The 115,343-nt window shown below is 42.7% G+C and carries 88 protein-coding genes and 3 pseudogenes (2 of these 91 running past the window's edge); 74 read left to right on the top strand and 17 right to left on the bottom strand.

Translation table 11 applies throughout. The annotated features are described in order from the left end of the window. From BSHG_RS09975 to nanU, 4 genes are all read left to right on the top strand, one after another. Positions 1-1,562 carry the end of a SusC/RagA family TonB-linked outer membrane protein gene (locus BSHG_RS09975; RefSeq protein ID WP_008659441.1) on the top strand. 1,768 nt of this gene lie to the left of the window's left edge, so the window shows 1,562 of its 3,330 coding nt (coding positions 1,769-3,330); the start codon falls outside the window, past its left edge; the stop codon is at positions 1,560-1,562. 21 nt (positions 1,563-1,583) lie between these two features. After that, entirely contained in the window at positions 1,584-3,152 is a 1,569-nt protein-coding gene (locus BSHG_RS09970) for a RagB/SusD family nutrient uptake outer membrane protein (RefSeq protein WP_008659443.1), read from the top strand. 750 nt (positions 3,153-3,902) lie between these two features. Then, positions 3,903-7,172 (top strand): SusC/RagA family TonB-linked outer membrane protein, encoded by a 3,270-nt coding sequence (locus BSHG_RS09965; RefSeq protein ID WP_008659446.1) that lies wholly within the window; start codon positions 3,903-3,905, stop codon positions 7,170-7,172. A 27-nt stretch (positions 7,173-7,199) separates the two neighbouring features. After that, on the top strand, positions 7,200-8,771 hold the full coding sequence (gene nanU, locus BSHG_RS09960) for a SusD family outer membrane lipoprotein NanU (protein WP_008659450.1): 1,572 nt from the start codon (positions 7,200-7,202) through the stop codon (positions 8,769-8,771). Positions 8,772-8,885: 114 nt separating this feature from the next. Here nanU and BSHG_RS09955 read toward each other — a convergent pair whose 3' ends face one another. Then, on the bottom strand, positions 8,886-10,448 hold the full coding sequence (locus tag BSHG_RS09955; protein WP_008659452.1) for a RagB/SusD family nutrient uptake outer membrane protein: 1,563 nt from the start codon (positions 10,446-10,448) through the stop codon (positions 8,886-8,888). Positions 10,449-10,465: 17 nt separating this feature from the next. After that, positions 10,466-13,789, bottom strand: a complete 3,324-nt coding sequence (locus tag BSHG_RS09950; protein ID WP_005786639.1) for a SusC/RagA family TonB-linked outer membrane protein — start codon at positions 13,787-13,789, stop codon at positions 10,466-10,468. A gap of 761 nt (positions 13,790-14,550) precedes the next feature. On the opposite strand from BSHG_RS09950, the gene BSHG_RS09945 reads away from it, so the two are divergent. The 14 genes from BSHG_RS09945 to BSHG_RS09880 all read left to right on the top strand — a co-directional run bounded on the left by BSHG_RS09945 (position 14,551) and on the right by BSHG_RS09880 (position 44,075). After that, positions 14,551-17,721 (top strand): SusC/RagA family TonB-linked outer membrane protein, encoded by a 3,171-nt coding sequence (locus tag BSHG_RS09945; protein WP_005786649.1) that lies wholly within the window; start codon positions 14,551-14,553, stop codon positions 17,719-17,721. Positions 17,722-17,732: 11 nt separating this feature from the next. Continuing rightward, positions 17,733-19,748, top strand: coding sequence for a RagB/SusD family nutrient uptake outer membrane protein (locus BSHG_RS09940; protein WP_005794997.1), 2,016 nt, complete (start codon positions 17,733-17,735; stop codon positions 19,746-19,748). A 283-nt stretch (positions 19,749-20,031) separates the two neighbouring features. Then, positions 20,032-21,666 carry a sialidase family protein gene (locus BSHG_RS09935; RefSeq protein WP_005786655.1) on the top strand — a complete coding sequence of 545 codons (1,635 nt, stop codon included), beginning with the start codon at positions 20,032-20,034 and terminating at the stop codon, positions 21,664-21,666. Positions 21,667-21,697: 31 nt separating this feature from the next. Next, the gene (locus BSHG_RS09930; RefSeq protein ID WP_008659459.1) at positions 21,698-23,710 is read left to right on the top strand and encodes a family 20 glycosylhydrolase; all 2,013 of its coding nucleotides are present in this window, start codon (positions 21,698-21,700) and stop codon (positions 23,708-23,710) included. 20 nt (positions 23,711-23,730) lie between these two features. Continuing rightward, positions 23,731-24,393, top strand: coding sequence for an SGNH/GDSL hydrolase family protein (locus BSHG_RS09925; RefSeq protein ID WP_008659460.1), 663 nt, complete (start codon positions 23,731-23,733; stop codon positions 24,391-24,393). Then, positions 24,390-26,462, top strand: a complete 2,073-nt coding sequence (locus BSHG_RS09920) for a GDSL-type esterase/lipase family protein (protein ID WP_008659462.1) — start codon at positions 24,390-24,392, stop codon at positions 26,460-26,462. Before BSHG_RS09925 ends, BSHG_RS09920 begins: the two co-directional genes overlap by 4 nt. Positions 26,463-26,483: 21 nt before the next feature. Continuing rightward, entirely contained in the window at positions 26,484-29,054 is a 2,571-nt protein-coding gene (locus BSHG_RS09915; RefSeq protein ID WP_008659464.1) for a beta-mannosidase, read from the top strand. A 19-nt stretch (positions 29,055-29,073) separates the two neighbouring features. Continuing rightward, positions 29,074-31,398: a family 20 glycosylhydrolase gene (locus BSHG_RS09910; RefSeq protein WP_005786667.1), complete on the top strand. Its 2,325-nt coding sequence runs from the start codon at positions 29,074-29,076 to the stop codon at positions 31,396-31,398. A 10-nt stretch (positions 31,399-31,408) separates the two neighbouring features. Next, entirely contained in the window at positions 31,409-32,623 is a 1,215-nt protein-coding gene (locus tag BSHG_RS09905) for a cyclically-permuted mutarotase family protein (RefSeq protein ID WP_005786669.1), read from the top strand. A gap of 67 nt (positions 32,624-32,690) precedes the next feature. Beyond that, positions 32,691-34,763 carry a family 20 glycosylhydrolase gene (locus BSHG_RS09900; protein WP_005786671.1) on the top strand — a complete coding sequence of 691 codons (2,073 nt, stop codon included), beginning with the start codon at positions 32,691-32,693 and terminating at the stop codon, positions 34,761-34,763. A 60-nt stretch (positions 34,764-34,823) separates the two neighbouring features. Continuing rightward, a complete protein-coding gene (locus tag BSHG_RS09895) occupies positions 34,824-37,073 on the top strand; it encodes a GH92 family glycosyl hydrolase (protein WP_005800561.1) in 2,250 nt (749 codons plus the stop codon). Positions 37,074-37,086: 13 nt separating this feature from the next. Then, complete coding sequence (galB, locus tag BSHG_RS09890; protein WP_005800559.1) at positions 37,087-39,588, top strand: beta-galactosidase GalB; 2,502 nt, start codon at positions 37,087-37,089, stop codon at positions 39,586-39,588. A 96-nt stretch (positions 39,589-39,684) separates the two neighbouring features. Next, entirely contained in the window at positions 39,685-42,429 is a 2,745-nt protein-coding gene (locus BSHG_RS09885) for a SusC/RagA family TonB-linked outer membrane protein (protein ID WP_008659466.1), read from the top strand. A 14-nt stretch (positions 42,430-42,443) separates the two neighbouring features. Then, the gene (locus tag BSHG_RS09880; RefSeq protein WP_008659467.1) at positions 42,444-44,075 is read left to right on the top strand and encodes a RagB/SusD family nutrient uptake outer membrane protein; all 1,632 of its coding nucleotides are present in this window, start codon (positions 42,444-42,446) and stop codon (positions 44,073-44,075) included. 200 nt (positions 44,076-44,275) lie between these two features. Here BSHG_RS09880 and dnaJ read toward each other — a convergent pair whose 3' ends face one another. Continuing rightward, positions 44,276-45,460: a molecular chaperone DnaJ gene (dnaJ, locus tag BSHG_RS09875; RefSeq protein WP_005786685.1), complete on the bottom strand. Its 1,185-nt coding sequence runs from the start codon at positions 45,458-45,460 to the stop codon at positions 44,276-44,278. Positions 45,461-45,511: 51 nt separating this feature from the next. Continuing rightward, the gene (locus tag BSHG_RS09870) at positions 45,512-46,099 is read right to left on the bottom strand and encodes a nucleotide exchange factor GrpE (RefSeq protein ID WP_008659470.1); all 588 of its coding nucleotides are present in this window, start codon (positions 46,097-46,099) and stop codon (positions 45,512-45,514) included. Positions 46,100-46,334: 235 nt separating this feature from the next. Here BSHG_RS09870 and BSHG_RS09865 point away from each other — a divergent pair, with 235 nt between their 5' ends. The 4 genes from BSHG_RS09865 to BSHG_RS09850 all read left to right on the top strand — a co-directional run bounded on the left by BSHG_RS09865 (position 46,335) and on the right by BSHG_RS09850 (position 50,180). After that, complete coding sequence (locus BSHG_RS09865; RefSeq protein ID WP_005786690.1) at positions 46,335-47,948, top strand: ABC-F family ATP-binding cassette domain-containing protein; 1,614 nt, start codon at positions 46,335-46,337, stop codon at positions 47,946-47,948. 162 nt (positions 47,949-48,110) lie between these two features. Continuing rightward, a complete protein-coding gene (locus BSHG_RS09860; protein WP_005817042.1) occupies positions 48,111-48,674 on the top strand; it encodes an RNA polymerase sigma factor in 564 nt (187 codons plus the stop codon). Continuing rightward, on the top strand, positions 48,671-49,093 hold the full coding sequence (locus BSHG_RS09855) for a hypothetical protein (protein ID WP_005786694.1): 423 nt from the start codon (positions 48,671-48,673) through the stop codon (positions 49,091-49,093). The genes BSHG_RS09860 and BSHG_RS09855 overlap by 4 nt, the downstream gene beginning before the upstream one ends. A 19-nt stretch (positions 49,094-49,112) precedes the next feature. Further along, positions 49,113-50,180: a hypothetical protein gene (locus tag BSHG_RS09850; protein WP_008659477.1), complete on the top strand. Its 1,068-nt coding sequence runs from the start codon at positions 49,113-49,115 to the stop codon at positions 50,178-50,180. 142 nt (positions 50,181-50,322) lie between these two features. On the opposite strand, the gene BSHG_RS09845 is transcribed toward BSHG_RS09850, so the two are convergent. After that, a complete protein-coding gene (locus BSHG_RS09845; protein ID WP_005794961.1) occupies positions 50,323-51,369 on the bottom strand; it encodes a leucine-rich repeat protein in 1,047 nt (348 codons plus the stop codon). A 104-nt stretch (positions 51,370-51,473) separates the two neighbouring features. Between BSHG_RS09845 and BSHG_RS09840 the strand changes: the two genes are divergently transcribed. The 34 genes and pseudogenes from BSHG_RS09840 to BSHG_RS09680 all read left to right on the top strand — a co-directional run bounded on the left by BSHG_RS09840 (position 51,474) and on the right by BSHG_RS09680 (position 85,510). Continuing rightward, positions 51,474-52,343, top strand: coding sequence for a CPBP family intramembrane glutamic endopeptidase (locus BSHG_RS09840; RefSeq protein ID WP_008659480.1), 870 nt, complete (start codon positions 51,474-51,476; stop codon positions 52,341-52,343). Between the two features lie 220 nt (positions 52,344-52,563). Beyond that, positions 52,564-53,601 carry a phosphatidylinositol-specific phospholipase C gene (locus tag BSHG_RS09835; RefSeq protein WP_005794959.1) on the top strand — a complete coding sequence of 346 codons (1,038 nt, stop codon included), beginning with the start codon at positions 52,564-52,566 and terminating at the stop codon, positions 53,599-53,601. Between the two features lie 164 nt (positions 53,602-53,765). Continuing rightward, positions 53,766-54,623: an ROK family protein gene (locus BSHG_RS09830; RefSeq protein ID WP_005794957.1), complete on the top strand. Its 858-nt coding sequence runs from the start codon at positions 53,766-53,768 to the stop codon at positions 54,621-54,623. Between the two features lie 148 nt (positions 54,624-54,771). After that, entirely contained in the window at positions 54,772-57,918 is a 3,147-nt protein-coding gene (locus BSHG_RS09825; protein WP_008659485.1) for a SusC/RagA family TonB-linked outer membrane protein, read from the top strand. Positions 57,919-57,929: 11 nt separating this feature from the next. Continuing rightward, a complete protein-coding gene (locus tag BSHG_RS09820) occupies positions 57,930-59,561 on the top strand; it encodes a RagB/SusD family nutrient uptake outer membrane protein (RefSeq protein WP_008659487.1) in 1,632 nt (543 codons plus the stop codon). A gap of 22 nt (positions 59,562-59,583) precedes the next feature. Further along, positions 59,584-60,111: pseudogene (locus tag BSHG_RS09815) on the top strand (alpha-mannosidase); the annotation flags it as partial. Positions 60,112-60,323: 212 nt separating this feature from the next. Continuing rightward, the gene (locus tag BSHG_RS09810) at positions 60,324-61,454 is read left to right on the top strand and encodes a site-specific integrase (protein WP_005777415.1); all 1,131 of its coding nucleotides are present in this window, start codon (positions 60,324-60,326) and stop codon (positions 61,452-61,454) included. Between the two features lie 133 nt (positions 61,455-61,587). Next, on the top strand, positions 61,588-62,361 hold the full coding sequence (locus tag BSHG_RS09805) for a hypothetical protein (RefSeq protein WP_008659490.1): 774 nt from the start codon (positions 61,588-61,590) through the stop codon (positions 62,359-62,361). A 176-nt stretch (positions 62,362-62,537) separates the two neighbouring features. Then, on the top strand, positions 62,538-62,936 hold the full coding sequence (locus tag BSHG_RS09800) for a helix-turn-helix domain-containing protein (protein ID WP_004322056.1): 399 nt from the start codon (positions 62,538-62,540) through the stop codon (positions 62,934-62,936). Next, on the top strand, positions 62,914-64,020 hold the full coding sequence (locus BSHG_RS09795) for an AAA family ATPase (RefSeq protein ID WP_005777412.1): 1,107 nt from the start codon (positions 62,914-62,916) through the stop codon (positions 64,018-64,020). The genes BSHG_RS09800 and BSHG_RS09795 overlap by 23 nt, the downstream gene beginning before the upstream one ends. Before the next feature lie 106 nt (positions 64,021-64,126). After that, positions 64,127-65,014 carry a toprim domain-containing protein gene (locus BSHG_RS09790; protein ID WP_004310189.1) on the top strand — a complete coding sequence of 296 codons (888 nt, stop codon included), beginning with the start codon at positions 64,127-64,129 and terminating at the stop codon, positions 65,012-65,014. Between the two features lie 235 nt (positions 65,015-65,249). Beyond that, complete coding sequence (locus BSHG_RS0220325; protein WP_032497462.1) at positions 65,250-65,702, top strand: hypothetical protein; 453 nt, start codon at positions 65,250-65,252, stop codon at positions 65,700-65,702. A gap of 1 nt (position 65,703) precedes the next feature. Beyond that, complete coding sequence (locus BSHG_RS09785) at positions 65,704-66,027, top strand: DUF4134 domain-containing protein (RefSeq protein WP_004310187.1); 324 nt, start codon at positions 65,704-65,706, stop codon at positions 66,025-66,027. A gap of 60 nt (positions 66,028-66,087) precedes the next feature. Continuing rightward, on the top strand, positions 66,088-66,465 hold the full coding sequence (locus BSHG_RS09780) for a DUF4134 domain-containing protein (protein WP_004322059.1): 378 nt from the start codon (positions 66,088-66,090) through the stop codon (positions 66,463-66,465). Between the two features lie 11 nt (positions 66,466-66,476). Further along, complete coding sequence (locus BSHG_RS09775) at positions 66,477-66,770, top strand: hypothetical protein (RefSeq protein WP_004310185.1); 294 nt, start codon at positions 66,477-66,479, stop codon at positions 66,768-66,770. 110 nt (positions 66,771-66,880) lie between these two features. After that, entirely contained in the window at positions 66,881-69,592 is a 2,712-nt protein-coding gene (locus BSHG_RS09770; RefSeq protein ID WP_008659494.1) for a helicase HerA domain-containing protein, read from the top strand. Next, positions 69,592-70,230, top strand: coding sequence for a hypothetical protein (locus BSHG_RS09765; protein WP_004322062.1), 639 nt, complete (start codon positions 69,592-69,594; stop codon positions 70,228-70,230). The genes BSHG_RS09770 and BSHG_RS09765 overlap by 1 nt, the downstream gene beginning before the upstream one ends. A gap of 4 nt (positions 70,231-70,234) precedes the next feature. Next, positions 70,235-72,766, top strand: a complete 2,532-nt coding sequence (locus BSHG_RS09760) for a hypothetical protein (RefSeq protein ID WP_004310182.1) — start codon at positions 70,235-70,237, stop codon at positions 72,764-72,766. Continuing rightward, on the top strand, positions 72,763-73,488 hold the full coding sequence (locus BSHG_RS09755) for a hypothetical protein (RefSeq protein WP_004322064.1): 726 nt from the start codon (positions 72,763-72,765) through the stop codon (positions 73,486-73,488). Before BSHG_RS09760 ends, BSHG_RS09755 begins: the two co-directional genes overlap by 4 nt. A 204-nt stretch (positions 73,489-73,692) precedes the next feature. Continuing rightward, complete coding sequence (locus BSHG_RS09750) at positions 73,693-74,463, top strand: DNA-methyltransferase (RefSeq protein WP_004310179.1); 771 nt, start codon at positions 73,693-73,695, stop codon at positions 74,461-74,463. A 68-nt stretch (positions 74,464-74,531) separates the two neighbouring features. Further along, positions 74,532-75,302 (top strand): DUF5045 domain-containing protein, encoded by a 771-nt coding sequence (locus tag BSHG_RS09745; protein ID WP_004310178.1) that lies wholly within the window; start codon positions 74,532-74,534, stop codon positions 75,300-75,302. A 14-nt stretch (positions 75,303-75,316) separates the two neighbouring features. Continuing rightward, positions 75,317-76,450, top strand: a complete 1,134-nt coding sequence (locus BSHG_RS09740; protein WP_004310177.1) for a hypothetical protein — start codon at positions 75,317-75,319, stop codon at positions 76,448-76,450. A gap of 29 nt (positions 76,451-76,479) precedes the next feature. After that, positions 76,480-76,869, top strand: a complete 390-nt coding sequence (locus BSHG_RS09735; protein ID WP_004310176.1) for a hypothetical protein — start codon at positions 76,480-76,482, stop codon at positions 76,867-76,869. Positions 76,870-76,875: 6 nt separating this feature from the next. Beyond that, entirely contained in the window at positions 76,876-77,490 is a 615-nt protein-coding gene (gene traK, locus BSHG_RS09730) for a conjugative transposon protein TraK (RefSeq protein WP_004310175.1), read from the top strand. Positions 77,491-77,502: 12 nt separating this feature from the next. After that, on the top strand, positions 77,503-77,874 hold the full coding sequence (locus BSHG_RS09725; RefSeq protein ID WP_004310174.1) for a hypothetical protein: 372 nt from the start codon (positions 77,503-77,505) through the stop codon (positions 77,872-77,874). Between the two features lie 14 nt (positions 77,875-77,888). Beyond that, the gene (locus BSHG_RS09720; RefSeq protein ID WP_004310173.1) at positions 77,889-78,371 is read left to right on the top strand and encodes a DNA N-6-adenine-methyltransferase; all 483 of its coding nucleotides are present in this window, start codon (positions 77,889-77,891) and stop codon (positions 78,369-78,371) included. Positions 78,372-78,381: 10 nt separating this feature from the next. Then, a complete protein-coding gene (traM, locus tag BSHG_RS09715) occupies positions 78,382-79,527 on the top strand; it encodes a conjugative transposon protein TraM (RefSeq protein WP_008659496.1) in 1,146 nt (381 codons plus the stop codon). A 12-nt stretch (positions 79,528-79,539) separates the two neighbouring features. After that, entirely contained in the window at positions 79,540-79,875 is a 336-nt protein-coding gene (locus BSHG_RS09710) for a hypothetical protein (protein WP_004314541.1), read from the top strand. Positions 79,876-79,924: 49 nt separating this feature from the next. Further along, a complete protein-coding gene (locus BSHG_RS09705; RefSeq protein ID WP_004310171.1) occupies positions 79,925-80,524 on the top strand; it encodes a hypothetical protein in 600 nt (199 codons plus the stop codon). A gap of 12 nt (positions 80,525-80,536) precedes the next feature. Beyond that, on the top strand, positions 80,537-81,382 hold the full coding sequence (traN, locus tag BSHG_RS09700; protein ID WP_004310170.1) for a conjugative transposon protein TraN: 846 nt from the start codon (positions 80,537-80,539) through the stop codon (positions 81,380-81,382). Beyond that, positions 81,379-81,891, top strand: coding sequence for a hypothetical protein (locus BSHG_RS09695; protein WP_004310169.1), 513 nt, complete (start codon positions 81,379-81,381; stop codon positions 81,889-81,891). Before traN ends, BSHG_RS09695 begins: the two co-directional genes overlap by 4 nt. Before the next feature lie 21 nt (positions 81,892-81,912). Then, on the top strand, positions 81,913-82,569 hold the full coding sequence (locus tag BSHG_RS09690) for a DUF1566 domain-containing protein (protein ID WP_004310168.1): 657 nt from the start codon (positions 81,913-81,915) through the stop codon (positions 82,567-82,569). A 13-nt stretch (positions 82,570-82,582) separates the two neighbouring features. Further along, positions 82,583-83,320, top strand: coding sequence for a DNA-directed RNA polymerase subunit alpha C-terminal domain-containing protein (locus BSHG_RS09685; RefSeq protein ID WP_004310167.1), 738 nt, complete (start codon positions 82,583-82,585; stop codon positions 83,318-83,320). Between the two features lie 3 nt (positions 83,321-83,323). Beyond that, a complete protein-coding gene (locus BSHG_RS09680; RefSeq protein WP_004310166.1) occupies positions 83,324-85,510 on the top strand; it encodes a type IV secretory system conjugative DNA transfer family protein in 2,187 nt (728 codons plus the stop codon). 117 nt (positions 85,511-85,627) lie between these two features. Here BSHG_RS09680 and BSHG_RS09675 read toward each other — a convergent pair whose 3' ends face one another. The 4 genes and pseudogenes from BSHG_RS09675 to BSHG_RS09665 all read right to left on the bottom strand — a co-directional run bounded on the left by BSHG_RS09675 (position 85,628) and on the right by BSHG_RS09665 (position 88,822). Next, on the bottom strand, positions 85,628-85,984 hold the full coding sequence (locus BSHG_RS09675; protein WP_004310165.1) for a hypothetical protein: 357 nt from the start codon (positions 85,982-85,984) through the stop codon (positions 85,628-85,630). Between the two features lie 33 nt (positions 85,985-86,017). Beyond that, positions 86,018-86,290: a hypothetical protein gene (locus tag BSHG_RS23260; protein WP_004310164.1), complete on the bottom strand. Its 273-nt coding sequence runs from the start codon at positions 86,288-86,290 to the stop codon at positions 86,018-86,020. A gap of 7 nt (positions 86,291-86,297) precedes the next feature. Then, positions 86,298-86,574, bottom strand: a pseudogene (locus tag BSHG_RS0220330) (hypothetical protein). A gap of 508 nt (positions 86,575-87,082) precedes the next feature. Continuing rightward, positions 87,083-88,822, bottom strand: coding sequence for a ParB/RepB/Spo0J family partition protein (locus BSHG_RS09665; protein ID WP_008659497.1), 1,740 nt, complete (start codon positions 88,820-88,822; stop codon positions 87,083-87,085). A 48-nt stretch (positions 88,823-88,870) separates the two neighbouring features. Between BSHG_RS09665 and BSHG_RS23480 the strand changes: the two genes are divergently transcribed. Together BSHG_RS23480 and BSHG_RS09660 are read left to right on the top strand one after the other, a co-directional pair. Next, entirely contained in the window at positions 88,871-89,107 is a 237-nt protein-coding gene (locus BSHG_RS23480) for a hypothetical protein (protein ID WP_004310161.1), read from the top strand. A 269-nt stretch (positions 89,108-89,376) separates the two neighbouring features. Beyond that, the gene (locus BSHG_RS09660) at positions 89,377-90,696 is read left to right on the top strand and encodes an ATP-binding protein (protein ID WP_004322072.1); all 1,320 of its coding nucleotides are present in this window, start codon (positions 89,377-89,379) and stop codon (positions 90,694-90,696) included. 70 nt (positions 90,697-90,766) lie between these two features. On the opposite strand, the gene BSHG_RS09655 is transcribed toward BSHG_RS09660, so the two are convergent. The 8 genes from BSHG_RS09655 to BSHG_RS09620 all read right to left on the bottom strand — a co-directional run bounded on the left by BSHG_RS09655 (position 90,767) and on the right by BSHG_RS09620 (position 97,727). After that, entirely contained in the window at positions 90,767-91,021 is a 255-nt protein-coding gene (locus tag BSHG_RS09655) for a hypothetical protein (protein ID WP_004310159.1), read from the bottom strand. Between the two features lie 6 nt (positions 91,022-91,027). Then, positions 91,028-91,783 carry a ParA family protein gene (locus BSHG_RS09650; protein WP_004310158.1) on the bottom strand — a complete coding sequence of 252 codons (756 nt, stop codon included), beginning with the start codon at positions 91,781-91,783 and terminating at the stop codon, positions 91,028-91,030. A gap of 237 nt (positions 91,784-92,020) precedes the next feature. Next, positions 92,021-92,434, bottom strand: coding sequence for a single-stranded DNA-binding protein (locus tag BSHG_RS09645; RefSeq protein WP_004310157.1), 414 nt, complete (start codon positions 92,432-92,434; stop codon positions 92,021-92,023). A 782-nt stretch (positions 92,435-93,216) separates the two neighbouring features. Then, complete coding sequence (locus BSHG_RS09640) at positions 93,217-93,993, bottom strand: TetR/AcrR family transcriptional regulator (protein ID WP_004310156.1); 777 nt, start codon at positions 93,991-93,993, stop codon at positions 93,217-93,219. Between the two features lie 569 nt (positions 93,994-94,562). Continuing rightward, on the bottom strand, positions 94,563-95,135 hold the full coding sequence (locus BSHG_RS23710; protein WP_004310154.1) for a hypothetical protein: 573 nt from the start codon (positions 95,133-95,135) through the stop codon (positions 94,563-94,565). Between the two features lie 5 nt (positions 95,136-95,140). Then, positions 95,141-95,755, bottom strand: coding sequence for a hypothetical protein (locus BSHG_RS09630; RefSeq protein WP_004310153.1), 615 nt, complete (start codon positions 95,753-95,755; stop codon positions 95,141-95,143). A gap of 112 nt (positions 95,756-95,867) precedes the next feature. Then, entirely contained in the window at positions 95,868-97,247 is a 1,380-nt protein-coding gene (locus BSHG_RS09625; protein ID WP_004310152.1) for a DUF5458 family protein, read from the bottom strand. 12 nt (positions 97,248-97,259) lie between these two features. Further along, positions 97,260-97,727 carry a hypothetical protein gene (locus BSHG_RS09620; RefSeq protein WP_004310151.1) on the bottom strand — a complete coding sequence of 156 codons (468 nt, stop codon included), beginning with the start codon at positions 97,725-97,727 and terminating at the stop codon, positions 97,260-97,262. Between the two features lie 167 nt (positions 97,728-97,894). Between BSHG_RS09620 and BSHG_RS09615 the strand changes: the two genes are divergently transcribed. From BSHG_RS09615 to BSHG_RS0220345, 16 genes and pseudogenes are all read left to right on the top strand, one after another. Next, the gene (locus BSHG_RS09615) at positions 97,895-98,317 is read left to right on the top strand and encodes a GPW/gp25 family protein (RefSeq protein ID WP_004310150.1); all 423 of its coding nucleotides are present in this window, start codon (positions 97,895-97,897) and stop codon (positions 98,315-98,317) included. Positions 98,318-98,324: 7 nt separating this feature from the next. Next, on the top strand, positions 98,325-100,100 hold the full coding sequence (locus BSHG_RS09610; RefSeq protein WP_004310149.1) for a type VI secretion system baseplate subunit TssF: 1,776 nt from the start codon (positions 98,325-98,327) through the stop codon (positions 100,098-100,100). Further along, on the top strand, positions 100,097-102,535 hold the full coding sequence (locus BSHG_RS09605; protein ID WP_004310148.1) for an AAA family ATPase: 2,439 nt from the start codon (positions 100,097-100,099) through the stop codon (positions 102,533-102,535). Before BSHG_RS09610 ends, BSHG_RS09605 begins: the two co-directional genes overlap by 4 nt. Next, complete coding sequence (locus BSHG_RS09600) at positions 102,520-103,455, top strand: hypothetical protein (RefSeq protein ID WP_005777320.1); 936 nt, start codon at positions 102,520-102,522, stop codon at positions 103,453-103,455. Before BSHG_RS09605 ends, BSHG_RS09600 begins: the two co-directional genes overlap by 16 nt. 13 nt (positions 103,456-103,468) lie before the next feature. Then, positions 103,469-104,347 (top strand): TssN family type VI secretion system protein, encoded by an 879-nt coding sequence (locus tag BSHG_RS09595; RefSeq protein ID WP_004310146.1) that lies wholly within the window; start codon positions 103,469-103,471, stop codon positions 104,345-104,347. A 3-nt stretch (positions 104,348-104,350) separates the two neighbouring features. Beyond that, entirely contained in the window at positions 104,351-105,499 is a 1,149-nt protein-coding gene (locus tag BSHG_RS09590; RefSeq protein ID WP_004310145.1) for a hypothetical protein, read from the top strand. 20 nt (positions 105,500-105,519) lie between these two features. Beyond that, complete coding sequence (locus tag BSHG_RS09585) at positions 105,520-106,017, top strand: type VI secretion system TssO (protein ID WP_004310144.1); 498 nt, start codon at positions 105,520-105,522, stop codon at positions 106,015-106,017. Then, positions 106,014-106,460 carry a type VI secretion system TssO gene (gene tssO, locus BSHG_RS09580; RefSeq protein WP_004310143.1) on the top strand — a complete coding sequence of 149 codons (447 nt, stop codon included), beginning with the start codon at positions 106,014-106,016 and terminating at the stop codon, positions 106,458-106,460. The genes BSHG_RS09585 and tssO overlap by 4 nt, the downstream gene beginning before the upstream one ends. 10 nt (positions 106,461-106,470) lie before the next feature. Next, positions 106,471-107,412 (top strand): PKD domain-containing protein, encoded by a 942-nt coding sequence (locus tag BSHG_RS09575; RefSeq protein ID WP_004310142.1) that lies wholly within the window; start codon positions 106,471-106,473, stop codon positions 107,410-107,412. After that, positions 107,409-109,757, top strand: coding sequence for a type VI secretion system protein TssR domain-containing protein (gene tssR, locus BSHG_RS09570; RefSeq protein WP_008659499.1), 2,349 nt, complete (start codon positions 107,409-107,411; stop codon positions 109,755-109,757). Before BSHG_RS09575 ends, tssR begins: the two co-directional genes overlap by 4 nt. A gap of 5 nt (positions 109,758-109,762) precedes the next feature. Next, positions 109,763-110,566 carry a DUF5457 domain-containing protein gene (locus BSHG_RS09565; protein WP_004310140.1) on the top strand — a complete coding sequence of 268 codons (804 nt, stop codon included), beginning with the start codon at positions 109,763-109,765 and terminating at the stop codon, positions 110,564-110,566. A 513-nt stretch (positions 110,567-111,079) separates the two neighbouring features. Then, positions 111,080-111,475 (top strand): type VI secretion system tube protein TssD, encoded by a 396-nt coding sequence (tssD, locus tag BSHG_RS09560; protein ID WP_004310139.1) that lies wholly within the window; start codon positions 111,080-111,082, stop codon positions 111,473-111,475. A gap of 110 nt (positions 111,476-111,585) precedes the next feature. After that, entirely contained in the window at positions 111,586-113,349 is a 1,764-nt protein-coding gene (locus BSHG_RS09555) for a type VI secretion system Vgr family protein (RefSeq protein ID WP_004314531.1), read from the top strand. A gap of 6 nt (positions 113,350-113,355) precedes the next feature. Beyond that, positions 113,356-114,732, top strand: a complete 1,377-nt coding sequence (locus tag BSHG_RS09550; RefSeq protein ID WP_004310137.1) for a hypothetical protein — start codon at positions 113,356-113,358, stop codon at positions 114,730-114,732. Further along, entirely contained in the window at positions 114,698-114,985 is a 288-nt protein-coding gene (locus BSHG_RS09545) for an immunity 17 family protein (protein WP_004314530.1), read from the top strand. Before BSHG_RS09550 ends, BSHG_RS09545 begins: the two co-directional genes overlap by 35 nt. 18 nt (positions 114,986-115,003) lie before the next feature. Then, positions 115,004-115,343: pseudogene (locus BSHG_RS0220345) on the top strand (DUF6531 domain-containing protein); its annotated part runs 3,730 nt beyond the window's last position; the annotation flags it as partial.

Consider the following 115,343-nt stretch of genomic DNA (forward strand, 5'->3'; position numbering starts at 1 on the left):
CTCCGACTGACGATTTTGGTGATCTTCAATTTACAAGTAATGAAGAAGGAAAACGTAATATTGATTCATGGCATAGTCGCCAACGCATTATGTCTTTCTTTGGGCGTGTGAATTATGACTTCCAAAGCAAATATTTGGTATCATTCGTATTAAGAAAGGATGGCTACTCTAAATTAGCAAAAGACAACCGTTGGGGAGTATTTCCCGGAATTTCAGCAGGATGGGTTTTCGGAAAAGAGAAATTTATGGAATCCCTCCAACAAGTAGTTTCCTTTGCCAAATTGCGCGCAAGTTATGGATTGAATGGAAATGTAAATAAAGATTGGGTCGGTAATTACACAGTGCAGGGATCTTACGGAAGTAATAAATATAACGGCAATACTGGGTATCTATTAGGTTCTCTCCCTATTCCTTATTTACAATGGGAACGTTCACAAACTTTTGAAGTAGGTATGGATTTAAGTTTTCTTGAAAACAGAATCAATACTAACATGACGTATTACAATCGTAGAACGGAAGATAAATATGCCACTATTCCTTTGCCATCTTCATCAGGGGTTTCCGGTATAACCTCAAATAACGGTAAATTACAGAATCAAGGACTTGAGCTGGAATTTGGTTTTAAAGTGCTTGAGAAACGTGATTGGAAGTGGAATATCAATCTGAACGCTGCCTATAACATAAACAAAATTCTGGAATTGCCATACAATGGACTGGAGAGAAATCGTCAGAATGCCATGGAGGTGTATACAGGTCGCAAATTGGATGATGGCAGCTATGAGAAGATGTGGGTAGGAGGTTATCAGGAAGGACAGCGCCCAGGTGACATCTATGCATACAAAGCAGAAGGATTATACAGAAGCGAATCCGAAATTCCAGGAAATTTGATCGATAAGTCTACAGGAAATAACAGCTCAAACAATAAGATTTTGTATGGTCCGGAAGCATGGGCTAAATTAACAGATCAGGAAAAAAGTAAAGGTTTACCTATACAACCTGGAGATGTAAAGTGGAAAGATGTGAATAATGATGGCGTCATTGACGTATATGATCAAGTGAAAGTCGGTAATACAACGCCCAAATGGACTGGTGGCTTCAATACGACTGTATCATGGAAAGATCTGACATTATCAGCACGTTTTGATTATGCTTTAGGCTTTACTGTAATTGATTGGAAGACTCCTTGGATCATGGGTAATATGCAGGGAACTTATAATACAATCTCAGATACCAAAAATACATGGTCACCTGAAAATCCAAACGCCAAATATCCAACTTACACGTGGGCTGATCAGTTAGGAAAACGTAATTATGCACGTAGTAGTTCTATGTTCACTTTCAATGGTAATTATCTAGCTCTTCGTGAACTTAGCTTAGCATATAGATTACCCTCACAATTAATTAAAAAAGCTGGAATGAACGATGTTTCCTTCTCTATTACTGGACAAAATCTTGGCTATCTGACAGAAGCTGAGCATATGCACTCTCCTGAGAGCAGTAGTAATAATGGAGGATATCCATTACCACGAACTATTATTTTTGGAGTAAATGTTTCCTTTTAAAAAATTAACATTGTAACAAATATGAAAAAGATAACATCTATTTTATTATTCTTATCAGCGTTGCTGTATGTTTCATGTGACGCTTTAGATCTTTCGCCAGAAGATTATTACGGCAGTGGTAACTTTTGGACTAAAGAAGCTCAAGTAGAAGGATATATGAATGGCTTACACAATAATTTACGAAGTTCCTATACCATGTTTTATGTACTTGGGGAAGCTCGTGGAGGTACATCTCGTTATGGCACATCTTCGTTGGGTACATCTATGTCTTATAGTGATCCTATTAAAAACAATATGTTGACTAAAGACAATACCGGTATTAGTAATTGGTATGATTTATATGGTAGAATTATGCAGGTAAACCATTTTATATCGGAGGTGTCAAACGGATGTTCCTTTTTAAGTGAAAGTAAAAAAGGATTTTACTTGGGACAGGCATACGGTTTGAGAGCATTGTATTATTTTATGTTATATAAAACTTATGGTGGCGTACCTTTGATTACTGATGTCAAAGTGCTTGAAGGAGGAAAGATATCTGCAGATGCCCTTTATACGGAACGTTCTACTCCTGAAACAATACTCAAATTTATTAAAAGTGATCTTGAGGCTTCTGAATTAAATTTTGGAAATAATGTTACTATAGATAGAGCAATGTGGACAAAATATGCAACCTTAATGTTAAAAGCTGAAGTTTACATGTGGTCAGCAAAAGTGACTACAGGCGATCATCAAGCCACAGGAAATAGTGATTTGGCAATTGCTCAGACAGCTCTCCAGCCTTTAATCAACCAATTCTCGTTATTAGATAATTTTTCAGAGGTCTTCTCTAAAAAAGCAAATGATGAAATTATTTTTGCCATTCGTTTTAAAGATGGAGAAGCAACTAATTGGGCCGGTCCTTTTATTTATTATGGTAATATATTCGAAGGGCAACGCTATGGCCGTGATGGCAAATTAATGCAGGATACTTTAGATTTGAAAGGGACAGTAGGGCAATTCCTTCATGAATATAAGAAGGCACTTTGGGATTCATATGATGATGAAGATATGCGACGCGACGCTACTTTCATGGATCATTATGGTAGTGCCCAAAAGGAAGGATTTGGCATTGCTATGAAAAAGGGTATCGGTTCTGTCAATTCTAACAACCAGCGTATATTTGATACAGATATTATTGTATATCGTTATGCCGATGTACTATTGATGATGGCAGAAATAGAAAATGCCCTTTCAGGAAAATGTGCAAATTACGTTAATGAAGTACGTAAGCGGGCTTATGGTAAGAACTGGCATCCACAATTCGCATACACTGATGGAAGTTATGCTGACAATGAGTTAACTATTTTACATGAACGTGATAAAGAATTTGTTTGGGAAGGTAAACGTTGGTTTGATGTAGTACGTATGCACGATGCAAACGGAAAATCATTAGCTTTTTCAGTAGCAGCTAATTATCCCAACAATGAGACTCCTGATGAAAGAGTTCCATTAATTAAAGAAAGTGAAGCCCATAAGTTGTTGTGGCCGATAGACGTCAATACATTAAATAATGACCCAAAATTGGAACAAACACCAGGGTATGATAAGTGAGAAATTGAAGACATCACTTAGAAATATTCTTTAAATACCATCAATATAAGCCAACTGACAATAAATCAGTTGGCTTTTTATTGTTAATCTATTCTCCTGCTGAAAGCAGAGCACACACATTTTATAGACTTTAGGAAATTATTCTGATAATATTATTAGGGTATTTTCAACTCTATATACCTTAAAAGTAATTAAAAACACTTATTATAAAGAGGAGGCCATTTATTCTTTTCAAGTCACATACGAAACTTCTTCTTAAGATTGGAAACAGTCTATTTGTGTTTATAAATTCAATTACTTTTTCACAATATCGGCCATATACTAACTACGGTTGGCCATATAATTCTACTTTCGATATTACTTTATAGCTGAAGATTGTATAATAATGTTAAATACATTATTGTGATTATTGCTATACTTGCTTCTTTCCTTGTCTTTCTTTTTCGCACTCGATCAAGAAAAGCATTTTTATTATTTCATGGAATGGATTTATACCTTTTTCCTTTTTCATGGAGTATTTCTTTATTATTTTATACTGTTATGATACCATCGCTTTTTAGCTGAAATAAGTATTGAAATCTTCATTTGTTTTTGATTTTTACAGATTCAATCTATTGATTATAAATGCGTTATGCGATAATTTTATTACGTATTTTTTCTCCATTTTCGCCTACCGTCCCGATAGAACTTAGTTTAAATAACCAAAAACACATATAAACATCTTTATTATTAACTCAAAAAGCAATACTTATGAAGAAAACCATCTTCTTGATTTTGTGCATTTTATGTTCTCTTGGAGCCATGGCACAAAAGAAATCAATCACAGGTGTGGTTACGGATGCTAGCGGTGAATCAGTCATCGGAGCAAGTGTCGTTGAAGTCGGTACAACTAATGGTACCATAACTAACTTTGACGGCGAGTTCTCTTTAACGATAGCTACTGGTGCTAAATTTACAGTTAGCTATATTGGGTATAAATCTCAGACGATTACTGTTGGTGCTGAAAATACCTATAAGATAGTACTGAAGGAAGACACAGAAGTGTTGGATGAAGTAGTGATAACAGGATATGGAGGTTCACAAAAGCGTGCTACTTTGACTACTGCTATCTCTAAATTGGATAACTCGGTACTTAAAAATGCGGCTTTCAGCAACGCAGGACAATCCTTGCAAGGCTCTGTAACAGGACTCCGTGTTGTGAACAAGACAGGTCAACCCGGTAGTGAACCGGATATTACATTACGTGGTGGTGCCACTATTACAGGTGATAATAGTAAAGCACTTATCGTAGTCGATGGTATTGTCCGCAATAGTATGAGCGATATCAATCCTTCCGATATTGAGTCGATTCAAGTCCTTAAAGATGCTGCTTCAACCGCGATTTATGGAGCGCGTGCCAATGGCGGTGTTATTTTGGTTGAGACTAAAAGTGGTAAAGAAGGTAAAGCATCTGTTAACTATAAATTCAAAATGGGTGTGAATTTCGCTCGTAAAGGTTATGACTTTTGCGATGCGCACGACTACATCTACTACAATCGTTTAGGTTACAAAAGAACCGGACGTACCAATGTAGATACACAAATGGGATATGGTATTGGTAACAATCTATTTGACATCCGTTATTTGACAGATGAAAACGCTAACTTAAAGAATGAAGGTTGGGCTTCTATGGCAGACCCATTTTATGATGGAAAAACAATTCTATATAAAGACTACTCAGGTGAGTTGGATGATGTTGTTTTCAATAATAGCGCTTTGACACAAGACCATTATGTAAACATTACAGGCGGTAACGATAAAGGAACCTTCTCTGCCAGCCTAGGCTATTACAAAGAAGATGGTCAGATTAGAGGTACCGGATACGAACGTTTCAATGGAGCATTGAACGGTTCGTATAAAGTATTCCCTTTTTTGACGGTAAAGGCAAATGCGACTTACTCTTGGTCAACTCAACCGGAACTCTGGATCGGTCAATATGAATTTTTCTACCGTACACGCTCTCAACGTCCGACATGGAATCCTTGGAATGAAGATGGAACTCCGGCCTCCGGTTTCGGTACAGGAGACGGTAATCCCGATTATTACAGAGATAAGTTGACGAGCGAGAACAGCACTAATAAATCAACCTACAGTGTTGGATTTGCCCTTGACATTTTACCTAAAAAATTAGTGTTAAATGGCAATGCTTCACTTTATCGTTATGACTGGCAGAGAGAGAAGTTTAATAAATCTTATCAAGCTCAATCTTCCGCAACTCCTGACAATACACGCCAGGCTGAGGCTTATGTTCAGAAATACAATCAAATTCAGTTGAACGGAACACTGACATACACAGATACTTTTGCAGAAAAGCATAATCTGGAAGCAATGTTAGGAACCGAATATTTCACTTATGATCAGTTCGATTTTGAAGCTAAAACTCAAAATTCTCCGACTGATGATATTCCTACCTTAAACGCAGGCTCTACAAGAACCTATACTTCAACAACCAAAACAGCATATCGTATTCTTTCCGGATTCGGACGTATTAACTATAACTACGATATGAGATATTTAATTTCGTTTGTTGCTCGTTATGACGGTATTTCGAAACTGAAAGATAATCGTTGGGGATTCTTCCCGGGTGTGTCTGTCGGTTGGAATATTATGGAAGAAAGATTCTGGAAAGACTCTAAGATATCAGGAGTTATTTCTAACTTGAAACCCCGTTTGAGCTATGGTGTCAATGGAAATGTGAATGGAATCGGAAATTTTGATGTATATGGCGCATATTCACAAGTAGGCGCAAAAACATACGGAGGTTCAACCGCATTCTACAATTCAGGTTTGGTAAACACTGGATTACGTTGGGAACAAAGTCAGTCATTTGAAGCAGGACTTGACATCGGATTCTTAAATAATCGTTTGAGCTTTATCCTCGACTATTATAACCGTACTACAAAGGATTTGTTAACCAAACAAGCTCTTCCGGGATATACCGGTTTCACGGAAATCATGACCAATATGGGAACTCTGCGTAATTATGGTTTTGAAATGGAAGTCAGAGCTAATATTCTGAATAATCCGAAAGGGTTAACATGGGATGTAACAGCCAACCTGTCTTCTGTTGCAAATAAGATCGTAAAATTGCCCTACAATGGTAATCCCAATAATCGTGTTGGTGGTTATGAAGTAGCAACCGGACGTAAAAAAGCCGATGGAACAGATGAAACCAAATGGATCGCCGGTCGTCAGGAAGGTGGTAAACTGGGAGAACTAGTTGCCTATAAACAAAACCACATATTCAAAGATTGGGATGATGTGAAAAAATATGCCAATAATCGTATCGATGAGGTAGCCAACTTATATGGTCCGGGACTTGCAGCCCAATATGCCGGAAAAGAGGGATGGCAACCTATCGAACCGGGTGATGTTTGCTGGGAAGACATTAATGGCGATGGTGTTATTAATGGATACGACCGTCAAGTAGTAGGAAATATATTCCCAAAAGTTACCGGTGGATTCTCTACTACATTGGGTTATAAAAACCTCTCTTTATATGCCCGTTTCGATTATGCTTTAGGACATACGATTTATAATGACCTTGCAGCACGTTCATTGGGGCAATATCAAGGTTCGTTCAACATCATTAAAGAAGTTAAAAAAACATGGAGTGAAACAAATACCGATACTGATCTGCCTGCATTCTATTATGCCGACCAGTTAAGTAAGAAGAATATAACACGTTCAAATAATGGTCTTACGGCTATTGACAATAACAGTTCACGTTTCTATGAAAAAGGTGACTATTTGGCCCTTCGTGAACTGACATTGAACTATAATCTGCCTAAAACATGGATTAGTAAAGTAGGCATGACAGATGCCTCAGTTTATGTAACAGGTCAGAATCTATTCTATATCACCGGATACACAGGCGTTTCACCTGAACCGGCTGTAGATACGACTTATGGCCGTGGAATAGATAACGGCCGTTATCCTACTCCGAGAACAGTTTTATTCGGTTTGTCAGTGACATTCTAATTATATATGACTAATACAAATAGCATTATGAAGAAAATATTTACATATATGTTAGCAGGGCTTTCTCTCCTGCTGTTTTCAAGATGTGATGCGCTGGATATTGATCCTACCAGTTCTATTGCAGATAATAATTACTGGAAGACAGAGGCCCAGTTCAGCACTTTTAATGTGGGGTTGCACGCATTGCTTAGAGAATGCAGCTTTAACTTTTTCTTGTTAGGTGAGCCTCGTGCAGATATTTACGGAGATGTTCCTTTCGGAGGAGAAGCAACTCAAGGTATGGAGCGTCTGCCTTTCAATACAATCAATAAAGAGAATACAGGAATAAGCAACTTCGCAGGAATGTACAAAGTGATCAATCAGATCAATCTGATGATAGCCAAAACAAAGGAAACGACAGTACTCTCCGAAGCTGGTAAAAACTATTACTTAGGCGAAGCTTATGGAATGCGTGCTTATCTTTATTTCCATTTGCTACGCTCTTGGGGAGATGTTATCCTCTATCTTGACTATACGAATGGGGCTTCTTTGGATTTAAGCAATCTATCAAAAGCAGCTTCTCCTGCGGAGGAGGTGATGAAGCAAATCAAAGAAGACATTACAGCGTCCGAAAAAGGATTTGGCAGCGATTATTCTTTCAAATATGGCAGATATTACTGGTCGATGGCTGCTACACAGATGTTAAAAGGTGAGGTTTATTTATGGAGTGGTCGCCAAATGGGTGGCGGTACAGCCGACTATACTACAGCCAAAACTGCTTTGCAATCAATCGTCAGCAATGCAAATGTTAGTTTGCAAGATGATTTCTCAAAAGTATTTGCTTATAACAATAAAGACAACTCTGAAATCATTTTCTCAATACGTAACGCTAAAGACGAGTATAATATGTGGGACGATAAATTCAGACAGAACCTGGTGCCCCAACAAGCATATATGACCTCTACTTATTGCAATAAAGAGGGAGTGTCATTTAAAGATTTGCCCGAAGGACAATTGAACGGTTTGATTCGTCTACAGATAAGATATGATTTGTACAATAAAGCATTCCGCGATGGAGACACCCGTAAAGATGCTTCTATGACGGCAGTCTACCAGAAACAGCAGGATGGTACAGTTAAATATATTGCTCCATTTTGTAATAAATACCAGGGAGTTCTACTTGATGGAGCTTCACAACGTAGCTTCTTGAATGATTATCCAATCTACCGATATGCCGACTGCCTGTTATTGCTTGCTGAGGCTAAAGCATTGTTGGGTGAGGATCCGACTGCCGAAATTAATCAGGTCCGTGAACGTGCTTATGGAAAAGAATTCTTTGAAGCCAACAAAGCTACATTGGCTTATCCCAATGATAAAGGAGACTTCTATACAGATAATAAATATATGTCCGGTGACGAAGATCCTTTGGAAGCTATTTTGAAAGAACGTATGCGTGAGTTTATGTTTGAGGGAAAACGTTGGTATGACTTAAGATTGCTCGGTGCAGACTATGTGACTAAACGTACTTCAGCCGTTGCTACCCGCTTATTATGGCCGATCAACGAAAGTGTATTGACAGATAATCCGGCATTAAAACAAACTCCGGGATATCAGAATTGATTATCAAGCATATCAACTTATCAGATATGACTGAAAAAAGAAGCTGCCTCCAAGAGTATTGGGGCAGCTTCTACATGTAATAAATAATCGTATTTAAAACCTATTGACTAAGTTTTATTTTTCATATCCGGGGGTCTGTTTCAGCAAGGGGTTGACACTCATGACATTTACATCAATAGGCCATAACAGCTTGTATTCTTCACTCGGATCCAAAATCGATTTGTCTGCCGGATAATTAGCCGTAGCAGAAAATGCCAGAGACTTACCGTTGGCATCATGCATACGAACCACATCAAACCAACGTTTACCTTCCCAAACAAACTCTTTATCGCGTTCATGGAGAATGGCTAATTCGTTTTCCGCATAATTTCCTTCAGTATATTTATTAGCTTCATAATCGGAGCCATATGCACGTTTACGTACTTCGTTGATATAGCCGGCACATGGATTTCCAAGACCATTTTCGACTTCAGCCATCATTAACAGAGCATCAGCATAACGATAGACAATGAAATCGGTATCGTAAATACGGTTATTATTTGAATTAATAGAACCGATAGCTTTCTGCATGACGCAGCCAAAACCTTCCTTGTTCTTTTTAGTATAATACTCTAAGAATGTCGCATCACGGCGAGTATCTTTTTCATCGTAACTTTTCCAGAAATCTTCTGTGTATTCATGGCGGAAAACGCCGCCTGTGCCTTTCAGATTTAATGTATCTGTTTCGATTTTCTTGTCATCGTGACCGTAAACCTGTCCAATGAACACCGCATCCTGATAAAGAAACATACCTCCCCAATTGGTTGCCTCACCATCTGCAAAATGTAAAGTGAAAATAACCTCAGCATTGTTTCTATTGGAAGTACTGAACACATCACTAAACTTATTCAATAGCTGGAATTTACCAATTATCCCATTTAAGGCGTTTTTGGCGATCTCCAAATCAGATTTTCCGGAAGCAGTATAACCATTAATGGAAACTTTTGCAGCCCACATATAGATTTCGGCTTTTAACATTAAGGTTGCAGCTTTGGACCACATTGTTTTATCATGCTTGTTATTTATTTCCGTTGTGCCAAAATAACTTTCTGATTTTCCGATATCTTCTTTTATGAAAGATAAAGTAGCTTCCGGGGTAGCACGTTCAACGTAGAATTTGTCCGCAGTAACTTTACCATCCAACAACTCTACAGTTGTAACTATAGGTACACCACCATAAGTTTTATAAAGCATAAAATAATAAAGTGCTCTCAAACCGTATGCCTGTCCTAAGTAAGTTTTTCTATCTGCTTCACTTAGGAAAGCACACTCATTTTCAACTTTTTGAATAAAGTGATTCACTTGCATAATAGGACTGTATAGTCCAAACCAGTTAGTGAATCCCGGATTATCTTGACTTAAGGTATTGGTACGCAGTATAGCGTAGTCCAAACTCGTATTTTGAGAAGAGCTACCAACGCGTTGTGTACCACCACGCAGTTCTCCCAAGCAATAAAACATGTCATAGTTTCCTCTCAATTGAGAATGCATTCCGTACATGAATCCTTCTACCTGGGCTTCATTATTCCAGTAATTACCACTTCCGAAATAATCTTCGGGAGCAAGGTCCAACGCATCACATGACGTATAAAGAACAGATGATACAAATAAGGAAATGATATATATTATTTTTTTCATAATTTATATTTTTATATTTAGAAAGAAACATTAATACCAAAAATCACTGTGCGAGGCAATGGATATCCTCCATTATTATCAGCTTTTTCGGGTGAGAATAAGTGCTTTGCTTCTGTCAAATAACCTAAATTCTGACCTGTTATTGAAAGTTCTACATTAGATAACTTAGCTTTCTGAACCAATATTGAAGGCAATTTATATGACAGTGATAATTCGCGTAATGCTATATAGTTTCCATTATAGGCAAACATGGATGAACTACGGCAATAATTACGTTTACCCAATTGATCGGCCCATACATAAGTCGGATATTTAGCATTCGGATTTTCCGGAGTCCATGTGTTTTTGGTCTCCTCAATAGTATTGTATGTACCTTGAGCACATGACATGATCCACATCGTTTTCCAGTCTACAGCAGTGAATCCCAATGCATAGTCGAAACGTGCCGACAAGGTAAGGTCCTTCCAACTTACAGTTGTATTGATACCACCGGTCCATTTAGGCACAGTATTTCCAACCTTTACCATGTCATAATTGTCAATGACTCCATCGTTATTAACATCTTTCCATTTTACGTCACCCGGCTGAATGGGAAGAGCATTCGACTTCTGAGAATCTGTCAGTTTATTGTAACCTTCAGCGCCACCATACAGAGGACGGCCGCTAGAACCATTGTTACCTGTTGTCAAATCAATCAGATTAGCGGGTATTTCATCTTGAGATTTGTACAGTCCTTCTGCAACAAACATGTAGAGATCACCCGGACGTTGGCCCTCTTGGTATCCTCCGACCCATTTCTTTTCATCTCCGTTTCCTGTATAAACTTGATAAGCACTCTGACGATTTCTTTCAAGTCCGTTATCCGGCAAAGAAACAACCTTGTTTTTGTTCAAAGCACCATTCCAGTTTAAATTCCATTTCCAGTCCTTAGCATCAATAATCCGGAAACCTAATTCAAACTCAAAACCTTGATTCTGGAACTCACCATTGTTTGAAGTAACCGAACTTACACCTGAAGTGGAAGGAACTGTGATATTAGCATATTTATCACTGGTCAGACGATTGTAATAAGTTAAATTGGCATTGATTCGATTTTCTAAGAAGCCCATATCCAAACCTACTTCAAAAGTTCTCGATTTTTCCCACATCAAATAGGGATTAGGAATACTACTCAATAAGAAACCGGTTGAACCATTATAACGATTACTTCCATAAGCACCTTGCACTGTATAGTTACCAACAAAGTTCTTGTTTACATTACCATTTAAACCAAAGCTGGCGCGTAATTTACCAAATGAAAGAATAGATGCTGTATTCTTCATAAATTCTTCTTTACTGAATACCCAACCGGCTGATACCCCCGGGAACACTCCCCAGCGGTTCTCTTCGGCCAGTTTTGAATATCCGTCACGTCTCAAAACCAAAGAAAGTAGGTACTTGGATTGGTAGTCATAATTAACGCGTCCAAAGAATGACATAATGCGTTGACGAGAATGTGAAGAGTCTATGGAACGCTTACCTTCCTCTTTGGAAGTGTATTCCAAATCCATAAAGTCATCAGTGGGAGCCCCGGAACCAGAAGCGCTAAATCCTTTACTGTATGAATCATAGTACTCAAAACCAACCATTGCATCCAAGAAGTTATCTTTGTTGATCTGATAATTATAGTTCAACACTGCATTATATGTTTGGTCAAGAGTGCGTGCGTATGAAGCAGAAGTAGAATGAGATGTAATCAAATTACCGGGAGAACTCAAATAATCTTTATTGAAAGCTTCTGTTTTTTCTTCAGAATAATACCAAATAGCCCCTAATTTCAATGATAGACCTTTCATGAAATCGATTGTGAAAGACTGATTCATTGTAAACTTATCCGTATTATTATCACGGACAAACTGCTTGAAATTGTATTGCTGATTACCATCACCGGAGTTCGGGCCTAACAACATATCACCATCTGCATTGTAGCCTCGGAACGTAGGAGGTAATGAAAGACAGCGTGAGAAATAGTTTGCTTCAGCTGTTTGTGATGCAGGAAGTCCATTCCAAGTCGCATCCGCAAAATTGAAACTTGAATTAGAAGTCAACCATTCTTTAAGTTTATAATCTGCGTTAAAAGTAAAGGTGATTCGTTGGTACCAGTTTCCCACTGCCGTACCTTCACTTTTATTGTAACCTAAACCTGCATAATAGTTACCTTTATCATTACCACCACTGACACTCAAGTTATAATCTTGAGAGAATGATGGGGTATTGATATTGAAGTCGGCAATATTGGTGTTTTTATAGATAATTTTATCACCATATATCGGATCTATCATGGTTTGCCATCCCTGATCAAGCAGGAATGATAAATTATCCGAATATAGCATCGGACTCCATATAGCGGAGCTTGTCTTATTTCCGTCTAATGGCGTTACACCATCTTTGTCAAAATACAGGTTACCTGTTCCGTAAGGAGTTGCAGTCGTTAGTCCACTTAAAGAAGACCATCCTTTTATGCCGGCACCGTCCGGATGTTTCATATCTCCAACGTAAGCATTCATATAACCTGTACGCATCCAATAAAGATAATCGCCGGCATTCATAAAGTTATAGGAATCTTTGAAATAGTTTAAACCAAACTTAGCTTTCAGATTCACCTCTGCTCTACCAGATTTACCACGTTTGGTTGTTACAAGTACTACACCGTCATTTGCACGTGCACCGTAGATAGCTGTTGCACCGGCATCTTTCAAAACTTCCATAGATTCAATGTCATCAGGATTAATATCGCTTAAAGAAGAACGTACCTGACCATCAATTAAAATAAGTGGAGAACCAGAACCATCAAAGTTTGTACCACCACGAAGTACTAAGGTTGGAGCACTGCCCGGATTACCGGAAGTTTGGCTTACTGACAAACCCGCTACGGCACCCGAAAGAGCTTGAGCCGGATTAGTAAACATACCTTGTTTCAAGGTCTCTTCTTTTACTTTAGCGATAGAGTTTGTCACTTTCGTACGCAGCTGTTTGCCACCATACCCCGTTACAACAACTTCCTCCAACATTTCAGAATCTTCTTTCAGCTGAATATTGAAAGAACCTTTACCTTTCACATCGATTGTCTGAGGTTGATACCCAACAAAAGAAACTTTGATCTTTCCGTTAGGATCGACCATTAATGTAAACTTACCGTCAATGTCAGTAATCACACCATTGGTGGTACCGACCTCGACAACACTCGCTCCGATGACTGATTCACCGCTAGCATCCGTAACCACACCTGTGATTGATTTCTTTTGTGCCATGGCTCCAAGAGAACATAAAATGCACAAAATCAAGAAGATGGTTTTCTTCATAAGTATTGCTTTTTGAGTTAATAATAAAGATGTTTATATGTGTTTTTGGTTATTTAAACTAAGTTCTATCGGTACTTGGTATTTTCATTACCTAAATAATAAATGAAAAAGGTTAAATTTATTATTTCTTTTCATTTATATACTATCAAACCGTTGCAAATATATATATTATATTAAAAACTCACAAGCATATTTTAAATATATTTTTTATATAGACGAAATAATATTGAAAAACTAAGATAACCCACTTGGAAATTTCACAAAAGATTGTTTATGGGGTATTCTCTCTCATATAATATTGATTTCTTATATTATATATATAGCGATTCACCTTAGAATAGGTATATGTAATATATTATTGTTTTAAAAAGCTATTGGACTGACTTGAAAAGGGCGAAAGGATATATTCAAAAACCTTATTATATGTTATAAGGTGTTTCTTTGTGTTGAAATATAGATAACTCTTTTTGGCTTATTGAAAAGTAGATTTTAGAGGAATTGGGACGAGAAAAAAATATTTATTGCTTCACTACTTTTCACCATTATTAATTCATAAGTGTTTTTTTACTAAAAATACCATGTTGTTTTGATTCACTATTAAGATGTAATGACTTGTATTATAGCCAATTATATTTTATCTTGATTCTGTATTTACTATTTAAAAAGCTAAGTACCGATAGGACTGTACTCATTTTCAGGTATTTATATTTATGGAGTTTAGAAGAGATAATTTTCCTTTTTTATTAACTAAAAATCAATTTATGAAAAAAGTCCTTTTTATTTTGTTGGGCTGTTTGCTATCGTTTAATGTGATGGCACAGGTAAAGGCGATTTCGGGACTGGTAACAGATGTTACCGGGGAGCCCGTTATTGGGGCAAGTGTTGTAGAAGTGGGAACCACTAATGGAGTAATTACTGATTTAAACGGTAAGTTCTCGTTAAAGGTGGCACCTAATTCACAATTCTTGGTGAGCTATATTGGTTACAAGCAACAAACAATTAAAGTTGGCTCTGAAAGCACTTATAATATTGTGCTGAAAGAGGATGCGGAGGTTTTGGATGAAGTTGTTGTAGTCGGTTATGGTTCGCAAAAGAAGGTGAACGTTACAGGGGCTGTAGGAATGGTTGGTGCTGAAGCGTTGGAAGCGCGTCCGGTAGCAAATGCTTCACAAGCATTGCAGGGTGTTGTTCCCGGCTTAAACCTTACTGTTGGTAATAACGGTGGCGCCCTTGATGGAACGTTAAACATGAATATTCGTGGAGCCGGAACGATTGGTGATGGATCGGGTTCATCCCCACTGGTTTTGATTGATGGCATTGAGGGGGATTTGAATACTGTCAATCCCAATGATATCGAATCTGTTTCGGTATTGAAGGATGCTGCATCCGCTTCTATTTATGGTGCAAGAGCTTCATTCGGTGTAATTCTTGTAACAACGAAGAGTGGTAAGAGCGGTAAGACCAATGTGTCATATAGCGGTAGTGCTCGTTTCTCAGACGCTATTGGTGTACCGGATATTATGGATTCTTACACTTTTGCTCAGTACTTCAATCGTGCTTCTGCCAATAAGGGTGGTGGTGACATTTTTGCCCCTGCTGTAATGGAGCGTATCAAAGCTTATCAAGAGGGAACGCTGAAAGCTACTACTGTTGATAATGGAGCAGGCATTTGGCAAAAATGGGCTAACGCGAATGGAGATACGGATTGGTTTGAAGAATTCTATGATCATTGGGCACCATCTCAGGAGCATAATCTTAGTATTAATGGTGGTACGGATAAGACTCAATACCTGATCAGCGGAAGTTTCCTGGATCAGAAAGGTTTGATGCGTCATGGAAAAGACAAATTTCAACGCTACACGCTGAACGGTAAGATTACAACGGCTGTCACTGATTGGTTTAAGGTGACATATTCTACTAAATGGACCCGTGAGGATTTTGAGCGTCCTTCTTATCTGACCGGAAACTTTTTCCATAACTTAGCTCGTAAATGGCCTGTACATCCGGCTTATGATCCGAATGGATTCCCTATGGATGAGGGTGAAGTGGAGCAGATGGAAAATGGTGGAAAGCAAAACAGTCAGAAAGATTTTTATACGAATCAGTTGCAACTGGTTTTCGAACCTATTAAAAACTGGAAAATCAATCTTGACGGTAGTGTACGTACCACTACTCAATATCAGCATTGGGAAGTATTGCCTGTTTATGCTTATAATGTAGCCGGAGATCCTTATTATACAGTGTGGGATATGGGATATGGTTCTTATGCGGCAGGTTCTTCTCGAGTGAATGAATATAGTTGGAAGGAAAATTATTATACTACAAATATTTATTCGGATTATTTCAAGCAGTTCGATAACGGACATTATTTTAAAGTGATGGCCGGTTTTAATGCAGAGTTATATAAAACCAGAAACATTACGGCTGAAAAAAATACTTTGATTACCCCGGGGGTACCTACTATTAATACGGCAACTGATGATCCGCAGGCTTATGGTGGTTATGCTGACAACTCAGTAGCCGGTTTCTTTGCGCGTGTTAACTGGAGTTATAAAGACCGTTATATGTTTGAGGCTAATGGTCGATATGATGGTTCTTCCCGCTTCGTAGGAAAAGAACGTTGGGGATTCTTCCCATCATTCTCTGCCGGTTGGAATATTGCTCGCGAACCATTCATGGAGAGCTTTGCTGAAAAAATTAATATGGGAAGTTTAAAGTTGAGAGCTTCTTGGGGGCAGCTGGGTAATACGAATACCAATGATGCATGGTATCCATTTTATCAAACGATGCCTGTAGGGTCTAATTACGGTTGGCTAGTAAATGGCGAACGTCCTAACTATGCTACAAATCCGGGTATTGTCAGCTCTAAGAAAACTTGGGAGACAGTGGAGACTTGGGATGTCGGTTTGGATTGGTCTTTCTTCAATAACCGTTTATCCGGTTCATTCGACTATTTCGTACGTTATACTTATGATATGATCGGCCCGGCTCCCGAACTTTCAAGTTTGTTGGGAACTTCAGTTCCGAAGATTAACAACTCGGACATGAAATCGTATGGTTTTGAGTTGGAGGTAAATTGGAGAGATCGGATCGGTGAAGTTTCTTATGGAGCAAAATTTGTACTTTCTGATGACCAACAGAAGATTCTGCGCTATCCGAATGACTCGTATGATGTAGGTTCGTATTATAAAGGTGAACATTTGAACGATATTTGGGGATTGACAACAATCGGTATTGCTAAATCACAGGAAGAGATGGATGCTCATTTGGCAAAAGTCGATCAATCTTCTGTTGGAACCAATTGGGGTGTCGGTGATATTATGTATGCCGATTTGGATGGTGACGGAAAAATCAGTAACGGAACCAATAAATTAGGAGATACGGGCGATTATCGTATTATCGGTAATTCGACTCCTCGTTTTAAATATGGTATTACACTGGATGCTGCCTGGAAAGGATTCGATTTCAGCATTTTTATGCAGGGGATCGGAAAACGTGACCTATGGCTGGACGGATGTTATTTCTGGGGAGCCAACGGACAAGGAAATGAGTGGCAGTCTACCGGCTTTGCCGAACATTGGGATTTCTTCCGTCCGGAGGGTGACCCGTTAGGTGCTAATTTGAATTCATATTATCCGCGCGTCAACTTTAGTGGGGATCGTAATACCAAGGTTCAGACGCGTTATTTACAGAATGGGGCATATCTGCGTTTGAAGAATGTTCAGTTGGGTTATACATTGCCTCGGGTATGGACAGAGAAAGCCGGAATATCTTCTGTACGTGTATATGTTTCGGGTGATAACCTGGCAACTATAACCAGTCTTTCTAAGATTTTCGATCCGGAAGCTACCGGAAGTTTGGCCGGAACAGGATCCGGTAAGTTGTATCCTTTGCAAAGAGTGATATCTGTTGGTGTTAACGTTAATTTTTAAATTGAAGTATTATGAAGCTTAAAATAAAAAATCTGTTTGTACAAGCATGTTTTGTTGCGGGAGGGGTAATGGCGCTCACGTCCTGTAATGACTTTCTTGATAGAGAACCTCTTTCTTCTGTCACACCGGAAGTCTACTTTCAAACGGTGGATCACTTTGCCGCTTATTCCATAGCGAGGTATCAAAACTATTTTCCTTCGCATGGTGGTTATGGAGCAGGTATAGCGAATAACGATGGTGGAACGGATAATATGGTGGCCGGAGGGCGTAGTAGTCGCTATGTAAAAGGGCTTTGGAAAGTTCCTTCCAGTGATGGTAACTGGAGTTTCAGCAATATCCGTTATTGCAACTACTTCTTTGAGAATGCTGTGCCTAAATATGAAGCGGGTGAGGTTGCCGGAGCAGATGCCGATATTCGTCATTATATTGGCGAAATGCATCTGATGCGTGCTCTTGTGTACTATAATTTATTGCGTACTTACGGTGACTTTCCGATCGTAACAGAGGTTTTGCCCGATGACAAAACGGTGCTGATGGAAAAAGGTGTCCGCCAACCTCGTAATCTGGTTGCCCGCTTTATCCTGAAAGATTTGGATGATGCTGCCAATATGATGTACAGTAAGGGATTTAAAAATAATACCCGTTTGAATCGTGAGACAGCTTTGCTGATTAAATCCCGGGTGGCACTGTATGAAGCTTCTTTTGAAAGATACCACAAGGGTACAGGGCGTGTACCGGGAGATGATAACTGGCCGGGAAAGAAAGTACATTCTAATTTCTCATTGGATGTAGAAGCTGAGGTTGACTTCTTCTTGACAGAAGCCATGAAGGCAGCGGAAGAAGTTGCAGATAAAATAACTTTGACCCCTAATACAAAGGTTGAAGATCCTGCTAGTCCTTCTATTACATCCGGATGGAATCCTTATTTTGAAATGTATGCCAATGTTGATTTAAGCGGCTATGACGAAGTGTTGTTCTGGCGTCAGTATGCAAAAACCGGTAGTTTCTCTATCATGCATGGCACCCCGGCATGGATTGCGTCCGGTTCTAATCATGGCTTGTTGAAAAGCTATGTTGAAAGCTTCTTGATGCAGGATGGTCTGCCTTGGTATGCGGCCAGTAGCGCAGCACCTTATAAGGGGGATGCTACATTGGATGATGTGAAGGCCAATCGCGATAACCGTCTTCAGTTGTTTATGTTTGGTGAAAGCAATTTTGTACCAGTATATTCGACCGAGGAACCGGGCACTGTGAAAATGTTTGCTCCGCATCCTGTATCTAACCGTGAAGAGATGAGAGACCAGACAGGATATCGTATTCGTAAATATGCCAGCTTTGATATGGCACAGAATGTATGGGGAAAAGCTGAGTCGACTACCGGATGTATTATTTATCGTGGCGTAGAGGCTTATCTGAATTATCTGGAAGCTTATTATATGAAGAATGGTAACGTTACAGGTAAAGCAGCTCAATATTGGAGAGCCGTTCGTGAACGTGCAGGCGTAGATCCTGATTTTACAAAAACAATCAATGCGACCGATTTGAGTCAGGAAACAGATTGGGGTAAATATTCGGGTGGACAAGTTGTAGACGCCACCTTATTAAATATTCGCCGTGAACGTCGTTGCGAATTTATTGGTGAAGGGATGCGTTGGGATGATTTGGTACGTTGGCGTTCAATGGATCATCTGCTGACAAAAAATTATATCCCTGAAGGATGTAATTTCTGGGATGAAATGTACAAATCGGCTAATAAAGATGAGAATGGTGCTGAGGTTACATTTAAAGATTCTGGTGAAGAAGGTTCTAATATCTCTTCACGCTCCTTTAAATACCTGCGTCCGTATGCTATTTTGAAAACCAATAATGATGTATACGATGGGTATACCTGGCAGAAGGCACATTATCTCAATCCTGTGCCGGTTCGTGAGATGGAATTGCTGTCTCCGGATGAAAAAGCAGAGACATCTGTATTGTATCAGAATCCTTATTGGTCAACTAAGATTGGGGAAGTGGCTGAAGAATAATTGAGTTTTCAATAGATCACCGAAATAAGATAAAGGAGAGGGATGTTGCTCGAGATAACATCCCTCTCTTTGTTTTTAAATACAATCCAAATCCTGATTGATGGGATAGTCTTCAATGACCGCTTTGAATATGTTTATTTCCGATGGTTTAGTGCTTTGCGTCGAATAGTGTCTTGTTTATTAAATCGACCGTATATAATAAAATATTTAATTAACATAACCGTTATATAATAAAAAATACTATCTTTGCTCCCGATAACATAAATATTAATTAGTCGATACCATGAAAAAAGCCGTAATTCTATTTTCGCTTTTCTGTTTTCTGTGTGCTATACCGGTAGTTCAAGCAGCAGATACCATTTTTGTTCGTGAAACACGTATTCCTATTTTGATAGAAAGGCAGGATAATGTCTTATTCTATCTCCGTTTGGATGCTAAAGAGAGCCAGACCCTGAACGATGTAGTGTTAAACTTGGGTGAAGGAGTGAATCTTTCTGAAATTCAGTCCATAAAGCTTTATTATGGAGGTACTGAAGCATTGCAGGATAGTGGTAAAAAACGTTTTGCTCCTGTTGGATATATTTCCAGTAACACTCCGGGGAAAACACTTGCCGCCAATCCGTCTTATTCAATCAAAAAATCGGAGGTGACTAATCCCGGTAATCAGGTTGTTCTGAAAGGAGATCAGAAACTGTTTCCCGGAATCAATTATTTCTGGATTAGTTTGCAAATGAAGCCGGGCACTTCGCTTACCAGCAAGGTGACCGCGGATATCGCTTCAATTACTTTGGATGGCAAAAAAGCCCTGTTGGATGTAGTTTCAGAAAATGGGATAGAACACCGTATGGGAGTAGGAGTGCGCCATGCCGGAGACGATAATTCTGCCGCATTCCGTATTCCGGGATTGGTGACTACTAATAAAGGTACGTTACTGGGAGTTTATGATGTACGTTATAACAGTAGTGTTGACTTGCAGGAGCATGTTGATGTTGGTTTAAGCCGCAGTACAGATGGTGGAAAAACTTGGGAAAAAATGCGTTTGCCTTTGGCTTTTGGAGAATTCGGTGGTTTGCCTGCCGGTCAGAATGGGGTAGGAGACCCTTCTATCCTTGTTGATACAAAAACAAATAATGTTTGGGTGGTTGCTGCCTGGACACATGGTATGGGTAATCAGCGGGCATGGTGGAGTTCACATCCGGGTATGGATATGAACCATACAGCACAACTTGTTTTAGCTAAAAGTACAGATGATGGTAAAACATGGTCTGCACCTATTAATATTACAGAGCAGGTGAAAGATCCTTCTTGGTATTTCTTGTTGCAGGGACCGGGTAGGGGTATCACTATGAGTGACGGTACTTTGGTATTCCCAACTCAGTTTATCGATTCGACACGTGTGCCCAATGCCGGTATTATGTACAGTAAAGATGGTGGCAAGAACTGGAAGATGCACAATTATGCACGTACGAACACTACAGAAGCCCAGGTAGCTGAGGTCGAACCCGGAGTGTTGATGTTGAATATGCGTGATAATCGTGGAGGAAGCCGCGCTGTGGCTATTACAAAAGATTTGGGTAAAACATGGACGGAACATGAATCTTCTCGTAAGGCATTGCCGGAATCTGTTTGTATGGCTAGTTTGATCAGTGTGAAAGCAAAAGATAATGTGTTGGGCAAGGATTTATTGATTTTCTCTAATCCTAATACGACAAAAGGACGCTATAATACTACTATTAAAATAAGTTTGGATGGCGGTGTGACTTGGTCACCCGAACATCAGCTGTTGTTGGATGAAGGCAATAACTGGGGTTATTCTTGCCTCTCTATGATTGATAAAGAGACGATTGGTATTCTTTATGAAAGTAGTGTGGCGCACATGACATTCCAGGCTGTGAAGTTGAAAGACATTATTAAATGAGAGATTTCCCCCATAAACTAAATAAATACCGATGAGAAACAAACAAATTTTCTTAATCAGTTTCATTATTTACTTATGCACAATTTCTTCGGTTCGGGCAGGTGAATATCACCTGCTCCCGGAACCGCAAAAGTTTACCCCTTTAGGTTCCAGTTTTGTGCTGGGCAGAACAAAGCTTTCTACTCCGGTGCTTCGGCAAGAGTGGGAAGCTTTTGTTGTTGATAGGGGTGGAGTGATTGATGACAAAGCTCGTGCAAGTATTGAAGTGAAACTGGTACCTTCGTTAGAAGAGGTACCTTTGAACGCAGACGAAGCTTATCGCCTGGTGGTAAATAATGGCAAAGTTACGGTTGAGGCTGTGACGGAGCATGGTGTGTATTGGGCTATGCAGACTTTGGCCCAGCTACAGGATGTACAAAAGAAAAAGGCAACATTCAACGGTTGTTCAATTGTTGACTGGCCTGCTTTCCGAATACGCGGCTTTATGCAGGATGTAGGGCGTACGTATATGTCGATTGAAGAATTGAAACGTGAAATTGCTGTTCTTTCACGATTTAAAATTAATGTTTTTCATTGGCATCTGACTGAAAATCAATCATGGAGATTGCAAAGTAAAATTTTTCCGATGTTGAATGACAGTGTGAACACGACTCGTATGCCGGGTAAATACTATACATTGGAAGAAGCGAAAGATTTAGTCGCTTTTTGTAAAGCGCATAATATACTTTTAATTCCGGAATTTGATATGCCGGGGCATAGTGAGGCTTTTGTCCGTACATTCCGTCATGATATGCAGAGCCCGGAAGGAATGAAAATTCTTAAATTGCTGGTAGATGAAGTTTGCGAGACTTTTGATGTACCTTATCTTCATATTGGTACGGATGAAGTTCGATTTACCAATCCAAAGTTTGTTCCGGAAATGGTCGAATATGTCCGTGCCAAAGGAAAGAAAGTCATTTCGTGGAATCCGGGATGGCATTATAAACCTGGCGAGATTGATATGACGCATTTGTGGAGTTATCGTGGAAAAGCCCAAAAAGGTATTCCCGCAATTGATTCTAAGTTTCATTATCTCAATCATTTTGATACTTTTGGCGATATCATTGCATTGTATAACAGCCGTATTTATAATGTTGAGCAAGGAAGTGACGATATTGCAGGGACAATTCTTGCCATCTGGAATGACCGTTACGTAGCTAACGAACGCAATATTATACTTGAGAATAATTTCTATCCTAATATGCTGGCTATTGCTGAACGTGCATGGAAAGGCGGAGGTACAGAATATTTTGATAAGAATGGTACTATCTTACCTTCTGAAGGCTCTCCGGAGTTTAAAGAATTTGCTGATTTTGAGAATCGTATGCTTTGGCATAAAGAGCATACATTTAAGGGATATCCGTTCGCCTATGTAAAACAGACGAATGTAAAATGGAATATTACTGATGCATTTCCTAATGGTGGAGATTTGAATAAAGTCTTTCCTCCGGAACAGGAATTGAAGGATTCTTATTTATATGAAGGAAAAGAGTATGGGGTACACCCTGCCATTGGTGCGGGTATCTATCTTCGTCATGTATGGGGGAAAATGGTACCTACTTTCTATAAAGATCCGCAAGAGAATCATACGGCTTATGCCTATACATGGGTTTACTCTCCGAAAGATCAGGAAGTAGGGCTGTGGGCTGAATTCCAGAATTATGGTCGTTCGGAAATGGACCTGGCTCCATTGCAAGGTAAATGGGACTATAAAGGCAGCCGTATCTGGATCAATAATGAAGAAATACAGCCACCTGTATGGACAGCTACTCATCGTACAAAGAGTAATGAAATAGCGTTGGGAAATGAAAATTGTGTGGCACGTCCACCTATCGCCGTCCATCTGAATAAAGGCTGGAATAAAGTTTTCCTGAAATTGCCGGTTGGCAAATTCAATATGCCCGAGGTGCGGTTGGTGAAGTGGATGTTTACTACAGTTTTTGTAACTCCTGACGGAGAAAATGCAGTGGACGGACTTATCTATTCGCCCGACAAAACGAAGTGATTGAGAAAAAATAAAAACGAATGAAGAAAATTTTATTAATGATGTTGTTGCTCGCCTCAATGGCGAGCAACGCACAGGAACGCAAATATTCTACGTTCTATTATCAACGTGCAACTCTGTTTGAGGAGTTGCCTGTGACTTCAAAAGATATCATTTTTCTGGGTAATAGCATTACCAACGGGGGAGAATGGAGTGAATTATTGAATAATAAGCATGTCAAGAACCGAGGAATCAGTGGTGATATCTGTATGGGTGTTTATGATCGGCTGGATGCGATTTTGAAAGGAAAACCCGCCAAAATATTCTTGTTGATCGGCATAAATGATGTAAGCCGGGGCACTTCTGCAGATACAATTGTGAACCGTATTGGTATGATTACTCAAAAAATTAAACAAGATTCTCCAAAAACAAAGCTATATTTGCAAAGTATACTTCCGGTAACCGATCATTATAAGATGTTTGGCGGACATACGTCACGCTGGCAGGAAGTGAAAAAGATCAATGAAGGACTGATGTATCTTGCTGATAAAGAGAATGTGACCTATATCGATCTTTATTCTCATTTTGTTGATGAGAAGACCGGGAAAATGAATATTGAGTATACTAATGATGGTTTACATTTACTGGGAAAAGGCTACTTAAAATGGGTTGATATTGTTAAACCTTATATAAATAAGAAATGAAAAAGATACTATTCTTATCTCTGTTCTTGATGGTATGCACCATTTTATCCGCACAGAAGCGGGTGAAAGTGGCTTGTGTAGGGAATAGTATTACATACGGATATACTCTTCCGAATCCTGCAACGGACTCTTACCCATCACAGTTGCAACAACTCCTAGGGGAGACTTACGAAGTTGGAAATTTCGGGAAATCAGGAGCTACCTTATTGAATAAGGGACATCGTCCTTACATGCAGCAAGAAGAATTTAAAAAGGCAATTGCTTTTGCCGGTGATATTGTTGTTATCCATTTGGGTATTAATGATACGGATCCACGTGATTGGCCGAACTATCGTGACAGTTTCGTGAAAGATTATCTGGCGTTGATTGATTCTTTCAGAGTTGCTAATCCTAAATGTCATATTATTATTGCCCGTTTGACACCGATCGCTGACCGTCATCCTCGTTTTGAGTCAGGTACCCGTGATTGGCATGGAGAAATTCAACAAAGTATTGAGACGATAGCTAAATATGCAGGAGTTCAGTTAATGGATTTCCATGAACCGCTTTATCCTTACCCCTATCTTCTTCCGGATGCTGTACATCCTAACGTAGAGGGAGCCGGTATTCTTGCAAAAACGGTATATTCGGCGATTACAGGAGATTTTGGAGGGTTACATCTATCTGAGTTGTATACTGATAACATGGTACTTCAACACGGAGAGCCGTTGGCTATCCGAGGCAAAGCAAATGCGGGTGAAAAAGTGACTGTTTCAATAGCTAAACAGAAGTTGACTGCAAAGGCTGCTTCCAATGGAGACTGGACTGTCACCATTCAGCCGTTAAAGGCCGGTGGTCCATATACACTGACTGTCTCTGCCGGAAAACAGAAACAAACATTCAATAATGTTTTGGCCGGAGAAGTGTGGCTTTGTTCCGGACAATCTAACATGGAATTTTATTTGAGTTGGAGTAAAACGGCTAAAAGAGATATTCCGCAGGCTGCTAATGATCAGATTCGTTTGTTCGATATGAAGGCACGCTGGCGTACGGACGCAGTGGAGTGGGATGCATCCGTATTGGATTCGTTGAATCATTTGCAGTATTATAAAGATACCGAATGGACGGTTTGTTCACCTGCAACAGCAGGTTCTTTTTCTGCTGTGGCCTATTATTTTGGCAAAATGCTGCAGGATAGCCTGAAAGTGCCTGTAGGATTGATTTGTAATGCGATTGGTGGTTCGCCTACTGAAGCATGGGTTGATCGCAGTACATTGGAGTATAAGTTCCCTGCTATATTACGTAACTGGACTCAAAATGACTTTATTCAGGATTGGGTGCGCGGTCGCGCTGCTCTTAATGTGAAAAAGGCTGTTAATAAGCAGCAACGTCATCCTTACGAACCTTGTTATTTATATGAGGCAGGTATTCGTCCTTTGGAGCAATATCCTATTAAAGGCATCATCTGGTATCAGGGTGAATCGAATGCACATAATCGTGAGGCACACGAGAAATTGTTTAAGCTCTTGGTTGAGAGCTGGCGTAAAAACTGGGAAAATGAGAATTTACCTTTTTATTATGTACAGTTGTCAAGTATCAACCGTCCGTCATGGCCTTGGTTCCGTGATAGCCAGCGTAGAATGATGTATGAAATACCTCATACGGGTATGGCGGTATCGAGTGACCTGGGCGATTCACTTGATGTGCATCCCAAACATAAGCAGCCGGTAGGCGAGCGTTTGGCTCATTGGGCTTTGAATCAAACTTATGGAAAGAAGAATGTTACACCTTCGGGACCAATGTTCCGTAATGTAGAGTTTCGTGATGGCGCTGCTTATGTATCATTCGATTGTGCCGAGGGGATGCATGCATCGGACGGAAAGCCGTTACAGACATTCGAAGTGGCAGAAACAGAGGATATTTATTATCCGGCCACAGCCGAAATCGTAGGAAATCAAATTAAAGTATATAGTAAAGAAGTGAAAAATCCTCTTCACGTGCGTTACGGTTGGCAACCTTTTACCCGTGCCAATCTAGTCAACGGTGACGGTTTACCGGCGTCTACGTTCCGTACGGACTGGGGAAAATAAACTTGAAAAAGTGAGCAGTTTATGATGAAAAAGTTATTGTATGGACTTGTATGTTGTTGCAGTTTAGCCTATGGGCAAAACCAAGACACTTCGGATGTGTTAATGCTGAATGACGATTGGTCGTTTTCACAGGTAGGAACAGAAAAATGGCTGCCAGCTACTGTTCCGGGCACAGTTCATCAGGATTTGATTCATCATAAACTGCTACCTGATCCGTTCTATGGGACCAATGAAAAAAAGATTCAGTGGGTGGAGGACGAAGATTGGGAATATAAAACTTGTTTTGTCGTTACAGAGGAACAATTAAAGAGAGATGCCGCCCAGCTTTTCTTCGAGGGATTGGATACCTATGCTGACGTTTATCTGAACGGTTCTTTGGTTTTGAAATCAGATAATATGTTTGTGGGTTATGCGGTTCCTGTAAAACAGGTGTTACGTAAAGGTGAGAATTTGCTGCATGTCTATTTTCATTCTCCTATAAAACAAACTCTTCCACAATGGTCATCCAATGGATTTAATTATCCGGCTGATAATGATCACCACGAAAAGCGTCTTAGTGTATTTACTAGAAAAGCACCTTATAGTTATGGATGGGACTGGGGAATCCGCATGGTTACAAGCGGTATCTGGCGTCCTGTGACTCTTCGTTTTTATGATGTTGCCACTATTGCCGATTATCATGTGAAACAGTTGAGCCTGACAGATCAAGTCGCAAAACTTTCTAATGAATTGGAAATTAATAGCATTTCAGAGAAGGAAAAATCTGCTGAGGTTTTGATCTCTTATTCATTGCAAGGAGGGAAAGAAGTAACAGTAAAGGAGAACGTGACGTTAAAACCGGGTTTAAATAAGATTCATATTCCGTTGGATATTCAGAACCCTGTGCGTTGGATGCCCAATGGATGGGGAGAACCTCATTTATATGATTTCTCAGCACAAGTGATATGTGACGGTAAAACAATTGCCTCGCGCCAGCATCGCATCGGACTTCGTACGATACGGGTGGTAAACGAAAAAGATAAAGAGGGAGAATCTTTTTATTTTGAAGTGAATGGTATCCCGATGTTTGCCAAAGGAGCCAATTATATCCCTGATGATGCATTGCTTCCCTGTATAACCACTGAGCGTTATAAGACTCTGTTCCGGGACATGAAAGAGGCCAATATGAATATGGTACGTATATGGGGGGGAGGAACTTATGAGGATGATCGTTTCTATGATCTGGCAGATGAAAATGGTATTCTTGTTTGGCAGGATTTTATGTTTGCCTGTACTGCTTATCCCAGCGATCCTACTTTCTTGAAGCGGGTAGAAGAAGAGGCTGAATATAATATCAAACGTCTGCGCAACCATGCTTCATTGGCCATGTGGTGTGGAAATAATGAGATTCTGGAAGGATTGAAATATTGGGGATGGCAGAAAAACTATACTCCGGAAGTGTATGAAAATATGTTCCGGGGGTATGATAAGTTGTTCCGGGGATTACTTCCTGCCAAAGTACAGGAACTCGATGAAGGTCGTTTTTACAAGCATTCTTCTCCTTATTTTGCAAATTGGGGACGTCCGGAGTCATGGGGCATAGGTGACAGTCATAATTGGGGAGTGTGGTACGGCAAAAAAACATTCGAATCATTAGACACGGATTTACCGCGATTTATGAGTGAATTTGGTTTCCAGTCGTTCCCGGAAATGAAGACGATTGCTACATTTGCTGCTCCGGAAGACTATCAGATTGAATCGGAAGTGATGAATGGGCATCAGAAAAGCAGTATTGGTAATGACTTGATACGTACCTATATGGAACGTGATTATATCGTTCCTGAGAAATTTGAAGACTTTGTGTATATCGGACTTGTGCTTCAGGGACACGGCATGCGTCATGGGATGGAAGCACATCGTCGTAACCGCCCTTATTGTATGGGGACATTATATTGGCAGCTTAATGATAGCTGGCCGGTAGTTTCCTGGTCCAGTATAGACTATTATGGCAATTGGAAAGCGTTGCATTATCAGGCAAAGCGTGCTTTTGCGCCGTTACTGGTCAATGTAATACAGGAAGGCGATAGCTTGAATATTTATCTGATATCCGATATGTTGGAAAAGCAGAGTCAGCTTACACTTGAAATGAAAGTCATTGATTTTAATGGCAAGACATTAGACAAAGAAGTCATCAAGGCAGTTGAGGTAGCGATGAATACTTCTTCTTGTATCGTGCGTAAACCGTTGGACACTTGGGTGAATCCGGAACAGCGAAAGAGCAGTTTTCTACTACTTAGCCTGAAAGATAAATCGGGTAGGAAAGTGGCTGAAGAAGTTTATTTCTTTGATAAAACCAAGAATTTGGAGCTGCCTCAGACAGCTATTTCCATGAAAGTGAAACAACTCGATGGGAAGTGTGAACTGACCTTGTCATCTCCTAAACTGGCAAAAGATGTCTTTGTCCAGATTCCTGTTCAAGGAGCCCGTTTCACTGATAATTTCTTCGATCTGTTGCCGGGTGAAAACAAAAAAATAACGATAACGTCTCCGGAGATTAAGAAGGGAGAAAGCTTGAATATCACAGTGAAACATGTACGAGATACCTATAACTAACACCTATTAAATAATTTGTATGAGAAATCTTTTTAAAATTGCCGGTTTACTGGCGCTCACGGGATTTATTTCTTCGTGTAACGACAAAGAAACTACAGCTAATTACCAGGTAATTCCTTTACCTCAGGAAATTACGACTGCTCAAAGCCAACCATTTACATTAAATGGTAGTGTAAAAATCATCTATCCGGAAGGAAATGAAAAGATGCAACGCAATGCCCAATTCCTGGCTGATTATCTGAAGAAAGCCACAGGTAAGGATTATGCCGTTGAAGCAGGTACTGAGGGCAAAGGTGCTATTCTGCTTAAGTTGGGTATGGAATCAGAAAACCCCGAAGCTTATCAGTTGAGTGTGAACGCAGATGGTGTAACTATTGCTGCTCCTACTGAAGCTGGTGTATTCTATGGTATCCAGACTTTACGTAAGTCTATTCCGGTAGCTATCGGTACAACTCCTTCATTGCCGGCTGTCGAGATTAGCGACTATCCTCGTTTTAGTTATCGTGGTGCCCATTTTGATGTAGGTCGCCATTTCTTCACAGTAGACGAAGTAAAGACATACATCGATATGATGGCTTTGCATAACATGAACCGTTTACACTGGCACTTAACCGAAGATCAGGGATGGAGACTTGAAATCAAGAAGTATCCTAAACTGACTGAGATCGGTTCAAAAAGATCGGAAACTGTAATCGGACGTAATTCCGGTGAATATGACGGAAAACCTTACGGTGGTTTCTATACTCAGGAAGAAGCCAGAGAAATCGTAGCGTATGCTGCAGATCGTTATATCACTGTTATTCCTGAAATTGACCTTCCGGGACATATGCAGGGAGCATTGGCCGCTTATCCGCATTTGGGATGTACAGGTGGACCGTATGAGGTTTGGAAAATATGGGGAGTATCTGATCAGGTGCTTTGTGCCGGAAACGACAGTGTACTGACTTTTATTGATGATGTCCTGACAGAAGTAATGGATATCTTCCCTTCTGAATATATCCATGTCGGAGGTGACGAATGTCCGAAGACTGAATGGGCGAAATGTCCGAAGTGCCAGGCTCGTATCAAGGCCTTGGGAATCAAGAGTGACGCTAAACATTCAAAAGAAGAATATTTGCAGAGTTTTGTTATCAATCATGCAGAAAAATTCCTGAACGAACATGGACGTCAGATTATTGGCTGGGACGAAATCCTGGAAGGTGGACTGGCTCCGAATGCTACAGTGATGTCATGGCGCGGCGAAGGTGGCGGTATCGAAGCTGCCAAGCAGAAACATGATGTTATCATGACCCCGAACACTTATCTTTACTTTGACTACTATCAGACCAAGGATACAGAGAATGAACCTTTGGCTATCGGTGGTTATGTGCCTTTGGAAAGAGTTTATGGTTACGAACCGATGCCTTCTTCATTGACACCGGAAGAACAAAAACATATTATTGGCGTACAGGCTAATCTTTGGACGGAATACATTCCTACTTTCTCTCAGGCTCAGTATATGGTGTTGCCGCGTTGGGCTGCTTTAGCAGAGGTTCAATGGTCTAATCCTGAAAAGAAGAATTATGAAAACTTCCTGAGCCGTTTGCCGCAGTTGATTAATATTTATGATGCTGAAGGATATAATTATGCCAAACATGTATTTGATGTGAAATCTGAGTTTGTAGCTAATTCGGCCACAGGAGCAGTAGACGTAGTGATGACTACTATTGACGGTGCTCCCATTCATTATACATTAGATGGAACTGAGCCTACGGCAGCTTCTCCTGTGTGTGATAGTATTCTTACAATCAAGGAAAGTTGTACTCTGAAAGCGGTTGCTGTCCGTCCTACCGGAAACAGCAAAATGCTGACTGAACAGATTGCTTTCAGTAAATCTACTTCAAAACCTATTAAAGCCAATCAGCCTGTAAACAAGCAATATGAATTTGGTGGTGTTTCTACATTAGTAGACGGACTGAAAGGAAATGGCAATTATAAAACAGGTCGTTGGATCGCTTTTTATAAAAATGATATGGATGTAACGATTGACTTGCAACAACCTACCGAGATCTCCAGTGTAGCTATCACTACTTGTGTTGAAAAGGGCGACTGGGTATTTGATGCACGTTCTTTCTCAATTGAAGTATCAGATGACGATAAGACTTTTACAAAGGTAGCTTCTGAAGCATATCCTGAAATGAAAGAGACAGATCGTAATGGCCTTTACGAGCACAAATTGACTTTTGATCCGGTAAAAACCCGTTATGTGAAAGTGATTGCAACATCGGAACACTCGATTCCGGCATGGCATGGTGGTAAAGGTAATCCGGGCTTCTTATTTGTAGATGAAATTACGTTGAATTGAAAAAATAGAAATGACAGAAATTAAAACGATTCGTTTTCTTTCTATCATTGGATGTTTACTTGCCGGGATGGCTGCTTCGTGCAGCTCCCGGCAAGTTGCGCCTAATGAAGAAGGGATTAGCGTGCAGAAAATGACCGGATTCCCCGAAGGAGAACCCGGTTTTTCTTTGGGTGTATCGGCATGTTATGCCGGCATCTATCAGGGAGAATTATTGATTGCCGGCGGATGTAATTTTCCGGAAACTCCGGCAGCTGAAGGAGGGAAGAAGAAATTCTACCAAGGTATTTATGCTGCTGACGCTTCTGCAGATTCAGTTTTCGTGTGGCGAAAAGTAGGTCAGCTGCCCGTTGCTGCTGCTTATGGAGTCTCAGTATCGACTCCTCGAGGGATAGTGTGTGTGGGTGGATCGAATGAAAATGGATCCTTATCTGCCGTTTACCGCCTTTCTTTGAGTGATGATAAACAAGCTGTGATTGTAGATACGCTGCCATCTTTACCTTGTACGATGGATAACATGAGTGGTTCGGTTGTTGATTATACCCTTTTTGTAGCCGGAGGCAATGTGAATGGCAAGCCTTCGAATGGGCTTTATTGCCTCAATCTGGGCAACCCTGAGACCGGCTGGCAACAACTTCCCGATTTTCCGGGTGCTCCCCGTGTACAGCCTGTATGTGTGGGGCAGCGTAAAGAGAATGAGACACTTTTATATCTGTGGGGAGGTTTTTCCGGGGCATTCGATGGGCGGTCTGCAACTCTTTCTACTGACGGATACTGTTATTCCCCCTCTTTGCAACAATGGCAACCCGTCTCTACTCCGATAGGGAGTGATTCTGTGCCTGTAGCTTTAGGTGGAGGTGCAGGTATAGCTCTGACAGACAGTCTGATACTTTGCACCGGTGGGGTTAATAAAGATATTTTCTTGTCTGCCCTGCAACGCGAGGAGATGATGAAAGCAGCAGTGACCGGCGGTAATCAGGCAGCTGTAGACAGTTTGAAATCTGAAGCAAAAACATATATGTTGCATCCGGCTGAATGGTATCGTTTCAATGACCGTATCCTGATTTACAACACACGTCGGGATAAATGGGAAGAGGCTGTTCGGAGCCAAGATGTCGCTCGTGCCGGTGCTGCATTGACAGGACAGGGACAGACCTTCTTTAACATCAATGGTGAGTTGAAGCCGGGGATCCGTACTCCGGAAATAGCTAAGATAATGATTGACTAATTGCAGATAATCTGACATTTTACTTATATTTGTGCATTGAAAACAAAAAACTAAAACCAATCATATCATGATAAAACCTACAATGAGAATTTGTACTTTCTTGCTTGCAGCCGGTTTGATGATAGCAACAGCTGGTATGAAAGCGCAGTCTGTCATTCCCATACCTCTCCGGATGGAACAAGGAAGCGGAACTTTTCAGTTTTCCGGTGAAACCCTGTTGTATACCAATCTGAAGGGTAAGGAGAAGAAAATGATGATGGATTATCTGGAGACATTACCCATTCACTTTAAAAGTTCCAAAAAACAAGCCAAAGAGAATGTAGTCTCATTGCTGATAACAAAGGATAACTCTCAGTTACCCTCTCCCGAGAGCTATACCTTAGAAGTTACTCCCCGTAAAATAACAGTGCAGGCTACTTCCGGAGCCGGATTATTCTATGGCGTACAGACCCTTTTGCAAATGGCACAGCCTGCAATGGGAGATACTTGGTCAGTTCAGGCTACGACGATTCAAGATTCACCACGATTTGAATACCGGGGGCTGATGCTCGATGTTTCAAGGCATTTTCGCTCCAAGGAGTTTGTAAAAAAGCAGATAGATGCATTAGCTTATTATAAACTCAATCGTTTACATTTACACCTAACAGATGCTGCGGGGTGGCGTATCGAGATTAAGAAATATCCTTTATTGACAGAATTTGCCGCCTGGCGTCCGGAAGCTAACTGGAAAAAATGGTGGAATGAAGGTGGACGTAAATATTGTCGTTTCGATGCTCCGGGGGCTTCAGGCGGCTATTATACACAGGATGATATTCGTGAATTGGTCAATTATGCACGCGAGCGCCATGTTACCATTATTCCTGAGATCGAAATGCCGGCTCATTCAGAAGAGGTTCTGACCGCTTATCCGGAACTGTCCTGTTCGGGAGAGCCTTACAAGGATGCCGACTTTTGTGTCGGAAACGAGAAAACCTTTACGTTTCTTGAGGATGTGTTGACGGAGGTCATGGAGCTTTTCCCTTCTCAATATATTCATGTTGGAGGCGACGAAGCCGGTAAGGTAGCTTGGAAAACCTGTCCTAAATGCCAAAAGCGCATGCAGGATGAGCATTTGGCTAATGTGGATGAATTACAGAGTTACCTGATCCATCGCGTAGAAGTATTTCTCAATGCTCATGGACGTAAACTGTTAGGATGGGATGAGATTTTGCAAGGAGGACTGGCGCCCAATGCTACTGTGATGTCATGGCGTGGTGAACAAGGAGGTATCGATGCCGTAAAATCCGGTCATCAGGCGATTATGACTCCCGGGTCACATTGTTATATAGATGGTTATCAAGATGCACCTTATTCCCAACCTGAGGCTATTGGCGGATATCTGCCCTTGGAAAAGGTATACTCTTATAATCCGATCCCTGCCTCACTTACACCTGATGAAGCGAAGCTGATTTATGGTGTCCAAGCCAATCTTTGGGCGGAATACATCCAGACTGACGAGCATTGTGAATACATGATTTATCCTCGTATTCTTGCGTTGGCCGAAGTGGCTTGGTCTGCTCCCGAACGAAAATCATGGACTGATTTTCGCCCGCGTGCTCTAAAAGCCGTAGCATATCTACAATCCAAGGGATATCATCCGTTTGATTTGAAAAAGGAGATCGGTAATCGGCCTGAAGCGTCAAAACCGGTTCAGCATCTTGCCTTGGGCAAAACGGTTAAATATAATGCTCCTTACAATGCGTCTTATCCGGCGCAAGGCGATAAAACCCTGACTGACGGAATCCGGGGTAGCTGGACTTACAGTGATGGGGTATGGCAGGGCTTTATTTCCCGTGATCGTTTGGATGTAACTATCGATATGGGTGAGTCGACTGTTTTGCATTCGATTGGCGCAGATTTTATGCAGGTAGTAGGTCCGGAAGTCTTTTTGCCTACCGAAGTGATAATTTCTGTTTCGGAGGATGGCAAGAACTTCACCGAATTGAGTCGTCAGACACATAAAGTAGTGAAGTCGGATGCTGTGGTCTTTAAAAACTACGCATGGAATGGGGAAGCCAAAGGACGATACATCCGCTATCAGGCTCGTGCCGGAGAAGAGTTTGGAGGCTGGGTGTTTACCGACGAAATCGTTGTAGAATAACCTTCCTCACAGAGCGGGTGAAACCAAACGTATATATTAATAAATAATAGTATTGAAAGAATGAAGAAACTACCTTATTTTGTATCATTTGCAGCTGCCTGGCTATTTATAGCAGTGGCTTCTGCGCAAGAGAATCCGGTAGATTATGTAAATCCGTTCGTCGGAACGACGAATTACGGAACAACGAATCCCGGAGCTATCTGTCCGCAGGGAATGATGTCGGTTGTTCCTTTTAATGTGATGGGGGACAAATCCGTTGGTAATAAAATAGATAAAGACAGCCAGTGGTGGTCTACACCTTATGAACATACCAATACCTATTTCACCGGATTCTCACATGTTAATCTGAGTGGAGTAGGATGTCCGGAGCTGGGCTCCTTACTTTTGATGCCCACAACCGGAAAATTGAACGTTGATTATTTACAATACGGAAGTGCCTATAAAGACGAGAAAGCCACTCCGGGTTATTACTCAAATGTTCTGACTAAATATGGGATTAAGAATGAGGTTTCGGCTACTTTGCGTACCGGAATCAGTCGTTTTACTTTTCCCAAAGGAGAAAGTAATATCCTTTTGAATCTGGGCGAAGGATTGACCAATGAAACCGGGGCTACCGTTCGTTTTGTCAGTGACACCGAAATAGAGGGGAGTAAGCTGCTCGGTACATTCTGTTATAATCCGCAGGCCGTATTTCCCATTTATTTTGTGATGCGTATTAACAAAACTCCTCGTGCACGTGGCTATTGGAAGAAGATGCGTCCGATGACGGTGGAAGCGCAGTGGGATAATACTTCCGGTAAAAATAAGCTGTATACTGCTTATACCAAAGAGATGAGTGGCGATGATATCGGTACTTGGTTTACGTTTGATACCGACGAAGGTGAAACGATCGAAGTCAGTATGGGAGTGTCGTTTGTCAGCATAGCCAATGCCCGTCTGAATTTAGAGAAAGAGCAGGCCGGAAAGGGATTTGATCAGATTCGTGCCGAAGCGCGTGCCATGTGGCAGAATGATCTTTCACGGATTCTTGTAGAAGGTGGTACCGAAGAGCAGAAAAGAGTATTCTATACCGCCATGTATCATTTGTTGATTCATCCGAATATTTTGCAGGACGTGAACGGACAATATCCGGCTATGGAAGGTAGCGAGATTCTTACGACAAAAGGCAACCGTTATACTGTATTCTCGCTTTGGGATACCTACCGTAATGTACATCAGTTGATGACACTGCTTTTCCCCGATCGGCAGTTGGATATGGTTCGTACAATGGTAGATATGTACAAGGAGCACGGATGGTTACCCAAATGGGAGCTTTACGGGCGTGAGACACTTACCATGGAGGGTGATCCGAGTATTCCCGTTATCGTGGATACCTGGATGAAAGGGTTGCGTGACTTTGATGTACAAGCAGCCTATGAAGCTATGTATAAGTCTGCTACGACACCTGGCAAAGATAATTTAATGCGTCCCGACATAGATGATTACATTGCGAAAGGATATGTGCCCCTGACAGAGCAGTATGATAATTCTGTATCGCATGCACTGGAATACTATATAGCCGATTATGCGCTCTCACGTTTTGCCCAGGCGCTGGGAAAGAAAGAAGATGCGAAGTTATTCTACGACCGTTCGCTGGGATATAAACATTACTACTGCAAGGAGTTCGGTACATTACGTCCCATTTTACCCGACGGAACATTCTACTCTCCATTCGATCCGATGGAAGGAGCCAATTTTGCTCCGAGTCCCGGTTTTCATGAGGGGAACTCCTGGAATTATACATTTTATGTTCCCCATGATATTGCAGGCTTGACCCGATTGATGGGAGGTAAGAAGAAGTTTGTGGATAAACTGCAGAAAGTATTTGATGAAGGCTTGTATGATCCTGCCAACGAACCGGATATTGCCTATCCTTATTTATTCAGTTACTTCAAAGGAGAAGAATGGCGTACCCAGAAACAGGTGAAGCGTTTGCTTGCCGAATATTTCACTGACCGGCCTGACGGTATTCCCGGTAATGATGATACCGGTACGATGTCAGCATGGGCTATTTTCAGTATGATCGGTTTGTATCCTGATTGTCCGGGAATGCCTGATTATACGCTGACTACACCTACGTTTGACAAAGTAACCATTCAGTTGGATCCGAAATATTATAAAGAAAAAGAGCTGGTCATTACTGCTGTCCGTCCGGGAGATAATGCCGATCTGATTAAGGAGGTAAAATTGAATGGAAAGAAACATGCAGGTTATCGTATCAGTCATGAGGAGTTGGTACATGCCGGGAAGATAGAATTTATATTAAAATAAAAACAAATCAATCATGAACAAGAAAATCAAAATTGCATTTGCTTCGATGCTCGCTGTGCCGCTGTTGGCGTGTGCGCAAGTCCGTACGGAACAAACCTTTGAGAAGGGATGGAAGTTCACTCGTGAGGATAGTAAAGACTTTAGTAACTCTACGTATGATGATGCGAAGTGGCAATCTGTGACCGTTCCGCATGATTGGGCTATTTACGGACCATTCAGTATTAATAATGATAAACAGAACGTAGCCATTTCTCAGGATGGACAGAAAGAGGCGATGGAGCATGCCGGACGTACCGGGGGACTTCCTTTTGTCGGTGTGGGATGGTATAGGCTCAATTTTGATGCTCCTTCATTCAGTAAGGGCAAAAAGGCTACTCTGGTTTTCGATGGAGCCATGAGCCACGCACATGTCTATATCAACGGACAAGAGGCCGGTTATTGGCCTTACGGTTACAATAGTTTTTATGTGGATGCCACTCCTTATTTGAAACCGGGTGAAAAGAATACATTGGCGGTTCGGCTTGAAAACGAGAACGAATCTTCACGTTGGTATCCGGGTGCCGGATTATATCGCAATGTACATCTGGTAGTGAACGAAGATGCCCATATTCCTACTTGGGGTACTCAGTTGACTACTCCTGTAGTGAAAGATGAATTTGCAAAGGTAAACCTGAAAACCAAACTCGATGTACCAGCCGGAAAAGCATTCGAAGGATATCGTATTGTTACCGAACTGAAGGATAAGGATGGTAAAGTGGTGGCAGCCAACGAAAAGAAGGGAGGTCCGTTCGATGACAATGTTTTCGAACAAGATTTCGTAGTGACTTCTCCGGCTTTGTGGACTCCGGATACTCCGCATCTTTATAGTGCCGTTTCTAAAGTATATGAGGGGAATACTCTGAAGGATGAATATACTACTTCATTCGGTATTCGTTCCATTGAGATTATTCCGAATAAAGGTTTCTTCCTGAATGGAAAGAAAACCATGTTCAAAGGTGTGTGCAATCACCATGATCTCGGACCGTTGGGAGGTATTGCCAATGATGCCGGTATTCGCCGTCAGATTCGTATCCTGAAAGACATGGGCTGCAATGCCATCCGTACTTCACATAACATGCCTGCTCCCGAATTGATTAAAGCTTGTGATGAAATGGGCATGATGATAATGGCCGAGTCATTTGACGAGTGGAAAGCAGCCAAAGTACAGAATGGTTATCACAAAGTGTTTGATGAATGGGTAGAGAAAGATCTGGTGAATCTGATTCATCAGTATCGCAATAATCCGAGCGTGGTTATGTGGTGTATCGGTAATGAGGTGCCCGACCAGTGGAACGGTGACCGTGGACCGAAACTGTCACGCTTCTTGCAGGATATCTGCCATCGTGAAGATCCTACACGTCCTGTTACTCAGGGGATGGATGCTCCCGATGCAGTAGTCAATAATAATATGGCGGCTGTGATGGACGTAGCCGGTTTTAATTACCGTCCTCACAAATATCAGGAAAACTACAAGAAACTTCCGCAACAGATCATCCTGGGTAGCGAGACAGCTTCTACCGTTAGTTCACGTGGCGTTTATAAATTCCCTGTTGTCCGTCGTGCGATGCAGAAGTATGACGATCATCAGTCTTCATCATATGATGTAGAGCATTGCGGTTGGTCCAATCTTCCGGAAGACGATTTTATCCAGCATGAGGATTTGCCTTATTGTATTGGTGAGTTCGTATGGACCGGATTCGATTATTTAGGCGAACCGACTCCGTACTATACCGATTGGCCCAGCCACTCTTCGTTGTTTGGAATTATAGACCTTGCCGGACTTCCGAAAGACCGTTATTATCTCTATCGCAGTCATTGGAATAAAGATAAGGAAACGCTGCATATCTTGCCTCACTGGAATTGGGAAGGACGTGAGGGTGAAGTTACCCCGGTATTTGTATATACCAATTATCCTTCGGCTGAACTGTTTATTAACGGCAAAAGTCAGGGCAAGCGTACAAAGGATCTCTCCGTTACGGTAAACAATAGCGGTGACTCTACTTCTGTGGCCAACTTCAAACGTCAGCAACGTTATCGCCTGATGTGGATGGATACGAAATACGAGCCGGGTACTGTAAAAGTGGTTGCTTACGATAAAGATGGCAAAGCCGTTGCTGAGAAGGAAATTCATACAGCCGGAAAGCCCGATCACATTGAGTTGGTGGCAGACCGTAGCGTGATTGACGCCAATGGTAAAGATCTCTCATTTGTGACAGTGAAGGTAGTCGATAAAGAGGGTAATCTTTGTCCGCTGGCAGACAATGAGATCAGTTTCAAGGTGAAGGGAGCAGGTACTTATCGTGCAGGAGCCAATGGTAATCCGGCTTCTCTTGAGTCATTCCAGACCCCGAAGATGAAAGTATTCAGCGGTATGATGACAGCGATTGTGCAGTCTACTGAAAAAGCAGGAAAGATCACACTTGAAGCAACAGGAAAAGGTCTGAAAAAAGGTACATTGCTGATCGAAAGCAAATAATCTGTTCAGATAGAGTAAGAAAGGAGGGCATCCGGGCAACCAGATGCTCTCTTTTTTTGTTATATTTTATATGCGAACCCTTCAAATGTTAATAGTATGAAACAACACCGGATCATCTGTATACCGACATTGACTTTTGCCCTGCTTCTGATGTTTACTCCCTCTATCTTGCAGGCGCAGGATAAGCCTGTTTTTCCCATTGATTCACTTATAACAGTAGGATATGCTACCGGAAATAAGAAAAACATTTCCGGTTCAGTAGAAAAAATTACGGAGTTGGGCATGAATAAAGATCAGATAACCAATCCGCTGGAGGCGATTCGCGGACGTGTTCCCGGACTTACCATACAAAAAGGAACCAACGGACCGGCAGCTTTGGATGCCGTACGTTTGCGGGGAACTACTTCATTGACCAGTGGTAACGACCCTTTGATCATTGTCGATGGTGTATTTGGTGACCTCAGTATGCTCACTTCTATTTATCCTACCGATATAGAGAGTTTCACCATTCTCAAAGATGCTTCCGAGACAGCTCAATATGGCTCCCGCGGTGCTTCCGGTGTTATTGAAATTACGACAAAGAAAGGAATCCGGGGTAAAACCAGGGTTAGCTACAATGGGAGTTTTGGTATCTCTTCTGTCTACAAAAATCTGGAAATGCTCTCCGGAAATGAATTTCGTAATCTGGCCCGGCAGCAAGGTGTTGCTATACTCGACAAAGGAAATGAAACGGATTTTCTGAAAGAGATAGAACAGACTGGTTTGCAGCAGAATCATCATGTTGCATTTTATGGCGGGACGGATGCTTCCAGTTATCGTGTTTCGTTGGGCTTTATGGATCGTCAAGGTATCATTCTGAATGAAGATATGAAAAACTTCACTTCGAATATGAACATGACCCAACATGTGTTTGATGATTTTTTAGTCTGTGAACTGGGTATGTTTGGCTCTATTCAAAAGAATCATAATTTGTTTGACCTTCAAAAAACGTTCTATTCGGCTGCTACTTTTAATCCTACTTATCCCAATCACCGAAATCCGGAGACTGATTCCTGGGATCAGATTACCAATGCCAGCCAGATCACTAATCCACTGGCTTGGATGGAAGTGAAAGATCATGATGCTACATCACATATCAGTACCCATGCCCGGCTGACTTTTAATTTATTTCGTGAACTGAAACTGATTCTTTTCGGTTCTTATACCTATAATATTGTAGAAAACTCCCAATATCTGCCTACGGCTGTGTGGGCTCATGGACAGGCATACAAGGGGACCAGGAAAATGGAGTCACTGCTTGGCAATCTGATGCTGACTTACAAAAAGAAATGGAGCAAGCATTATTTTGATGTACTGGCACTGGCCGAACTGCAAAAAGAAACTTATAGCGGCTTTTATACTACTGTGACCAATTTCAATACCGATCAGTTTGGTTACAATAATCTTCAGGCAGGTGCCATACGGCTTTGGGAAGGAACAAATTCTTATTTTGAACAGCCCCGACTGGCATCTTTTCTCGGACGTTTCAACTATACGTTTGCCGACCGGTATATCTTCACGGTGAATGCACGTACCGATGCTTCTTCTAAATTTGGTGCCAATCATAAATGGGGATTTTTTCCATCCGTATCGGGCGCCTGGGTTGTCAGTGAGGAAAAGTTCATGAAGCGTATTCCGTTGGTTGATAATTTGAAACTTCGCATTGGCTACGGTTTAGCCGGCAATCAGAGTGGCATTGACTCCTATACGACACTTAATTTGGTGAAACCCAATGGAGTGGTACCTGTCGGTAGTTCACAAGTGGTGACTTTGGGTAATATGCGTAATACCAATCCCGATTTGAAGTGGGAAGTAAAACGCACTTTCAATGCGGGAGTAGATCTTGGTATGTTTGGCAACCGGCTTCTTTTCTCTCTTAATTATTATAATTCCAAAACCTCTGATATGCTCTATCTGTACAACGTCAGTGTACCGCCTTTCACCTATAACACTCTTTTGGCCAATATTGGTTCCATGCGTAATAGTGGTACGGAGATAGCTGTCGGCCTCACCCCCCTGAAGACTCAGGATATGGAACTGAATGTTAATGTCAATGTTACTTTTCAGCAAAACAAGTTACTCTCTTTAAGTGGGATGTACGGTGGAGAAAATATCTCGGCGCCTGAATACAAAAGTTTGGCAAGTCTCGACGGAGCCGGATTTCATGGTGGATACAACCATATTGTCTATCAAATGGTAGGTCAACCTTTAGGTGTTTTCTATCTGCCCCATTGCAAGGGACTTATTGCCGATGGAAATGGCGGATATACCTATGACATTGCCGACCTGAATGGGGGAGGGGTAAGTCTTGAAGATGGTGAGGATCGTTATGTAGCAGGACAGGCTGTCCCTAAAACTTTACTCGGTTCCAATATCAGTTTCCGCTATAAGCGTTTCGATCTGTCGGTACAGGTGAACGGCGCATTCGGTCATAAAATCTATAACGGCACTTCACTGACCTATATGAATATGAATATTTTTCCCGATTACAATGTGATGAAGAAAGCTCCCGGACGCAATATCAAAGATCAGACTGCTACAGACTACTGGCTGGAAAAGGGAGACTACATCAATTTTGATTACGTTACTGTCGGATGGAATGTTCCGGTAACGAAGTGGAAAAAGTATGTGCAATCTTTCCGTCTCGCGTTCACTGTCAACAATCTGGCTACTATCACAGGCTACTCCGGTCTGTCACCCATGATCAACAGTTCTACAGTCAATTCTACCTTGGGTGTGGATGATAAACGGGCTTATCCTTTGGCGCGTACCTATACTCTCGGTTTAAGTATTAATTTTTAATGGGAGGATGAGTTATGAAAAGTCGTTATATATGTATGTTCGCCTGTCTTTGGGGACTCGGTTTTCTGTTTTCATGTGATGGTTTTCTGAATGAGAATCCTAAAGATAAGATTCCTGAGGAAGATGCTTATAAGAATCTAACAGATTTATATTATAATGCAGTGGCCTCTTTGTACAATAACATCGGAGGTTACAGTGATAGCCAGGGTTTGCAGGGGACCGGCAGAGGAATTTACGATCTGAATACTTTTACCACTGATGAGGCTATTATGCCTACACGTGGCGGTGACTGGTACGATGGCGGGTTCTGGCAAGGACTTTTCCTGCATCGGTGGGGAGTGGATAATGATGCCATTCAAGCCACGTGGGAATATTTATATAAGGTGGTCAGTCTTTGCAATCAGTCACTCGAACGGATCGATACGTACCAGCAGACCCATAACGATGAAGAACTGCCTGTCTATCGGGCGGAGGTCCGCGCTTTCCGTGCTTTGTATTATTATCATTTAATGGATTTGTTTGCCCGTGTCCCTTTGGTTCTTTCATCATCCACTCCTTTGAAAGAAGTGAAGCAGAACAGTCGCAAAGAAGTTTTCGATTTTGTAGTGAAAGAGCTGCAGGAGTCTGAACCCTTGCTGGAAATGGCATATAGCAATCGTTCCGGCAATTATTACGGACGCATTACACGTCCCGTAGCCTGTTTTTTACTTGCTAAACTTGCCTTGAATGCTGAAATATATACGGATAATAATTGGACCGACGGTCAATTTCCCGATGGAAAAGATATTTATTTTGAAGTGGATGGCGAGCGGCTCAATGCCTGGCAGACGGTAGAGGCTTATTGTGATGCCATCACTGCAATGGGATATCGGCTGGAAGATAATTATGAAGCGAACTTTGCTGTTTACAATGAATCTTCTGTTGAGAATATCTTCACCATCCCGATGAGCAAGACTCTGTATACCAATCAGATGCAATATCTTTTTCGCTCCCATCACTACAATCATGCCAAGGCCTATGGGTTGGGAGGAGAGAATGGTTCAAGTGCTACTGTGGAAGTCCTTCGTACGTTTGGATACGATACAGAGGCAGTCGATCCTCGTTTTGACAAATGTTATTTTGCCGGTATTGTATATGACCTCAAAGGAAAAGTCGTCACACTCGATGACGGTACCCAGCTGGAATATTTCCCCTGGAAGGTGGATGTCGATATATCTAATACTCCTTATGAAAAGACTGCCGGAGCGCGGATGAAAAAGTATGCGATTGATGAAACTGCCACCAAAGACGGTAAACTGATGGAAAATGATATTGTACTCTATCGTTATGCCGATGTATTACTCATGAAAAGCGAAGCCAAGGTGCGTAATGGAGAAAATGGAGATGAAGAATTGAACCTTGTCCGCTCTCGTGTGAATGCTCCTTTCCGGACGGCTACATTAGCTAATCTATTGGCCGAACGTCAGTTGGAGTTTGCATGGGAAGGGTGGCGCAGGCAAGATTTGATCCGGTTTCGTCAATATACCCGCACTTATACGGGCAGACCTCAACTTTCGGGTGAGAAGAATGGTTATACTACGGTATTTCCCATTCCGGAAAAGGTTCGGTTAATGAACCCCAATCTGACACAGAATCCGGGGTATTGAGCTAACAAGGACGGGAAGTTGGAAGCGGCTATCTCTAAATCGTAAGATATCCATCATTATAGCAGAAAAGTCTATTTATCAGGTAAATAGTTCTTTTGTTCAGATATAAAATTGCCCGGGCAACATCAGGAGATGTAAGTCCGGGCAACATTTTATAGGGTACTCTCTGTTTAAATCAGAGTAATTGGTAACGGAGCCGATTAGTCAAAGAGGCTTCTGAACTTCTTGAATATCTTTTCTTTGATTGAAGTACTCGGTTTAAAGTTCTTTGATTCCTCCAGTTTCTCCAGAGTGCTTTTTTCCTCTTTGCTCAACGTTTCGGGCACATATACACTAACGTTGACCAATAAATCTCCTGTACCGTAGCCGTTTACGCTTGGCAGACCTTTGCCACGCAGGCGGAGCACTTTACCCGGTTGTGTACCTGCTTCTATTTTCACTTTTACTTTGCCGTCAATGGTCGGTATTTCTACCGCACCTCCGATAGCTGCTGTGGGGAAGCTTAGCAATAGGTTGTACACCAGGTCATTTTCATCACGGATCAGTTCCGGATGTGGTTCTTCTTCTACCAGAATCAGCAGATCACCCGGTATACCGTTGTGCTTTCCGGCATTTCCTTTACCCCCCATAGAGAGTTGCATACCTTCTGCTACTCCGGCAGGAATCTTTACGGTTACTACTTCTTCGCCATATTCGATGCCTTCTCCTCCACAAACCTTACACTTGTCTTTAATGATCTTACCTTCACCATTACAAGTCGGACATGTGGTACGCGTCTGCATAGTTCCCAAGATCGTCTGTTGGTTGCGGATGACCGATCCGCTTCCTTTGCAGGTCGGGCAAGTCTCAGAACCGCTGTTTCCTTCCGCCCCGGTTCCATGGCAATGCGAACAAGGCACATATTTTTTCAGCTTAAATTTCTTTTCAACTCCTGTAGAGATTTCTTTCAAATTCAGCTTTACTTTCACTCTGAGGTCCGAGCCACGGAATTTTCTCTGTTGAGAACCTCCGCCTCCAAATCCGCCAAAGCCTCCGAAACCACCACCGAATCCGCCGCCGCTATGGCCGCCAAAAATATCACCGAACATAGAGAAAATGTCGTCCATAGACATTCCGCCGCTAAATCCGCCGAACGGTCCACCGTTTCCGGCTGCTCCGCTCATTCCTGCATGACCAAACTGGTCGTAGCGGGCACGCTTATCCGGGTTGCTCAGTACGTCGTAGGCTTCGGCTGCTTCTTTAAACTTTTCTTCCGCTTCCTTGTCACCCGGATTTTTGTCCGGATGATATTGGATGGCTTTTTTCCGGTATGCTTTCTTTATTTCTTCGACTGTTGACTCTTTCGTGACTTCCAGCACTTCGTAATAATCTCTTTTTTCTGCCATATTTTAGTTTCGTTGATTTTAGTTATGTTAGCAAGTTCGTTCATGTTCCGGTTATTCTCCCACAACTACTTTTGCATGGCGGATTACTTTACCGTTCAGTGTATATCCGGTTTGTACACAATCCAATATTTTACCTTTCTGTTCTTCTGTCGGGGCAGGAATCACAGCAATGGCTTCGTGATAGTCTGTATCCAACGGCTGGTCTTTGGTTTCAATCACCTTCACTCCATCCTGTGACAGGATAGACAGGAATTTATTGTATATCAGCTCAACACCTTCTTTCACGGCATTTACGTCTGTGGCTGTTTCCATAGTTGTCAGCGCACGTTCCATATCATCGATTACCGGCAGAATGCTTTTGATACTCTTCTCACCACCATTCAGAATCAATTCGGCTTTTTCTTTGACGGTACGTTTGCGGTAGTTGTCAAATTCAGCCGAGAGCCGGAGGTATTTGTCTTTTTGATCTTCGATTTGAGCCAGAGCTTCTTTTAGCTCTTTTTCCAACTTTTCCTCTGCGGTCAGCGGTTCGGTTGCTTCAGTTGCTTCTTCGTTTTGCGACTGTCCTTCAACGGTATCCTGAATATCGTCTACTTTCAACTCTTCTTCTTGCTTGGTTTTCTTTTCTTTCGGATCCATATCTATTCTGTTTTTATTCTTGTTAAACGGATTTAGTTTCATGTCAATACGGCATTTTGATGTACTGGCTTTGCAGCAAAAACTTTGCCAGTTTGTCTGTTTTGCCAAAAAACGCAGCAAAGGTAATACTTTTATGTCAGATTGACACATTCCTGATAGTTCGTTATTCACTAAAAATGTCTACCTTTGTCACCGCGTTATTTTGATAATAAATAAATTAAGGAATAATAATAGAATGATTACAGTTTCTAACGTTTCGGTACAGTTTGGTAAAAGAGTTTTGTTTAATGATGTAAATCTGAAGTTTACAAGTGGAAATTGTTATGGTATCATCGGTGCTAACGGTGCCGGTAAATCTACTTTTCTGCGCACGATTTACGGTGACCTCGATCCTACAACCGGAAACATTACATTAGGTCCGGGCGAACGCCTTTCAGTGTTGAGTCAGGACCACTTTAAATGGGACGCTTTTACGGTTATGGATACCGTAATGATGGGGCACACAGTGTTGTGGGACATCATGAAACAGCGCGAAGCCCTTTATGCTAAAGAAGATTTTACGGACGAAGACGGTTTGAAAGTTTCCGAACTGGAAGAGAAGTTTGCCGAACTCGACGGATGGAATGCCGAAAGCGATGCGGCGATGTTGCTGAGCGGTTTAGGTGTGAAAGAAGACAAACATTATACATTGATGGGTGAATTGAGCGGTAAAGAGAAAGTGCGTGTGATGTTGGCACAGGCATTATACGGAAATCCCGATAACCTGCTGCTCGACGAGCCTACCAATGACTTGGATATGGAGACCGTTACCTGGTTGGAGGAGTATCTCTCCAACTTCGAACATACCGTGTTAGTTGTGAGCCACGACCGTCACTTCCTCGATTCTGTATGTACACATACCGTCGATATAGATTACGGAAAAATCAATCTTTTTGCCGGTAATTACAGTTTCTGGTACGAATCCAGCCAGTTGGCTCTTCGTCAACAGCAGAACCAGAAGGCCAAAGCTGAAGAGAAAAAGAAAGAGTTGGAAGAGTTCATCCGTCGTTTCAGTGCCAATGTTGCCAAGAGTAAGCAGACTACCAGCCGTAAGAAGATGCTCGAAAAGTTGAATGTCGAGGAAATCAAACCATCATCCCGCAAATATCCGGGTATCATTTTTACTCCGGAACGTGAGCCGGGCAATCAGATTCTGGAAGTTTCCGGTTTGAGTAAGAAGACCGAAGATGGAGTTGTGCTGTTCAACGACGTGAACTTCAACGTGGAGAAAGGAGATAAGATTGTATTTATTTCACGTAATCCGCGTGCGATGACCGCTTTCTTTGAGATCATCAACGGGCATATGAAACCCGATGCCGGACATTTCAACTGGGGAGTGACGATTACTACCGCTTATCTTCCTTTGGACAATACCGAATATTTCAATACCGATCTGAATCTAGTCGACTGGCTGAGCCAATATGGCGAAGGCAACGAGGTGTATATGAAAGGTTTTCTGGGGCGTATGCTTTTCTCCGGTGAGGAAGTACTGAAAAAAGTTAGTGTTCTTTCGGGAGGAGAGAAGATGCGTTGTATGATTGCCCGTATGCAGTTGCGCAATGCCAACTGTCTGATTCTCGATACTCCGACCAATCATCTCGACTTGGAGTCTATTCAGGCATTCAATAACAATCTGAAGACTTACAAAGGTAATATCCTCTTCTCTTCGCATGACCACGAATTTATTCAGACCGTTGCTAATCGTGTGATTGAATTGACTCCGAATGGTATCATCGACAAGATGATGGAATATGACGAATACATTACTTCCGACCACATCAAAGAGCTGAGAGCCAAGATGTATAAGTAACGATGAACGTTTTTTGAACGATAAACGATGAACAGGCTGCACATAAATGGGTGCCTGTTCATCGTTTTTTTGTTTGCATTTACTGTAGTTTATCATCCATCGTTATTTTACCTTTCTTCATTTATTGCGTATCATATATAAACAACATATACAGTGTGAGCTATGGAACAGAATGAGATACAGGTATTGGTTGAAAAGAGCAGGAGGCAAGATGCAAGTGCATTTGCTTTGCTTGTGGCGGAGTATCAGACTTTCGTTTTTCGCTTGGCTTTCCGTCTATTGTGCGATGAAGAAGAAGCCCGGGATATGGTGCAGGAGACTTTTTTACGTGTCTGGCTTTCATTGGATAAGTACCGGCCGGAGTTCCGTTTTTCCACCTGGCTTTACAGGGTAGCATGTAATATCTGTTATGATCGTCTGCGGGCTTTGCAGCATTCTCCGGCCGGTGCGCTCTCTGATATTACATTTGCCGAACTACCTGTTTGTTCCGATGATAATATTGAAGCCACGTTAGTCAACCGGGAGCTGAAAGCCCATATCCTGTACTTCATGCAACAACTGACCCCTAAGCAAAAGCTTGTATTTACATTGCGGGATATCGAGGAGTTGGAAATCAAGGAAATTGAGAAGATCACCGGATTTACATCTGTCCAGATCAAGGCCAATCTCTATCTTGCACGAAAAAGTATCCGTAAGAAGTTGAACGAAATAAATAAAGAAAGATGAAAAAGGAAGAAATGAATTACGAAAAATGGTTGGAGCAATTAAAGAAGACTCCACCTGTTTTAGAAAATCCGGACGCACTGACCGAGGATATTATGCGTGCTGTCAAAGCAGCGCCTTTCAGGAACAGGCCCGTCCGCAGATTGAACTTTGCTGCCTGGTGTTCTGCTATTGCTGCAACCCTGCTTCTCGGTTTATGGGTGGCAGAGGCAGTTGCTGTCGATCCGATTCTATCCTCAGAGGTGACTCGTATACCGAAACCCTATCAAGAGCAAACACTCACCGATGAGCGAAGCTATGAGAGATTGATGACAGGAGAGAAGCGGGAGATCTTCTTTTCCGCGTCCCGAAGTCGGAAAAAGGAGATGCTTAAACGGGAACGGCTTTATACCCGGTACGAACAGATAATGAAGAATGAATAACCTATAAAAACAGATGCATATGAAAACGAATAAACTTTTATCGATATTGCTGCTGGCGGTTTCAATGGTGTCTTGCACCACTTATTATCAGGTGAAAACCCGGATTCATCCTGACGGTTCGGCCCATAGGGAAGTATATGCTTTTGCCGATTCTGCATTCATGGCCGGAGATCCGATGAAAAACCCCTTTATGTTTTCTTTGGATTCCGGTTGGGTAGTGACACGTTTCGATTCTGTCCGTACTCACAATTATTTTGGAGAAGAGGGGAAGATTAACGTATGTGCCGGCAGGGAAGAGCCTTCTGTCAGCATGTTTGCGGAGCAGGTTCATCCTAAAGATCCGATGTACCGTCCTTTGGTGACTCCTCAGGAGACACTGACCAAACATTTTCGTTGGTTCTACACCTATTATACCTATACTGGCATCTATCCGGAATTGGCAGATAAAGGCCCCGTACCTCTAAAGAACTACCTGAATGAATCGGAACAGAAGCTTTGGTTCCAGGGTGACGACACAGCCTATCGCGGAATGAACGGATTGGAGATGAAAGAATTGCTCGATCGGTTGGAAAAGAAATTTTACGACTGGTACAACCGAAGTCTTTATGAATTAAGTTTCGAAGTTATCCGGCCTTTTATCGCTGAGATAGATCGGGGGAAGTATATGTCCCGTCTGGATGAAGTTAAGGATTCATTGTATCTCGGCTATCAACCTAAAGATGATGATCCGGATCCTGATCCGGAACTCATTTGCCAATTGCTCGATACGCATTATCATACCGACTGTTTTTCTCTGCTTTATAAGGAAAAGCAACAGGAAGTAGATAAACGCTTTGACGAAGAGACACGTCCGATTGAATTGTTCGGAGCCGTGATTCAATATGAACTTAAAATGCCCGGACAAATGATCTCAGCCAATACAACTTTCAGAGATCGCGAATATCTGGTTTGGAAAGTGGATGCTTACCGTCTTTTGGCGGGTGAATATTCCTTGACGGCCCGATCACGGGTACCCAATGTCTGGGCCTTTATTCTTACCGGTGTACTGATTCTTTTGGGAATAGGCTTTTGGATAAAAAAGCGATGAATAGGAGAGGAGTGAGATAATGTCAGAACTCACTACAGATTACGCAGTTCTTCACAGATTATTCATGTGGTCATCCATGATTTAAATTCACTCTGTGTTACTACTCTGTGTGCTCTGTGGTGAGTTCTGACAGCTCTTGTTTTTATCGTTTATAAATCAACTTATTTTTTCCTTCTCCAAAAAGGTTATCTCCTATCGTTGTGATTTTGTCTCCATGAGCAACTACGTACCGCAACCTGTCGCATCCCATGAAAGCTCCATATTCGATAGCAGTAATGCTTTCCGGTAGTTCTACCGTTCCACAGAGACGGCCGCAATTGCTGAAAGCCCGTTGTCCGATGCTTTTTAGTCCATGTGGCAGACGGATGCGGAGCAGATATTTTTTTTGTGAGAAAGTAAAGTCGGGGATGGCCGTTGCATTGGTTTTTTCAATGTCTACAGCTACCAGATTCGGCATATAATCCCGTATCAGCTTGAAGTCGGCTGCATCCAGCTTGCCTTCGATGGTCAGGAAGTTGATTTCTTTCGGCTGTAGTCCTGCTTTCTGAATTTCATTTTCCAGCGTGCTTAGTGCTCCTACCTCTATTTTAGCTTCCAGTGGTTCGCCTTCGATGAATGCAAAGTTATCCCAACGGTTTTTCAGCCGGTATTCATCACTTGCTCCCAGTGGTACAAAGATAGCAGTGATGCTGTCTGCCAATGCTTCCGGCAGTAGGTTAGGAGGAGTTTTCTTTTTAATCTGGCATATATTCAGATTTTCGCAGCCCATAAAAGCCGCATCTTCAATGTTTTTGATCTTTTCCGAAAGAATGATCTTTTTCAGAGTTGATTTTCCTTTGGCAGTGCCGTTTTCCATCTTACAGAAAGCGTATGCCGGAACAAAGTTCGGCATATAAATATAGAACTTATCCGGATAGGTACCTTCTTTACCCGAGTACATGCTGATGCTCGCATTAGCTATGTCGAGCACTTGTAAGTTTTTAAATTCATCGCGCAGATGTCTGAAGTCCACTGCATTGATCTTTCCGGTCAGGGTCAGGTGGGTGACCTGGTTCGCTTCCTCTTCCGTCATCATCGAAATCAATGTTCCCGGTTTGCTGACGAAATACGTTTTCTTAACTTCTTGTGCCGTAGCTGCAAATAGATTGGCAGTAAGGGCTATTCCTATAAACAGATGTTTTATTTTCATATTTATGATAAATGTTTAGACAAATATAGCGAATCATACTTTATCTCGTCCAGAGTTTTAGAAAAATATAGTTATTTTTGTCCTTCAACCAATAAATTAACAAAATGGAACAACAGGATCACGAATCATTCTTTTCTCCGAAAGGGATTCCGGCATTTGCAAGTATTATTATCTTTTTGGTAAGCTTCTTTATCGTCATGTCCCTATTCCATTCCGTTCTGAATCTTTTTTCTGTAGTAAGAGGGTACGGAATGGGTTATTTCTTTATTGGAGAGGGGATTATGTTGTTGAGCGTATTTATTGTAACCTTTCTGATGATGCGATTTCTGGATCGCCGTCCCTTCTCCGATTTAGGATTCAGCCTGAAAGGGCGTGGCAAAGATATTCTCTACGGTTTCCTGATGGCAGTGCTCATTTATGCCATTGGTTTTGGTGTTTGCCTGCTGACCGGGCAGATTGAGGTTGTCGGTGTCCATTTGCATTGGAGCGATTTGCTCTTAAGCGGGTTGTTTTTCGCCATGGTTGCCATTGTCGAAGAAACTATGATGCGCGGATATGTTCTGGGGCGTTTGTTGCGTACGCGTCTCAATAAATTCATTTCTCTTCTCATCTCTTCCCTTTTGTTTGCGTTGCTTCATCTGATGAATCCCAATGTGGCTTTTTTACCCATGCTCAATCTGGTGTTGGGAGGGTTGTTACTGGGAGCTTCCTATCTTTACACCCGTAATCTCTGGTTTCCTATTTCGCTTCATTTCTTTTGGAACTGGATTCAAGGGCCCGTACTTGGCTATGAAGTCAGTGGCAATCGTTTCTGTGAAACCTTGTTTTCACTTCGCCTGCCTGCAAATAATCTGATTAATGGAGGGGCATTTGGTTTTGAAGGTTCGTTGGTTTGTACCGTATTGGCAACACTCTTTACACTATTCATTATCTGGTGGTTCGAACATTCATCACAGGGGATGCGGAGGTATTAAGGTTATTGCTTGGATACTTTTCTTTTTCCGCATTTGGAAATACGAAATGACAATTGTTAAATTTCAGCTCTCTGTCTTGTACGGATTGGCATCGGCAAATGATATTTTGAAAGAGTTATTGCATATTTGCGCAAAATGAAGAACTAAATGCGTAATTAAGGATAAAAAAGGAATTTGAATCCTTTATTTTTGCCATATCAAACTTTTAGAATAATCTACTATGGGACGGAAGTATTTGCAATCCTTTTATGTATTGGCCTTGATTATATCGGCATTGTTCTTTCCTGCTTTTTCTGGAGATAATAATATTAAAACTGCCGGTGCCAATATGAGCTATGGCAATAGACTTGTAATGCAGACAGGACATAAATCTGCAAATCTTGTTTCCGGTGTAGAAAAAGTTGAGTGGATGAAGGTACTTCAAGATACGCTTCCTGTCTGTAAGATATCTATTCCCGGCACGCATGATAGTGGTTCTACCAAGGGAGGATGTATGCTGAAGACGCAAACTGCGGATATTCCCGCTCAGTTACAGAAAGGGATTCGGGCATTTGACATCCGTTTGAAGGAGAAGAATGGTAAATTAGGAGTATTCCATAGTCATGCTTTTCAGGATATATATTGGGAAGAAGATGTATTGTTGGCTTTCATCAGTTTCTTGCAAGCGCATCCTTCTGAGACTTTAATTGTGTCACTGAAAAAAGAGGGAGGGGAGATAAAGGATTATGCCTCTTTATTATCTGCGTCTTTGAATACGCCTGCATATCAGCGTTATTTTATTGCGGATTTCCATCCGGAACTGACATTGAAAAGTTGCCGTGGTAAGATACTTTTTTTGCATAGAGATCATGCGATGGATAATTACCCGGGAGCCGCCTGCATCGGTTGGGATGATAATACTACTTGCCTGTTGACCCTTCGTAATAAAGATGGTAAAGAAGCTACTGTTTTTCTTCAGGATGAATACCAATACAACTCGGGCAAAGAAGCGGGTAAAAAGATTGCGGCTTGTATTCGTAATTTTGATAGAATATGTGAAGAACAAACTTTTTCACGCCGGTGGGGGATCTCTTTTGTGAGTGCTACCGGACTGCATTCGGGAATACCGCTGGTTTTCGCGAATAAGGTTAATAAACCAGTGGCGGATTATCTGAAGGAGAACCGTAAACGAAATTGTGGCATTGTATTCATTGATTTTATAGAAAGTTCGGGAGGACAAAAATTAGTGGAATATCTCATTGGAGGTAATATCTATTGATGCTATTCTCCTGACATTATCAGTTAGAATCAGATAATAAGTTTTCTTTTATTAGTTACTATGCATATTTGCGTAAAATGAAGATTAAAATGCGCGAATAGTAACATGATAGAAAATTGCTATTTGTAGTTTGTATATATTAAAAACCTTTAAATGGATATGCTATGAAACTGTCAATTGATTTAGGAGGAACAAATGTTCGAATTGCCCAAGTGGAGAATGGTATCTGTTTGAACAAGATGTCTGTACCTTGTCTTGCGCAACAAGATGCTTCAGCGGTACTTGATCAGCTTTTTCAACTTATTACGGGTATGATGAACGTCCAGGTGGATGGTATTGGTATCGGTGTCCCTTCAATTGTAGATGTGGAAAAAGGTATCGTGTATAATGTGGCGAATATATCTTCTTGGAAAAAAATACATTTGAAAGATATATTGGAAAAGCGATTTATGGTGCCGGTTGCTATTAACAATGACTCTAATTGTTTCACTTTAGGCGAAAGTATGTTCGGCGAGGGGAAGCCTTATGCCCATATGGTGGGAGTTACTATTGGGACAGGTATAGGTGCGGGTGTTATCATTAATCATCGGTTGTATTGTGGTCAATATATGGGGGCCGGTGAAATAGGCTCGCTTCCTTATCTGGATTCTGATTTTGAACATTATTGCAGTAGTTCTTTCTTTAAGCGACATGACACGACAGGTGTAGTGGTAGCCGAAAAAGCAGAACGGGGAGATGGGGCTGCGCTGGAAATCTGGAGGGAATTTGGGACGCATCTGGGTAATTTGATGAAAGTAATTCTCTTTTCTTATGCTCCTCAAGCTATTATTTTGGGCGGAAGTATAGTATCGGCTTTTCACTTTTTTAAGGATACTATGAAGGACGCTATGCAAGATTTCCCTTATAAAATACTATTGGACAATGTGAAAATAATTACTTCATATTTGAAGGATGCTAGCTTATTAGGAGCTTCCGCTTTGTTTGAGAAACAATATTTACCAATATCTATTATAAACAATTAAAAATATCATAAGTTATAGACTTATTATATTTACTTCTATATAAGAATGTAAGAAAAATAACCGCTTTGCAATACCTGCGTAATTCTGTTTTGAGACCTTTGCAACAGAATTATAATTTTTTATATTATAAACTTTAAATTTTGAATGCATGAAACAAGTAAATCTTAGAATCTATCAAACTATTCTGACTTTATTAGTAGGACTGTTTCTTTCGGCAGGTGCTTACGCACAGCAGATCTCTGTGAGGGGAATAGTAAAAGATCTGATGGGGGAACCTGTGATCGGTGCCAATGTTCTCGTGAAAGGAACTTCTAATGGAGTTATTACAGACATAGATGGTAAGTTTGCATTGTCGGCTGCCAAAAATGATATCTTGATTATCAGTTTTGTCGGTTTTATGAGTCAGGAAATCCCGGTAACGGGAAAAGATTTGATGGTAACTTTGAAAGAAGATACCGGACTTCTGGACGAGGTGGTTGTTTTGGGATATGGCGCGAATGCCCGGAAACAAGACTTGTCAGCGGCTGTGGGTGTATTGAGTAACACGGATGACTTGACGGTGCGTCCGGTTAGCTCTACGGAAAGTTTATTGCAAGGTCAGTTAGCGGGTGTTACGGTACAATCTAATGGCGGTGATCCTACATCCACTCCTTCTATTGTTATTCGTGGACAAGGTTCTCAAAATGGTGACAACGTACTTTGGGTAGTTGACGGCGTTCCGGGTGCTCCTATTGCTTCAATGAGTGATATTGAATCTATTGTCGTATTGAAAGATGCCGCGTCTGCTGCTATTTATGGTGCGCAATCAGGTGCGGGCGGCGTTATCCTGGTTACTACCAAAAAAGCTAAAGCGGGTATTCCTACTCTTAGCTATGAAGGTACTTACGGCATTCGCCAGGCTACAAATTTGCCGGAACCGTTAAATGCCGAGGAAGAGTTGGAGATGCGTAAACGCTCTTATGCCAACGCGAATGTGACTTTACCTGACGGTTGGAATATAGAAAAGAATCCATGGATCGGTACTACCCGTACAGACTGGATGGATGAGATTTTTCGTACAGCTTTCTATCAGCGTCATAATATTGCTTTAAATGTAGGTACCGACAACTATTCCAGTCGCTTATCTTTTTCATTTGATAACGATGAAGGTGTATTGATTAATACTTATAATAAGAATTATGCAATTCGTTATAATGGCAAGTTTGATTTGAATAAGTGGGTATCTATTAGTGAGGATTTGGTATGGAAGAATACTGAGAATCGTTCAAAAGATACAAACGACGCTTATACAGGTCCTGTTTTATCTGCAATTTATATGCCGGCAAGTGCTACTGTCTATAATCCGTTGGATGGTACTTGGGGAGGTACTACTACGGAGGATCCTGAATACATAGCTAAATATGGAAGCAATTTCGCCGGTGCTCATGGTGATGCGGTCAATCCGGTACGTTTACTGAGAGCTGAAAACCGTTTTAATAGAACCAGCGATGTGTGGAGCACTACCAGTTTGCAGATAGCCAATATAATACAGGGCTTGAAGTTTACCAGCCGTTTTACTTATAATCTGAAAACCAATAATTATAAGAACTTCCGTCCCATTCAAGATGAACCGGGTAAACCTAATAATTCAAATAGCCTGGATGTAACCAACTACCGTACAGATGCTTGGAAAACGGAGAATACTCTAACTTATGATAATAGTTTCGGAAACCATACAGTTGGTGCCTTATTCTCTACTACAGCCGACCATTATAATGTACGCGGACTGAAAGTAAATGGTAAGAATTTTGCTGATGAAAGTCCGTATCTGCAGTATCTGGCATATGCAGGAACTACTTCTGCTACAGATTATTTGACAGGGCCTGATGCCAACGTTTCATTAGTAGCTCGTCTCGCTTACTCTTATGATGATCGTTATTTTGTGACGGCATCTTGGCGGCGTGACTATGCCGGTCGTTTACCGAAAGAGAATAACTTTGGTGATTTCCCCGCAGCTACCTTAGCTTGGAAGATTTCTAATGAAAGGTTCTTTAAAAAGAGTGATTTCATAGGTATGTTGAAGTTGCGCGCTTCTTGGGGGCGTGTAGGTAATTTGGGTTCTATTGACTATAATTACAAGTCACTCTTATTGGGAACATCATACTGGCAAGAACAAGCTCAATATGGTGTGATAAATAATGCAACCTGGAATAATTTTGTATATAATTCCAGTGCAATGAATAGGAACTTGACATGGGAGACTTCTGAACAGTGGGATTTAGGTTTAGATGTTGAGCTGTTCAAAAAACGTTTGGCATTGTCGTTTGATTACTTTGATAAACGTACCTTTAACTTGATTCAGAAGCAAACAATGAATTGGCCAAGTTCTATCGGATTGGACCCGTTGTTGATTAATCAAGGTGAGATTCGTAATCGTGGTATTGAAATACAGGCTAACTGGAACGATCGCGTTAATAAGGATTTTTCCTACTTCGTGTCGGGTAATTTTTCATATCTGAAGAATTGGGTTTCGGATATTGGCGTAAAGAATGCTGATGGTAGCCCCGGCGTATGGACAGATAGTGATTCTAAATTCCGTAACATACCTTATACTCGCCAGACTGCCGAGGGAGAGCCTTTGAACTCTTACTATCTGATTAAGACTGACGGTATCTTTCAAAGTGATGCGGAAGCGGCCGCTTATGTGGATAAGAATGGAAAACGTATCCAACCGAATGCCGTAGCTGGTGATTTGAAGTTTATTGACTATAATAACGATGGTAAGATTGACGATAAGGACCGCCAATATTGTGGAAGCGCTACTCCAAAAACAACGTATTCATTTTCATTTGGCGCTACTTACAAGAAATTCTCTTTTAGTGCTATGTTCCAGGGAGTAGGGGGTGCTCAGGCATTTTACGCTGCTAAATCTGTAATTCTGAGTGATGCGGATGGTAATTTCAACCGCGTAAAAGATATTTTGAATGCGTGGAGTCCTACTAATACATCTTCTAATATTCCCAGACTTTCGATGAATGACCCGAACTCCAATTTCTCTACGGCTTCTGACTGGTATCTGGAAAGTGCTTCTTACTTGCGTCTTAAGAATTTGACTTTATCTTATGATTTGACCGATGTTCTTCAAAAATGGTCACATCTAAGGGAACGTAACAGTCGTATGTCTGTTTATTTCAGTGGTGAGAACCTTTTTACGATTACTGATTATTCCGGTATGGATCCGGAGTGCGGAGGATGGGATGCTATGAAGTATCCTGTATCCAGAGTATTTTCTTTTGGTGTTAAACTAACTTATTAATAAAAACAGTTATGAAAAAATATATACCATTATTGGCGTTATCGGCACTAACCTTTTGCTCTTGCTCTGGCTTTTTAAATGTGCAGCCGGAAGGTAATCCTACCACTACATCCTATTTTTTGAATGATGAACAAGCGATTGATGCCATTGACGGACTTTATGCTCCTATTCATCAGGAAAAAGGCTTTGGACGTGAGTTGTTTTGGGAACAAGGTGCTGCTTGTGATATAGTATGGGCTAAATCACGTGGCTTCAACTCATTGGCCACCTTTAACTATAACGGTGATGAAAGTCCTATCAGTGGTGGATTTGATTTATTCTATCAGAATATGGCTCGTTCCAACTGGATTATCAAGCAGTTGCTTGCCAAAGAAAAAAAAGGTGGATTAAGCGATGTAGAACATCGGAGTTTGGGTGAAGCTTTCTTTATGCGTGGCATGGCTCATTTTTGGATTGCTTACCGTTATGGAACGAAAGCCCAAGGTGTACCTTTTGTGCGCTATGAAGATTTTGAGGGCGATTATGATAATTCCATACCTCCACAGCAGGCTTCTGTAATAGACAATTATAAGTTTATTATAGAGGATATGGATAATGCCATTTCTTATTTGCCGAAATTCGAAGAATATTCAGATGCTGATAAGGGACGTGCTCACAAAGCTGCCGCTGTAGCCTATAAAGCTAAGGTATATGCCTATTGGGCTACATGGGATGAAACTCAATGGAACAATGTAATTGCTATGGTTAATTCTCTGGAAACTGATTATGGACGTGGTTTGGCTGATACTTTTGCCGAAGTGTTCTCTTCGGAGTTTACGGATTTTTGGAATAAGGAATATATTTGGTCTATTCCTTCCAATGGTGGCTCTACAGGCGGCGGTGTTGAATTCCCCGGAGTGATTTTGGAAGATAAAGCTTGGGGTGTGTATAATGGCTGGGGCCACATAAAGCCTTCTTACGATATTTATGAAGAAATGGCAAAAGACGGTGCTGGTAATGATCGTCTGGTGCGTTCTATTTTGGAATATAATCAAGAGTTCGAATTTTTTGGTGAGAAACGTAAATTCTATACTGATACAAACTTGGATGTAGGTTTCCAGATTAATAAATATATGGACCCGTTCAAACATAAGGATGCCGATACTAAAGGATACGTTAACACAAATGGCAACTGGCCCACTGCTCGTGTAAATTTCCCATTGATTCGTTTTGCGGAAATGCTGCTGTTCCGTGCCGAAGCCTATTTAATGACAGATCAACCTGGTAAAGCGAAAGAAGATTTGAATCGTATCCGCAGACGCTCTAATTTGAAAGAGTTAATAGATATGCCTACTATGGCGGATTTATATCATGAACGACGTTGTGAGTTGGCTTTTGAATATACTGACCATCTGTTTGATTTGAAACGTTGGCATCGCTCGTCAAATGTTGTAATCAAAGAATTGGCTGCAAAAGAATTGAATGCCCATCCTCGTATCCGTAAGTATGCGGACCGTTCTAATCCGGAGTCAACTTTTACAATAGAGCCATATGCCGACTATCTGAATAAGACTCCTTATCAAGATTATATGATGGTATTTCCTTATCCGGCTGAACAAATTACTAAATCAAACGGTAAGTTGATACAAAATGACGGTTATTAGCTAATTTGAAACATCTAACTTGATGAAACAGAATACTTTTATATATGCAGCTATTGCGTTTTTTGTTTGTAGCTCTTGTACATCCGGTAAATATTCTCCTGTTGACTATGTAGATCCCTTTATTGGTACAGGTTTTCACGGTCATACGTATCCGGGGGCAACTGTTCCTTTCGGTGCGGTACAATTGAGTCCTGATACCCGTGCGGGAAATTGGGATGCCTGTGCGGGATATCACTATGATGATACAACTCTAAAAGGCTTTTCGCATACACATCTAAGCGGAACCGGATGTATTGATTTGGGTGACATTTTGTTTCGTCCTACAACTCTAAAACCGGATCTGACCGCCGAAAGCATTTGCCGACCGGCTAATTTCTCACATAAAGATGAAAGGGCGTCGGCGGGGTATTATTCGGTGATATTGAAAGATGAAGGGATAAAAGCGGAATTGACCGCAACAACTCATACCGGCATGCACCGTTATACATTCCCTTCCGGAAAACCCGTTACTATTATTGTCGATTTGGCTCATTTACTTTACAATAATCATAAAGACATATATAAAATGAAAACAAGTTCCAAATAAATATAGATAAATCATCTATATATCAATAATTTATATACGAGTTTTTATTTTCAGTTGTTTTCTACGTTTTCAGTTGCTTTGCTCTTTTTAGGTACATTTTTGTTTCTTGTTTGTTTCTTCATTTCGTTTTTATTTGTACCTTTGTGATAGGAAATAACGAATAAAAGGACACAAATATGCCAAGGACCAGAAAGCCAATAAAAGTAAAGGAGCCGATTCGTCTTCGGACGAAGGAGTTGGCCAATGGCAGCAAGAGTTTGTATCTGGATATATACCGAAATGGTAAGCGGACATACGAGTATCTGAAAATGTATCTTATTCCGGAAACGGATCGTAATGCCCGCCAACAGAACGAAACGACAATGGCTGCCGCAAATGCAATCAAATCGAAGCGTATCATAGAGTTGACAAGTGGTGAAGCCGGTATCATGAATCACAAGGATAAGGTTTATCTGCTGGACTGGATGCAACTCTATAAAGAGGAACAGAAGAAACGTGGTAAGAAAAACATAGGCCAGATAAAATCTGTTACCGGTATCTTGAAAGAGTATGCAGGAGAAAGATTCACATTAAATCAGATTGACCTCACTTTTTGCCACGGCTATATCGACTATATGCTGACAAACTACCGTCCCAAAGGAAAACCCATCTCGGCTTCTACGCGTAATACCTATTACCAGATTTTCAACGGTGCGTTAAATGCCGCTGTCCGTGCGAAACGGATCTTAAAGAATCCATTCAACGAAATGGAAAAATCGGAGAAGCCCAAGATGCCGGAAAGTGTGCGTTCGTATATGACTATTGAAGAAGTGAGATCATTAATCGCTACACCAATGCAGAACGAAGGGGTAAAAAGTGCCTACTTGTTCTCCTGCTTCTGTGGACTACGTATCAGTGACATTATCGGATTGCAATGGAAAGATGTGTTTATTGACAACGGCCAATACCGCTTGGCAGTAGCCATGCAGAAGACGAAAGAACCGATTTACCTTCCGCTCTCCAATGAAGCGTTGAAGTGGATGCCGGAACGTGGGGACAAGACAGCAGACGACCATGTGTTCGATTTGCCTTCTGGTATCAACCAGCTTATCAAACCATGGGCCAAAGCAGCCGGAATTTCCAAGCGATTCACCTTTCATACCGCCCGCCACACGTTCGCCACAATGATGCTGACATTGGGGGCCGATTTGTACACTGTATCTAAATTGCTCGGTCATACATCTGTAAAGATGACCCAAGTGTATGCCAAAATCGTCAATAAGAAAAAAGACGATGCAGTAAATCTGACCAACGGTTTATTCGATTGACAATGCAATGAACATCAGATATGTAACCACTTATAAGGGTGTTGTTCCGACAGGATTCTCTTTCGGGAGCAACACTCTTATAATATATCATATAAATCCAATTTAAAATATTTCATCATGAAAAGACCTAACAATGGCCCTCTCTCTTTTTGGAGGGAAAAAACATCTGCACCATTTTGTTGCAGAACAGGATGTAACGAAAGAATTATTCGCATTGCTCGTTGAAGCAAAAACAATGTATCTCCGTGATGTCGTGACGGGCAATAAGCAGTACTACCGTTACGTGGAGGATTTCGTAAACAGCCACCGGTATATCGACTGTGACCATGCGGTCTGCCGGAACTGCCATGAAATGAACATTCATATCGTCAAGGGGCTATTAAACGATTGCTCCCATCTTATCCGAGCATTTTTTACCGAAGCAGACTTCTCGTTCGAGAAGTGTATGGAACTGAAACGAACGTATGATACGTTTGTGCCACCATCACAGTCCGTCACGTGCTGCAAAGATGGACCGACAAGAATTTATCCTCTTTCTTTTGGATGCAATCTCACTCGTAAACAGATGATAGGTATTACAGCTTGTGCCAATGCTTATCATCTGTTTTGCGTTTCTACCCTACACGTTGAAGATATGGAAGCCCTGCTTTCCTGTAAAGAAGGATTCTGTATTCGTGTAAACAATATCCGCCATGTGGCCATCCTGTTTGATACACTCCTTGAGCACTCGTTTATCCAAGCCAAATGGCAGTCCGTTCTTAGTAGTGGGCGGTTCTTGCAAACCAAGGATGGAAAAGGATTCGTTTCAGCTTCAAGCCTTTCATCCGCTCTGTCTGCCTTGCGTAACAACATGACATCAACAGGTTACGGTATCAGACGAGCCATTGATGAACTGAGAGAGTGGTAAGAAGTGCCAATAAGCGAAGTATGTGAAAGGTAAAAGCGTGACAGTTGCCGTGATACGTGGTTACTATCACGGTACAAACTCACGCTGACCTTTTGGGTTGCCCTATCTTTGACCTCCGTTAGCGCGCTACATAACGGAGGATATACTTCATTGTCTAAATTTATAATAACTCATTTATGCAAAATAATAGATTGACATTCATGGAACGGCTGAGTGAACGGCTTACAAGCGTCGAAGCCATCCTAAAGAAATTAGATCCGATAGAAAGTCTGTTGGAACGCATCGCATTGCTGGAAAAAAATATATATACCACCAAACAGGTGTTTACCTTCCAAGAGGCTTGTATGTATATCGGAATATCCGAGAGTATGCTGTACAAGCTAACATCAGGCAAGGAGATTCCGCACTACAAGCCACGTGGCAAAATGATATATTTCGCCAAAGAAGATCTGGACGAATGGCTTTTGCAGAATTATGAACCAACCGTAGATGAAGCAGCACGTATGGCAAACGAGGCCGCTGCCACACAACCTTTCTTTAATCAAAGACGCCATGGAAAACGAAAGAAGAACTGAATATAATGTGGATATGAGGCCGGAGGAGGATTTCTTATCGGATATCCTCTCCGCCTCGCAGATTCGGGCGACGGATACCTATGAAACGCCGCCACAGATTATCTGGATAGACAACTCGACCATTGCTACGCTCGGCAACTTCAGCGCATCAACCGGCAAGGCGAAATCAAAAAAAACATTTAACGTTTCGGCCATTGTCGCTGCATCGCTGGCAGGGAAACAAGTGCTGAACTACCGGGCGCACCTCCCGGAAGGTAAACGCAAGATTCTGTACGTGGACACGGAGCAGAGCCGCTTCCATTGTCATAATGTACTGGAACGCATCTTGCGGCTTGCCGGACTGCCCACTACAACCGACAGTGAAAACCTCGACTTTATTTGCTTGCGCGAATACTCTCCGGCCATACGCATTGGGGTCATCGACTACGCCTTACGCCAAAGAAAAGGATACGGACTTGTAATTATCGATGGTATCCGTGACCTGATGCTTGATATAAACAGTACCGGTGAGTCTGTGGAAGTCATTAACAAGATGATGGAATGGTCATCAAAGTATGACCTGCATATCCACTGTGTGCTACACTTGAATAAAGGAGATAACAATGTACGCGGGCATATCGGTACGGAAATGAGCAACAAAGCGGAAACCGTACTGGTCATCAGCAAAAACAATGATTGTCCCAACATCAGCGAGGTCCATGCGTTACATATCCGTGAGAAAGAGTTTAAACCTTTTGCTTTCACTGTCAATGAGGGTGGGCTCCCGGTTCTCGCAGAAGGGCATTTGTTTGAGAATGCCCCACATCAGAAACCGAAACAACGGACGGGTTTTATGGAACTAAGCATCGAACAGCACCGTGAAGCCCTTTCCGCTGCGTTTGGAGACAAACCTATCCGTGGGTTTGAAAATATGCTGCAAGCCATGATGACTGCTTACGAGGCAATCGGATTTAAGCGTGGGAGAAACGTAATGGTCAAACTGCTGCAATATTTGACTGACACCTTAAAACTGGTTATCAAACGAGATAAACTTTTTTATTATGACATGACACAGGCAGAAACCATGCTTTTCGATGAAGAATGAGAGCGGGCGCGGGCCTATATAATTCAGTTTAATTTAGTATTTATATATATAGGGGCGCAAACTAAACTAAACCGCTTTTGTACAAACAAGTGAAAAGAAATTTAATATGACCATAGACGAAGCAAAACGAGTGCGTATCGTGGACTTTTTGGCCCAGCTCGGCCACCGTGCGCAGTATATGAAATCAGAGCAATATTGGTATCTTTCGCCTCTCAGGAAAGAGGTGACGCCATCGTTCAAAGTCAATGACCGGCTGAATGAATGGTATGATTTTGGTGAGGCCACCGGAGGCGACCTTGTGGAACTGGGTAAGTACCTTTGCGGAACTAAAAGTGTGAGTGAAGCATTAGCATACATCAAACGGTATGTCAATGGTGTGTCGCTGCCGAAAACCCGGGCGTTGCCCGCAACCTCTCGACCAGTGGAAGCCGACATGAAGAATTTGATTATCGTGCCGCTGCGACACCACGCACTGCTCTCATATCTCCATTCACGTATGATTGATTCGGATATCGGACGAATGTTCTGCAAGGAAGTCCATTACGAACTGCGCCAGAGACGTTACTTTGCACTGGCCTTTGGCAATATATCCGGTGGATACGAGGTACGAAACCCTTATTACAAAGGATGTATCAAGAACAAGGACATTTCCTTGATACCCCAATCGCGTGGTGAGGCACAGAGCCGTGTCTGCCTATTTGAAGGATTCATGGACTTTCTGTCCTATCTAACCCTAAAACAGACGGACGATAGTGCCATTTGCATTAATGCCCCCTGTGACTACCTTGTTATGAACTCGGTCAGTAATCTGAAAAGGACATTGACGTATTTGCAAAAATACACGTATATTCACTGTTACCTTGACAATGACCTTGCCGGACAAAAGACAGTGGAAACCATAGCCGGGATGTATGGCAGATGCGTCTATAACGAATCAAACTGTTATGCCGGTTACAAAGACCTGAACGACTACTTACGTGGGAAGAAACAATGAAAAAACCGCTCCCTAAGCCCTCCTTCATCACGGAGGGTTTTTTTTTATATCCCGACTTTTCCTGTTTTCTTATCCAAAATCATATTTGAATATGATTTTGAAATATGATTTTTAGATTTTGAAAAAATATTATATTGAAACGATACGTTTTATAATCAATAATTTTATCTTTCAAATTATCCATTCTTATTTTGCACACACAACCAAATATAAAAATCATATTATACAAAAATATATGAAATCATATTTTATTTTCACCATTGTCCTGACGGTTGCCTATCTCGTCTATTATGCAGTTATCATCGTGCAGGACCTTTATGGAAAAAAAGGAAATGGCAAGCCGGAAGAAGAGGTATTTGACCTCGGTGCGCCAGAAGATGAACAGAGTGTGTACGTGACGGAGAGCGATACGGGATTCAATGTGGGTAATGAGAAATATGAAACAGATGTTGCCCCTACCGCTTCGCCTGCACCACAGGAGACGGAAACCGCAGACAATAATGGCGAGATAGCCGTGGCGGAGAAGCTAAAACGCCTGAAAGCCCAAGCGGAGGAACAGATGGAAGAAACCGAGACCTACCTGTCGGACGCATACACGGCAGACGAACTGTACAAAGCGATGCTTGCCAAAGGAAAGACGGGCAACCGTCCGGAACTGGTGTGGAAACCTCTCAAAGACCGATTGTAAAATGTCGAAAGCAAAAAAAATATTATGTGCATTGTGCTTTGTCCCTTATGCGGCATTCGCCAAAAGTGGCAGCGTAAACTACAGTTGGGGTGCAGACGCACTGGCAACGATGCACGACTTCGTGGTGACGATGATGCTGTACGTGCTGTACATCTGCTACGCTGTCGCCTCGGTTTTCGTAGTCGTTGCCGCGCTCCAGATCTATATCAAAATGAACACAGGCGAGGACGGCGTGGTGAAGTCTATCGTATCACTTGTCGGTGCGTGCCTCTTCATCATTGGAGCTTCAATCGTGTTCCCTGCTTTCTTCGGCTACCGCATATAGGTGGCTGATAGAAGTGTAAAATAAATTCAAAAACAAGAGTACCACAAAAATGTAATAAATATGTTTCAGAAATTTAAAAGAATGTGCCGAAAGGCAAAGAAAACTATCATGCAAGTTTCCACCAAAGTAAGAATGTTAATCATTGCCCTGTTGGGAGGCATACCTGCTATGGCTCAAAGTACGGCAGGCGATTACTCGGCCGGTACGACAGCTCTATCAACCGTAGCGGAGGAAATTGTGAAATACGTTCCTGTCATGGTCAAACTCTGCTATGCCATTGCTGGTGTCGTGGCCATCATCGGAGCCATTTCGGTGTATATCGCCATGAACAACGAGGAACAGGATGTCAAGAAGAAGATTATGATGGTAGTTGGGGCGTGCCTTTTCTTGATTGCGGCAGCCCAAGCATTACCTCTGTTCTTCGGAATTAACGCATAAACAGTCAAGAAATGATTAATGACGGACGTTATCCGGATTATCCGCTGTTCAAGGGGTTACAACGGCCTTTGGAGCTGATGGGATTACAAGGTCGCTACATCTATTGGGCGGCAGGCGTGGCTGGTGGAGCCATTGTGGGCTTTATCGCCGCCTACTGTCTTATGGGCTTTGTGGCCGGACTGGTCGTATTGGCAACTGTCTTATCTGCGGGAATCGTGCTTATCATCCTCAAACAGCGAAAAGGGCTGCACAGCAAAAATGTAAAACGTGGAGTGTATGTGTATGCCTATTCGCACAAAGTATGACTATAAGAAAAACCATCACGGCAATGTGTGTGGCTGATTGATTGTTGAACGCGGGCGGGTTCGCCTCCAGCCGAGGCAGACCTGCCCCTATTTAATGAACGCATATCGGAATGACCCTATATATCATTTTATTTTTCATCGCCCTATGTACGGGTATGGCCTTGTCAGTCTATACGTTCGGTACGGGCGGCAAGCGCAAGCACATCTTTCAGAATATCTATTTCTCTGTGGAAGATACAGATGGTGTGGGTGTGCTGTACACCAAGACGGGTGAATATTCCGCCGTCTTAAAAATCGAAAATCCGGTACAGAAGTATTCGGCGGACATTGACAGCTATTACGATTTCACGCATCTATTCTCTGCCCTTGCGCAAACACTGGGCGAAGGATATGCCTTACACAAACAGGACATCTTCGTGAGAAAACAGTTCGCGAAGGAGCCGGAGCATAATCAAGAATTTCTTTCGGCATCGTACTTCCGTTATTTTAATGGGCGTCCGTACACGGACAGCCTTTGCTATCTGGCTATCACACAGGAAGCCAAGAAGAGCCGTCTTTTCTCTTACGATAGCAAGAAATGGCGCGATTTCCTCGTGAAGATTTATAAGGTTCGAGACCTACTACGCGACAGCGGTGTACAAGTGAAATTCCTGAACAAAGCCGAGGCAAGCGAATATGTGGACCGTTACTTTGCGATGAACTTCAAAGACCGTACGGTCTCGATGACGAATGTCAAGTCTGACGACGAAACGGTATCTATGGGTGATAAACGCTGTAAGGTGTACAGCCTCGTGGACGTGGACTGCGCCGCACTCCCCTCGCTGATACGTCCCTATACCAATATCGAGGTGAATAATACCGAGATGCCAGTGGATCTTGTCTCGGTGGTGGATAATATTCCGAACGCAGAAACGGTGGTGTACAACCAAATTATTTTCCTGCCCAGTCAGAAGCGTGAACTGGCATTACTCGACAAAAAGAAGAACCGGCACGCAAGCATCCCCAATCCGAGTAACCAAATGGCCGTAGAGGACATCAAGCAGGTACAGGACGTAATAGCCCGTGAAAGCAAACTGCTCGTGTACACGCACTTCAACATGGTGGTGGGCGTGCCTGCCGACACCGACCTTCAAAAATGCACGAATCACTTGGAAAACGCTTTTGGGCGCATGGGCATACATATCAGTAAGCGTGCATACAACCAACTGGAACTGTTCGTCAGTTCATTTCCGGGCAACTGTTACAGCCTGAACGAGGAATATGACCGTTTTCTGACCCTCTCCGACGCTGCGGTATGCCTGATGTACAAGGAACGGGTGCAGCATAGTGAGGAAACGCCGATAAAAATTTATTATACTGACCGTCAAGGTGTTCCGGTAGCTATCGACATCACGGGAAAAGAGGGAAAGAACAAGCTGACCGACAACTCGAATTTTTTCTGCCTGGGGCCTTCGGGCAGCGGAAAGAGTTTCCACATGAACTCCGTCGTGCGCCAGTTGCATGAACAGGGGACGGACGTGGTAATGGTCGATACGGGTAACTCATACGAGGGGCTATGCGAGTATTTCGGCGGCAAGTATATCAGCTATACCGAGGAACGGCCCATCACGATGAATCCGTTCCGCATCAATCGGGAAGAGATGAACGTAGAAAAAACGGGATTCTTGAAAAACCTCGTCTTGCTTATCTGGAAAGGTACGCAGGGAACGGTCACAAAGACGGAAGACCGTCTGATAGAGCACGTCATCACGGAATATTACGACGCCTACTTCAATGGTTTCGAGGGCTTCACACCCCAACAGCGTGAGGACTTGCGTAAGAGCCTCGTTATTGATGACCGCAACAGCAGTGAGAAGCGGCACGAAAGCGAACGGGAACGCGCGGTCCGCATCGAGGGTATCATTGACGAGATAGAGGGCCGACGCAAGGAACTGAAAGTGGAGGAACTGTCATTCAACTCTTTCTATGAATATTCCGTGCAGCGCATCCCAGATATCTGTGAGGAGAACCGTATCACGGGCATCGACCTCTCGACATACCGCTATATGATGAAGGACTTCTATTTGGGCGGCAACCACGAAAAAACGCTGAACGAGAACATGGACAGCTCGCTGTTCGACGAGACGTTCGTGGTCTTCGAAATCGACAGCATAAAAGATGACCCGCTGCTTTTTCCTTTGGTCACGCTGATTATCATGGATGTTTTCTTGCAAAAAATGCGCATCAAGAAGAACCGCAAAGTCCTTGTCATCGAGGAAGCATGGAAAGCCATCGCCAGCCCGCTGATGGCGGAGTACATTAAATTTATGTACAAAACAGCGCGTAAATTCTGGGCCAGTGTGGGCGTGGTGACACAGGAAATACAAGACATCATCGGCAGCGAAATCGTGAAAGAGGCCATCATCAATAACTCGGATGTGGTGATGCTGCTTGACCAGAGCAAATTCAAGGAACGTTTCGACACCATCAAGACGATTCTTGGCCTAACGGACGTGGACTGTAAGAAAATTTTCACCATTAACCGCCTTGAAAACAAGGAAGGACGCAGCTTCTTCCGCGAGGTGTTTATCCGTCGGGGCACGACCAGCGGTGTTTATGGCGTGGAAGAACCGCGCGAGTGCTACATGACTTACACGACCGAACGAGCGGAGAAAGAGGCTCTGAAGCTTTACAAGCGCGAGTTACAATGCAGCCACCAAGAGGCTATCGAGGCATATTGCCGCGACTGGAATACCAGCGGTATCGGCAAGGCATTGCCGTTTGCGCAGAAAGTTAATGAAGCGGGATGTGTACTGAACTTAACCACTAAAATAACATCATAATGAAAACGAAAAGGATTTTAATCACCCTGTCACTGGGCTACGGGATAAATATGATGGGGTTTGAAAGCAGCTTGACGCGCGAACAAATCTCTGTCAGCAATCCGGAACTCACTGTTTTGTCCCTCCGGGAGTTTTGTATGCTGTCCAAGGAGAACCTGCTCCGCATGGATGACATGACACCGGACAAAGTAGCCGCCATCGAACGGTTGTTGGCAGAGTATTCCCTTCGGTTGGGTATGTCCGATGTAGAACTGGAAGCGTATTTGAACCGGTATTATGAAGAAAACCCCAAAGAAAAGGAGTTTTACGATATGTGCGACAGGCTATGTAACAGCAAACCTGTCTTCGATGAAAACAGGTTTCGAGAAGAACTATTCAGGGAACTGAACAGTAGTCCGATGAGTGAAAAAAGACTAAGTGACTTGGGATGGCTACGTTATCAGACCGTGCGCGAAACTTATCTAAACCAGCCTTTCTTTTTGAGATGGTTCGGCTCCCAAGAAGCCCGGATCAAAAGGGCCATCAAGGATACTACCATCATACATGATATGTTCTGCCGACTTGTCACGGAGAATTGTATCGAATCTGAACGGTGGTATTTCAATCACAAGGAACCGGAATACATAAAAGAGGTCTGAAACGATGAAACGGCTGTTTATCTTTTGGGTTATCCTATTGCCTGCCCTGACACAGCATGTTCACGCACAATATTACAGCGTGAACTATGACGCTCGTACCGTGGCGGCCATGGCCGCAGCATTCGGCACGGAGGCAGTAGCCGAAAGCTACTACCGCGAGCAGGTGGATGATATTCTGAAACACTATACGGCGGCAGAAGTGGCGGCAGCAGGGATATTTTCTTCCAAATTTTTGGAACACAAGGCTCTGTCCGACCTTGGCATCTGGTGCAGCAGCACGGAAAATTACTACTATCGTCGAATTTACCACATGGTGGCAGAAAAAATCATGCCGAAAATATGGGTGGTGGCGAAGCTGATGCTGCGCTCACCACAAACAGCAATCCACTGGGGCAGCTACCTGATGAAAGTGTGCGACGATACGAAGAGCCTGTGTATGCAGTTCGAAAGTGTGGTGACAAACAGCACGCTGTCGTTCTCGGACATCGCTTTTCTGGAAATTGACCGCGACATTGCCACCTTGCTGAACCTCGCAGAACTGGGCGGTACCGATTGGCAACGGATGTTGGACAACTTTACCAAAGTGCCGGGCAATTTCACGATTGAGAACTTAAAGGGCGACATTGACAACCTTTATAACATGGGCGTAGGGCTGGCAACATCAGGTATGGAGAACCTCGGTGACGCTCTACTGCAAAGTAGTGCGTTCCATGACCTGTTGGGTGGCAAAGTCAATGAAATCGGCAACCTGTATGAACACTACAGTACTCTCTTCGAGCAGGCGGAACATGACATCGGCAGTCTGCTAATCGACATGGTGGGCGGTCAGGATAGCGTGGCCGCATTGTTCAATTTCAGCAATTACGACCTCACATCGTGGATGACCGACTATATGGACAATGCTGTCGGGAACTATTACACGCAACGGTGGTATATCGCACGGCGTGATCAAGGAAGCATTTCTCTATGCGACTACTACCCACCGACAGACGACAACAGCATATTGAACGGGGGTGCATGGACACGCTTTAACACGAGTGATCCGGGATTTTATCCGAACGCTTCGCAACGGGAGCAGGCCCTCGCCAATTCAGAACGGTATGCCGGATGGTCAAGAAGTCGAGTACAACAGCTCAACAATAGCAACGATGGCTACACCTATACTATCAATACCCGACAACAGGCCTATATCATCAGTAAGGGTAACAAACAGACAAAGAAGGCATACGCCTACGAGATACACGTGACACAGAGTTGGAATCGGACGGAGGTGGTCTATGAGGATGTCTTCGACTCCTATTCGATGGATTTGAATACGTTCAAAGCGCAACTCAATGCCCGCCTCTCGGAGTTCAATGACAACGAGGAAGGCTATGTCTATTACATAGCATCCGATGCACGGAACTATTATCAGGCGACGGACGCTGCAAAATTGCAGGGATGCGAAAGCGTGACCATCAGTGTAACCTGTTCAGACGGGGCGACGCTGGGACAAGGCTCGACACAATACAAGTGTCGCAAGTGTGGCGGCTCACTGGACGCCCATTCCAAAGAGTGCGTCATGCAGACCTCGGTAACGGAGAACGAACTGGATCTTTCAGAACTGGACGCACTGATACGGGAAGCGGACAATCAAGTCGCCGTTCTTCAATCTCAGATTAGTGCCTTGGAAAAGGAAAACGCCGACCTTCTGAAAAAAATTGCCGAGGCGAGCGTGGAAGACGCAGCAGCTTATCGGCAACAATATAACTCCAACCGGACACGTATCGAGGAACTGAAAAGCGAACTTGCCGAGTGGCAACAAAAACAGAAGGAGTACGCAGATGCGAAGCAGGAAGCGGAAGCAGAGAACGATGTGCCGACAGATGATTACTACCGCCTACCGGCTATCATGCAGGATTGCAAGACAGCCTATAGCCTCACTTGGCAGGACGGAGGTACATGGAGCGGCTATACGTTCGTCCGTAAGGCGACGATGCCGAACATCAATGGTATCATTACGTTCCGTGCGACTATTTCTATCGCACGGAAGCCGAAATACTTTCTGGGTATCAAGATTCACCGTGCCATTATCCAAATCAGTTGGGAATTGACTTCGGCATACACAGACACGCACGTTGCCGATGTACTGACACTCGATCCGAACCTGCCGAACGAGGAAAAGACTAAAATCGTGAATAATCGCATATCGGAAATCGCACGGGAATATCCCAACTGTAAAATCACTACCGAGTATGCCCGTACAGAACCTATGGAAGAAGTACCGAACAGCGACGTGTACCACCTGCTTTGGTCAAGTGACCGCCTCGAAATCGCACGAGAAGTGGATTCACGTATCACGAAAATATACGCCGACCTCGTATCCTTGGAGAAGATGATGCACTACAAGCGGAACATCATCGACGTACTGAAGGATGTGCTACCGGGACTCGATACGGACGAGGGTCGTAGGCTGACACTCGTGGAAGAGTGCCATGACCGCTGGGTAGAAAACGCACGGACATCCCGAAGTGGCAGAAAGGAGGTACGGCCATGAAACGCACTATACTGATAGCCATTACGTTGCTTGCGCTACTACCCGATGTCGCCAAGGGCCAATGGACATTCGATATCGTGTCGGTGGAAGCGTACATAAATGACCACAAAAAACAACGCAGCCTGTTGCTGGCCCGAAGCACGCTGGAATACAGCAACCAACTGCTGCATGAGTACAGCCGTGAGGAGACGGGCAAATACAAGGAAGTAAATATCGACCTTGACCGCTATACCCGTGCCTTTGATGTCATCGACGTGATGTACCAATCCCTGCGGACGGTGCTGAACGTGAAGGATACCTACAGCTCGGTAAGTGACCGTATCGGTGACTATAAGACCATGCTGGAGGCTTTCCATGAGAAAATCCTGAAACATGGGAACATCGAGCCGTCAGACGCACTGATACTGACTATCAATGAAAAAGCAATACGGGACATCGCCAACGAGGGCGAACACCTCTATAAGTCGGTGAGCGACCTCGTACTGTATGCCACGGGCGCAGCGGCCTGCTCGACCAGCGACCTGCTTATGGTACTGGAGTCCGTGAACAAGTCGCTGGACAGCATTGAGCAACACTTGAACCGGGCATACATCGAGACATGGAGATACATACAGGTACGTATCGGCTACTGGAAATCGAAGATTTACCGGGAACGTACCAAACGGGAAATTATTGACGGTGCTTTCGGACGATGGCGCAATGCGGGGCGACTGGATTATTGACGGTAAAAGAGGAAGGAGGTAAATAATGCCACAAGTTAGATTATGACTTCTATGTACCAAAATTGATAAGGAATATCTTAAAACGCAGGAAAAGCGTTTCGTCCTGAATGTTCGGAGAAGTACAAACAGAGAAAGAAACTTTAAGTACAAACAAGTCTATCTGGCCTATAACCAAGAGGCAAATGGACATTAATAAAAGATGTAATGAAAAAGATCGTTTTTGAAAAAGACATTACGCTATATAAAGCCGATTGCCTTGAAGTAATGCCTCTTCTCCCAGAATCAAGTATTGATTTAGTTCTATGCGACCCACCTTTTGGAATTACAGCCTCGCAATGGGATAAGATAATACCATTCTCGAAAATGTGGGAGGAGATTAGAAGAGTGAGAAAGGATAATGCGCCTACGGCTTTATTTGGCAGCGAACCGTTCAGCAGCCTTTTACGCTGTGGCAATTTAGCCGAATTTAAATATGACTGGGTATGGGAAAAGTCAAAAGCAAGCAATTTCCTTCTTGCTAAAAAGCAACCTCTAAAAGCGCATGAGCTAATCAGTATCTTTTGTAACGGCAGAACTCCTTATTATCCAATCATGGAGGAAGGTGAGCCTTATGAGAATCGTACAAAGAGAGGAAGTAACTGGACAGGAGTAAACAAGGTACCAAATCCTACATTCAGAAATGAAAACAAAGGAACGAGATACCCACGAAGTGTGAAATATTTTAAAACTGCGGAATCAGAGGGCAAAACGATTCATGTTAATCAAAAACCAGTCGCATTGTTGAAATATCTGATAAAAACATACACGAAAGAGGGTGACACAGTCCTTGATTTTGCCTCTGGAAGCATGAGCACTGCAATCGCCTGTATTCATACGAATAGAAAATGTATTTGTATTGAAAAGGATGATATGCACTTCTTGCGGGGAGAGGAAAGGATTAGAAATGAATATAATATAAAAAGAAATGTGGAATAATCCTGGTGATTAACTGATTGAAACACATTGAGTATTAAAAGATTAATAACAAATAACCGAAAGTAAATATGGACAGAATACTCTTACTCGTGACGGTTACAATAATTGCAACCACGGCGGCAAAGGCACAATCCGTGACCTATAACCACGATTCGCCGAAACAAAACCAAGTAACAGTAATGGAAACCGGTACGGGAGCACTCTCGCCCGACCTCTACTATTCCATACTGCACAACAAGTATAAGAAGTCGGCAGCAGTCAAGAACAAACTGTCATTCCGCACACTGGCGGGCGTCAACCTATACAACCAAACGGACGAAGCTGAAGCCATCGACTCGGCATTGGTGAGCCGGGCAAAGATAGAAGCCTTGAACGTGGCTGACCGTCAAGCGGACATCGCATGGGTCGCTGAAGGCGATAAGGTCAACGGACAGATGGTACGGTTCAAACGAAACATAGACCGCATCTTGCCTGTCGGGGGGACACCGGAGGATAAAGACAGATGGACGGAATATTACCATATCTACCAGTGCGCCATTGATGCAACGAAAGATGCCTATATGCCCAACGCACAGCGGAAGAAAGAGTATCTGCGCATCTACGAGGATATAACTCGACAGAACGAAATCCTTGTCGGCTACCTTGCCAAACGGCAGAATACTACGATAACAAGTACGCTACTGAATGCTACCGCTGACCGTACTCTGGATAAGGAGAGTATTGTCCGCGATGCGGTGAACCGATGGCACGAATCGCGCTTTGCCGTGCGCGGCCCGCAATCAGGCAATAACACGGGTGGCAACGGCGACGGAGATGAAACAGTAAACAAAGGGAACTGAAAAAACAAAAACGTATGGCAGACGGAAATATACTCTCGGATTTCGGTATTAATATCCTTGAAGAAGAAATTGACGATGTGATTTTTCAAACGAACGAGTTCCTGACTGATGCGACTTTTACCGGCTCGCAGGGACCGTTCTGGTGGATACTACAAATGTGCATGGCACTGGCTGCCCTGTTCGCTATTGTGATGGCAGCGGGAATGGCGTACAAGATGATGGTGAAACATGAGCCACTGGATGTGCTGAAGCTGTTCCGTCCTTTGGCTGTTTCAATCATCCTCTGTTGGTGGTATCCGCCAGCAGACACGGGTATGGCTGGCAGTGGGAGCAGTTGGTGTTTCCTTGACTTCCTGTCTTACATCCCGAACTGCATCGGCTCGTACACGCATGACCTGTACGAGGCAGAAGCCACCCAAATAGCGGACAAATTCGAGGAAGTGCAGCAACTTATCCATGTACGTGACACGATGTACCAAAGCTTGCAAGCACAGGCAGATGTCGCTCACACGGGTACCTCCGACCCGAACCTGGTAGAAGCGACCATGGAACAAACCGGAGTGGACGAAGTGACGAAGATGGAGAAAGACGCAGCCGAACTGTGGTTTACCTCACTGACGGCAGGAGTCATCGTAGGTATCGACAAAATCATCATGCTTATCGCTCTGATTGTGTATCGTATCGGATGGTGGGCAACCATCTATTGCCAGCAAATCCTACTGGGCATGTTAACAATATTCGGACCTATACAATGGGCGTTCTCGCTGTTGCCCAAATGGGAAGGTGCATGGGCGAAGTGGCTTATAAGGTATCTGACAGTACATTTCTATGGTGCAATGCTCTACTTCGTCGGCTTCTATGTGCTACTGTTATTCGACATTGTACTGTGCATACAGGTAGAAAACCTGACGGCAATCACAGCAAGCGAACAGACAATGGCGGCCTACTTGCAAAACAGCTTCTTCTCCGCCGGCTACTTGATGGCGGCAAGTATCGTGGCACTGAAATGCCTAAACCTCGTGCCGGACTTGGCAGCATGGATGATACCTGAAGGCGACACGGCCTTCTCTACACGGAACTTTGGAGAAGGTGTGGCGCAGCAGGCCAAAATGACGGCTACGGGCGGTATCGGCTCGATGATGAGATAATGATAAACCTAATATTAAATATCCAAAAGATGAATGTACAACAGAAAATTGAGAAATGGTGCAGGAACGAGCGTTTCGTGCACTATGCAAATGAACGCATAAGCGAAGAACTCGTTTATGCACCTAACCACCGAATTGATCCGGAATATGAAGAACTGGACGAAGCCATTACATGGGACAACCGATATATTGTCCCTATGATGACTTACCTTACCTATCGTCTGCAACTGGTCAAATTGCAGAAAAATGCCAAGAATCGAAACCGCCGTGTCTGGTGGATATTCGTGCATGTAATCATGCGGGAAGATTACACACAGCTTTTTGACGGGAAGTTCGAAAAATTTCTGACGGAGTTGCATGATACAGTCATGACAATGTTACATGACGAATACACACGATTGTCTAACAAGAAAAAATAAAGGTATATGGTCATCAAACATTTGGAGAATAAAATCCGACTGGTGGGCATCATCTGCACTGCTTTTCTTGCAGGGTGTATCATCATCAGCGTATCAAGTATCTGGACTGCCCGGACAATGGTGACGGACGCGCAGAAAAAGGTGTATGTGCTGGACGGAAATGTACCTATACTCGTAACCCGCACGACGATGGACGAAACACTGGACGTGGAGGCCAAGAGCCACGTAGAAATGTTCCACCATTACTTTTTTACTCTCGCACCGGACGACAAATACATCCGCTATACGATGGAAAAAGCGATGTACCTGGTCGATGAGACGGGACTGGCACAGTACAATACCCTCAAGGAAAAGGGATTTTACTCCAATATATTGGGTACGAGCGCGGTGTTCTCGATATTCTGTGACAGTATCTCCTTTGACAAAAAGAATATGGAGTTCACCTACTATGGTCGGCAGCGAATCGAGCGCCGGAGTAATATCCTGATGCGCGAACTGGTTACGGCAGGGCAACTTAAACGTGTGCCGAGAACGGACAATAATCCGCATGGACTGCTCATAGTAAACTGGCGCACATTGCTGAACAAAGATATCGAGCAAAAAACAAAGAGTAACTATTAAATCACCAAAGATATGAATATCAAAGGATTCAAACGGATGTTGTTCGGCGAGAAGATGCCGGACAAAGATGACCCGCAGTACAAGGAACGCTACGAGCGAGAGGTGCAGGCCGGGCATAAATTCGCCAAGGCGACACGCATCGACCAAGCGGCGGCCAAGGTGCAGGGCTTTGCCAACGCACACCGGACGCTGTTTCTGGTCATCGTCTTTACATTCGTCATCGGAGCTTTCGTATGGAACGCCTACCGCTTGGTAACTGTGTACAGACACAGTCCGGTAAGTCGCACGGCGACGGAAAAGCAGGATTCAGTGCTTCGGGAACGGCACAAGCTGTTGCAGGAAGTCGAAATAAGGGAACATAAAAACAGAGGGGACAAACCATAGTAAAAAGAGTACTTATGAATACACGGCTTGAAAAATCAGTCCGTTCGTCAGACGAATGGTACACGCCAAAGGAGATACTGGACGCATTGGGCAAATTCGACCTTGACCCTTGCGCTCCCATCCATCCGTTGTGGCCGACTGCCGAGGTCATGTATGACCAGAACATAGATGGGTTGTCCCAGATATGGGAAGGGCGTGTGTGGCTCAATCCTCCCTATTCGCGTCCTCTTATCGAGCTATTCGTCCGGAAATTGGCAGAACATGGCAACGGCATTGCATTATTATTCAACCGTTGCGATTCCAAAATGTTTCAGGACGTCATCTTTCCAAAAGCGACGGGAATGAAATTCCTACGCCACCGCATCCGATTCTACCGACCAGGCGGAGCACGAGGTGACTCTCCCAGTCGCGGTAGCATCCTATTAGCTTTCGGAGAAGACAACGCAGAGATACTGAGAAATTGTGCCATTGAAGGCAAATATGTACAACTCAATTAAAAGATGTATAATGAAGATATTGGAGAAAATCAATTTTCGCCAGCCGAAATATATGCTTCCCGCCATCCTTTATTTCCCCCTGCTCGGCACGTCTTATTTCATCTTCGACCTGTTTCAGACAGAAACGATAGAAATACAAGACAAGGCGTTGCAGACGACGGAGTTCCTAAACCCCGAATTGCCGGGGGCACAGATCAAGGACGATGGCATAGGCAGCAAATACGAGAATATGGCGAAATCATGGGGTAAGATACAAGACTACTCCGCTGTAGATAACATAGACCGGGAAGAACCCGATAAAAACAAGGAAGAGTATGAATCGAAATACACGCAGGACGACATCGACCTGCTCACGGAAGAACAACAGGAAAAAGCTGCGGCAGCGGAAATTGCCTCTGCCAAGACACGAGAACAGGAAGCACTTGCCGAACTGGAGAAAGCACTCGCAGAGGCGAGACTGAGAGGGCAAAACGCGGCTGTACCCCCGGCAGAAACGGACACGGCCAACATTGCTCCACCACAAGGAGCAGCAGCCTCCGGAACCATCAACGAAGAGAGCCGGGCTGTGAAAACGCCATCAGCGGACGAACCGCCCAGCGAGGTGGTACGCAAGGTGAAGACAACCTCGGACTACTTTAACACACTGTCGAAGAATGTCCGTGAACCGAAACTCATCCAAGCCATCATTGACGAGAACATCAAAGCGGTGGACGGCTCGCGCGTGAGGTTGCGCCTGCTTGACGATGTGGAGATTGGCGAGTGTGTGATAGCAAGGGGAACATACCTGTACGCTACGGTAAGCGGATTCTCATCCGGGCGCGTGAAAGGTAATATCAGCAGCATCCTCGTGAATGACGAATTGGTGAAAGTGAGTCTCTCACTCTATGATACAGATGGCATGGAGGGGCTGTATGTGCCCAACAGCCAATTCCGGGAAACGAGCAAGGATGTAGCAAGCGGGGCAATGTCGGGCAATATGAACATGAGTATGGGAAGTACAACAGGAAACAGCCTTGCACAATGGGGGATGCAGGCGGTGAACAATGCCTACCAGAAAACAAGCAATGCCATTAGCAAAGCTATCAAGAAAAACAAAGTCAAGTTGAAATACGGAACTTTCGTGTATTTAGTGAACGGACAGGAAAAAAGGAATTAAAACGATGATGACATGGAAACAGATTTATCAGAATATCACAAAGGTACGGATGGGCTTTATTATGCGGACTATATAGCCCCAAATAAAGCCGAAACATTTATCGGAAAACTTGTGAGTACCGAATGGTGGCATCACAGAGGGCAGTTTGCCCTAATATGCAACTTCCGAACAGAAGACAGACGGAGGATTGCCTTATTCGCTTTTCAAAAACATACCGGTTTTTACGGACCAAGATACGGGAATGTTAATTTCAAAACAGTGGAGAAGGGCACTCTTTGGCAATGTGAAATCCAAATGACCCGGACGAGACGTTGTACTTGGGCGCGTGCCAGGCAGATAAAGAAATGAAGCGAAATAGGGAAAAGAAATCAATATAAATATTTTTAATCATGTGCCTATGAAATCTTCAAACTACTTAAAAAAAATATACGGGAATCCGACAGATGAAAAATATACACCGGGATATGGTGTATTACCCATTATCAAATATATACCTGAAGGCAAGATAGTCTGGTGTCCTTTCGATACGAAGCACAGTGAGTTTGTGCAGAAATTCAAGGATGCCGGTTTCCATGTCGTGTATTCCCATATCTATAACGGACAGGATTTTTTCAACTATGAACCGTCCCAATGGGATATACTCGTATCCAATCCTCCTTTCAGCCGGAAAGTGGAAGTCTTCGAACGCTGTCTGAAACTCGGAAAACCATTCGCCTTGCTGATGTCCAACTATTGGCTGAACAACGTAACACCCTGCCGACTTTTCCAGAATACTGATCTGGAATTACTCATGTTCGATAAACGTATTCAGTTCGGAAAAGGGAAAAACGTACCGTTCAACAGCAGCTATTTCTGCCATAAAATACTTCCGAAACAAATCATATTCGAACAGATAGATGTTACGGACAAATCTCCAAGTTGTATGCAGGATGACATCCCAGATAAGGCAAATATCAATCCGCAAGAGAATAAAGCAATCATGAATTTTCAATTATAACTCTGTATTTCAATGAAAAGGAATTTATTTGGCATTATGCTTCTATCAGGTATTTCCATTTTACCGAAAGCTAACGCACAAACTACCTACGAAGAAATGGAACAACTGACGGTGAACGAACAGATAACAACTGTCATCACGGCATCGGAACCGGTGCGTTTCGTGGATATTTCCACTGACAAGGTGGCGGGCGATCAGCCCATTGACAACATCATTCGCCTAAAGCCCAAGGAAAGCGGACACGAGGATGGTGAAATACTCGCCATCGTCACCATTGTGACGGAACGATACCGCACACAATACGCACTGATTTATACCACAAGGATGAAAGAGGCAGTAACGGATAAGGAGATATTGCTGCAAGAGCGTAATGCGTACAACAATCCGGCAGTCTCAATGTCCGCTGCCGACATGACACATCATGCACGGCGCATCTGGAACTCACCTGCAAAAATCCGCAACGTAGCTACCAAAGCACACCGCATGGTGATGCGTCTGAACAATATCTACTCGGTGGGTGACTACTTCTTCATAGACTTTTCCATCGAGAACAAGACGAACATTCGTTTTGACATTGATGAGATACGGATAAAGCTGACAGACAAGAAACTCGCCAAGGCAACCAACGCACAGACTATCGAACTGACACCTGCCCTGGTTCTGGAATCGGGCAAGACATTCAGACACGGCTATCGGAATGTGATTGTCGTGAAAAAGATGACCTTTCCCAATGACAAGCTACTGACCATCGAAATGACGGAGAAACAGATTAGTGGCCGTAACATCAGTCTGAACATCGACTATGAGGATATACTGGCGGCAGATTCGTTCCATGCAGATTTATTGGAGGAGGAATGACTATGAAAAAGACAATCATCGTGATAATTACCTGCGTGTGTATCGCTGCAAGTGCAAATGCACAACAAGGTAGCGGACGCCTCTCGCTTGGCACAGGGCTACTCTACAAGAACGGCATGGATATAACGCTCGCCTACGAACACGAAATGAACTATCGCCATACGTGGGAGTTCTTCGTCAACGGCTATCTACAATGGGCAGAGTGCGCTTCGTGCGGGCATATCTGCCCGGAATCATTTTGGCGAAACTACCGCAGCTACGGTTTTGGCGTGGCCTACAAGCCGTGCATGACGCGAGGACGCAACCACTATGGCAGTCTGCGTATCGGAGCTTCAGCCGGAAGCGACATGAATAAGTTCCTCGGTGGCCTGCACTTCGGTTACGAACACAACTATGTGCTACGGGCCGGATGGACACTGTATTGGCAAGTGAAAAGCGATGTGATGATAAAAGGTGCGGACGTGCTGCGAGCAGGTGTCGTGCTGGGTGTGAAACTACCTATAAAATAGGGAAACAAAAAAGAAAGCAATATGATACGAAAGATACATTTGGTGGCAGCGGCAACGGCTGCCGTGCTTTGCGCTGCCTGTGACACGCATATAGACGTACCCGATACAGCAGTTCGTCCAGGACATATCCTCTGCGAGGATGGAACAGCCTTGCCTTACGCACAATATGAACAATCGGGGAAAAAAGCGATAGCGGTTGTCTTCGATACCGAAAAACGCGGAGATACGGAGGGGGACGGTTATGCAGTTTACCTGTGGGACATTGCTCCACAGGCATTCGCCGACAGCCTCGGCATCGCACAAGGCACATCGGCTGACATCATGGCTTATGATGGCAATGAGAATACATTCGCACTGTATGATACACAAGAAACCGCTTCGCCAATGGCAGAAGCGGTTTTCGACCTATGGCGGTACGGGCAGAGTGCCTATGTACCGTCCGTGGCAGAGATGCGGCTGCTCTACACCATGCGAAAGATAATCAACCCTGTCATCGAACAATGTGGCGGTGAGCCGTTACCACTGGATGAAAACGACTGTTGGTACTGGACATCCACAGAAGTCGAAAAGCAACAGACAGCCAAGGCATGGCTCTATTCCATGGGGAGCGGCGCAATGCAGGAAACACCTAAAGTACAGGCGCACAAAGTACGCCCTATAATTACCATAAACGAATAAAAGATAGAAAGATATGAAAGATACGGATATATTTTTCAGCATAGCATTGATGATATTGGGAATTGTCCTCATGTATAAGTCCATGAAAGGTAATTCATGCCGACAAATACTGGCAAAACTCGCAGATTCCATAGCATCGGATAAAGAAGATATTAATTTTCAAATTAAAAGGTTCGGCTACCTTTTGGACGAAATGACTGCCGATAATGAAAAAAATTCAATCTTGAAGCGTCATGCCGACAGACTGGAGGAACTTGTCACGCAATTAGACCGCACACGAAACGAGCTTGAAACAAGTAATCTGTCAATGGCGGATATTAACGGAGAGTTGAAAAGAAGTAATGCCGAACTTGTAAAGAGAGCAACCCAATTACGCAATGAGATACAGCAAGACGAGCTTGTCATCCAAAAGATGCAAGAACGCCTTGATTCTCTCAAAAGAATCAAAGTGGGGCTTGAAATAGCCCTGAATAACATTCAGGCAGAAGAAGTACACTATCTCTCGGAACCGGTATTCAGTTTGGGTATTACCCCATCCATCAAAAGCCATCTTGAATCTCATGGAATATTATATATCGGAGACCTGATTCATCTTAACGAGCAATATCTCATGGAAATCTGGGGTATCGGTCCGGTAACACTTGATAAGATAAAAACAAAACTGAACGAGAATGGTGCATGGTTCGGTATGGATGTAATCAGAGTAGGTAATCATTGGTATCGTAGAAAACAAGGACTAATAACAGACTGACTTATGGAAGAAAGTAAGGAATTGCAAGGGTTCTATAAAATATTCCGCACAGTGGTATATGTGTCCGTGCTGCTGGAGTTCTTTGAATATGCCATTGACCCTGCAATGCTCGACCACTGGGGCGGCATACTGACCGACATTCACGGACGCATCAAACAATGGATGATTTACCACGACGGCAATCTTGTGTACAGCAAAATCGCAACGGTACTGCTTATCTGCATCACTTGTGTCGGAACGCGGAACAAGAAGCATCTGGAGTTCAACGCACGCCGGCAGGTGGTGTATCCATTGACGAGTGGGTTATTGCTGCTCGTACTCTCCGTATGGCTGTTCGGCCATACGATGGAAACAAGGCTTTATACCTTACCTCTGAATATCATTCTCTATATGATTGCCTCCATTGCTGGCGTAGTACTGGTACATATCGCATTAGACAACATTTCAAAGTTCATCAAGGAGGGATTGATGAAAGACCGTTTCAACTTCGAGAATGAAAGTTTTGAACAATGTGAAGAAAAAGTCGAGAATGAATACAGCGTAAATATCCCCATGCGATACTACTATAAGGGTAAATTCCGTAAGGGGTGGATTTCTGTAAGCAACTGCTTTCGAGGAACATGGGTAGTTGGAACACCGGGATCGGGTAAGACTTTCAGTATCATAGAGCCGTTTATCCGACAGCATTCGGCCAAAGGTTTCGCCATGGTGGTGTATGACTACAAGTTTCCTACATTGGCGACCAAGCTCTACTACCATTACAAGAAGAACGAGAAACTGGGCAGAGTACCCCAAGGGTGCAAGTTCAACATGATTAATTTTGTGGATGTGGAGTATAGCCGTCGGGTGAATCCAATTCAGGCAAAGTACATCAACAATCTTGCGGCGGCCAGCGAAACGGCGGAAACATTATTGGAAAGCCTACAAAAGGGTAAGAAAGAGGGAGGCGGCGGAAGCGACCAGTTCTTCCAAACCTCGGCGGTAAACTTCCTTGCCGCTTGTATCTACTTCTTCGTGAATTATGAACGTGAACCCTACGATGCCAACGGCAAGCCTCTATATGCGGAAAGACAGCAAGATCCGCAGACCAAATTCTGGAAACCGACAGGTATCGTGCGCGACCGTGAAGGCGGCAATATCGTGGAACCTGCCTACTGGCTGGGAAAGTATTCGGACATGCCACATATTCTGTCATTCTTGAATGAAAGTTATCAGACGATTTTCGAGGTACTGGAAACTGACAATGAGGTTGCTCCGCTGCTTGGTCCATTCCAGACAGCTTTCAAAAATAAGGCAATGGAACAATTGGAGGGTATGATTGGCACGTTACGTGTTTATACCTCGCGTCTGGCAACCAAAGAGAGCTACTGGATATTCCACCGGGATGGCGATGACTTCGACCTGAAGGTGAGTGACCCGAAGAATCCGAGTTACCTGCTGATTGCAAATGACCCGGAAATGGAATCCATCATCGGTGCATTGAACGCTCTTATCCTAAACCGTCTCGTTACCCGTGTGAATACCGGGCAGGGGAAAAATATTCCTGTGAGTATTATAGTGGACGAGTTACCGACACTCTACTTTCACAAAATAGACCGTCTGATAGGTACAGCGCGAAGCAATAAGGTGAGTGTAACGCTCGGCTTTCAGGAACTACCGCAACTGGAAGCCGATTATGGTAAGGTAGGTATGCAAAAGATCATTACGACGGTAGGTAATGTGGTAAGCGGCTCGGCACGTGCCAAAGAAACGCTGGAATGGTTGTCCAATGACATCTTCGGCAAGGTGGTCCAGGTCAAAAAAGGCGTGACTATTGACCGGGACAAAACAAGTATCAATCTCAATGAGAATATGGATAACCTTGTGCCTGCCTCGAAAATCTCGGATATGGCAACCGGATGGATATGCGGTCAGACGGCACGGGACTTTGTGAAGACGAAAACAGGTATGGGCGGTTCAATGAATATTCAAGAATCGGAAGAGTTCAAGACTACAAAGTTCTTCTGCAAAACAGATTTTGATATGGCAGAAATCAAGAAAGAAGAAGCGGCGTATGTGCCGCTGCCGAAGTTCTACACTTTCAAGTCGAGAGAGGAACGGGAGCGCATCCTATATAAAAACTTCGTACAAGTGGGGCAAGATGTGAAAGAGATGATAAAAGACGTTCAAAATAAGCGCAACGCGAAATAAAAATCCGGCTGTCTGACATATAATGTAAATAAAAACAACAAAAACCGTCAGTACAATCGTACTGGCGGTTTACTACTAACTAATCTCTTCTTCTGGTTTATCAGGTGAGCTACCTGCTTAATAATTGGGTGAGTTGCTGATGGCAATTTTTTCGTATTCCTCTTTGTCAGTACCGCATTCAATTGCCCTGTCAATGACATCCCCTAACTCGTTGTAACAAACTTCTTCATTGACACACTCTGCATCTTTGCCTTTCAACAGATATACCTCATAATAGTCCGACCCATTAAGTGCAATAATGACGTATCCGGTGTGTAACAGTCCGTTTACTTTGATACGAAGTGCAGGCAGGTCTTTGAAGATGGTGGCTGCAAACTCTGCGATACCCCATGACATGAGGACGGGCATAGGGGTAAGTCCTATCAACTGCTCTTGAATGGTCTGTGCTATTTGTATTACATACTCTTTTTCCATAACTATGCTATTTTTAAGATGATTATTGTTTTTTTATTCGAACCATTCCGGGTTGTCCTTTTTCAGTTCGGCAACCAATTCTACGTCTGTCAGTCGCAGGTTTGCCATGTCGGTAAAGAAGAAAACCTCGTCATAGATTCTTTCGGCTTCCTTGCTTGCGAAGCCTTCGTTTTCATCGTTGAAACTACCGGGCTGAAGGGCATCAAGCAAGGTAATCGAGCCGATAAGGAGTTCTTCACCCTCGTTGGATTCCACCACACGGCAAGGATAGTTATTGCCGCCAAATTGTACTTCTTGTGTTTTCATACGCTTGTTATTTTAATGGGATATGCTTTCCATTTGTCTTGAGGTATTCCATAAGACACTTTGCTTCTTCATGTGACGCACGATTGCGGTCATCATAGCGACGTGTCTCATCCGGCCATCACAATGATGCACTCCTTAAACAATCTATAGAGGCTCTGTTGCAGTGTGGGGTGCATATCAGGTATAGCGGCTGCAAAACGCTTGGGATTGAAACTAAAACTATTCACTGCCATTTCCCATTCTTTGGCAAGTTTGTACTCTTTGCTTTCTTTGATGTTGTCCATTGTCATGAAATTTTAATGATTTATTTTTCTTCCCTCTGTTCGGTTCTATATTCTGTCTGAACCGCTTGGGATTTACAGATGCTTTACAGGACTGACGAACAAGCTACTTCCAACGCTTTTTTTGGAAAATTACTCTTTCACAGAAAGGAAGAATTTTATAAAAATGCACTTCAAAGCGATGGAATCAAGCGCGGCAGTCCACCTTCGCGTCTGGAAAACCAACCGGCGAGGACAGGAAGGAACCGGAGAAGGAATAAGATGGAAAAGATAAAAAGGAGGAAACTGATAGGTATAAATGAAGACGGGTGGCGGCGGGGTATCGGGAGGTAGCTATAAATGGGATAGAAAAGGCATAATCGCGCGGATGGCGGGTTTGCCCGGCAGACGCGCCGCCCGACAACGGTTTGGAGCAGTTGTCCGTGAACATCTTCACCTTAATCTAATTACAAATTAGGAACGAATAGAGGACAGATTACTCCACCCTCTATTCGTTGGTTACTGATTATGGTTAAGCTGCAATATCTTCCTCTTGTGGCTGTTCTTCGGTCTGCATCCCTACTTCGGATTGCTGTTTGTCAGATTGCTCCGCTTCCTGCTTTGCTTGTTCCTGCACCAAAAGAACGGCTTTTTTCTCTTCGATACGTTGGTGACGCTTCTCATACACTTCATTATGTCCGTTCTTGATGTCTGCCAACAGGTCGGGCATATGTTTTTGTGCGAAGTCAAGCAAGAGGGATGCAATGGCATTGTTGCCGTATGCGTTCTTGAAATTAGCAATTAGAAAATCCCTGCGAATAATCGCTTTCTGCTTGCTCGTGAGGTTGGCAATGATGTTTATCTTTTCTTCATCTGTAAGGTAGGAATAAGGCTTTTTTTCCTCGATACCTACCGCTTCGAAATGCTCTTTGCGGAGGGATGATAGCAAGAAGAAATAAATCATCTTGTCCTCGTCTTGCCCAAACTTGCAATCGGACATATCAACCTCCAAAATCTGTTTTTTTGTGTCCTCTACAGTCTTTTCAAGGGCAATTTCCTTGTTGCGTTTGTCTTGCTTTTCCAACTTCTCTACCGGTGAAAGCGTCTGCTCCTGTTTTGTGTCATTGGTAGTACAGGTAACTTTCGGAACATAACAGAGTACGATGTCCTTGCTCTCAATACGGAAATAAAGGATGATTTCACCTGCTTCACTTCGGGTACGGATTTCTTCGCATTCTTCCGTGTAATCGTTCAAATCCTGTTCGAACTCGCTCTGTGCCTGTTCGTATTCTTCGGTGGTGTCGTACTCATCTTTTCGGGGTGCTTCGGGCTGTTCGGGATATGCCTTTGCATAATAGTTAAGGCTTTCCACTTCGTAACCCATGGCGGTAAGACGTTCTACTACGGCTTCATTGCTGTTGAAACTTTCATAGCAGAGGGATACCTCAGGGCGTTCTTCCATAAGGCGCACGGCTTTCTCCGTGAGATATGCTGCATTCATTTCAGCAAGGCAAGTACGATTGGCGCAATTTCCGCAACCACCCTCGCAAAATAACATCATATTATTTGTATTGTGAGGACACGACAGACAGAGGGTCTTGTCAAATGCGTATCGCTCCAAGTCGGTGGTATATTGCCGTTCGATGTTCCGTGCAACATCAGAGGCTTTCATTCCTCGCCAACTATTGTACTGCACCCCCTCTTTAAGATGCTTGTTGTACACCTCTTTCTGAATATCTTCCCCATAACGGCAAATTTCGCTCGCTACGCTGATTGTGATTTCGTCCTGTTCCAAAAGCTGTGCGATTTCGGGCATTAAGGAAACGAATTTAAGGCGTGTGCGGATATAGCTTTCGTTTTTACCGAACTGCACCGCCAAAGACTGCACATCGTGGCGACCACTATCAATGAGCTTTTGGTAGGCATTTGCTTCCTCTATCGGGGTAACATCCTTGCGCTGGAGGTTTTCAGTTACCGCCATTTCTTCGGCAACTTCGTCTGAAATTTCCATAACGACAGCCGGAATGTCTTCCAATCCTGCCATGAGGGAGGCACGATATCGGCGTTCTCCAAAAACAATCTCAAAGCGGTTGTCTTCTATTGGGCGTACTCCAATAGGCTGTAACACACCCTGCTGACGAATACTCTCGGAAAGTTCTGCAAGGCTCGCTTCGTCAAAATTCTTACGTGGGTTGTAATTGCTCGGCTGCACGTTTGCCAATGCTACCATTGTGATGTTTTTCTCTACTGATTGAATTGCTGTTGCTTCCATAATCATAAAAATTTAATTGGTTTTAATATTTAATTTTTTATTTTCCCTTTGTTCGGTTCTCTTTTCTGCCTGAACCGCTTGGGATTTACAGATGCTTTACAAGGACTGACGAATAAGCGATTTCCGACGCTTTTTCCGGAAAATTACTCTTTCGCAGAAAGGAAGAATTTTATAGGAAATGCACTTCAAAGCGACGGAATCAAGCGCGGCAGTCCACCTTTGCGTCTGGAAAACCAACCGGCGATGGCAGGGATGGACCGGATGAGTGGCATTAAAAGAATATAGAAAAGGAAGAATACGCTGAAAGGCGGATGGTAAAACGGATGGAACTATAAAGGGATGATTAACGATACAACGGGACAAGCGGAAGGACGTAAGACCAGACGGTGTAAAACAGGAATGGAACTTACCAGATAAAAATCCTTTGAGCCATTTCGCTAAATAAATCTGTATCAATTGCCTGTTTTACCAGAAATTTGCATTATTTTTGCAGTAACGAAACAGCCGTTTCGGAAACAGCCGTTTCGGAAATAGCAATAAAAAAGGATAAGGATATGAGATTTTTTGACAGGACAGAAGAAATAGCCTCTCTTCGCAAGATTCGCGAAATGGCCAAAAACAATGCTCAGTTTACAGTGGTAACGGGACGTCGCCGTATCGGTAAGACATCACTCGTGTGGAAGGCATACGAGGACGAACCGATTCTCTATTTCTTTGTTGCCCGGAAAGCCGAAGGCGATTTGTGTGAGGACTACCGGCTTGAAATAGAGAACAAGTTGGGGGTCCCAACCATGGGGCGGGCCGAACACTTCACTGATGTGTTCGAGTACCTGATGAAACTTTCGGCAGAACGTCCCATCACACTCTTTATCGACGAGTTCCAGGAGTTTTTCCGTGTGAACAAATCGGTGTTCAGCGATATGCAGCGCATCTGGGATCTATACAGCCCGAAGTCCCGTATTAACCTGATTGTCTGTGGTTCGATTTATTCCATGATGACAAAGATATTCAAGGATAAGAAAGAGCCGTTGTATAACCGGCAGTCGCGCTTTATGACTGTGCGTCCGTTTACCCCAACTGTTCTGAAAGATATTCTTTCGGAATACAACCCCGGCTACACGACGGAAGATCTGCTGGCCTTGTACGCTTTCACGGGCGGTGTGGCGAAGTATGTACAACTACTCGTGGATGCAGGAGCAACAGCCAAAACGACTATGCTCGACCAGATTATAAAGGCCGACTCCATATTTTTGGGCGAGGGTAAAGCGATTCTTATCGAAGAGTTCGGCAAGGATTACGGAATCTATTTCTCCATACTATCGGCCATTGCACGAGGAAAAACATCCCGTTCGGAAATTGAAAACGTGGTAGGCAAGGAAATCGGCGGTTATCTTACCAAGCTGGAGAAAGAATACGAAATCATATCGAAGAAGCAACCGCTGTTCGAGAAGAGTTCCGCCAAGAATGTCCGGTATGTCATCGAGGATAATTTTTTCACGTTCTGGTTCCGCTTCATCTACAAGTACAGCTATATGCTGGAGATAGAGAACTATGGAAGTGTGAAGATGATTATAGGTCGGGATTATGAAACTTTCAGCGGTCTGATGCTTGAACGTTACTTTAAACGTGTACTGATAGAACGGCAAGTCTATACGCGTATCGGAGGCTGGTGGGACCGCAAGGGTGAGAACGAAATAGACATAGTAGCTGAAAACGAACTGGACGATACGGCGACATTTTTCGAAGTCAAACGCAAGGCCGAAAATATCGACATGGAAAAACTGGAAGCGAAAGCAGCCGCTTTCATGCGTGCAACGGGAGAGTTCAAAGGTTATTCCCTGTCATACAAAGGGTTGTCAATGACTGATATGTAGCAATACATATCGGCATAACGTACTAACAGAAGTCACAGATTTAAAAGAACGGGAAGCGAGGGACATACCCTCACTTACCGTTTTTTTCCAAATACTCCTTCATCGCCTCATTTACAATGTCTCTCAATGACATATTCTTCTCAATAGCAAGGAATTTCATACGCGTATGAACACTCTTGTCGATAACGAAATTGCAATGTACCGCAGGCTCTTTTTCAGTTTTAAGTGGTGTGGCTTCCTTCTTTTGCGGAGATTTCTTCGTGGATGACAGCAATCCGTCCAGTCCGCTTTTCATACTGTCTTTCAATAAATCACTCTTGCCCATATTGTCTTATTTTAATTTCAAAACCTCTTGTGCTAAAGCCATATAATCTTTGGCTCCATTGCAGTTCTTATTGTACTCAAAGACGTTCTTTCCCTTTATAGGAGCTTCGGCCAGTGCCACATTGTCCCGTACAATCGTTTTGAACACTTTGTCACAGAAAGAGTCATTGATAATTTCAGCTACGCTCTTGTTGAGTGTCTTGCGCTTGTCAAACTGGGTAATAACAATGCCACCAATACTCAGGTTCGGGTTCAGGCGTTCCTTGACAATCTCAATTACGCTTGTAATCTTCGCCATTCCGCGCATGGCGAGGAATTGTGCCTGCACCGGAATAATCAGAAAGTCCGCTGTGGTAAGGGCATTGAGTGTCAGCAAGCCCAGTGAAGGTGGACAGTCAATCAGGATGTAGTCAAACTTCCGACTGTCAAGCAATTTCGCAATCAGGCCTTTCAGTATCAACTCACGTCCCGGCTCGTTTATCAGTTCGGATTCTGCCGCCGACAGGTCGAGACAGGACGGCACAACAGCAAGTCCGTTCTCCAGTTCGATAACCGGTAAGGGATATTCACCTCTCATTGCCCCATACACCGTTTGTTCTTCCTCAATGGAGAGACCACACGATTCTGTAAGATTTGCCTGCCCGTCCATGTCGATAGCCAGTACACGCTTTTTCTTCTGTCGCAAAGCAGCGGCAAGATTGATGGTGGTAGTTGTCTTGCCAACCCCACCCTTATGATTCAAAACAGCTATAATTTTTGTCATAATTTGATGTCTTTATATGCGATACAAAGATAATACTATTCTTAGTAAATACTATAATTAGTATATACTATTTTACTAAAAAAGTATTTTAGTATTTACTACTATACTAAAATACTAATAAACTAAATGTAGTAAGTACTACTTTCAGTAATAGCTAACTTACTAACTTCCTACTTTACTATAATTAGTAAATACTACATTTAGTATTTGTTGTTGTTCAATACTATATGCACATCATCAGAACGGCAAGTCTTCCTTGTCCTCTTGCGGCATAGCTACCGGTGGTACAGGTGCATTGCTTGCGGCATCCGTCGGACTCTCTGCTTCTGAAGTTGTACCCTCACGCTTTCCGGTATTGATGAACTCCAATGCGTCTGCCGTAATGGATAGTTGAATCTGACAGTTTTCATCCTTATCCTTCCACAGTGAAGCCGAAAGTGTCCCTTCAATGAGCAGTAACCGTCCTTTGGTAAGATATTCGGATAGTCGAATATGGTTCTCTTTCTTACTCCGTACCCTTACCCAAGTAGTGATGCTGTTTCCATGTGAATAGTCATCTACCGCAATATCAAATGCAATGAATGAACCGTGTGCTCCAGTAATAACCTGGCAATCCTTGCCAATGCGACCAATTGTGTGAACGTATAACATAATAAATTCTTTTTGTGGCAGGTGGTTAATCCTACCGTTACCTTAGTTTATAAATATTCTTTATTTCCCTCTGTTTGGCCTGTTTGCGACCTCCGGGATGATTTTTTCTGCATCCAAAGGCGGCAGGAACAATCTGGCAAGGCTGAAGAGGAAAAATACGCTCACCAGCGGAGAGGAAGATTTTTGCGCTTCACTTGCGGCTGAATGCCGGCATTGACATGACTGGGACTGGCGATTACCTTTGCGGAAAAATTCAATCCACGGCAGGTTGCACGGCAGCAGAAAAGCGATAAATAGAAGTATATAAAAAAGGAATAGAAAACGCTAAAGCAGGGAATAATAAAACAGGAGAACGGACATGCAGGACTAAGATCCAAAGACTACCTTGAAACTGTGAATAGTGATATAGTTATATCATTCCGCAATTTCAAGTCTGTTCGTGTACCCTTTGAAAAATAACTTGACGCACTTTATGTAACGCGCTACACAAAGCGTGTCAGATTTTTCTTGTAGCAGGCTATCAGTCCTTATACAAAGGGATATAGAAAAAAATTATAAAAGTAACCGACAATAGCTAACGTCAAATACCCCTTGCTCCAATGACCTGATTAGACTATTAAGTCCATAATCACTTATATGTTCATGGATACACACGACGGCCATACAGATAATGACCGCTATTAATACAAAGTATCCGGATAGGGATTTACGCAGCAATGGAGCTTTGCGAATATTTTATGGTATTCTACTTATCAATATGATATGTACTATAAATAAAATTTTTAGCTTTCCTTTGAAAGTTCTCGTGAATTTCTATGGCTATTTGAAAGTAACATTTTTAAGTCATTTTTATTGATGCCCATGTATTTACATATTTTAAACTCACTTATGCCGTCTGATAACATTTCTTGAGCTGCTTTTCTATTCCTTTCATACGCTTCCAGTTTGTCAAAAATGGCATCTGTTAGAAAATCTATCCATTCGAAAAAGACCTTTTCCCCTTCTTGAGTACTAAAATCTATTGTACAGGTTTTCGCACACCTCCTATGAAGTATCAGATAATAAATTCCTCCAATCAGATTCGCCATAATAGCTTTAATATTGATTTTCGCCGGTTTAAACAGATTGTCATAAAACGCAATCAAATTTAGATTCATAATATCCCGTGTTTCTGCTGTTCTCTTTGTCGTTTCATTAATAACCGACATTTCATAAAGTAACAACTTTTGCATTACAGTGTTATCAGACAAGTTCCTATAAAGGGTCTTGAATGTTTCCGCAAAAAACTTTTTAGGTCCCAATATGTTCAGGCTGGAAACGTCAATAGTATCATTGATCCAGAAATCATACTGCTTGGCAAGCCTGTCGTAAAGGTTTTCCATTGAGCCGTATCTTCTATAAAACACATTAGCTTCTATGTTTGCAGCTTTCATCAATGCACTCAAATTGACATTACCAAAACCATATTCAGCTACAAGCTTTTCAAGTTCGGATATTACCTCCTTGTCTATTTGTTCATTTGTCCTCCTATTTCGAGCTTTCTTTTCTTTCTGTTTCACTATTATATAGTATGTTATAAAAATAAATCTGCAAAAATCAGTAAAAGGAAATATTTTTATTTTAGCTTTCGATAAACTTCTTCTTTTCTGAATTGACGATAATATCCCAAGGTAGGCTGTAAGTATTTATACAGCTATTCCATTCTCTTTTCATTTGTTTTGATATAGAGCAATTGGGTCTGTTGCAAATATACATTTTTATGCTTTACAAACAATAGACAGAATATAAAAACTACGTTTACCAATAAATTTGCATTTCAATAATAGACGTATTAATTTACTTATTTATTGCTATATTATAGGAAAATCTCCAATTTGAAAAAAGAACACTCACTACACGAAGAAAACTTGCTGCACATCTACATTAAATCCCTGATAGTTTCCGGTTGCGATAAGAGAAGTCAATTTAAATGAGACCCTAATGATTTCATATAAAGAAAACTTCATGTTGGATTATTCATGTGAGAATTATAAGAATGAAGAAGCATTATATATCGAAAAATGAAACTCTATTTTTTCTTTGAAAGAGGATGTATTACGTTTTATATTCACTGTGTAATGACATCTTATTATTTTGTTGAGAAGTGTTCTTTTACAAAGAATTTCGAAAAGGATAATACATCATCAAAATCATAGAACATATTATAAGTTACGGCTACTAAATAATCAGCTTCCACAAAAACAAGACACATAACAGGAGCCTCTGATATAATATCAATAATCGCATAGTCCTGTTTTTTTAATTCTTCTATTTTTGAGGTTATGGGGGCATGACTCTTTATATTAGATAGAATATTGATTTCTATAGAGTAATATTGTATATTTTTCTTTGATTTATTTGGGACTTTAATGAGATAATGCTTACAACAATATCCGATCTTAGCCAACTCTGTCTGTTCGTTCACATTATTACAAAAAGCGTTTAAAATAGGAGAGATTATGTATTTATGAGACGAGACAAATAAAGCAGTATCTTTGGAATTAGTATCCTCATAGACAATATTATTATCCCAACAATAATTGAAATTTTCAAGTACCTTATATGAAAACTTATCAGATATACTATCGCTACAGATTGCAGCAGCATGAAGATATGCACACATACAAAATATAGTACATAGTATATATTTTATGTTACACATAAATCTTATCTCCTTTTTATACTAACTTCTTTATAAAAATTCGCTTTAATATTGGGTGGAGTAGCATATTCAATTTCTATATAAAGTTTTTTATAAAAAACTAATTCAGAAATTGCACTATCCGCATCAACTTGAGTTGACCCCGATAATTCTTTTACTTGATCTTTAAACTCACTAAAACTTCCTATTATTTCAACGCACCCTGCTGCTCCCCATCCAATATGAGTAAGATCTTCAGGACCAGCGTGAATGTAAAAAGTTCCTTTTAGAACTATTGCACCATTATGTTGAGAATATGTATTATGTACCTCATAGGCTTTTTTATATTCTGGTGCAGGCTGCCTATTGAGCTTATGCAAGCCACTATTAACCCATCCAATTGTTTTATAAGAACTAAAATTTGGTGGGTTATAATACGGCATGAAGCGTAATGCTTTCCATGTATATTTTACACTTTGACCTTTATCATCAGTACCTTTGATATAGACATAATATACAGGGACTCCATAGAGCTCTATTTTGCTATTCTTATCCATATCACTGCATGGATAAGATTTTGCATAATAGGTATCCCCAGTTTTTGTACCAGAAATAATAATATCCACATCTCGGAGTTTCATATAAGTAAAGATTTCAATAATAAGACATATAATTTCAGCAACACATGACCCTGATAAATGATTTACAGATGGGCATAACTATGCCCATCTGTAAATTTAAAATTATTCAATACTATTCTTGATGATATTCGCTTTCCCAAATAGCATCTTCCGGATTATCGCCTTTATGACCGGCAAGCTGTATCACGAAGCTTTTTGCCGGGAAATACGGTGTGATGTGGATGTCAAGAAGCACACGGTCTTTCTGATTCGGGTCTTGTTCAATCTTCATAACCTTGAAGCGTTCGATGAGTTTGTTCGGTCCCATTACACTATCGAGGAATTTCACAACCTGACCACGTAAATCTGCTTCCGTGCGAGTAGTCCAATTTTCAAATGCCCGACGGTTCAGGAAGTCAATCAGTACCTTCGTTATATAGTCGAATACACGAACTACGGAGTAGGTCTGCAAGCCAAGATTATCTCCATTAAATAATGTCTTGGCGGAGAAAGCCATAACCTTGCTGTACTCGTTCACCATCGGCACAAGACCCATACGTTCAAGCTCGGAAATCTCGCTCTTGCGAAGGTCGAAGCGTACACTTTCTACTTCATTAAGTCCACCAAATTTCTTTCCGGCTACTACCTGAGACATTAAGGTGTTGTATATTTTTCCGGCAAGTGAAGAAGATGGCGGAATATAAAGATTTTCTTCTTCTCCAACGCTTTCCTCTCTTTGACGACCAAGCAACCAGTTACAGGTCATAATAGTATTCGATTTGAACACATCTCCACTCGTATGATTGGCATTGAAGAATATATCTACTACATCGTCCGGAGTTTCGAGGTCTTGGAAGTCTGTAACAAGAAAAACCTTGTTCTCGTATGCCATTTTAGACCACTTATCCAAAATGGCATTTGAGCCTATATATCCAGGAACGACAAGCAAGGAGTAGTTGCGACGCAGGTCAAGACGGTCAAAATTCTGTTTGAGTTCGTTGCTAATGTGGTCAGCGAAAATGGTATTGTCCAAATCCTGAAGCTGCTCCATGGTCGCATTGACAATGGTGACATTCTTCACCTTATCACTTTCCGTGTTCTTGTAAAAGAACGCAATAGTGCGATATGCGCTTTCAAGTTCCCGTGTCCTGGCAAGAGCATTCTTCAAGTTATGATTAAGAAGGTTCTCGGCGTTTTCTGCGGTTTCTTTGGCCTTGTCCCGCATTTGTTCGGCAGTGTCATTCTCACGTAAGAGTTTGAGCCATACGCTTAAGCGATTAACCAAGGCCTTACGTTCATTTTCCCACTGTTCATCCGTGAGGAAGATGTTGCGACGGGCCTTTCGTGCCGGATTAAGATTGGAATACCCATCTATGATATTTTCAAGAAAAGCGAAGCCACCAAATTCTTTGAGTTTGTCTATTGCCGATGCAGATGACTTTTGCGCCTGTTGTGATACGACTTTCTGTGAGGTTGTCGTACTGGCTGTCTGTTGTTGAGTTTCCTGCTTCATCTTAGTAAAAGATTAAAGTTCTACTTTCTTTTGATTTGCCAGAATCTCCTCGATTGATGATTCAATCACGTCCATAATGGCATTTTTGACTTCCGGATTTTCAAGTGCTTTCTGTAAAGCGCGGTTGGAAGTAAGCTGGCGAGTTATTCTGACACCCTGCTCTTTCTCAATGTCAAGTTTACTCAAGAAATCACTCTTCTCTTTAATCTTCTTGGCTCCGAAGTCTCCAAGTCCGGTGAATGTCATGATTTCCTTGATTTCATTACCTTCCGCATCCACGTGGCATAAGTCAACTGTTGGTTCAAAACGTTGGAACACATCTTCAATGGTTTCCAAACCATACACGCTTTCCGGAGCCGCAGGAGCTTCATCTGTCAGTTTTTGAACTATCAAAGTTCGGTTGGAGGGGATTTCCGCGATGGATTCGTTCGCATCGACTTTTACTTCGTTGCCTCCAATTCCATAATTGTAGATTGCCATAGAATTTACTTTTTAATATCATACTTTTTTTATAGCTCTCTTTTGGTTTTGTGACCGTGCGCAATATATGAATTATTTCTGAAACCATCAAATTTTTAGGAGCATTTTATTGGCATCTAACAAGGAAAAGAGTATATTTGCGAAATAGAATAAAATAAAAGAATAGTATGACTTACCTGAAAATGCCATTACAATTGCAATCGGCTGTTGCCAAGAAATTGCAAAGGTGTTCCTATCAGGAATCGATAGCCCAACACATCATGCTACTGATTCTTTCTCACCATGGGGAAGTTATCGGCCGAGAAGACTTTGGTTCCATGATATGGGACCTTGAGTTCAACCAACTTGTGAAAATCAGCGATTGGGAGGAAGGAGTAAAAAACTCCTTAATAAAAACGATAGAGAAATATGAAAAGAGACTACGGAATGTAGATGTGAACGTTACCCTTTTGGAAATAGAAGAAGAAAATATAGATAAAGTATCTCATATCCGAAGAAAGGCACAAATAACGGTGACCGGAATAATGGATAGAACCAACGAGAAATTCAGTTTTAACACCTCATTATATATAAGCCCTTTATCACAATAATCGAACTATGTCAGACAAGAAACAAATTGCAATAAAGGAACGAATATTAAAGCAGGCTATGGAGTTTTGGGGTGTATCCGATATACGCGATATGGACCCCGTGATAGATTTGCTGCTTGAAGTTTTTGCCCATGAGTCCAACAAGCTGCATCAAGAAATAGATCAGTCCGATTCACGGATACTTCACCGCCTGTCCAGAATACTCATAGGAAACAAATGGTCGCTGCCAAAGCCGGCCCATGCGCTTATGACTATTACCCCCAATCATGGGGAATGTTGCGAACTTGATGCCGAAGATCACTTTTATGCAGAGAAAAACATATTTGGCAAAGGGGATATTCAAGTCTTTATAACCCCTTTGTTTTCCTATAAACTGGTTGATGCAAAAGTCAAAGCAATCGCATACAACGATAGTATAAGGCATTCAACCGATAGCTTTAGCACTCCAACACGCTTCCTTGGCCCTAAAAACCGGATAGCGGATTATTGCGTCTGGGTCGGGCTGGATGTGTCTAAAGAAGTCCTGCAAAACATGGACTCTGTAATGTTTTGTATCAAGCCTTCCGATATGGGGTTACTTCCGTTTATGAATATGGCTTTCTTCTATGACTGCACAGGAAACCGATTGAATGCAAAAACAGGCCTTCATGTTGAAGATCCATATAGTAATGCGCACTACTTTGATGAAATCCGCGATTTTTATAGTGACCTATATTTTAATGTGAGTATAAAAGATGCTTCCAAAGAGAAACATACCTACCGAGAAATGTTTCCCGGTTATGTGGCCGACTGCGAGGTCCCAGATGACTCTGAGAATCTCTTTTGGGTCAAGATAGTCTTTCCGGAAATATTCACGAAAGAAAGTCTTGAAAATCTGGAAGTATATTTGAACACATTTCCGGTTGTAAACAGACAAATCGTTTACAAACAGCATAATTTCCGTTCCACCGGACGAATTATACCCCTGAAATGTCCGGGCCGTACACAATTCTTGAACATACGCTCGTTTCAAGACAACACAGGCCGGGAATATGTAAACCGACTGAACCAGTATGAGGAAAATCCGACAGGTATATTCAGCCTGTATTTTGGCGACCTTGAACGATTTGATTCGGACAGTGCCCGCTCATTAATTTCAAAAGTGTTACAATTAATGAAAGAAGACGGGAGTGCTTTTGCTTCAATGAATCCGGATGCACTTTCGACGCAGCTCAAAGAGTTGTTCAACAAGATAAATGATATAGAGAAAGGATTGGAGGCCACGCTAAAAGGAGATAACAAAATAAAGGCCTTTGTTTTAAGTGTCCCCCAAAAGGATGCGACCAATGCCGAGATAAAATATTGGGTGACTTCCGGATCTTTGGCGAACGGTTTCAATGAACGCACACTGATACAACAATTCAACATAGAAAAATATGACGCTTCAGGCATCATGTTGCGCACTTGTATGCAAGGAGGAACAACGCATGATAGCGAACAGGAACTTATTAATAGTTTAAGGTATGGTCTGTTGTCCCGGGAACGGATTATATCTAAAGAAGACATCAAAAGCTACTTGTTGCACAAGCTGGGAAAACATGTTGAATCAGTCGAAGTCGGTAATGGCGTGACTATATCTCCTGACAGCAAAAAAGGATTAATCAGAGTGACAGAGGTCAAGATAAAGTTTGGACAATTTGATAAAGATGAAATTCCCAATCTGGAAGAATTGGCCCATTATCTTGAAAAAGATTTGACTGAACGCTCTGTATGTAATTCAAACTATAAAATCAAATTCGTATGAATGATAGCAATTATAGCCCAAGTTTGGTGTCTGCCCTTAAGATAGCAAGAGGAATGGCACTTCAAGACAAGCATAACACGTTCGGCGTGTCACATCTTGTCATGGCCATGTTTGCAGAAAACACGGGTCTAAAGGAAATTTTATCCTCGATGCAGAAGGATGTCGGCTACATAATGGAATGGTTTGACACCCACCGCGAAATGTATAGGTCCAGTGGTACTTCCACAGAAGAAGTGGAACCTGATGAAGAACTGTCAAAGGTTTTGGATGAATCCGAACGGTCTAAAATTAAATTAGGAGCGGATTCCATAGACTCCATCTGTGTGTTTACCGCCATATTGCGTGAAGGTGTCGTGTATTCGCATCAGCAGATAGAGATGCTGGATGTTTCGGAAGATGACATATTGTCCCACTACAATGCCCTTACCCCGTTGCATTCTTATCAAGGAGAGGAAATGCAGATAACAGCAAGCGTTCCTTATGCCGACAACCTAAAAAAGCAAGAAACCATCAATGCCGGTGGCTTTGTCGTCGGTAGGGAAAAAGAGGTCCGTACTATTTTAGAATGCCTCGAACGCTCAGAGAACAAGGGCATACTGATTGTCGGTGAATCCGGTATCGGGAAGAGTTCCATCATTAACGCCTTTGTCAAAGATATCTGTGAGAATGAAGACGAGATGTTAAAGCAAATATCTATTGTCGGACTCAATACGGCAAAACTGCTCGCATCAACCTCGTCTGAAACGGAGATAGCACAAAAAGTTGTCAATCTGATGCACAAGCTCAACCAATTGGAACAAGCTGTGCTGGTGATTGATGATTTACAGGTCCTTTTGGAGAACAGCGTATCAGGCAAAGCATCCACACTTATCAACATATTAAGTGCGCAAATCAGCGAGGGAGCCGCAAATCTTGTTCTCACACTCACGAACGATTCTTACCGGAAGAACATCGAAAAGCATCCGATAGAAGGGCGTCTTGATATCATAAAGATTGAAGAACTGGATACGGCTACACTTGAAAGTGCCATACAATTACATAAAAAAAGGATTGAAAACTATTACGAGCTGAGAATTTCAGATGCGTGTATTAAAGATTCAATCGCACTCTCCAAACGATATTTTAAGGAACGCAGCCTGCCATATGCCGCCATCGACCTGCTTGACAGAACCGCTGCTGCCGTCCGGCTATGCAATAAGAATGCACGAGCCAGTGTATCTGATTTGGAAGCGGATTTTGAGGAAATAAAGAGTCTCGACGAAAAAATATCTGAAGGGCCGCTTTACTTACTATACCGTTCTGTATTCAGCAAAATCAGTGTCGTATTGACCACCAAACTGTCAGACAACTATGTATGGGATAAAGAAGATGACATCGCGATAAAAGCAGGACGTTTGTCGGGCATCATCAAAGAATTAAAGGCACTATCCGACCAGTCTATTGAAGAGATACGCTCTTCGGAAATAGAGGCGATTGTAGCGGAGTGCACCAATATACCTATCGGAAAAATACAAGCCCGCGAGAAGGATCGACTTTTGAGCATCGAGAGCAAATTGCAAGAACGGGTCAAAGGACAGAACCGGGCCATTACGACTTTATCAGATGCCATTATAGAATCACGCAGCGGACTGAGTGACCCCAAGAAGCCTATAGGTTCATTCTTCTTCCTTGGCCCTACCGGAACGGGAAAAACAGAACTCACAAAATCACTGGCCGAGTTACTGTTTGATGACGAATCAGCCATGATCAGATTTGACATGTCCGAGTTCAAGGAAGAACATTCGGCTGCATTGCTGTATGGTGCACCTCCGGGATATGTAGGATATGAGGAAGGTGGTTTACTGGTCACTCAAATCAGACAGAAACCTTATTCGGTAGTGTTATTCGATGAGATTGAGAAAGCCCATAGCAGCGTTTATGATGTTTTCCTGCAAATGATGGATGAAGGCAAGATACATGATAAACTGGGCCGGGAAGGAGATTTTTCAAATTCCATAATCATTTTCACCTCCAATATCGGAAGCCAGTGGATTGTGGAACAAATACAATCCGGACATACTCCTGATTCCGGAAAGCTCATCGAGGTTATGGCACAGTATTTCCGACCTGAATTTTTGGGACGTCTCACCGAGGTGGTTCCGTTTGCGCCAATAGATGAAAATGTCGCCAAACAGATATTCAACCTCCATTTTGGAAGATTGCAAGAACAACTGATGAAACAGAAAAACATCCAGTTGAATTTGTCGGATGAAGCATTGCAACATCTGGCAAACAAAGGGTATTCTCCCAAATACGGCGCACGTCCGATAGCAGGAGTCATAAGAACTTATATCAAGAAGTCCGTATCTCGTCTGATTGTCTCTGAGCAAATCAAGTCGGGTGACAACATCGTCATAAACTATCGAAACGGTGAACTGATATGGGAACAATGTTAGCGCAAAAGAAACCCTTGGAAAGCATCCAACGCAGTCAGGCAATAAATTTTGTCGCAGAAATCTTTTATGATGAACTTCAATTTATTCTTGACCGGCGGCTGTTGGACCATACTATGGTTAATTGCCATGGTATGAACAGTCGTGTGAAATCCAGAGATGTATTAAGTGTTTCGGTACAGCATATCGCGGCGACAAATGCCGACAAAGAATATATATTGCTGAATCTGGCAAGAAACAGCATCTATCATCAATTGCCGGAATTACTATTTCATCCATTGGTGCTTAGCACACCGGGCATGAGCAACAAGGAGATAGTTGAAGCCATCCGAGCCAATGAAAAACAGGATAAAGAGCTTATACAATTCTTTGCACCCTTTGATACAGAGTTTTTCAAAGAAAAGGTCCGTATCAATAACCGCCATCTGAATTTCTTTTCAGACCCGGACTCCAAGAAGAACTTCATCAAGATGATTGAAGTTATGGAAAATGTCGAACTATCCATTACTTCCCATCAGAAATATAAGCTGTTCCTATTCCTCTGCAATGCAGAACGGTATAAAGAGAACCTGCCTGCTATCGAGCAACTGCTTCTTATCGTTTTGGGATTGAAGGTGAAACTGCGACTGGAAGTCCATGAGATTGATGAAACGGTTTACCTTTCCGTCGGTTCCGGATGTGTCGGACAGACATTAGGCCTTAATGGTCTAATGATAAGCGAAACCGATGATTTGACGGCGACAATCATCCTTGATACTCCGACAGATGACTATGAGGAGGTAAAAACGCATCTATCCAATGTCCGCCGGATACTTGAATTTTTCATCCTTTCAACAAGAAATATCGAAGTTGATTATCTGGTACGTGGAGAAACGGATTTTATACTCGGAGAAAACCGATTAGGATATAATATGAACTTATGAAAAATCTAATAATATGAAGATATTGCTATATTTCTTTGCACGTTATTTATTGGCTCCATTATTTGTAGCCGTGATGATATTTGTCTTGACCGGAATAAAAACGATCAAGAGCAAACTTAGCCTGAAGAAATTAATCATATTCATTCTTCTGGCTTCCATTGCCGTCGCTTTACCCAGCCTGTTCGGTTTCCTAAAAAACGAATACGTCTGGGGAGGCTTGACATTCACGATATTGTCCTATATCCTCCTTGGAGCATTGTTCTGCAAACTGTCAACCTCCGATTTGTTCGGAGCAATCGGTATTGGCAGTTCCCGAACAGCGGTCATTCTCACTCTAACCACAATATGCGCTTTAGGCGGATGGTGCTACTATCTGCTGTTTGAACTGATAAGCAAGCTACCTTATTCGCTATGGAACACAACAAATATCCTATGGTTTGCAATCCCATATCTGATTATGTACAGCAGAACCCTGTTCCTGGACATCCCGCACCCGATATATACCCCATGGGAATTGAGCTATGGTACCTTTGACCGGAAATATTGGGACAACATAGACAACTTCGGCTTCCGAACGGTCAAAGTCAAAATCAAACGGAATATAAAAGACCCGACATACGCTTCGTTGGTTGTCCGCCTGCCCAATGAAATATCTCTTGGGAATTGGTTCAATTGGGTTATCGAAGACCAAAACAGGCGTTTCCCCCAAAACAAGATTGAAACAGAGAAGGAAGATATGCAAATCGGATGGATGTTCTATACCTCAAAATGGTTTAACTTCCCGTTGTTCATAAGAATACTTGACCCCACTCTGACGAGTGAGAGCAATAAGATTAAGAATAATCAAACGATATATATCCGGCGTGTACAAGTAGAAACAAAAACATCATAATATATGAAAACACTAACATATTTGCCTGTAAACTGGGTCAATGGTCTGAAGCTGACCAGTCAGCATTTCTTTGCAAACCAATATTGCCAAACGGAAGCTCTCAACCGCGAAGCAGGAAGGAGTCTGACCAGTTATAACTATGGTCTTGGAGAGGTCCTTGAAGGGATAGGTGACAATCTTGAAATAGAGATTTCAGGTGATACCATGTCCACTCTCTGTGTCCGCCTGAAAAGCTGCAACGCTATCACCAAAGGCGGTCTGCCCATCGTTTATTACGACGGTTTATACGGGGATGAGAAACCCTGTGCAACCATTTCAGAATCCGGTCTGCAAGCCGAGGACAGCGAGTATATGGTACTAATATCCGTAGATCCGTATCACTTGATACCTGTCGGTGAACCGGACCCGGAAGAGGTGCCTTTGCATCACCCGTATGTCTTGCCGAGCATAAAACTCCATATCGTTCCCAAAAACCAAGTCAACAAATCTTTCTACAGCCAGAATTTTTTGCTGGTGGCAGAGGTATGCAGACAAGGGAATACCTATAAAATCAATCATCAATATATTCCACCGGTACAACATTCCGCTTGCCACGATGGGATTAAAACATTCATTTCCCAATTGGCACGTACCCTACAGTCGATAAAAGAAGACGTGAAACTCATTTACAGCAGGAATGTTGCTGACAAGCGTAGAGATACGCTTGCCAATAATACATTTGAGCTGTGTAAGGCTTTCTCGGCCTTTTACAACTCAAGAATCTTCTTTATCGAACAAATCGCCTTAGAGCAACCGCCGATATATCTTGTGCAGGCCGTGAATGAGCTTGCAAACGGTCTGAACTCCGCTCTTCAAAGTCTTTCCGAAACGGAAAGAGAACAATTGCTCCAATACTTCTATGAGTGGACCAATGTCACACCCTCTGAATTTATCACGAAGATAGAGAGCCTAACCAAGCTTATGTATGACCATACCAATATAAACCAATCATTGCAGACGGCAGGGGCATTTGTGACACTGCTCAGCAATATGTTCCACAAAATGAGTGAACTGGAATACATCGGAATGGTTCGTGAGAATATTATAGTAGGAGACGAAAGTCACGAAACAATAGAGGCTCAAAAGAAACGATCATGGTCGTTTATAGGTTGAGCGATTAAATCATAGCAAGTATGGAAGCAGAAAACAAAAAAGCTCGTTTGAAAGCGAAGCTCCGATTTACTTTGGTATTCGCTATCGCACTGATTGTGACCACAACCGGAGGTATCGTAACGATTGTGACTGCACAAAAAGGAATATCCCTTCTTGAAAGCAAGAAGGCCGAATATGACAATGTGTTCAAGAAACAGGCAGAACTTAACTTCCAGATAGAAGAATTGTTCCGGGACTTGAACAATCTGAAGACCAAGCGGCGAAATTCGAGTGAACACAAGCACATGCAAAAATTGATAACCAAAAAACGGTTATTAATGGAAAATGACATTGCAATGCAGGCCGATAAAAGCAAGTACGAAGTGTATAAAGCTATGCTTGAACAGATCCGTGTCATCCAATCATCAATGGATGACCTTGACCGCGAAAGCAAAAAGCGTGAAAGCAACATGGAGCAACTTGAAAAGTGTAGAATCAAATATCAGGAATTAACCAAGAATAAACTGACGAAGCCATGACAAAAGACGAAATGCTATGGGGAAACATCCGTTTCCTCCTGCTGCTGATTTTCTCAGTAGCCGCAATTTATATCATACTTTGCCGGTATATACTCAACGTACCGACAGAGGACAGTTCGGAGTTGATAAACGAAATCAACCATTCCGAACGCATTTTTGAAATCCAGCATACACATATGCAGCAAGCGCAGAACATCTGGAATGAGATTGACTCTCTGGACTTCAACATTCATCAAGTACAAAAGATGGACGAGGTGAAGGATGGGATTTACCAATTGCAGCATATATACAAGGAAAACAATATGAATACGAAATTCCTTTTCGGCGTGTTGTCCTCCAGAATGCTTAAATGCCAATTCGACATAAAAGAGGAATTGAACAGTCTGGTACATAACAATGCACTGATTGAACGGGATTTGGAAGAATGTAAAGCCAATTTATAAAACATTCGCAATGGATAATAAGAAAACTATAACAATCATCATATTGGGACTGGTTGCCATGGCAGGTATCCTTTTGTTTTTGTTCCTGCCTTCGAAGTCGCACCTTGCCAATATTGACTTTTATGTGTATGACACCAATGATAATTTTCATTATGAGGTCAATGAGCGGTTGGAGCTATTAGTCAACGATACGGCAGCGATTAAAGGCAAGCGGCTCATTTGGGAAATGGGAAACGGTGATACACTGATGAGAAATACGGATGTGTCATACACTTACCGTAAGGCCGGCAAATATCTTATTACTTTGAAAATAGACGGAAAACACTCCGTAAACAAGTATATCAAAGTTATCTCAGGGCTGGAGCATGAGGCCATTGATTCCATACCCCGTATAAATGGAGTGTCAGAGGGTTATCAAGGTGAAGAGCTGGTCTTTTCGGCAGAAGGCTATGGTATGGACACATGGCTATGGGAATTTGGAGAAAGCGGTACTGTGGACGCATACGAGCAGCAAGTCGTGTATTCGTATGATATTCCGGGAGAATACACCATCTCATTACAAACCAATACGACGAAATATCCGGTGAAGCACCGTATAACCATTCTCCCACGCTTTGAAAAAGCAGAGGAACTGGTCACGGTGGATTCGTTGGTACTGGTACAGAATGATATAAAAAAACACTTGCAAGCCATAGCTGACGCCAAAGTCTCACAAAAGTCGGTCTATTACGAACATACGAATTATATCCGTAACAAATATTTTTGCATTGATGCAGACCAGGTAGTGGTCGTCATCAATGATGAAAAATACAATGACTTCAACGGCTATTGTCAAGGACTGCATTTTCTTGAAAGCAACAGGAAAAAGCGTGTGAGTATTGATGATGTAAAAATTGACGATTTGAATTGCGTCAAGTCCATCCATGTGACACAAAGTTATATTGAAAAATGAAACAACTGAATCTCATACGAAATCTGTTTTCTGTGGCCGTGATGATTACTCTTGCGTGCAACGTATCTGCCCAAGTGTCCATCCGCGACAGAATACAAATAATGGATAGGGATATATTCAATTATCCGGAATTAACAGAAGCTCCTGTCAAAACAAAGAAAAGCAAGACAAACAGAATTGTCTATTCGGACAGGACTGGAAATCAAAGTTATGAAGACCCGTATTTCCAGCGTAAGCGGTCTTCACACGGGATTGGCACACCCTATTACATAGTAGGTGAAAAGAACGGAACCTACAAGCTCGTTCAGGCTGACCCAGACATTACAGGCAAGCCCAAGTCGATAATAGGTTTCCTGTATAACAGCAAGAGACACTTTAAGGAACCCCGTAAAGTCAATTATGCCGGATGGATACCATCGGAAAATGTACTGATGTACGACCATGCCCGTATCAATCCCCGCAACAACCAGCCGATAAGGTACCGTATAGGCATAAACAGCATTAACAAGCTGTTCGATATCCATCAATTCTTCAATGGAGATACCCTGAAAATATACGGAGAGCCGTTTTTGAAAACAACAACGGATGCGGTAGTTGTCAGCGGAGAGGTTGTTTACCTATACAAGTTAGACAAGAGCGGCAAATCCGCATTGATTTCCAATGTTCCCGCATTATCAGACAGTACCAAACGCTTTTTAGGGTGGGTTCCCGCTGACCTTCTTGCAGAAGTCGGCCAAAATGAGGTGTATCATATTGATTATTCACGATACCGTGATTCTTTGTTGTGTGCTGTCAACCTAATGTATCCCGATACGTTGGCATTACATAATGCGAATATTCAGGGTACGATGTTGTTCAACCTGGATGGAAACCCGGCAGGGCCTATGACGAATGGGAATATCCGGCTGAACTATCCTCTGTCCGTCTGGGACAAGAACTGGAATAAGATTATCAATATCAAAGGCGGAGACATCATGGTTTCCGATGTCCGAAAGATGGAAGCGGAAACCAAAAACGTGAACATACATGTACTGTTCAATGATGCCGACCTACCTTATCTATCCCCATATATCAATGTGCTACAGAACCTAAAGCTGAAAATGAAGCCCGAATATGACTACACTTTCTCAGCAACTTGCATATCCTCCAACGGAGAAAACAGACATTTGGCTCCAACCAAGGACTTTTCAGCCTGGCTCGACTATATCAAACAATCCATTTCTTCCAAGCGGAAAAACGAACAAGAGGAACAATCATCGTTTTACGGTTTTGGCGGGGCTATCAAACAAATCTCCCGTTATGATAACGAAAGCCGTTTCAGCAACAATGTATTTGTCATTTTAGGGTCAAAGCAAACTTTATCCTTGCACGAGCAACAACTCTCGTGGCTGGCAACCCAACCGGCAAGGCTTCTGTTTGCCCAGATAGACAGAGCATCAGGCACTTCTTATCAGGACTTCCTATTGCAGGCCAAATCTATTCTGGACAGCCATTCTACGAAATACATAGACCATATATCCAATTATATCGCAGACAGCAGACTGGTAAAGACGGAGCTGTTCAAGAACATAGAAGCTACGGATGCCAACTTATACCTGTATGATGCTCCATACAACAGCCTTACGGTAGGAGGAATCTTATTCCCTAAAGGTAGAAACAGACTGGAAAGCAACGCTTTGGAAACAGCCTTGGATTCCGTATTATGGCAATCTTTCGAGACGGACAGCCTACTGTTGCACTCACTTAAAGATTATGAGCGAAATATAGGTGTCCTAAGAAGCCGTCCCACATCCGAACTGACGCATATATTCCATCATACGGAAAATCCTGACAGTATGAGCCTTGACGATATAGATAGAAACAGCGTGAATGACACCTACTATATAAAGGCCTCCGTAGCGGACAGTATAATGGACGGGTACGAATATGGATATCTACTCGATGACAAGGAAGTGATGGAACTGCTGCAAAGCTACAGGGGACTGCTCCCGGAGTTCTCAGATAACATAGGGAAAAAGGAGCTAAGAGTGCTTCGCAAGCAATTTAACCGGCAAAAGAAAAGCATAAACAGAAGTTTCTATCGAAAAGTATTGCCCAGAAATCCATATTTGGCTCAAATCTTCTATTGTAAGACGGGAGTCATGGCCAATGACAGCCTTTTAAATTCAACAAAGGTGAAGAAACTAAAGAAAAGAAAGGTTGAACTGACGGACTTTAATAGTGGCTATACAACCTTGATTTCAAAGATGAAGAGACTGGAAGACATATATCAACGCAACCTTTTCAGACCTGTATTCATCACCGGCAAGAAATATTATTTTATTCCGAAACAATTAATACTGTAAATAAAATGGAACCAACAAGAGAACAACTACAGGCAGAGATTCTTGAAATCCTATATCAGAAGTGCCTCCAGAAGCCAATATGGGTATCTTGTGCAGAAATATTTTGGAGCATCAGCAACCTCAAGGTATCAGAACGGAGTGTCAAGGACGTTCTTGACTGGCTGGTAAAAAACGACCTTGTAATTTATCAAGCGGATAAATACCAGATTGCCAAGCGCGAATTTATGGATATATCAAGACGTAAGGCTCTTGAGAAAAAAGAGACCGAAGAAAATGCCGAAGTCCGGACTGTAGAGTATGGAACATCCATTCCGCCTCACACGATGAACCATCATCCATGGCTTGAACGAGAGTACCAACAACCTGTCGCAAAATCATCAAACACAATGTTTGCCATCATAGCATTAATAGCCTTTCTGATCAGCGGCACACTTGTTGGCATACTCCTGTTCAACAGCTTCGCAACGGAACGGCGCAATAATGCAGAACTGACATACCTTCCGGACAGCATACAGGTTCCCTCGTTACAGGTTAGCACGCCCGGATATATCCGTGACGCATATACGACCAACCGCAACTTCAAGAACATCCAAACTTCGCTGGAGACACAGCAACGGATTAATTCTGAACTTATGGATATCTGCAAGGCACAACAATCCCAGATTAATATACTGACAACTTGCTCCAAACAACAAGCGGCGGACATCGAACATTTGGAAAAGGAACGGAAGATCTACACATGGATGATTGCCCTTGCACTCCTGGTATTAAGTTCATTGCTCATCTGCCGATACGGGCGTAAGAATTAGGACATACGCAAACATTCAGACTACATAGTCAATCTGCTAACGGTATCTGCCACTTTCATGCGGTGGATATCGTTTTTATGCATTCCGGCAGCAGTTTACTTTCCGGCGGTTTCGTCCGTTCTTGATGAAACTTCTTCTACAAGTGTTATTGTACAATGCCAGGAATCAATTTAATAGCGACACATCATCAACGGGGCGTGTTTCTAATCATATAGGACAGTGGCTTTATACACGAACATTAGTTTAAAACGTGTTAAAATGAAAATAACAGCAAAAAAACGCGCTAAAAAATTTGGAAAAATGAATATAAGCACTTATATTTGCTCACATCAAAGATGATGTTTTATTTTCTTCTCTTTTTCCCACAATAAAACTGAGTCATCCGGAGGCTGAGAGGAAATTTCAAAAAATCGTTTTTGAGGTTTTCTCTTTTTTGCATCTATACCGGTTAGGGCGCAAGGACGGAGAAACCGAAGTAAAATAATTAAGTTTAACCCATTAAATCCAAGTATTATGGCATTTAGAGCATCATTGGAACTTAACAACAAGGAATTTGACGTCCTTTATTCAAACTATGAGTTTAGTCGTAACACAGACCCTAAAGGTATGCCCTCTTCAAGCGTATTGGGTGGTAGAGTAAAAGCAACCATCGAATCAACAGAAGACACTTCTGTCATCGAAGCGATGTTGAACAGCCCTTTCAAACCTGTAGAAGGAAAGATTATCTACAAAAAAACGGAGGAAGATGCCAAGATGAAGGAGATCCAGTTCAAGAACGCATACATCGTTCACTACTCGGAAACTCTGGACGCGAACAACGATGTGCCTATGACAATCACCATTACGTTCTCCGCTGAAGAAATCATCGTCGGCAGCGCAGCTCTTGACAACCGTTGGCCGAAGAAATAAATCGGCGTACATAGGTAAATCCTAAATCAAAACATTTGTCAGGCCGTCCGACGGACTTCCGCCGGGCGGCTTTGGCAATTTGGATATAAACCGTCAAATATAATGCCGCCATGCTGGAACAAAAAAAAGTCACATTGGAAATAGCCGGCATACCCATGCCGTCGTTTGTGCAGTTGATGCTCAAACAGAGCATCAATGAGCATCACTACTTTGAGATAACGCTGGATATCCAAGCCATAGAAGCCTATGGTGTGGAAATCCCGGAGGCGTCAAAAGACTGGGTTGGGAAAAAAGTAATCATGGACTTCGGCGGCACTATTTTTGTCGGCGTGGCCACCATGGTGGGACTTCATCGTTCCGGTGGAACACACGGAAATATAAAAGTGACGGGATATTCGTCAACATTCCTATTGGAGTCAGACCACACTTGTGCCTCATGGTGCAACAAATCCTTGTCTGACATCGTTAAGGAACTTACAGACAAGGCGGGAGTGCAAGCTCTTGTCAATCCAGAAACGAAATCGAAGTTGGAATACGAATGCCAGTACGAGGAAACCAACTTCAGATTCATACAACGGCTTGCCCGCCAATATCAGGAATGGCTCTACTACGACGGACAGAACCTTGTATTCGGGAAGCCACAGGCCGGCTCGACGACCAAGCTGACATACGGCGAGGAACTATCCGTGCTCGATGTCTGCTCGCAGACACTTGCCCGACCAATAAAGGGAAGTTCTTACCATTCGGTGAACGACCAGACCTATAACGGCCAATCCCCCGATACCGCAGCCGGACAAAACACATTGGGACAAGCGGCCTTTGACTCGTCATTGGCTTTGTTTACCGCTCCCGCTGTCCAACGGGCGGAGCCGCGCATAACCAATAAGGGTGAACTTGACGCCTATTTCCAACGCAGGCAGCAAAGCGACAGCGCCGCATCCAGTTTCATCACCGGGGAAAGCGATTGCCGCATCCTCACGGTGGGCAGTATCATAGATGTTCATACCGCTATCCATACAGGAATAGGTATCCACGTAAAAAATAGCATCGGCACCTATATCATTACGGAAATAACCCACGTAGCCGGTATGGGTGACAGTTACCAGAACTATTTCACCGCACTTCCGTCCTCTATTCCCACCCTTCCATGCCCGGATGTACCTCTGCCTGTCGCTCATACACAGCAGGCCGTGGTTGTCAGCAACGAGGACCCGAAAAAGTTAGGCCGCGTCCAAGTCAAGATGAACTGGCAGACCGGTCCGATGCAAACCTCGTGGATACGGGTGCTCACTCCCGACGCAGGTACAAGCGACAAAGTGGCCACAAACAGAGGATTTGTATTCATACCCGAAAAGGGAGACCAAGTCATGGTGGCATTCAGATATGATGACCCGAACCGTCCGTTTGTACTTGGCAGCTTATTCCATGGAAAGTCAGGCACCGGTGGCGGCAGTTCAAACAAAACAAAAAGCCTGACTACCCGCAGCGGTTGTACCATAACGCTTGATGATGAAAAAGGAAGCGTTATGATGAAAGATAAGGAAGGCAACAGCTATACGGCAGACGGAGAAGGAAATATCACAATATCTGCCTCTAAAAGCATCACCTTATGTGTTGGAGAAAACAAAATAATGATTGATAGCGAAGGCAATATATCATCTAATGCGGAAAAGGACATAACAGAGTCCGCGGGTGCCAATATTGCGCAATCGGCAGAAAATATTGATTGTACAGCAGGCAGCAATTATAATATCTCCAGTACTGATTTTACAGCAACCGGCAGCAGCAGTGCCACGGTCAGCGGTACAACAAAGGCTACGATAGATTCTTCCGGAACCACAGCCGTAGCCGGAACTATTGTCAAATTGAATTAACAGCATATGAGCAACGCCATACAACAAATAGCAGACAAGATGCTCTACCAATGGGAAGATGCAGTCAGGAAACCGGTCAAGTTAATCCGTATCGTCATCAATCCGGGAGACGAAAGTATGCTTGATGCTTTCTATGACTATATGCTTGCCCTTGATAGCGAAGAGGAAGATATGGTGTTCCTCATAGAACTTCCGTTCAGTTCCAGAACCGATTTCTCAAAAGATGTTGTAGGGTATATTGCACAACAAGTAGAATACTGGAATAACTCAAAGAAACCCGAAGATATTGTCTTTGAACGTGTTGATTGGATAGCTGATTATAAGTCGGAAGAAGCGGAAAACGATGCCTCCGTCGCAGTTGCCAACTTCAACAAGCTGACAGAATCCCTTGTAAAAGGGACTGATATGAAATGCAGTTTTGTCTTTAACCTAAAGAACACATACGACTATGACGGATGTCGTGAATGGTTTGAAAAGGCTCTTGCTCTGCCATTCCACAAGCAAATGGTATGGGGGATATCCGACATAAAAGACTATGAACAGTTTGGCAAACTAATGGCCAAACACTCCAATGACGCGGTGTCTATTTATCCGCCAATAGATTTAGACGGTGCAATGGAGCAACTCGCGGAACAAGCGGCGAATGAAGATAAGAGCGACCCGGCAGCCTCGAATTTCAGGCTGGCATTAATCAAACTGATGAACAGTGTGAAAAAAGGGAACGCAGCGCAAACAGAGGAATTTGCGAAGAAATGCCTCGATATTGCTCTCGAAAATGTGAAGAAAGACATTAACTGGATCAGTCAATTTGTAACCGTATATACAATTCTATATACAGACCAGATTTCCCGTAAGGACCACAAGACGGCCATGTACTTTGCCGACAAAGCCGTAGAAGCCGCTGAAATCGGGGAAGAAAAATTAGATCCCTCTTTAGCTTGCCGATTGCTCGGAAACACCTTATTGGGGAAAGCCTCCATCTATGTACGAGAGTCGCTTTGGAAAGAAGCGGCAGAGACGTACTATCGCGGTGCTGAAGCATACTCCAGATGCAACGATTACCTAATGCAAAGTGAAGCATTGAGGCTGTGTGGTTGGTGCCGGGAAAATAATTATGAGAAATCGTTAGCTGCGGAATGTTATGTGGAAGGTTTCAGACTTTCAGACAAACTTTCCATAGACCTGATAAAGAACTCCTCTTATCCTCTCCTGTTATTAAGCCTGCTAAACAGTTCGGCACGCTCCAAGCTGGTCAGTGACGATGAAATAAATGAAGTTCTGACCAAAGTGTTAGGAGATAACTGGGAGAATTATTTGTATGAGTATAAAAGAAATTTAGGAAAATACAATGGAATGGCTGACCAACATATTGCGAAATCTTGAAGGGCTGTTCACTAATGCAACCGAATATGCCTATGCGAACCCTAAAGTGGGGTACTTAGTAGTAATCTTTCTGCTATTGGTTTGGCTTGTCGGACTGATATTCGACTGGAAATGGACATACGCCAGACCCGGAAGCTGGGGAGGAAATTTCTTTCTTGACTTATTGGGTCCAACCGGATTCCGATTTTGGCTCGGTGTAATTATTGTGATTGCCATTGTTGCATCTGCCTATTTGTATTTTCGAGTTAAATAACGATAAAGACTGACAGTTATGGCGGACACAGGTTATTTCGACAGCGTAAGTGCTAACCTAAAGACCGGCGTAGGCGCGCAGGTCAAGGGTATCTCGGAAGGCGTCAAGGCGAACTCCGAGGCCGGTGTGTCACCGTCCGTCAATGCCCTCGACACGGGCGTCAAGGCGGCAGCCGCCATCGGCGGCCTTGCCGACGGCCTGAGCGAAGCCGCGATGCTCCCCGTACTGGGTGCCATGGGCATGAAGGGCATGGCCTGCCTGCCTATCTCCAAGCAGCTCGACCCTGTCATCGGCGTGGACATCCACCTCGTGACGATACCCCCGTCCCCCGTCGTGCCGATGCCTCACCCTTATGTCG

Origin of the sequence: Bacteroides sp. 3_2_5 (assembly GCF_000159855.2) — a bacterium.
GTDB classification, from domain to species: domain Bacteria; phylum Bacteroidota; class Bacteroidia; order Bacteroidales; family Bacteroidaceae; genus Bacteroides; species Bacteroides fragilis.

What these genes read in the sequence shown, in the direction of transcription:
- BSHG_RS09675 (WP_004310165.1), bottom strand. Translation starts at nt 85,984, where the DNA reads ATGGAAAAAGAGTATGTAATACAAATAGCACAGACCATTCAAGAGCAG.
- BSHG_RS09785 (WP_004310187.1), top strand. Translation starts at nt 65,704, where the DNA reads ATGTCGAAAGCAAAAAAAATATTATGTGCATTGTGCTTTGTCCCTTAT.
- BSHG_RS09920 (WP_008659462.1), top strand. Translation starts at nt 24,390, where the DNA reads ATGAAAAAGATACTATTCTTATCTCTGTTCTTGATGGTATGCACCATT.
- BSHG_RS23260 (WP_004310164.1), bottom strand. Translation starts at nt 86,290, where the DNA reads ATGAAAACACAAGAAGTACAATTTGGCGGCAATAACTATCCTTGCCGT.
- BSHG_RS09650 (WP_004310158.1), bottom strand. Translation starts at nt 91,783, where the DNA reads ATGACAAAAATTATAGCTGTTTTGAATCATAAGGGTGGGGTTGGCAAG.
- BSHG_RS09855 (WP_005786694.1), top strand. Translation starts at nt 48,671, where the DNA reads ATGAAAAAGGAAGAAATGAATTACGAAAAATGGTTGGAGCAATTAAAG.
- traK (WP_004310175.1), top strand. Translation starts at nt 76,876, where the DNA reads ATGGTCATCAAACATTTGGAGAATAAAATCCGACTGGTGGGCATCATC.
- BSHG_RS09915 (WP_008659464.1), top strand. Translation starts at nt 26,484, where the DNA reads ATGATGAAAAAGTTATTGTATGGACTTGTATGTTGTTGCAGTTTAGCC.
- BSHG_RS09750 (WP_004310179.1), top strand. Translation starts at nt 73,693, where the DNA reads ATGAAAAAGATCGTTTTTGAAAAAGACATTACGCTATATAAAGCCGAT.
- BSHG_RS09685 (WP_004310167.1), top strand. Translation starts at nt 82,583, where the DNA reads ATGAAAGATACGGATATATTTTTCAGCATAGCATTGATGATATTGGGA.
- BSHG_RS09590 (WP_004310145.1), top strand. Translation starts at nt 104,351, where the DNA reads ATGAAAACACTAACATATTTGCCTGTAAACTGGGTCAATGGTCTGAAG.
- BSHG_RS09615 (WP_004310150.1), top strand. Translation starts at nt 97,895, where the DNA reads ATGACTTACCTGAAAATGCCATTACAATTGCAATCGGCTGTTGCCAAG.
- BSHG_RS09550 (WP_004310137.1), top strand. Translation starts at nt 113,356, where the DNA reads ATGAGCAACGCCATACAACAAATAGCAGACAAGATGCTCTACCAATGG.
- BSHG_RS09625 (WP_004310152.1), bottom strand. Translation starts at nt 97,247, where the DNA reads ATGAAGCAGGAAACTCAACAACAGACAGCCAGTACGACAACCTCACAG.
- BSHG_RS09680 (WP_004310166.1), top strand. Translation starts at nt 83,324, where the DNA reads ATGGAAGAAAGTAAGGAATTGCAAGGGTTCTATAAAATATTCCGCACA.
- galB (WP_005800559.1), top strand. Translation starts at nt 37,087, where the DNA reads ATGAACAAGAAAATCAAAATTGCATTTGCTTCGATGCTCGCTGTGCCG.
- BSHG_RS0220325 (WP_032497462.1), top strand. Translation starts at nt 65,250, where the DNA reads ATGAAATCATATTTTATTTTCACCATTGTCCTGACGGTTGCCTATCTC.
- BSHG_RS09765 (WP_004322062.1), top strand. Translation starts at nt 69,592, where the DNA reads ATGAAAACGAAAAGGATTTTAATCACCCTGTCACTGGGCTACGGGATA.
- BSHG_RS09865 (WP_005786690.1), top strand. Translation starts at nt 46,335, where the DNA reads ATGATTACAGTTTCTAACGTTTCGGTACAGTTTGGTAAAAGAGTTTTG.
- BSHG_RS09935 (WP_005786655.1), top strand. Translation starts at nt 20,032, where the DNA reads ATGAAAAAAGCCGTAATTCTATTTTCGCTTTTCTGTTTTCTGTGTGCT.
- BSHG_RS09585 (WP_004310144.1), top strand. Translation starts at nt 105,520, where the DNA reads ATGGAAGCAGAAAACAAAAAAGCTCGTTTGAAAGCGAAGCTCCGATTT.
- BSHG_RS09655 (WP_004310159.1), bottom strand. Translation starts at nt 91,021, where the DNA reads ATGGGCAAGAGTGATTTATTGAAAGACAGTATGAAAAGCGGACTGGAC.
- BSHG_RS09770 (WP_008659494.1), top strand. Translation starts at nt 66,881, where the DNA reads ATGACCCTATATATCATTTTATTTTTCATCGCCCTATGTACGGGTATG.
- BSHG_RS23710 (WP_004310154.1), bottom strand. Translation starts at nt 95,135, where the DNA reads ATGTGTAACATAAAATATATACTATGTACTATATTTTGTATGTGTGCA.
- tssR (WP_008659499.1), top strand. Translation starts at nt 107,409, where the DNA reads ATGAAACAACTGAATCTCATACGAAATCTGTTTTCTGTGGCCGTGATG.
- BSHG_RS09950 (WP_005786639.1), bottom strand. Translation starts at nt 13,789, where the DNA reads ATGAAGAAAACCATCTTCTTGATTTTGTGCATTTTATGTTCTCTTGGA.
- BSHG_RS09825 (WP_008659485.1), top strand. Translation starts at nt 54,772, where the DNA reads ATGAAACAAGTAAATCTTAGAATCTATCAAACTATTCTGACTTTATTA.
- BSHG_RS09925 (WP_008659460.1), top strand. Translation starts at nt 23,731, where the DNA reads ATGAAGAAAATTTTATTAATGATGTTGTTGCTCGCCTCAATGGCGAGC.
- BSHG_RS09870 (WP_008659470.1), bottom strand. Translation starts at nt 46,099, where the DNA reads ATGGATCCGAAAGAAAAGAAAACCAAGCAAGAAGAAGAGTTGAAAGTA.
- BSHG_RS09900 (WP_005786671.1), top strand. Translation starts at nt 32,691, where the DNA reads ATGATAAAACCTACAATGAGAATTTGTACTTTCTTGCTTGCAGCCGGT.
- BSHG_RS09605 (WP_004310148.1), top strand. Translation starts at nt 100,097, where the DNA reads ATGAATGATAGCAATTATAGCCCAAGTTTGGTGTCTGCCCTTAAGATA.
- BSHG_RS09945 (WP_005786649.1), top strand. Translation starts at nt 14,551, where the DNA reads ATGAAAAAAGTCCTTTTTATTTTGTTGGGCTGTTTGCTATCGTTTAAT.
- BSHG_RS09660 (WP_004322072.1), top strand. Translation starts at nt 89,377, where the DNA reads ATGAGATTTTTTGACAGGACAGAAGAAATAGCCTCTCTTCGCAAGATT.
- nanU (WP_008659450.1), top strand. Translation starts at nt 7,200, where the DNA reads ATGAAGAAAATATTTACATATATGTTAGCAGGGCTTTCTCTCCTGCTG.
- BSHG_RS09720 (WP_004310173.1), top strand. Translation starts at nt 77,889, where the DNA reads ATGAATACACGGCTTGAAAAATCAGTCCGTTCGTCAGACGAATGGTAC.
- BSHG_RS09740 (WP_004310177.1), top strand. Translation starts at nt 75,317, where the DNA reads ATGGCAGACGGAAATATACTCTCGGATTTCGGTATTAATATCCTTGAA.
- BSHG_RS09565 (WP_004310140.1), top strand. Translation starts at nt 109,763, where the DNA reads ATGGAACCAACAAGAGAACAACTACAGGCAGAGATTCTTGAAATCCTA.
- BSHG_RS09885 (WP_008659466.1), top strand. Translation starts at nt 39,685, where the DNA reads ATGAAACAACACCGGATCATCTGTATACCGACATTGACTTTTGCCCTG.
- traM (WP_008659496.1), top strand. Translation starts at nt 78,382, where the DNA reads ATGAAGATATTGGAGAAAATCAATTTTCGCCAGCCGAAATATATGCTT.
- BSHG_RS09845 (WP_005794961.1), bottom strand. Translation starts at nt 51,369, where the DNA reads ATGAAAATAAAACATCTGTTTATAGGAATAGCCCTTACTGCCAATCTA.
- BSHG_RS09840 (WP_008659480.1), top strand. Translation starts at nt 51,474, where the DNA reads ATGGAACAACAGGATCACGAATCATTCTTTTCTCCGAAAGGGATTCCG.
- BSHG_RS09910 (WP_005786667.1), top strand. Translation starts at nt 29,074, where the DNA reads ATGAGAAATCTTTTTAAAATTGCCGGTTTACTGGCGCTCACGGGATTT.
- BSHG_RS09710 (WP_004314541.1), top strand. Translation starts at nt 79,540, where the DNA reads ATGGAAACAGATTTATCAGAATATCACAAAGGTACGGATGGGCTTTAT.
- traN (WP_004310170.1), top strand. Translation starts at nt 80,537, where the DNA reads ATGAAAAGGAATTTATTTGGCATTATGCTTCTATCAGGTATTTCCATT.
- BSHG_RS09820 (WP_008659487.1), top strand. Translation starts at nt 57,930, where the DNA reads ATGAAAAAATATATACCATTATTGGCGTTATCGGCACTAACCTTTTGC.
- BSHG_RS09805 (WP_008659490.1), top strand. Translation starts at nt 61,588, where the DNA reads ATGGCCCTCTCTCTTTTTGGAGGGAAAAAACATCTGCACCATTTTGTT.
- BSHG_RS09595 (WP_004310146.1), top strand. Translation starts at nt 103,469, where the DNA reads ATGAAGATATTGCTATATTTCTTTGCACGTTATTTATTGGCTCCATTA.
- BSHG_RS09735 (WP_004310176.1), top strand. Translation starts at nt 76,480, where the DNA reads ATGAATGTACAACAGAAAATTGAGAAATGGTGCAGGAACGAGCGTTTC.
- BSHG_RS09800 (WP_004322056.1), top strand. Translation starts at nt 62,538, where the DNA reads ATGCAAAATAATAGATTGACATTCATGGAACGGCTGAGTGAACGGCTT.
- BSHG_RS09930 (WP_008659459.1), top strand. Translation starts at nt 21,698, where the DNA reads ATGAGAAACAAACAAATTTTCTTAATCAGTTTCATTATTTACTTATGC.
- BSHG_RS09895 (WP_005800561.1), top strand. Translation starts at nt 34,824, where the DNA reads ATGAAGAAACTACCTTATTTTGTATCATTTGCAGCTGCCTGGCTATTT.
- BSHG_RS09690 (WP_004310168.1), top strand. Translation starts at nt 81,913, where the DNA reads ATGATACGAAAGATACATTTGGTGGCAGCGGCAACGGCTGCCGTGCTT.
- BSHG_RS09780 (WP_004322059.1), top strand. Translation starts at nt 66,088, where the DNA reads ATGTTTCAGAAATTTAAAAGAATGTGCCGAAAGGCAAAGAAAACTATC.
- BSHG_RS09860 (WP_005817042.1), top strand. Translation starts at nt 48,111, where the DNA reads ATGGAACAGAATGAGATACAGGTATTGGTTGAAAAGAGCAGGAGGCAA.
- BSHG_RS09795 (WP_005777412.1), top strand. Translation starts at nt 62,914, where the DNA reads ATGGAAAACGAAAGAAGAACTGAATATAATGTGGATATGAGGCCGGAG.
- BSHG_RS09850 (WP_008659477.1), top strand. Translation starts at nt 49,113, where the DNA reads ATGAAAACGAATAAACTTTTATCGATATTGCTGCTGGCGGTTTCAATG.
- BSHG_RS09745 (WP_004310178.1), top strand. Translation starts at nt 74,532, where the DNA reads ATGGACAGAATACTCTTACTCGTGACGGTTACAATAATTGCAACCACG.
- BSHG_RS09775 (WP_004310185.1), top strand. Translation starts at nt 66,477, where the DNA reads ATGATTAATGACGGACGTTATCCGGATTATCCGCTGTTCAAGGGGTTA.
- BSHG_RS09755 (WP_004322064.1), top strand. Translation starts at nt 72,763, where the DNA reads ATGAAACGCACTATACTGATAGCCATTACGTTGCTTGCGCTACTACCC.
- BSHG_RS09970 (WP_008659443.1), top strand. Translation starts at nt 1,584, where the DNA reads ATGAAAAAGATAACATCTATTTTATTATTCTTATCAGCGTTGCTGTAT.
- BSHG_RS09830 (WP_005794957.1), top strand. Translation starts at nt 53,766, where the DNA reads ATGAAACTGTCAATTGATTTAGGAGGAACAAATGTTCGAATTGCCCAA.
- BSHG_RS09940 (WP_005794997.1), top strand. Translation starts at nt 17,733, where the DNA reads ATGAAGCTTAAAATAAAAAATCTGTTTGTACAAGCATGTTTTGTTGCG.
- BSHG_RS09575 (WP_004310142.1), top strand. Translation starts at nt 106,471, where the DNA reads ATGGATAATAAGAAAACTATAACAATCATCATATTGGGACTGGTTGCC.
- BSHG_RS09545 (WP_004314530.1), top strand. Translation starts at nt 114,698, where the DNA reads ATGGAATGGCTGACCAACATATTGCGAAATCTTGAAGGGCTGTTCACT.
- BSHG_RS09790 (WP_004310189.1), top strand. Translation starts at nt 64,127, where the DNA reads ATGACCATAGACGAAGCAAAACGAGTGCGTATCGTGGACTTTTTGGCC.
- dnaJ (WP_005786685.1), bottom strand. Translation starts at nt 45,460, where the DNA reads ATGGCAGAAAAAAGAGATTATTACGAAGTGCTGGAAGTCACGAAAGAG.
- BSHG_RS09610 (WP_004310149.1), top strand. Translation starts at nt 98,325, where the DNA reads ATGTCAGACAAGAAACAAATTGCAATAAAGGAACGAATATTAAAGCAG.
- BSHG_RS09600 (WP_005777320.1), top strand. Translation starts at nt 102,520, where the DNA reads ATGGGAACAATGTTAGCGCAAAAGAAACCCTTGGAAAGCATCCAACGC.
- BSHG_RS09620 (WP_004310151.1), bottom strand. Translation starts at nt 97,727, where the DNA reads ATGGCAATCTACAATTATGGAATTGGAGGCAACGAAGTAAAAGTCGAT.
- BSHG_RS09725 (WP_004310174.1), top strand. Translation starts at nt 77,503, where the DNA reads ATGAATATCAAAGGATTCAAACGGATGTTGTTCGGCGAGAAGATGCCG.
- BSHG_RS09835 (WP_005794959.1), top strand. Translation starts at nt 52,564, where the DNA reads ATGGGACGGAAGTATTTGCAATCCTTTTATGTATTGGCCTTGATTATA.
- BSHG_RS09695 (WP_004310169.1), top strand. Translation starts at nt 81,379, where the DNA reads ATGACTATGAAAAAGACAATCATCGTGATAATTACCTGCGTGTGTATC.
- BSHG_RS09645 (WP_004310157.1), bottom strand. Translation starts at nt 92,434, where the DNA reads ATGTTATACGTTCACACAATTGGTCGCATTGGCAAGGATTGCCAGGTT.
- BSHG_RS09555 (WP_004314531.1), top strand. Translation starts at nt 111,586, where the DNA reads ATGCTGGAACAAAAAAAAGTCACATTGGAAATAGCCGGCATACCCATG.
- BSHG_RS09880 (WP_008659467.1), top strand. Translation starts at nt 42,444, where the DNA reads ATGAAAAGTCGTTATATATGTATGTTCGCCTGTCTTTGGGGACTCGGT.
- tssD (WP_004310139.1), top strand. Translation starts at nt 111,080, where the DNA reads ATGGCATTTAGAGCATCATTGGAACTTAACAACAAGGAATTTGACGTC.
- BSHG_RS09665 (WP_008659497.1), bottom strand. Translation starts at nt 88,822, where the DNA reads ATGGAAGCAACAGCAATTCAATCAGTAGAGAAAAACATCACAATGGTA.
- BSHG_RS09760 (WP_004310182.1), top strand. Translation starts at nt 70,235, where the DNA reads ATGAAACGGCTGTTTATCTTTTGGGTTATCCTATTGCCTGCCCTGACA.
- BSHG_RS09705 (WP_004310171.1), top strand. Translation starts at nt 79,925, where the DNA reads ATGAAATCTTCAAACTACTTAAAAAAAATATACGGGAATCCGACAGAT.
- BSHG_RS09630 (WP_004310153.1), bottom strand. Translation starts at nt 95,755, where the DNA reads ATGAAACTCCGAGATGTGGATATTATTATTTCTGGTACAAAAACTGGG.
- BSHG_RS09965 (WP_008659446.1), top strand. Translation starts at nt 3,903, where the DNA reads ATGAAGAAAACCATCTTCTTGATTTTGTGCATTTTATGTTCTCTTGGA.
- BSHG_RS09955 (WP_008659452.1), bottom strand. Translation starts at nt 10,448, where the DNA reads ATGAAAAAAATAATATATATCATTTCCTTATTTGTATCATCTGTTCTT.
- BSHG_RS09810 (WP_005777415.1), top strand. Translation starts at nt 60,324, where the DNA reads ATGCCAAGGACCAGAAAGCCAATAAAAGTAAAGGAGCCGATTCGTCTT.
- BSHG_RS09905 (WP_005786669.1), top strand. Translation starts at nt 31,409, where the DNA reads ATGACAGAAATTAAAACGATTCGTTTTCTTTCTATCATTGGATGTTTA.
- tssO (WP_004310143.1), top strand. Translation starts at nt 106,014, where the DNA reads ATGACAAAAGACGAAATGCTATGGGGAAACATCCGTTTCCTCCTGCTG.